Raw genomic sequence first — 114,481 nt, forward strand, 5'->3', positions numbered from 1 at the left:
CCGGGGTGCCGGTGATGACGACGGAACGGCGGCCGTTGCGGATGGACAGCACCGGGGGCAGCACGGTCCGAACGTCTTGGGAGAACTCTTCGAGCAGCCGCAGGATGCGTTCCGGGTCGGCATTGGTGACCGACACCATCGGCGGGCGGTCGCCGAGGACCGAGATGCCACGCCGCCGCGCCACCAGCGTCCCGGCCGCACCGATCAGCTGGGCCAGCGCCAGCAGCTCGACGTCGCGCGCCGCGTCCCCGTCCTGTAAAGCCTTGAAAGCCTCGACGGCGAGCACCCCTTGCGAGTGCCCGGCGACGGCGACCGGTGGCGTCGCGGCCCAGTCCATGCCCTGGCGGGCCAGCGCGCGTGCGGCGGCGATCTGGGTGAGCAGCACACCCGGCATCGACACCGCGGCCGACGTCAGTTGCTTCTCCGCGGGCACCGGGTCCTCGGCGGCCAGCGCACGCACCCACTGCAACGGCTCGAAGCCGATCGGGCGCACCACCACCAGCTCTTTGGCCACCGGCTCGAGCCGCAGCTCGGCCTCGCCGACCAACGTCGCGATTTCGGTTTCGATTCCGGCCGAGGACACCAGCTCCTCGAGGGTTTCCAGCCAAGCGCTGCCTTGGCCGCCGAACGCGACCGCATAGGGCTCCCCGGCGGCGAGACGGTCAACCAGGGCGTGGGTGCTCAGCGGGCCGTTCTCGTCGCGGTCGGCGGACACCCGGTCGTGCTCGTGGATCGTCACCTGTATCTCCCTGTATGCGTCTTCCGTATCGGTTCGTTCGGCCGGCTGAACGCCCGGCGGGCGGGGCCCCAACTGCCTTGAGGCCGATTCCGCTTTGAATCGCAGCCAAAATGGTCACCGGTGTGTTCTCGGCGGGCCACTCTTGCGGACCGAGCGGCGCGGCGGACTGCATCGGCTGCACTAAGAGTGTCATAAGATTTCGGCTCATTTTTCGGGCCGGATCGGTTACTGGCGAGTTCTACGCACGGGTAACCGTGTTGTGGGTAACACCCGGATTAACCGGCCCCACGGGTATCCAGAACAAATGTCCTGCATGCAGGTGGTTACGGTCGAGTAGCTATAACTGCGCAGTTCAAGGCGGCATTGTTATCAAATCGTTATGTTAAGAATTCGTATGGCGTTTCGCACAGGACGCCGCGCCCGTGCGAGTCTCGCGGGTCCGTCCGGCTCCGGCCGGAGCGGAGATCGGCGAACGACTGTTTGCTGGAACCGACTTGCGCAAGCGCCGTGCTATCGGTTATTAGGTCCGGAACGTCCACATGGGACCAACAGTTGCTAGGCCCACTGCCCGAATTGCGGCTGGAGGATCTCGTTGATATCCACGCCGACCCCGCCGACGCTGCGCTTATCGATCTCAACCTGGTGCAAATTCGCCACCGGATGGGTGAAGCCCTTGGGCGAGCCCCAGTTGTGCTGCCAGAAGTAGGAACCCAGTCCGTCGTGCAGGGCCCAGTCGATCGTCTTGGAGTTGGCGTAAACGCCCGTCCGCTGATGTCCGATCACCGACTCCCAGGACCGTAGGTACGGCGCGATCAGGCTTTTGTACTGCTCATAGGACGGATCGTCGTCGATCGACGCGTATATCGGGGCGGTGGCGGGACCGCCGGCCGCGCTGTGCAGCTCCAGCCCCCGCTTGGCGTGCTGCAGCCCGGCGCTGGCTCCGCCCAGCCAGTCGGCGGTGTTGCCCTTGCCGTACTGGTAGCACGAGACAATCTTCAAGCCATTGCTGTGCAGGTCACGGGCCTCGGCGAGTTGGATTGGCTTACCCAGCATCCAGTTGCCGCCGGGTCGCCGGTCCGACACGTAGCGAATCGAGCCCACGGCGCCCGCGGCGCGGATCTGGCTGGCCGGGATCACCCCCGCGGCGTAGTCCAACAACGTGCCCAGCGATGCCGACGCCACAGCGGTGGACAGTGACGTCGCCGCGACACCCGCGCCTATCAGGGCCGGCGTCGCGGCCGCGAATTTGAGCACGTCACGACGCGACATCGACACATCGCACAGGGTACGACAGAAACCTCAGCAGACACATTAGTCACACAGGTAACAGGTCCGTCACATCTTTGAGAGCTTGCGGCGTCGGGTGTGCGCCTGGGGCGTCGAGTGTGCGCCTGGGGCGTCGAGTGTGCGCCTACGGCGTCGACACGCCGGGGCTCGCCGCCCGGAACGCACACCGAAAGCCAGCAGTGCACACCCATGGGACGCCCCCGCGACGGGCCACCCGTCCGACGGGCCACCCGTCCGACCGCCGTGCCGCCCGCCCGCATTGTTATTGTCACAATTAACTTTATAAAGTTAGCGCCGGAGAGCTCAGCGACGCAGGGGGCGTGTGATGGACCGTGACCAACTCATCGACCTGACCCGGCGGGCATTGAAGTTGGCCCGCGACAAGACGACCGACCTCGCACCCGGCCAACACACCGTGGACGCCCGCGATTACACCTCGGCGGAACGCCACCACCGCGACCGCGCGCTGATGCTCGCCAGCCCGCAGTTGGTCGGTTACGTCTCCGAGCTGCCCGGCCCCGGCTCGTACTGCACCAAGACGGTGATGGGGCGCTCGATACTGATGACCAGAGCCGCGGACGGCGTGGTCAGGGCCTTCGAGAATGTCTGCCTACACCGACAGTCACAGGTGGCGACGGGATGCGGTACCGCCAAGCGGTTCACCTGCCCGTATCACGCCTGGACGTACGACAACACCGGGAAGCTGGTCGGCCTACCGGGCCGGGAGGGCTTCCCGGAGATGACGATCAGGTCCGACGGACTGACCGAACTGCCGGCGGCCGAATTCGGCGGCTTCCTGTGGGTGGGGCTGGACAAAGACGCCACCCTCGACGTCGCCGCACACCTGGGGCCGCTCGCCGACGAGCTCGATTCGTGGGGCATCGGCCGCTGGTCGCCGCTGGGCGAGAAAGTGCTTGACGCCCCGATCAATTGGAAGCTGGCCGTCGACACCTTCGCCGAGAACTACCACTTCGCCACGGTACATCGACAGACGTTCGCCACCATCGCGCGCAGCAATTGCACGGTGTTCGACTCCTACGGCCCTCATCACCGGCTGATCTTCCCGCTCAACACGATCCTCGAGCTGGAGAACGTCCCCGAGGAACAATGGGACCCGTTCCACAACATGGTGGTGATCTACGCGTTGTTCCCCAATATCGTGCTGTCGGTGACGATCGCCAACGGCGAGCTGTTCCGCATCTACCCCGGCGACGAGCCCGGCAGATCGATCACCGTGCACCAGAATTCGACGCCGCTGGACCTCTCCGAGGAATCCGTGGCAACCGGCGCGCAGGCCGTCTTCGACTACGCGCATGCCACGGTGCGCGACGAAGACTACCGGCTGGTGGAGGGGTTGCAAGCCAATCTCTCCTCGGGCGCCCGCGACCATCTGGTATTCGGCCGCAACGAGCCGGGGCTGCAGCATCGCCACCTCGCCTGGGCCCGGGCGCTGTCGGAGTCAGCCGCCGGTGGTTGATTCCGCTTCGGAAAGCACGGCGATCAAATCGCCCAAAAGCGTTGCCAGCAGCCCGCTTTGGGTTGGACGCACCATGGTCAGCATTTCGACCGCATCTGACCGGCGACCCCCGGCCACCAGCTGCACCAACAGGCCCGCGGTCATCTGCAGTTCTCGATCGGCCGGTTCCATGTTGGACACGGTGGTGGTGAATACCTCGATCAGTTCCCAGTCCCGGTACAACGCCAGCGAGCGTTCGTTGAACGCGAAGCCGCTGACCGGCTTGCCCCACATCGTGCCTTGATAGCGATACGGGCCCTCCATGTACTCGATCGGCAGCCCATGCGCGGGGGCGGGCACCAGCGGCTCGCCCACGAGGTCGAGTTGCAGTGTGGCGCAGGTGATCCGGTGACGGTCGGGCAAATACCGCGCCGGCGCCGGCGGACGCACCAGCGGTCGTACGGTCTCGGGCCAGCGGACGTAGCTGCTGACGGTGACTTCTACGTCTTCGGCGCACTCCGGCGCGATCGCCGGGTCCGGATGGCTCGTCGTGACACCGGTAAACGGTTGCAGCGCATTGCCATTCGCGCGGTCGAACTGGCGCCAGATGCTCAGATCAACGCCGTTGTCGAAATTGATCGTTCGCCATTCGTGCGAGCGGCTCCGCGGGTCTCCCCCCGTACCGCCGCCACCGGCGTACTTGGGAAACCACTGCCGGTCCACATGCCCGGAGCTGCCGGAGACCTGCTCGACCGTGTCCCCCCAACGCAACGTTCCGGTCATCGACATGCCGGTCTGGAAGTACGAGTACGTGTCACTCTGGCCGAAGCAGACGATCTTGCCGTTGTAGGTCGAGGCCCCCACCGGCGTCGGCGCGCGCGTCGGGGTGACGACCAGATCCAACCGCATGGATCGCCCCTGCTGATCCTTGCCCACCAGGCTGACGCGATACGTATACGGCAACAATTCGCCGTCGCCGTCACGACAGGTCGTCCACGACGCGGTCCCGGCGCTACTGCGGTAGCTGAGGTCGAGATATCCTGCGGCCATTGTCATTTTGCGCCACGCACCCGGCTGCATGTTCGCGGGAGGCATGTCGTAATCGGTGAACGTCCCGTAGTCGCCGGAATCCAGATCGAACAACGCCATCGTGTAGAAGTCGGCGACGACGGTGCCCCCGGGCTGGTTCTTGTTGAAGATGGTCAGGAAGGCGAGCGACCGGTCGCTCTGGACGGCTTGCAATTGCCCGGCGATGAACCAGGTATCCGACTCCTGGTCGGGATGCTCACCCTCGGCGGCGGGGAAATCCAGCTGGCTGTCCCCGGGCACCAAGTGAAACGGGTAACTGCGCCAATCGTTTCTCATGTCGGCTTCCTTGCCACGGCGCCATCATGCTTTTTTCGCTATGTTAGCGTCAACAGCGTTACGGTCACGGCCTCAATTCCTCCGTAAGGAAGTGCCCCGATGCCAGACAATTCCGACCATCGGACCTACAACGAAGTTTTCATCGGGGGGCACTGGCGCAAGCCCGCAAACCCACAACAGCTGTCCGTGATCTCGCCGCACTCCGAGGAGCCGGTCGGCCACGTCCAGGTCGCCGGACCACAGGACGTCGAGGCGGCCGTCGCCGCGGCGCGGCACGCCTTCGACCACGGGCCGTGGCCCCGCATGGCGCATGCCGATCGAATGGCCAAAGTCGAACAGTTGGCCGCGATCTACGGCGGCCACCTCGAGGAGATGGCCGACCTCATCACCGAGGAAATGGGCTCGCCCCGCAGTTTCAGCCGATTGGGTCAAACGGCGGCGGCGGCGACAATCATTCACCTCAACCTGGCGGACGCCCGCAAGTTCCCCTGGACCGAACGTCGCCAGGGCGTGCTGGGCGAAGTGCACCTGCGCAGGGCGCCGGTCGGCGTGGTCGGGGCGATCGTGCCGTGGAACGTTCCGCAGTTCTTGATCATGCCCAAGCTGATCCCCGCGTTGATCGCCGGCTGCCCGGTCATCATCAAACCGGCGCCCGAAACTCCTTTGGACGCTTTGTGGTTGGCGGAGATGATCGAGCAGCTCGACCTGCCCGAAGGCGTGGTGTCGGTGCTGCCGGGCGGACCCGAGATCGGCGAGGCGCTGGTACGCCATCCCGGCGTGGACAAGATCGCCTTCACCGGTTCCAGCGCGGTAGGACGCCGCATCGCCATGCTGTGCGGGGAGCAGCTCAAACGGGTGAGCCTGGAGTTGGGCGGCAAGTCCGCGGCGATCATCCTCGACGACGCCGACATCGACAAGACCGTTGCCGGGCTGAAGTCGGCCGGGCTGATGAATAACGGTCAGGCATGCGTGGCCCAGACCCGGATCCTGGTCAGCGACAAGCGTCATGACGACGTCGTCGACGCGCTGGCCGGCATGATGTCGTCGCTGACTGTCGGCGACCCGGCCGACGAAGCCACCGATGTCGGGCCGCTGGTGGCACAGCGACAGCAGCGACGGGTTCAGGATTACATCAGGTCCGGTCAGAGCGAGGGCGCCCGCGTCGTGGTCGGCGGCCTCAATACCGCTCAAGACAGTCCGACCGATCGCGGTTGGTATGTGCGGCCAACGCTTTTCGCCGATGCCACCAACGACATGCGCATCGCCCGGGAGGAGATTTTCGGGCCGGTACTGACGGTGCTGCGCTATCGCGACGAAGCCGACGCGATCCGGATTGCCAACGACACCGACTACGGTCTGGCCGGATCGGTGTGGACCTCCGACATCGCCCACGGCCTGGAGGTGGCGGCGGGCGTGCGCACCGGTACCTACGGCATCAACATGTATACCCTGGACATCGGCGCCCCGTTCGGCGGCTTCAAGCAATCCGGCCTCGGCCGCGAATTCGGCCCGGAAGGCCTCGAGGAGTACGTCGAGCTTCAGACCCTAGTGTGCCGGGGGCAACTGCCGCCGCTAGCCGATTGAGTTGCGCCAGCACGGGTCACGGCCGAGGCGCGCGAGCTGCCGTGCCTGTACCCCTCGCATGGGCTGCACCGCTGCCAGTTGCCCTCGGCCGAGGCAACCGCCTCGCCGAAGTGCCGACACACCCTCAGATGCAGTTCTGCTGCGCCGTCAACCGCTTTCCGGCACCTGCAACGTGAGCTCGACCGGGCAACACAGGACGCCATGCTGGTTGGTCACTTCGATCGTGATGTCGACGAGACAGCGCGGCGGGTCGACGGACGTGTCACGACGCTTGGCCACAGCACGGCCCCGCCCGATCATCGTGTCGCCGGCATAGATGGAGCCGGCGAGCCGCAGCGAGCGGCGCACCACGCGGCTGCGCGGCCCGGCCCAGTCGGTGGCGACTCGGTCAGCGAACCCGGCGAGATGCATCGTGTTAACGTAAATCGTTGAGTTGCCTTGCTTTTGGGCGTACTCCGGATCGAAGTGACCGGGAAAATAGTCCCACGTCGCTCCGGCGTTCTCCACCACCCGCTGGTAGCTGATCTCGTCGACGACTTCGGGTAGCGCCGCGGGAACGGTGATCTCGTTCCAATTCAATTCCGCGGCCGTCATGCCGGCGCCGCCGGGGTGAAGCGGAACAACGTATTTCGCGATCGGGCGACGACGGCACCGTCCTGGCGGCGATACGTCTCCAGCGTCTCGATGAAATGTCCGACGCCCAACCGGGTCTGCTTTTCCGGTGACACCGACACCAATTCCTCGACGACGGTGAGAGTATCGCCTTCGACGATGGGTTCCAGGAACTCGACGTCGTTGGCGGCGTTGATGAACGTGGTGCCCGGCAACGGTACTCGCAGGATCAGCGACGCGGCGGGCGGCCGGCCGCCGGGCTGCCACGGCGGCGGGATCAGCCATCCCATCAACAGCGCCGGCGGCGCCAGCAAACCACCCCACTGTCGGCGGGCGAACTCGGTGTCCCAATAGGAGCGATTGCCGTCGTGAATCATCGCAGCGAACAGCTGGATCCGCGCACCGCTGACCGGTGTTGCCGCGGTGCGCGCTTCGCTGACCGCGCCGACCATCTGCAGCGCGTCCTCGTACGTGCCGAACGCTAATTGATAGCTGAGGTCGGGATCCACGTATCGGTGCCGCTCACATGACGAGTGGGTGCCGGCTCGGCACCGCATCCCAAGTGAGGTTGCGGGAAGTGAAGTACCAGCCGCCGCGCTCGTAGATCAGTTCGTCGCGGTAGGTCCCGGTCGCCCGCAGCGAGGCGTCGCCGTATGACGAAGCGAAAAGCAGTGCGACACAGCGTTGTACCGCGTTGACGCCGTCGATGGCGATCTCGTGGTCGACGGTCACCAACCGTTGTCCGTCGCCGCCGTCGAAACCCAGCCGTAGGTCGGTGAACACTTCGCCGTCCCGGACGAAGTTGGCGCCGGAATGGCGGAATGTACCGATCCAGCGGTCCCGGTCTCCCTCGGCATAGGCGCGATTGTGTCGAGCATTCAGGTTCAGGATCGCGTCGCGGCCGGTCGCGGCGTTGAGGAACTGTTCTTGTTGGTAGGTCAGTGTCATCTCTTGCTCGCCAGCCTCTCCCCGAGATGAAAACGAAATGAACGACGAACTTTCAAACTAACTTATCTCCTGACCGGGTAGCCATACGTTTCTCGATCCCAGACTTCACCAGTTAACCCCTTGGCCCGCAACAAATCTTTACGAATCCGTCCGAGAATGTTCTTCGGAAGTTCATTGACCTGCTCAACGTAGCGGGGCACGCAGAAGTACGGCATGCGGGCGGCGCAGAAGTCCAGCAACTCGACGCAATCCAGGGTCCCGCCCGGGCGCGGCACCACGACCAGCAGGATGTCGTCCTCGCCCAGTTCACTGGCCACTCCGATCACGGCGGCCTCGGCAACGGCGGGATGGTCCAGCACGGTGCGTTCGACTTCGACCGAGGAGACGTTCTCCCCGCGCCGGCGCAGCGAATCTTTGATGCGGTCCAGGTAGGTCAGGTTCTGTTGGGCGTCCAGGCGTCCCAGATCGCCGGTGCGAAACCATTCCGGATGCGGCTGCAGTCGCCCGTCCGCGCCGACGTACCCCTCGCTCATCACGTGCGGATGCCTGGGTCGGCAAGCGATCTCGCCCACGCTGCCGGCAGGCAGCGGGTTGCCCTCGTCGTCGACAATGCGCACGTCGAAGTCCGGATTCGGCCGTCCCGACGTTCCCGGGACGCCGTCGTCCGAGACGCCCTGCACCGCGATCGGGAACGCCTCGGTCATGCCATACATCGTGACAATCCGGCAGCCGTAGCGCTTTTCGATGACGTGATAAGAGCCCGCGTCTATCGGTGCGGCGGAGATGAATCGCAGCGGTAATCGCGCGTCCCGCGGATCGGCGGGCAGGTTCTGCAGCATCGACACCATCGCGCCCGCGCCGGCAAACCCGACGGCCCCGTGGGCGCGGACGTCATCCCACACTTCGGCCGGATGAAAGGACTGCGCCAGCACCGTGGTTGCCCCGAGCAACATCGGGACCAGCACGCTGGGGGCCGCGCTCAGGTGGAACAGCGGCATCGCCGTCCACAGCGCCTCCCCCGGACGCAGCCGCCAGGCCGCCGCCACGGTCGCAGCGACCGAGAACAGGTAATTCCACGTGGTGGCAACGGCCTTCGACGGGCCGGTGGTACCCGAGGTGTAGAACAGCGCGCCCACCTCGTCGGGGGCGGCGGGGTCGTCGGCGCCGGACCGGCCGGCGTCGCGCTCGAGGGTGTCGCGCAACGAATCGTCGCGCACCACAACCTGGGTCGCGGAGTCGAGGCGCGCCGCGACCTCATCGACGCGGCGCAGTAGCCCGGTGTCGGTCACGATGACCTTGGCCCGCGCGAGCCGCAGGGTGTGCAGCAAAAAATCGCCCTTGTTGGCGGCGTTGACCGCCGCGCTGACGGCGCCGATCCGGGCGGCGCCCAGCCAGAAGTAAACCCATTCCGGACAGGTGGCGGTGAACAGCGCCACGCCGTCACCGCGCCCCACCCCCAGCGAGGCGAGCAGACGGGCCGCCGCGCAGCTGCGCTGCCGCATCTGCTCGAAGGTCACGGCGATTCCGCCGATCGACATCATCACCCGGTCCGGATGCTGGGCCGCCCGCTGGTCCAGGACTGCCGGAACGGTGAACCGGTCGACGCCGAAGGCGGAGGGCCCCGGCATCAGGCTTTCGCGGCCGCCGGGTCGGGTGCACCGTCGGCGGTGTACCCAAAGTCGTTGGCGGACGGCTCGGCGCCGGGGTAAAAGCGATGCGCCCACCGTCGCAGGGCCGCGTAGTCGTGCGCCTCTTCGGGAGCCAGGTTCGGTTTCTCCAAGTACTTCATGTTTTCCCAGGTGAAGAAGTCCTGCTTGATGACTTCTTGCTGCAGCGCCAAAAACCGGGCGGCGCGTCCGGTCGGCACGTCGCCAGTGTCGCCGGGCTCGCGGACCGAGGCCTGCGTATAGAAGTAGTCGGTGTAGTCCTCGTCGACCGGTGTCTGCCCGGTGACCTGAACGGTGGCCACCAGTTCGCTGGGAAAGCGAACCACTCCGAGCCCCAGCGAGTAGTTGTCGTAGATGATCTTGGCGTCCACCGGGCCGTTCGGCGTCAGCCACGTCTTGGCCCGACCGCCGCCGAAATGGGCGTTGACGCTGGCGTGCAGGTGGTAACCCGACACCTCGAACGACGCCGTGGTGGCCGGATTGGCGGCCTTGTGCACGTATTGGACGTGGTAGGGGTCGGCGGCGTTTTCGATGATCATCTGGGGATGCACCTTGACCCGGTTGAGCATCTGGGTGTGCGGATGCAGCGGGTAGTACTCGTTGGTCTCCAGCTCGGGCAGCACCGGCGGCTGCCAGTACGGGGCGCGGCCGTGCCGTTCATGCCAGACCAGGACGAAGCCGTACCACTCGGTGGTCGGGTAGGTGCGGATGCGAACGTTGTTCTTGCAACCGATCTTGCTGTACGGGATCAACGCGTTGCTGCCGTCGCCGCGCCACTGCCACCCATGCCAGGGGCAGACGATGTTTTCGTCCTCGACCGTCCCGCCGACCCCCAGGTTTGCACCGAGATGCTGACAGTACGCGTCCAGCACGTTGACCTTGCCCGACGCCGTGCGGAACAACACCAACTCTTCGCCGAAGTAGTGCAGGCGTTTGACGTCGCCGGGCCGCACGTCGTCGGCGAAGGCGACGATGAACCACCCGGTCGGGAACCGATAGGTGGACAGCGCAATGCCCGACGGTCCGAACTCGCGTTCCGACGGGTCCGGCTCCGAGATCGTGTACGCCACGAGAACTCCATTTCTCACGCGGCCGACTAGGGTCTATTTTTACTATTTTAAGCATTGAACGTCAACGCGGCGCCGCGCGGCGCCCGGACAGGGGGGTGATGCATGACGGCAGCTGCAGTGGATCTGTCCGACTTCGCCCTGTGGCGAAACGGCTTCCCCGACGACGTGTTCGCCGAATTGCGCTCGGCCAGGCCGCTTTTCCGGCACGACCTGACCCCCGGTGTGGCCGAGACCGTGCACCGGGATTTCTGGGTGGCGACCAAGCACCGGCACGCCGTGCGGCTGCACCGCGACACCGAGTCGTTCACCGCCGCCGACGGCCCGCTCATCGGGCCGGTCGCCATGTTCTCGGCGTCCCCGACGATCATCACGTTGGACCCGCCGGAGCTCAACAAGCGCCGCAAGCTGATCTCGAACGCCTTCAACCCGCGTGCGATCGCCAAGCTGGAAGACGGCATCCGGGCGCGGGCGGCGCGAATGATCGACAACCTGTTGTCCCGGGGCGGCGGTGACTGGATCAACGACGTGGCCGACGCGCTGCCGATGACGGTCATCGGCGACATCATCGGCATTCCGGACGAGGACCGGCCGCGAATATTCGACATCTTCGACCGCATCCTCAAGGCGGCGCCCGACTCACGCCCGGGCGAACGAGTGGAACTCGACTTGTTTGCCTCGGTTTTCGGTTATGCGATGGAGCTCACCGCCGAAAAGCGTCGCAATCCCACCGACGACATCTGGAGCACCCTGGCCACCGCGGAGATCACCGGTGATGACGGCCAGCAGTTCCGGCTGCCCGCCAACGAACTCGAGTTCTTTTTCTTCGTGCTGGCCTTCGCCGGCAGCGACACCACCAAGAACGCACTGGCGATCGGGCTGCAGGCGTTCGTCGCCAATCCCGAACAGATGCAACGGTATCGCGACCGGGAAGCGCTGCGGCCCAGCGCTGTCGAGGAGGTACTGCGATGGGCATCGCCGGTCGCTTATTGGACGCGCACCGCGAAGGTGGACGTGGACATAGACGGCCAGCAGATCAGGCGGGGCGAACGGGTGGTGTCGATGCTGCGTTCGGCCAACCGCGACGAGGAGGTCTTCGCCTCCCCGTTCACCTTTGACATTGGGCGCCAACCCAATCCGCATGTCGCCTTCGGTGGTGGCGGGCCACACCACTGTCTGGGTGCGATGCTGGCCCGCGCGGAATTGCGTGCGGTGCTCGACGAGTTGTTGTTGCGCTGCGACCGAATCGAGATCGGGCCCGCCCGAGTGTCGCACCCGAATTTGACCACCAACATGTCGATTTACGACGAGATGGCGATATCGGTCACGCCGCGCCGCTGACTTAGTCCTGCAACCGCAAGGCGGCCTTCGGACATTGATCCACCGCGGCGCGAACGTCGATCTCCAGCCGCGCCGGCACCGGGCCGGCCGCGATCTGCACCACGTCCATTTCGCCCAGCTCGAACACCTCCGGGGCCAGCGATTCGCAAAACCCGTTGGCCTCACACAGGGTTTCGTCGACGATTACACGCATCAGCTGCCTCCTAAAGGCCTTTGGGACGGGTTCCGATCACCCCGCCGGTGGCGAGGGCTGAAAGTTCTTCGTCGGTCATCCCGCACCACCCGCGCAGCACCTCCGTATTGTGCTCACCCAGCAGCGGAGGTGGCCGTAGCAGCCAACGATCTTGGCCGGACAACGCCGCGAACGGCGGGCATGGGTACAGCGCCGACCCGATGCTCGGATGCTGCAACTCTTCGAAGAAGCCCCGAGCGCGCAGCTGGGGATTCTCGGTGACCAGCGAGGGCGAGACGACGGGCGCGGCGGGCACGCCGGCGCCCGCCAGCCGCTCCACCGTCGATGCCAGCGGCTGCGCGGCGAACCACTCGTGCAGGCGCGCATCGATCTCGTCGGCCCGCGCACGCCGACCCTCGAACGAAGCCAGATCCTGGTCACACCAGGCCGGCCGACCCAGCACCTCGACCAGGGCACGCCACTGCGCGTCGTCGCGCACCGTGACCGCGATCCAGTCGTCGGTCTGCGGCGCGCCGGCGCACCGGTACAGGTTTTGCAGCACCCCGCCGTGGCCGCGGTTGCCGCGGCGGCTCAACGTCCGACCGAACACCTCGGCCTCGATGGCCTGAATTGCGGTGGCATTCAACACCGTTTCTAGCATCGGCAGCTCGACCTGCTGACCGGTGCCGGTGCGTTCGGCATAGTTGAGTGCGGCCAGCACGGCGAAGGCGGCGTGCACGCCGGCCAGCGGATCGCAGGCGCCGCGCGGGGTCACCGGCGGGGCGTCCGGAGGCCCGGTCACCCAGGCCAGGCCGGCGAGTTGCTCCATGGTGGGGGCAAAGCCGACTCGTTCGCGCCACGGGCCGTCCAGTCCGAACGCGGGCATCCGCGCGACCACCAATTTGGGGTTGAGTTCGAGCAGCACGTCCGCCGTCAGGCCGAACTGCTCCATCACCCGCGGCGAGAAGTTCTCGATCACCACGTCGGCGCCGGCGGCCAACCGCTTGAACAGACGGCGACCTTCGTCGGAGCCCAAATCCAAAGTGACCGAACGCTTGTTGGTGTTCATGGCGTGGAACACCCAGCCGTACTCCCACCAGTCGTCCACGTCTTTGCGCATCCCGCCCGAGTAGCGGATGCCGTCGGGGCGCTGAATCGACTCGACCTTGATCACCTCGGCGCCGAATGCCGCCAGCAGATGGGTCGCCGCCGGGCCCGCCCAAAACGCGGTCAAATCGACGATCCGCACGCCCTCCAACGGACGGGTTCGGGATGCCGCGCACTGCCCGGTTCCGGGTGCATCCCAGGGTGATTCGTCGTTGTCCGCGCCGGGGGCGGCGGTGTCGCCGATCGGCGCGGGCGCGCACACCGACATCAGCCACGGCGGGCGGGGCTGATGAAAGCCGGCCGGGTTCTGCAGAAAGACTGCGCGCTGGACGGCGTACTCCGTTTCACGGATCGTGGCGCCGTTGCCCAGCGCGGCGATCGGCAGCCGGAACAGCTGGCCGAGCTCGACGATCTCGGCGACGGTCCGTTGCGCGAGCCACGGTCCGATGTGCTCCCGGATCAGGTCGCGGTAGGCCCAGCGACCGATCTGAAAACGTAGTTGCTCAATCTCTTCCAGTTCGGGGCACTCGACCATGGCCAAAAAATCGAGCCATTGCTGCCCGGTGACCATGGTGATCCCGACGTAGCCGTCCTTGGTTGGCTCGATCGACGGGACTTCGGTGGTGCGGCCGACCGGGGGCACGCGCAACAGTTGCGAATGTAGCCATTCGCTGCTCTGCATCAGCGTCATCGCCTCGAGCATCGACAGGTCGAGATGTTCGCCGGGGCCGCCGTTCTCGACGCGCCGGCGCACGGCCAGCGCCCCGAACGCGGCGAACACGCCGCCCATGTACTCCCCCAGGTCACCGCCGATCGCGATCGGAGGCCCGGCGGGATCGCCACGGAAGCCGGGCGAACCCGCCCAGGCCTGCAGGGTGAATTCGCTCGCGGCACGGTCGGCATAGGGACCGGTCCAGCCGAAGTCGGAGATGGTGACGACGATCGTCCGGGGCGAGTCGGCCAGCAGCTGCTTGGGGTCGATGCCCAGCTCGGCGGCGCACGCCGGACCGGCGGTGAAAATGATCACGTCGGCGCCGGCCAGCTCGGCGCGCCATCGCGTGCTGCCGGGCGTGCGAGTGATGCTGCGCTTGCCGGCGTTGAGGTAGCTGTAAAACGGCGACGGCTCACCGTCGGCCACCGGCGTGCACGTCGCGGTGTATCGTCGCAGCCAATCTCCCTGCGGCGGTTCGATTTTGCGGACGTGCGCGCCGGCGTCGGTCAGCAACTTGCCGGCATAGCTGCCCGCAACCCGGTTGCTGATCTCGACGACGCGCAGGCCACACAGCGGCGTTGCACGGTTATCGGGCCCCTGGGTCAATTGCATCCGCCCCTTCCGACCGACACCGCGATCAGAGATGCTATTTATACCATCACTGCTAAAATAGCTAAGCCAGCTGAGTGCGCGGGCCCGGATCGCGTCGCTCTTCCCGCTGCTCCTGCGAGGATTGGATGACCGCCCTGGGAATTGGTCCCGACGCCCGTCGCCGATTGTCGGCGCCGAGGATCGCCGAAATCGTAGCCGACGAATTGCGCCGCCAGATCATTGACGGCGAACTCGCCGACGGTGATCTGTTACCACGCCAGGAAGTGCTGGTCGAGCAGTTCAACGTCAGCCTCGTCTCGCTGCGTGAAGCGCTGCGCATCTTGGAGACCGAGGGGCTGGTCTCGGTGCGGCGGGGGAATCGCGGCGGCGCCGTCGTGCATGCGCCGGCGAAGACCAGTGCCGCCTACATGCTCGGCCTGCTGTTGCAAAGCGAATCCGTGCAGGTCGCCGATTTGGGTATGGCGTTGCAGGAACTCGAGCCGGCCTGCGCCGCGCTGGCCGCGCAGCGTCCCGACCGGGCCGATACCCTGGTGCCGCAACTCAAGGGAGTCAACGACGCCATGGCCGAACATCTCGACGACGGCCGGCTGTTCACCGAAATCGGGCGCCAGTTCCACGATCTCATCGTCCAGGGCTGCGGCAACCACACCATCATCGCGGTGGTCGGCAGCCTGGAGACGTTGTGGACCAGCCATGAACGCCAGTGGGCCGACGAGAGCGCGGCACGGGGCACCTATCCTTCGCTGACCCAGCGACGCGCGGTGCTCAACACCCATATCAAGCTCACTGAGATGATCGCCGAGGGCGACGTCGATCGGGCCCGCCGCATCGCGGGCCGTCACCTGGCCGACACCCAAACCTATGTGTTGTCCGGCCGTCCCCAGCAACGGATTTACGCACTTTCACCGCAGTCTCTTTCACGTCCGGGAACGCGCCCGGCGGCTATCCGGCAGTCCTGAGGAATCCACGCACGCCATGCGAACCGCGTTGGTCACCGGGGGCAGCGGCGGCATCGGCAAAGGATGCGGCCGCAAGCTTGCCGAGCTGGGCTACGACGTCGTGCTGGCGGCACGGCGCCCGGCGCCGCTGCGCGCGGCCGCCGCGGAGATCGGGGCCCGCCACCTGGTGGCCGACGCGTCGGCTCCGGATGAATTTGCCGCTGCGGTAAGCACTTTGAATACCATCGACCTGGTAGTCCACGCTGCCGGCGCACTGGGCGGAACCTATGCGCGCAAGCAGACTTTCCAGCAATGGCGAACCATCCTCTCGGCCAACCTGGATTCCTGTTTCGTGGTGACCGCGGCCGTGCTGCCCCGGATGCGCCCCGGCTCGCGTCTGGTGTTCATCTCATCGTCGGCGGCGCACGAACCGATGCCGGCCCGTACCGCCTACTCGGCATCGAAGGCAGGCATGAACGCCTTCGCTCGGGCCTTGGCGCTCGAGGTCGACCGGGACGGCATCGCGGTGCACATCGTCACGCCCGGACCGGTCGAAACCGAGATGCTGCAAGACGTTCCGTTCGAGATGTACGCGATCCAGGTGTCCGACGTCGCCGAGACGGTGGCGTGGCTGGACACCGTCGACCCGTCGGTCGACCTGCCGGAGATCCGGCTCTCCGCGGTGCAGCGGGGTCCATACGCCCGGCCGCCGGTGGTCCCTACCGAGGCCCGTCGCCGGCGCCAGAAAACGCCTTGATCACCGTTTCGCCGAACTCGTGCAGGGAATCGGGCGGCGCGAAGTCGGCGAACCAGACGTAGCACCGCTCGACTCGCTGGGCCACCAGACCCGCGAAGTATTCCCTGAGCTCGTCGGCGTCGCCGCACACCAGCCCCGACCCCAGGACGCCGAACCGTCGGGTGCTGACCTCGCGCACCGCCCGGGGGTCGGCGCCGGAGCGCACGAACCCGATCATCTGCTGCACCGAGATCCGTGCGTCGCCCGCCGCGGCGGCCAGCCTTGGCAACCGGTCCAGATGGTCGGCCTGCAAGTTCCACCAATCCGCATGGGCGCGAACGAGTTCCATCATCCGCGGTCCGCTGCCGCCCAGCACCAGCGGGATTGGGTGGGTGCGCCTCGGCGACTGCACGACGGTGTCAGTGGGGGTTCCGTCGCCCCAGTACTGCTCGATCAAGGCTAGGTGCCGGCCGAGTTGCCGGACGCGGGCCAACCCATCCTGCCGGCCCACCTGGAATTTGGTGAACTCGGCGGGCCAGGACCCCGACCCCAGTCCCAAATCGAAGCGGCCCCCCGACGCGTCCGAAAGCGTGACGGCCTGCTTGGCGAGCACGGCGGGATGTCGAAAGGCGTCGCACAGCACCAGGTGACCGATCCGCAACCGTTCCGTCTTGGCCGCCACCCAGGTGGCGACGGACATTGCCTCCCAAATGCTTTCGTCGGGCAACCCGGGCGCCTCGAGGTGGTCGATGAACGCGATGCCGTCGAAGCCGCTGGCCTCGGCGTGGCGGGCCCGGTCCGTGATGTCGCCGATCGACAACCGCACCTGCGGCAGGAACAGGTACCACTCGACCATCCGCTCACCCTTGTTCGTCCCGATTGCCACGGCCCGGCTAGTTTACTATCTTTACTATGTTAGGAGTGTTATGGATGTCGGGTTGACTTCCGATCAGCTGTCGCTGCGCGACACCGTGCGTGACATCCTGCGCACCGAAAGCCCCCCTGACGCGGCGAGGCAGGCGCTGACGGATCCGGAGCGCTGGCGCGCATTGTGGAAGACCGTAGTCGACCTCGGCTGGACGGAATTGGCCACACCCGGCACCGGTGACCACGGCCCCGTCGAGCTGGCCGTGGTGCTCGAGGAATGCGGCGCGGCGCTGGCCCCCATACCGTTGCTCAGCAGCGTCGGACTGGCGGCGGGTGCTTTGCATGCGGCCGGGCTCGATTCGGTACTCACCGATATCGCCGACGGCGCCGTCGCCACTCTGGCCGTGCATACCAAGGGATCTCGGCTCGCCGGGGCGCCGCTGACGTTGCGGCACGGGCGGGTCCGCGGCCGCGCGGTGGCGGTGCCCAACGTGTCCCGGGCCGAGCTGATCGTCGCGCTGGCCAAGTCCATCGACGGGTATGTCGCCGTCGTCGTGCGCGGTGGTGACGGTGTCACCGTCATTCCCGGCGAGTCCACCAACCCGGCCCACCCGGTGGCCGATATCGAGGTCGACGCCGCACCCTTGGCCTTTGCACCGGTCAACCTCGAATCGGCGTTGACGGCACCGCTGGTGGCGGCGGCCGCGGATCTGGTCGGTGTGGCCGGCGCCGTGCTGCGGCGCTCGGTCGACCACGCGAAGACGCGCCGCCAGTTCGGCACACCGATCGGGGCGTTCCAGGGCGTCAAACACGCGCTGGCGGACAACTACGTCGCCGTGGAGCGTGCCCGCAGCCTCACTTACGCGGCTGCCGGCCGCCTCGCCGACCCGGACACCGCGCCGGGTGACGACTGGATCGCGGCGGCGATGGCCAAGGCGGCGGCCGGTGACGCGGCCGTCGGGTGTGCCCGCACCGCGATCCAGGTGCACGGCGCGCTCGGACAAACCTGGGAGCATGACGCCCACCTCTATATGCGACACGCCTGGCAGGGGTCGGCCCTGTTGGGCGACAGCCGGGCGCTGTATCACGAGGTTGGCTGCCGGTTCGCTGGAGGCGCCGCATGACCAGCACCGCGTCGCGGTCCGGCGCGGTCGCCGAATTCTCCGCTTGGCTGACCGCGTTTCTGCCGCATGACTATTACGAGAATTACCGGCGCTACCGGTGGGACATCCCGTTGCGTCGCGACTATCAACGGGCCGCGTTCGAGGGCGGCTGGCTGCAGCCGACCTGGCCGCGCGACCACGGCGGGCGATCGCTGGGCCTGCGCGATGCGATGGAGATTCGCATCGAGGGGGCGCTCAGATCGGCACCCAAGCTGCCCAACATTCAGGGGCCCGGCGTCGCGGCACCCGGCATCCGGCAGTTCGGTACGCCCGCTCAGGTTCAGCGGCTGCTGGTGCCCTTGCTGCGTGGTGACGAATGGTGGGCACTGGGCATGTCCGAGCCGGAAGCCGGATCGGATTTCGCCGGCCTGCGCACCCGGGCCGAGCGACACGGCGATGTCTACCGCGTGAACGGCCACAAGATCTGGACCACGCAGGCGCACGAGTCGCGCTGGTGCACGCTGTACGCACGAACCGATCCGGATGCCCCGAAACACCGGGGCATCTCGTGCCTGATTCTCGATCTGCACTCCCCCGGCGTGCGCATCGAAACCATACGGATGTCGTCGATCTCCGACGAGACGTTCTGTGAGGTCTTCCTCGACGACGTCGAGATCCCGGTGCAGAATCTGCTCGGCCCGGAGAACGGCGGCTGGAACGTGGCGCTGGCGTCGCTGCACCATGAACGTCAGATGATCTGGATCATGAACTGGGTCGAGATCAAGCGTGGACTCGGCGCGGTACGTGACGCCAATCCCGAGGCCGTGGCTGGCCAGGACCTGTGCGTCGAACTCGGATCCCTGCTCGCCGATGCGGAGGCGCTGCGTGCCACCGGGTATCGCGCACTGGACAACGAACTGGCCGGCCGGCCCAGTCCCGAAGCCGACATCATGAAGCTGCTCGGATCGCTGACCCTGCAACGTGTTTGGGAATTGGCTGCTGCCGCACAGGGGCCCCGGTCGACCGTCGACGCGGACCTGTTGTTCGAACGTCAGGACGCGTTGGCCGCCACCATCTACGGCGGAACGTCGGAGGTGCAGCGCAACATCATCGCCGAGCGACTGCTCGGGCTGCCGAAGGGATGACGATGGATTACGACCTCGGCGACGACGCCGTCGAACTGCGACACCGGCTGCGGAGGCTGATCGCCACCCATGTGCCCCCCGATTTTCTCGGTGCCTGCACCGAGGACCCGCAAGACCTGGCCACCACCGAAACGTTCTGCAAGCTGCTGGCCGCCGAGGGGCTGCTGGCACTGGCCTGGCCGAAAGAGCATGGCGGCGGCGGCGGGTCGGTCTGGCAGCAGACGGTGCTGCGCGAGGAGATGTGGGCCCAGCACGAGCCGCGCGGCCCGCAATACATGGGGATCAACTGGGTCGGCCCGGCGTTGATGCGGTACGGCACCGCCGAGCAAAAGGCCAAGCACCTGGCCGCCATTGCCTCGGGTGATGTGATTTGGTGTCAAGGCTTTTCGGAGCCGGAGGCGGGGACCGACCTGGTGTCGCTGCGCACCCGGGCGGTGCCGGACGGGGACGGTTGGCGCATCACCGGGCAGAAGGTGTGGACGTCGTACGCCCAGATGGCGTCGTGGTGCGTGCTCGCGGCGTGCACCGATCCCGACGCGCCAAAGCACAAGCGGCTCACCCTCTTTCTGATCCCGATGGACCGGCCCGGCTTCACGGTGCGGCAGATTCCGTCCATGCTGGGGCCGCATCATCTCAACGAGATGTTCCTCGACGAGGTGCGGGCCTTCCCCGGTGACGTCCTCGGCGAGCCGGGCGACGGCTGGCGCGTCATGCGGGAAGCGCTCGCGTTCGAACGCGTCGGCATTGCCCGGTACGCGCGCTGCGAGTCCCTGCTGCATCGCTTGCGCAACGAGCTCGGCGACGGCTGGGACCGGCTGCCCGAATCGCTTCGGGCGCGCTGGGTCCGGGCCCTGGTCGACCTGCGGGTGGCGCGGCTGCTGGCCTATCGCGCCGTGTCGTTGCAGGACGATCCGGCCGCGGGCGCTGCGGCCAGCGCCGCGCGGATCGCCACCACCACCTGTGATCAGCAGGTCGCCGAGTTGCTGTTCGACGCGCTCGGGCCGACCGCGCTGGACAGTGGCACCACGGCCGCCCTGCATGGCGCGATCGAAGACCATTGGCGCTACGCACAGGCGGCCACCGTGGCGTCGGGCACCATCGAGGTGCAACGCATGCTGGTGGCCCGGGACGCGCTGGGAGAGCACCGGTGAAAACCGCACTGCCACAAGATGTCAGCGACTTCGCGGCGGTGGCCGCCAAGCGTTTCGATCGGCTCGGCGGGCCGCAGGCCGCGCTGCGCGCCGAGACCGACGACAGCGTCCGCGACGCCGCCCGTGCTGCGCTACGCGAGCTGGGCGCGTTCGACCTCGATGTGCGGTCCGGTCCCGACGATCTGCTGGCCGCGGCGGTGCTGTGCCAGGCCGCCGGCGCGAACGTGCTGCCCTACCCGCTGGTCGAGGAGCTGCTGGCCATCGACGGCGCCCGGCTGGCGCTGGTCGATCCCGGCGCGCCGCGCGTCGATCACGGCGATCTTGCCGGTGACTGGATCGCCGCCGACCTGGACGGCAACCGGTATCGGCTGCACAGGGCGTCGCGGACACCCGCCAAATTGGGGCCGTTCCTGGTGCCGGCCACGTTGAGCGCATCCGATGGGACGGTGCCGGGTGCCGACGTTAATCTTCATCTCGTGCTGGGATCATGGCGGATTCTGGGAGCGGTGCAGCGTTCGCTGCGCATCGTCACCGATCACGTCCAGGCCCGCATCCAATTCGGTAAGCCGTTGGCGGACTTCCAGGCCGTGCGCTTTGCCGTGGCGGATGCCTCGGTCGCGGTGCGCGGACTGCACGAACTCGCCAAGTACACCAGTTGCCGGCCGCAATCCCTGCCGCTGCGGGTGCATACCGCGGATGCGCTGGTCCTGCGGTTCAAGGCCGCCGACACCGCAAGGCAGGTGCTGCGCACGTCGCATCAGTTGCTGGGCGCGCTCGGTTTCTGCGACGAGTCCGACGTGAGCGTGCTGGATCGCCATACCCAGCCGTTGATCCGGTTGCCGCTGGGCGCGGAGGCGCTGGGACTGCGACTGATCGCCGACGTGCGCGACGGTTCCCTGGAAACCCTGTTCAGCGAGCGGGTATCCGCGTGAGTCGCACCGAGCCCCTGGCGTCGCAGGTCGCCAACCCGCTTCAAGACGGCATTCCGTTCGCAACCAAACTGCAGCAACTTGCCGAGGAGCAGGCCGACACGGCCGCCGTCACGGTCGTCGCGCTCGATGGGACCGCCCAGACGCTGACCTTCGGCGAACTCGACGCCCGCGCCAATCAGTGGGGACGGGCGCTGGCCGACCGCGGCACGGAGGTGGGTTCGCTTGTCGCCCTTGCCATCCCCAACTCCTTGCACCTGGTGTTGGCGACGTTGGGGTGCTGGAAAGTCGGTGCGGTGCCGATCCCGATGCACTGGGATCTGCCCGAGTGGGAGCGCGACCGGGTGCGCGGCGTGATCAACCCCGCCGTGGTCGTCGACGAAGCCAGCCGCTGGGAGCTGGACGCGCGCGCGGCCGCCGAATCCGACGGCGCGCTACCGGTCGCCGTGTCTCCCACCGCGAATGGTATTTGCAGTAGCGGGTCGACCGGCGTGCCCAAAGTGATTCTCAATCTCGCCCCGTCACTATGGATCCCGCAGCACGGCGAACCTTTCCTGGCGAATTGGACACCGGTGGCCAAGCCGCAGACCATCCTGGTGCCCGCGCCGATGTATCACACCAACGGCTTCGCCACCTTCCTGATGCTGCTCAGTGGTGATCATCTGGTGATACTCGAAAAGTTCGACGCCGCACTGTTTGTCGACACCGTAGAGCGGTTCCGGATCACGAACTTCACCGCCACGCCGACGATGCTGGCCCGCATCGCGGCCCTGCCCGACATCCGTCAGCGCGATCTGTCCAGCGTCGTATTCATCCTGCAGGGCGCCGCGGTGATGCCACCGTCGCTGCTGCACACCTGGTTCGAATTGCTCAGCCCCGAACAGATCGTGACGGCGTACGGCATGACCGAGAACCTCGGCCTCACCGCGCTGCGCGGTGACGAGTGGCTGGCTCATCCCGGCAGCGTCGGTCGCGGTTTCCGCGATACCGAGATCAAGATCCTCGACGCCGACAAGAACGAGTTGGGCCCCGGCGAGGACGGTGACGTCTATCTGCGCTCGATGATGAGTGCCGGCTATCGGTACCTGGGCGGCGCACCGCCGTTGCCGTCGACCGAGGACGGCTTCCGTTCCGCCGGCGACATCGGCCATCTCGACGAGGACGGCTTTCTCTACATCGTCGACCGCCGCGTCGACATGATCGTGACCGGCGGCGCCAATGTCTTTCCGGCGGAGGTGGAATCCGCTCTGGCCGACCACCCGGGGATCGCCGATGTGGTGGTCATCGGCCTGGCCGACGAGCGATGGGGACGACGCGTGCACGCCGTCGTGCAACCCGCCCGGCGCGACGGCGAAGCGCCGCCGACCGAGCAACAGGTGATCGAGTACGCCAAGACTCGGCTGGCGCCCTACAAGGCGCCCAAGACCGTCGAGTTCGTCGACGCGATCCCCCGCACCGCGGCAACCAAGGTCAATCGGTCGGCCCTGATCGCGGCTCGCGGCGGGTAACCGCCGCCGCTTCGACGTCCGGCCCGAACCGCCGCTCCCCAGCGAAGCGATACCCCGTACCCGTACAGTCTGGGCAGACGTTTCACCGTGCGCGGTGCAGCAAACGGCTGGATCGACTGCTTGGTAGCACCTTTGACATCTCGTCATGTCGAGGGGCCGCCTCGCGCGTTGCGCTCCTCGCGCATACCCCCCGGGGGTGCTAGCATCGAGTCGTTATGCGCCCGATCACTGCCCGCACGAACAAGTGGCTGCGCTACGCGACCGCGGTCGCGGCCCTTTTCTGGGCGCTGGGCGCCGCCGCCGGGTGTCACCTGCCGCACCTGGCAATGCCACTTTTGCATGCGCCGACCATGTCGGCAGCCGCGGCACACCATGCCGTCAGCGCGGCGGTCCAGCATCCCCCCATCGGCGGCCAGCAGTGCTCGCCGATGGATCTGGACTGCCAACACGTGGCGCAGTCATGCACGACAACCGATTTGGTAGCCCTTGCCGTTGCGGTCACGCTCATGGCGTTAGCCGCATCGTTGGCTTGGCCGGTGGTGTCGACACCCCGCGGCCCGCCGCGACGGGCCGGCTTCGTTCCACCTCGGCCGGGTCGGCTCATTTTGACCCGCCACTGCATCGCCCGAATCTGACCGGCCACCGCCGGGCCGCAGCGTTCACCGCCTGCGCCTGGCATCGGTGCCCACGTCCGCTGCCGCGCGCCCGCGCGGGAGATTCAGAAACGAGCATGTCAGATGAACGTTGTCGTATCCGAATATCGCAATACGTTGCCTGCCAACGTCTTTAACAATCCAACAATGGCGTCGCGGTCATGAGCGCGCTAAGACCGCACGCGCTGGTGATCGGAGCCGGGGTCAGCGGCCTTACCACGGCGTTGACGCTGGCCCGTGACGGTTGGCGAGTCACCGTCGCCGCCGATCAGTTCGACCGCGACACGGTGTCGACGGTCGCAGGTGCGGTGTGGGAGTGGCCCCCGTCGGTGTGCGGCCGCCACCACGGCCACACCGTCCTGGCTCGCTCGGCCGGGTGGGCCAGGGATTCCTACCCACGCTTTGCCCGGCTGGCCGCCGACCCCCGCACGGGTGTGAGCCTGCGACCCGCGATCTTCTACTTCCCGCGGCCGGTAGCGGAGGATCCTGCCGAGTCGGCAAAAATGGCCGAGGTCGAACAGTTCGTCCCCGGGTTCGTTCACGACGCTGAACTCATCGACGCCCACGGCATCAATCCCGGCGCCGGCATGGTCGACGCGTACTCATACCTGGCACCGACGATCGACACCGATCAGTACCTGGCCTGGTTGTACCGCCAGGCCGTGACGGCCGGCGTGAACCTGACCAGTCGCCGCATCCGCGGATCGCTTGCCGACCAAGAAAACGAGTTACGCACCGAGTACGCCGCCGACCTGATCGTCAACTGTTCCGGGCTGGGTGCGCGCGAGCTGGCGGGCGACTCGACGATGGAGCCGCACCGGGGCGCGCTGTTGCGAATGATCAACGACGGCAACGCGATGGCGCGGGTGACGGCCGTGCATGCCGTCGCGAACGACACCAGCACGGACAACCAGGACATGGTGTTCATCGTGCCCCGCGGCGCCGATCGGCTGTTGATAGGCGGCCTGGTCGAGCCGGACCAATACGACACCCGACTCGACCTGGGCAACTATCCGCCGCTGCGCGACATGCTCGAGCGCTGCGCCGAATTCCTGCCCATTCTCCGGGGAGCCCAGCTCGACCCGCACGACCCGGTCCGGGTCGGACTGCGACCGTTCCGCGACGGCGGGGTGCGGTTACAAGTCCAGCCCGGCACCCGGATCGTGCACAACTACGGCCATGGCGGTGCCGGTGTCACCTTGTCCTGGGGCTGCGCCCTCGAGGTGGCCGAGTTGGCCAACGTGCTGCTAGCCGGCCAAGGCGTCGCCTGAAAAAGGTTGGCGCGCAGTACAACCGGAACTTCATGTTTTCCTCGACCCAAACGACCTGAAAGTAGCAAGGACTCAAATCATGATGATGATGGCAATGCCCGCGCCCCAGTGGGTGACAGTCGTGGCCTGGATAGTAACCATCCTCGGTGGGATGGTTGCCGGCGTCATGCTCGCCGATATCTATCTGGGCGGTTATCGGCAACCGCTGAAGGCGATGGAGGCGGTCTGGCCGGTGACGGCGATCTACGCCGGTCCGGCCGCCTGGTGGGCCTACTACCGGTGGGGCCGGCCAGCCACCCTCCGCTGGCAAGAACACCACGGCCGGGCGCCCCAAATGGGCCGCGCCGCAACGGCTGCCGCGCAGACCCTGCCCGGTGGGGCGGTCTCATTCGTCGGCCACATGATCGCCATGCCGCTGGTGATGTGGACGGGATGGACGATCGGCGGTCAGGGGGTCTGGCCGATGATGCTGCTGATCGCGGCCTTTGCCCTACCGCTGCTGTCCGCCTTTGAGTATCACGCCCTCACATCGGCCGGGCAGATCGAGTCGGCGGGCCGCCGTTGGTGTGTGGCGTCGCGCATTTCGATTCTCGCGATTGCCGCATTCGACGTGGGCATGGGCGCCTCCATGCTGGTGGTGGCATTCGTGCTGCGGTATGCCCCCGACTCCATGGCGTTCTGGTTGGTCATGTGGGCCGGCATGTGGCTGGGTTTTGCGACCGCTTACCCGATGGTGCGGTGGCTGCTCCCGAAAGACACCACCGACTCCGCGGCGCCGGCGGCCGGCGCCGCGCGTCCGCAGGTGCAAACGGCCCGGTAACCGAGGCAGCGAACGGCCCGGCTCGCGCGGTAACCTCATTCTCAAGCGCACCTGCGCGACGGAAGGGGACCTATCGCCCATGACCGCCCCGAGTGATGGAGCCGAAGTCACGCGCGGCGACCGCTTCATCAAGACGGCCGTGGAGATCCTGCGCGAGACGGGCCGCACGGACTTCACCGTGCAGGAGGTCGTCGCCCGGTCCAAGACCTCGCTGCGGGCCTTTTACCAGCATTTCAGCACCAAGGACGAGCTGTTGCTGGCGCTGTTCGACCGGACCATCGCCCAGTCGGTGGCGACCTGGCGGGCCGAGACCGAGGGGCTGGACAGCACCGCCGCGCTCAAGCTGCTGATCGACCGCGTCAGTCAACAACCCGAGTCCAGCACCCAGGACAGCCTGAACCGGGCGCTGGGCCTCTACAACCACCACCTGGCGGAGACGCGTCCGCGCGAATACGCCCGGGTGTTGTCCCCGCTGCATCGCTTGATCCGCGACATCGTCGGGCAAGGCATCACCGAGGGGGTGTTCAATCCCGCGCTCGACGTCGAGTCCTCGGCGGCGATCGCCATGCAGACGATGGTGGGGGCACAGCGATTGCATTGGCTGGGCGCCGAATTGAACGGAACGCCGGTGGACGCCGGGCAACTGTATGAGTTCCTCACCCGCGCGCTGGGGATCCGGGACGCCGACGACGAGACCGCCCCGCCCTCGCTGGCCGCGCTGTTCGGCGCCATCGGTCTGCGAACCGGTTCTCGCGACGGCGAATTCGCGATGACACTGCCCGTGAGTCCGCATGTGGTGAACACCTCCGGCGCACTGCAAGGCGGGCTGATCGCCACGCTGGTCGACGTCGCGGGCGGGCAGTTCGGGCTGGATTATCTGCCGCCCGGCACCACCATGACGACGGCCGACCTGTTCGTCCGGTACCTGCGCCCGATCCGGCAGGGTTCGGCCGTGGCCGTCCCGCGGATGTTGCGGGCCGGCCGACGGTCGATGGTCATGCAGATCGACATCTATGCCGACGGCGACGACAAGGTCGCCGCAACTGCGACAGTCAATTTCGCCATCATCAACGGCGCGACGCCGAAGGGAATGCGCGACGGCGGCTAGCCCCGGTACGGGGTATTGCGCAGCAGTGGTAACGTCATTACCACGTATCGAGAATTCAGTCTGCAAGGAGATCGCCATGCCGTCTCGCGAGCTTCCGTTTCCGGTGTTCGACGCCGACAACCACATGTACGAACCGCAGGAGGCGCTGACCAAGTTCCTGCCCGAAAACCGAAAGCATGTCATCGATTACGTGCAGGTGCGCGGCCGCACCAAGATCGTGGTCCGCGGCCACATCAGCGACTACATCCCCAACCCGACGTTCGAGGTGGTGGCGCGTCCGGGCGCCCAGGAGGACTACTTCCGCAACGGCTCGCAGGGCAAGAGCTACCGCGAGATCCTCGGCGAGCCGATGAAGGCTATCCCGGCCTTCCGCGAACCGGGCGCGCGCCTCGAGGTGATGGACGACCTCGGTATCGATTACGCGCTGATGTTCCCGACGCTGGCCAGCTTGGTCGAGGAACGCATGAAGGACGACCCGGAGATGACCCACGACGTCATCCACGCGCTCAACCAGTGGATGTACGAACAGTGGTCGTTCAACTACCAAGACCGCATCTTCGCCACCCCGGTTATCACCCTGCCGATCGTCGACCGCGCGCTCGAAGAGCTGCAGTGGTGCCTGGAGCGCGGCGCCCGCACGGTGCTGGTCCGCCCCGCCCCGGTGCCCGGCTACCGCGGCAGCCGCTCGTTCGGACTGGAAGAGTTCGACCCGTTCTGGCAGGCCTGTGTGGCCGCCGAGATCCCGGTCTCGATGCACGCCTCCGACAGCGGCTACTCCGAGCTGCTCAACATCTGGGAGCCCGGCGACGAGTTCCTGCCGTTCAAGCCGACCGCCTTCCGCAGCCTGGCCATGGGGCACCGGCCGGTCGAGGACGCCTTCGGCGCGTTGATCTGTCACGGCGCGCTGACCCGCAACCCCGATCTGCGGATCCTGTCGATCGAGAACGGCGCCGACTGGGTACCGCACTTGTTCAAGGGGCTCAAGGGCGTCTACAAGAAAATGCCGCAGTCCTTCGCCGAGGATCCGATCGAGACATTCAAGCGGTGCGTCTATGTCAGCCCGTTCTGGGAAGATCGGTTCACCGAGATCGTCAACATGGTCGGCACCGACCGGGTCGTCTTCGGATCCGACTGGCCGCATCCCGAGGGTCTGAAGGACCCGATCAGCTTCGTCGACGAGTTGACCGACTTCAGCGACGAGGACAAGGCCAAGATCATGGGCGGCAACCTGATGAAGCTCATGAAGGTGTCTGAGCCGGTTTCGAAGCCGGCCAAAAAGCCCGTCTCCGCCTGACTCGGGTATAGACGGGGCGTTCGGCGGTGCTATAGAAAAGAAGCTCCCCTCCGAAAAGGCCCCGCCGACGCGGCCGGTTAGGAGCAGACGATGAACCCGGCTGCGGCCGCATCATCAGTGACCAGGGTGACGCTGAGCGCCCGACTGGTGTCCGAACTCGGCGACCCGCACAGCACGTTGCGGGCGGTGACCCAGCGCAGTGACGGGGTGGTGATCGTCCGGGCGGGCGGCGAGGTCGACGGCGCCAACGAGCACACCTGGCGGCGGCTGGTCGAGGAGGCTGCCGCGGTCGCGACGCCACCGGGACCGTTCGTCGTCGACCTCAACGGCCTCGATTTCGTGGGATGCGGCGCGTTCGCCGTCCTGGCGGCCGAGTCGGAGCGCTGCCGGGCGCGCGGCGTCGCGGTGCGGCTGGTGAGCTGCGATCCCAGCGTCGCCCGGGTGATTCAAGCGTGCAATCTGGGCGGCGTATTGCCGCTACATCCGACCGTGGAAACCGCGCTGGCCACGGCCGGGCGCGGCGATAGGCCCGAGCCGGGCCGCCCGGCCGCGCCCCCGTTGCCAAACTGATGCACTGACCCCTTCGACCCGTTGCTAATCTAATTACTTGCGTGTGTCCAATAGGCCGCGCTTTGCTAGATTTTCAATTCGGTCCAAAGGAAAGCCCGCGGGAGGCTCCGTAGGAGGGACGGCCAGATGGTGGCCGAAAAGGACTGGGACAAGATTGTCGGTACGGCCGACGACGTTCGCCGTATTTTCGAGAATGTCCCCGCGATGTTGCTCGGACTCGAAGGTCCCGAGCATCGCTTCATCGCGGCGAATGCGGCCTACCGTTCCCTCAATCCGGGATTCAGCCCGGTTGGCAAGCTGGTGCGCGAGGTCTATCCCGAGCTAGCGGGCCAGCAGATCTTCCAGATGCTCGACCGGGTTTATCGGACCGGCCATTCCCAGACCGGGACCGAGTGGCGGCTACAGGCCGACTTCGCCGGCTCGGGCATCGAAGAAAAATACTTCGACTTCCTCGTCACGCCCCGGCGCGGCCCCGACGGTGCGATCGAGGGTGTGCAGGTCCTCTTCGACGACGTCACCGAACGGGTGCGGTCGCGCACGGCCGCCGAGGCGCGCATCGAGGAATTGTCCGAGCGCTACCGCAACGTGCGCGATTCGGCCATCGTCATGCAGCAGGCTTTGCTGGCCGCGACCGTGCCCGTTGTTCCCGGCGCGGACATCGCCGCGGAGTACCTGGTCGCCGCGCAGGACACCGCGGCCGGTGGTGACTGGTTTGACGCGATTCCGCTGGAGAATCGGCTGGTGCTCGTCGTGGGCGACGTCGTCGGGCACGGCGTCGAGGCCGCAGCGGTGATGTCGCAACTGCGTACCGCGCTGCGGATGCAGATCCTGGGCGGCCACACCATCACCGAGGCACTCGCCGCGCTGGACCGATTTCACGAGCATGTCCCCGGCTCGAGGTCCGCCACCTTGTGCGTCGGTTCGCTCGACCACACCACGGGCGAATTCGAGTACTGCACGGCCGGTCACCCGCCGCCGCTGGTGGTGACCGCGGGCGCCGCCGCCCACTACGTCGAACCGTCCGGCGCCGGGCCGCTGGGCAGCCACGTCGGGTTTCCGGTGCGCAGCGAACTGCTCGACATCGGCGACTCGATCTTGTTCTACTCCGATGGCCTGATCGAACGCCCGGGCCGCCCGCTGGGCGCCAGCACCGCCGAATTTGCCGACCTGGCCGCCAATATCGCCGGCGGCGCCAGCGGTTTCGTAATGGACACTCCCACGCGGACGATCGACCGACTGTGCTCGGAGACCCTCGAATTGTTGCTCCGCTCAACCGGTTACAGCGACGACGTCACACTGCTCGCGGCGCAACGGCGCACTCCCCCGCAACCGCTGCACCTGACGCTGGACGCGACGATCCACGCCGCGCGCGTCGTGCGGGGCCGGCTTCGCGAGTGGCTCTCCGAGGTCGGTGCCGACGCCGACGACATCTCCGACATCGTGCACGCGATTTCGGAGTTCGTCGAGAACGCGGTCGAACATGGTTACGGCACCGAGGTTTCCGACGGTGTCGCGGTCAACGCGTCGCTGTCCGGCGATGGCTGCCTGCATGCGGCGGTGATCGACCGCGGGAAATGGAAGGATCATCGTGAGGGTGAACAGGGCCGCGGGCGTGGACTTGCGATGGCCGAGGCGCTGGTGTCGGAGGCACTCATCACCCGCAGCGACGGCGGGACGACGGCCAGCGTGACCCATCGTCTGTCGCGGTCGGCGAACTTCGTGACCGATACCGTCGTCGGTCGCGGCGGTTCCCAACGACCCGCCGATCACGAGTTCACTTCGGTGGTCCAAGCGCCCGGACACATCGTGGTCAGCGGGGACGTCGACTCCACCACCGCATCGATCCTGGACCGTCAGATCGCGGTTGAAAGTCGTTCGGGCATAGCACCTTTGACTGTCGACCTGGGTGCGGTCACCCATTTAGGCTCGGCGGGCGTCAGCGCACTGGCCGCCGCACGGGACCGAGCCGTCCGGCAGGGCGGCAGCTGCGTGCTGATCGCGCCACCGGGCAGCCCCGCCCACCACATTTTGTCGATGGTGCAAATCCCCGTCGCCAGCGGGGACAGCGAGAACGTCTTCGCCGAGGACTGACGTTCAGCGGGTCTTGCCGTGCCGCACCTGGTTGAACGGCACGCCGCGGTCGGCGGCGTATTCGCGCGGAAAGCCCAGCACCCGTTCACCGATCACGTTGCGCGCCATTTCCGTGGTGCCGCCCCCGATGGCGACGGTCTGCCTGGCCAGATAACGCAGGCCGGTCTGCAGCCCCTCGCCGATCTCGCCGACCACACCGGCTGCACCGGCGACGGCCGTCGCGATGTCGATCTCGGTCGTCACGGTCTCGGAGTGGAACAGCCGGATGAGCGTCCCGGCGGCGGGCGGTAGCGTCGCGTCTCGCACACTGCGGTAGACGTGGTCGATCAGCTGATCGGCCACCGCCCGGTGCACCAATGCCCGGCCCGCCATCTCTTGTGCGCGTTCGCTGTCCGCCTGACCGGTCGCGTTCAACAGCGCCACGTAGTCGACGGGAGTCGCGTTGCCGCCCTCATTGCCGCTGCCACTGGCGAACTCCGAACCCTGCCCCACCGCCCGGCGTTCGTGATACAGCTGACGCGACGCGACCGCCCAGCCGCCGTTGACATCCCCGACGACGGCGTCATCACCGACGTCCACGCCGTCGAGGAACTCCTCGCAGAATTCGGTCGACCCGCTGAGCATCGTGATGTGGCGCAACGTGATTCCCGGGTGGTTGATGGGGACCAGGAACATCGTCAGGCCCTCGTGCTTGGGCACATCCCAATCGGTGCGCGCCAAGCACAGGCCGTAGTCGGCGGCGAAGGCGCTGGTGCTCCAGGTCTTGGCGCCGTTGATCACCCAGCGGTCGCCGCGGCGTTCGGCACGGGTGATCACCCCGGCCAGATCCGACCCGCCGCTGGGTTCGCTCAACAGCTGCACCAGTACCTCTTCGCCGCGCAGCGCCGCGCCGATGTGTTGCTTCTTCTGCTCTTCGCTGCCGGTGTCGAGCAACGTGGCGCAGCAGATGGTAAAGGTCGGGATGTTGAGGATCAGCGGCATCTCGTAGCGCAACGATTCCTCGTCGAACGCCTTCTGATACGCATAATCCAGGCCCAGGCCACCGTATTCGCGGGGAAAGCAGATCCCGGCGAATCCGCCTTCGTACAACCGCTTTTGCAGCTCGCGGGCCCGCTTCCACGCGTCCGCATCGTCCCGGGGTGCAGGCGGCGGAGAGTCGGGGTCGATCGGCGGCATGTTGTCGGCCAACCAGGCCCGGGCGCGGGCGGCGAATGCGGCGACGGATTCCGGCGGTTGACCCGTCATTTCGCGTACCGCCCGGCGTTCTCGGCCGCGTACACCCGCAGGTTGTGTTCCTCCGGGGTGCCGAACAGGGACCGGTACAAGGTGACTCGGCGCAGATACAGGTGCAGGTCGTGCTCCCAGGTGACACCGATACCGCCGTGCATCTGCACGCAGCACTGCACGATGCGCCCGGCCATCTCCCCGACGTAGGACTTGGCGATGCTGGCCGACAAGCCCGCCCCCGGCGCGCGGGCAGCGACGTCGGCGACCGCGGCGGCCGTGGTGGCACGGCAAGCCTCCAGCCACAGTTTCATGTCGGCGAAGTTGTGCTTGAGCGCTTGATACGACGCCAGCGGGCGACCGAACGTGTGCCGGTCCAGCGCCCACTGCACGGTGAAGTCGAACACCGTCTGCAGCACGCCAACCACCTCGGCGCATTGCAACACCTGTGCGATCTGACTCTGCCGGTCGATCAACGCGGCCGTCTCGGCGGCGCTGCCGACGGCGGCCGACGCGTCCACGACGACCCCGTCAAAGCGCACCCGCGCGTACTGCTTGACCAGATCGACCGACTGCTGGGGCTCTACCCGAACGCCCGCCGCGTCCGTCGGTACCAGGAACTGGCGAACCTCGTCACCGCATCGCGCCACCACCAGCAGCAGGGCACTCTGAGCGCCGGCTTCGACGCGGTCCTTGACGCCGTCCAGCTGGTAGCCACCGGCGGCCCCGCGGGCCTCGAAGTCGGCCCGGGTGGCGGTCACCGTGGGCTGCAGCGGCGCCCAGCCGCGCCCGGGTTCGCAGACCGCCCAGGATGCCACCACTGCTCCGGAGATCAACGACTCGATCGCGGCCGCATGTGCTTGGGCGTCAGCGCATTCGGCCAGCGCGGTGAGCACAACGCTGACCGGGTAGAGCGGCCCGGGCGCCACGGTCTTGCCGAGTTGTTCGGCCACCATGGCCAAATCCGTGACGCCGTTGCCCGAGACGCTGCCGCCGCCCAGCTCCTCCGGAACGAGCAACGCCGTCCAGCCGAGTTGGGCGGCGCGCCGCCACCAGGTCGGATCGAAGGAACGCCCCGCCGCGTGCAGTTCCCGGACGCGGGCCAGCGGCGCTTCCTTCTGCAGGAAGGCCGCGGTGGTCGAGGCGAACAGCGCGAGTTCTGGCGAATCGGCCGCGGTCAGGGTCACCACCCGATGCTAGCAACGGTCGATACCGTAAGTACTACCGGAGTTAGGTCGGTAACGCGGTCGAACCGTTACATCGCGAACACGCGGCGCACCGACTGCGCGTGCAGGGCCCGGTTTTCTTGCGACACAGCCCAATCCGGCACCACCGCGTCGAAGCCGTTGAATGTCGCTGCGATGACGTGCAATTCGGTGTGAACGAAAGCATGCAACAGCCGGTTGGCGTAGTCGATCGCCTCGTCGCGGCACGGATCGATCTCGGAGCAACTGATGAAGGTCGGTGGCAGCCCCTCCAGGTTCGCCCGGTGGGCCGGCACGTGCTGACCGCTGGCGCTGTCGTTGCCCAGGTAGTGCCCCCACGCGCGGCTCACCGCGGGACCGTTGAGTCCGGGGGTGCGCTGGAACTCGCGTCGCGACGGCGTGGTGTCGCTGTCGAGCATCGGCTGATGCAGGATCTGCATCAGGATCGGCGGGCCCTCGTTGTCGAACATGCGCTGAGCCAGGCCCGCGACGAGGGCGGCACCGGCGTCTCGACCCATCACCGCGATTCGGCTCGGATCCAGTTCGAGCTCGACGCTATTGCGGATGGCGTAGTAGAAGCCCGCTTCGACGTCGTCGAGCGCCGCCGGGCACGGGTGTTCGGGCGCCAACCGGTAGTCCACCGACACCACCAGGCAGGCGCCGTCGCGGGCCAGCTCCACACACTGCGCATGATCGGTGTCCAGGTTGCCGGTGACGAAGCCGCCGCCGTGGGCGTACAGCAGCAACGGCGCCCCGGCGTCACCGTCGATGCGACCCCGATACAAACGGAGGTTCAGCTGACGGTTGCCGGGCCCGGCGATCGACCGCGATTCGATGGTGACGCCCGCGGTATCGGCTGCGGCGGCACGCTCGGCCGCCAACCGGTCGGCGTGTTCGCGCTCGGCGGGCAATGTCTCCGCGCGGAATTCGACGACGCCGAGCTCGCTCGCGGCGTCGCGCAGCACCGGGTCGATGCGGTTGATCCCTTGTGGACGGGTCAGATCCGTTTGTGTCATACCCTCTCAGCTTCCGGGGTTGGGTCGGGCGCGTCATCCGGTCCCGGCGGATCCCGCCGGAGACCTTTTCCAAGGTAAACCCGGGCGACTCAGCTCTCGCCGGCGCCGGCTGCCGACCGCTCACCGGGCAGCGCCGTGACGGTCGCCGGGAGGCCGTACAGGGCCGTTGCGTTGCCGCGCATGATCCGCTCCCGCTGGTCGGCGGGGAACCTGTTGATCGCGTAGGCCGGCGAGTCATAGCTCCAGTGCGGGTAGTCCGTCGAGAACATGAGGTTGTCACCCAGGTCCATCATCTGCAGATATTCGCGGAACTCTACGGTGTCGACGTCTTCTAGGGGTTGCGTGGTGAAGCGGACGTGCTCGCGCACGTACTCCGACGGACGGCGCCGCACCTGCGGCAAGTCGCCCCGGCGGGCCTGCCAGATCCGATCCATCCGCGACATCACCGGCATGGTCCAGGTGAATCCGCCCTCCACGAAGACCACCCGCAGATCGGGATGCCGATCGAAGGCGCCGTCGAACACCAGGCTCATCAGGTGCGAGACATACAGCAACGGCCAGGACGCAAAGAAGTCATGCCAGTGCGCCGGGTTGCCGACCGGATAGAGCGGCACCAACTCGAAGGGCGTCTGCCCCATCAGATGGGTGGCCACCGGGAGCCCGTGGCGGGATGCGGCTGCGTAGAGCGGGTCGAAATGTGGGTGGCCGAACGGGATTCCGCGCGTTTGCGGTGTCATCAGCACCTGGGCCAGGTAGGGATGTCCCGCCCAGCGCTCCACCTCGCGCGCCGCCAGCTCCGGCGTCTGCGCGCTGACGCTGATCGATCCGCGCCAGCGGCCGTGCTTGTTGTGCTTGTCCAGCCATACATCGGCCAGCCAGTCGTTGTAGGTCGACTTCAGCACGTGTTCGGCGTCGGGCAGCTGCGCGTCACACATCGGCTCCAGCGTCGCGATGCTCACGCCCGCGTCGAGCAGCAGTTGCTTGGCGGCATAGTCCGGGTCGGTGCCGGCGAGTCCACCGCCGGGCGGGGCGGCATCCAGGCGCAGCGACATGGTCTTGTAGGAATCCGGCGTGTCATAGAAGTGTGGCACCGGCGTGACGGCGTTGCCGGTCGGCCAGATCTTGTCCACCCAGTCCGGCGGCGCGTAGGACTTGAGCACGTCGGCCGAGACGGGCATCGGATGGACGTCGGTGTCGACGATGCTGACCGCGACCTGGTCGTCCTGAGCGGCCGCGGTATCGGCGGTGGTATCGATGCGGGCCACGCTGGTCATCCGACACGCTCCTCGAGTCCGTACAGCTCGCTGGCGTTTCGCCACAAGACCTGTGCACGCTGGTCGGCGTCGAGACCCTGGGCCATCGCCTCGGGCGAGGACGTCGACCAATGCGGGTAGCTCGACCCGTACATCACCAGGGCAGTCTTGCCGCTGAACTCCATCCAGCGCTGAGCCGAGGCCGCGTCGACCGGGCCGTCGAAGGCCGACGAGCAGAACCGGACATGGCCGGGCAGGTACTCGCTGGGATACCGGTCGACCCAGGGCGTCTGGTCGCGCATGGACAACCAGAACGTGTCCAGCCGCCACATCAACGGCGTGAGGATGTCATAGCCGCCGTCGGCGAACACGAACTTCAGGTCGGGCAGCCGGCCGAACACGCCCTCGATGATCAGCGTGGCCAGATGCACGAAGTAATTGAGCGGCATGAACGCCGCGTACCCGGGGTAGGTGTGGGCGTGCCCGGCGAAGGTGGGCGGATGGTCGACGCCGTTGCCGCCGTTGATGTGCACCGCCACCGGCAGCCCGTGAGCGGCCGCCGCCTCCCAGATCGGCTCGAACATCGGCTTGCCGTAGGGCTCGCGTGACTGCATCGGGACGCCGACCTGCACCAGTTTGGGATGCCCGGCCAGCCGCTCGATCTCGGCTACCGCGCCCCTGGGATCTTCGGGGTTGACGCGAATGGTGCCGAGAAACCGGTCCGCGTACCGGTCGGTGGTGTCGGGCTCGAGCCAGCGGTCCAGCAGCCAGTCGTTGACCGCGGCACAGATGCGGCTGTTGAGCAGGTAGTCGGCGATGTTGCCGCGAGTCAGCGGGTTGAGGATGGCGAAGCTGATGCCCAGCTCGTCGAACAGGTGGCCGCCGACCGTCTCCGGGTCGGAGCCGGGGTAAGCCGGGCCGTACAGGTCTTGCCGATAATCGCCTCCCGGCGCCTGGTACCACTGCTGCTCCACGTCGGGGATCGCCCGCAGTCGATGCGCGGCCGGCAAGTAGCGCCGGATCTCGGCGTTGTAACGGAAATGCGGTTGCACGTTGGCATCGATGACGGGTTCGTTCATGCGGTCAGGTACACCTCCCCGTCGCTGACGTCGACGCGGTAGGTGCGCACGCGGCGCTGCGGGTCCGCGACGTTGCGACCGGTCGTGATGTCGAATTCCCAATTATGCCAAGGGCATCGGACGATTTGACCGTCGCGCACCCGACGCACACCGCCGGGAGAGTCCGGCGACGGTTCGGTGGTACCGCCGAGCAGGCCCAGACACAGCGGAGCACCCTCGTGCGAGCAGTAATTTACGATCGCGTACAGCTCGCCGCGCAGGTTGTACACGCCGACGCCGAACTTACCGACGTCGACCAGTTTCATCGCGCCGGGCGGAAGCTCGTCGAGAGCGCACACGAAACGCCGCTGAGGCACCAGGGCATCACCGCCTCGCCGACATATCCGGGACCTGTCCGGTCAATACTGAGCCTCTTACGGTAACCACCACAAGCCATTGGGCTTCGTTGCTATCTATACTATGATAGCGATATTCCGCAGGAGCTGGCCTGCGTCAAAGGGTCAACGGGTTGCCCCAGGAGGAGCGCCGATGCCGATACGCAGCGACCGGACCGATGTACCGGCCCCGCCGGTCACACTCGATTTCACGGGGGAAACCAGCCCGTACCCGTTCTTCGAATACATGCGGCGCACCGACCCGGTCTGGCACGGAGCGCTCGGCGATCACTCGCAGATGCCGGAGGAGCTGCGGCCGAACGACGAGTGGGCGCTGTTCGGTTATGACGAGGTATTCCAGGCTTTCCGCGACGACCGGATCTTCACTTCGGCCGGCTACGACAAGACGATCGGGTTGGTCATGGGCCACACCATCTTGGCGATGGGCGGCAAGGAACATCACGACCACCGCAGCCTGGTGGCCAAGGCATTTCGGGCCACGGCGCTGGAACGCTGGGAGCCCGCCGTCATCGGGCCGGTGTGCGATCAGCTGATCAACGAAATCAAGGACGACGGTCAGGCCGACTTGGTCAAGGCGTTGACGTTCGAGTTCCCGACCCGGATCATCTCGGTGCTGCTCGGTTTGCCGCCGGAGGATCTCGACATGTTCCGGCGGCTGTCGCTCGACCTCATCTCGATCCCCACCGACATCGTCGCGGGGCTCAATGCCGCCGCGGATTTGCACGGGTACTTCCTGCAGCAGGTCGAGCAGCGGCGCCGCAAGCGCACCGACGACATCATCGGCGATCTGGTGGCCGCCGAGATCGACGGCGAGAAGCTCGGCGATGACGCCATCATCGCGTTCCTACGGTTGCTGTTGCCCGCCGGCCTGGAGACGACTTACCGCTCGTCGGGAAACCTGTTGTACCTCTTGCTGACTCACCCCGACCAGCTGGAGATGGTCCGGCAAGACCGCGCGTTGATCCCCGCCGCCATCGAAGAGGGCCTGCGGGTGGAGACGCCGCTGACCATGGTGATGCGCACCACCACTGAGGAAGTCGAACTCGGCGGCAAGGTGATCCCCGCCGACGCCCAGATCGACATGTGCATCGGGTCGGCCAACCGCGACGAAAGTCGTTGGCCCGACTCGAATCGCTTCGACATCCACCGGCCGCGCAACACCCACATCGCATTCGCCGGCGGCATCCACATGTGCCTTGGCATGCATCTGGCCCGGCTGGAAACCCGGGTGATGCTCAACAGCCTGCTCGACCGCGTAAAAAACCTGGAGCTGGTGGCCGACGACGGCACCGGCGAGGAGTCTCGCATCATCGGGCTCACGTTCCGCTCGCCCAACAAGCTTCCCGTCACCTTCAGCCCGGCCGCATGAGAAGCCGGGGGGCCATCCTGCACGATGTCGGCGGGCCCTGGGCCGTCGAGGAATTCGAGCTGGACGCACCGAAGGCCGGCGAGGTGCTGGTGGAGATGGCCGCCGCGGGAATGTGCCATTCCGACGACCACATCCTCTCCGGCGACATGTCCGCGCCCAACGAGACCCTGCGCGCGCTGGGGCTGCCCACCATGTTCCCGATGATCGGCGGCCACGAGGGTTCCGGCGTGGTGCGCGAAGTAGGCGACGGTGTAACGGAATTCGCTCCCGGCGACCATGTCGTGACGTCGTTCGTTGCGGTGTGTGGACAGTGTCGCTGGTGCGCGAGCGGTCAGGAATACATCTGCGACATGGGTGCCGGCGTGCTGACGCCCGGCATGCCGACCGACGGCACCTACCGGCATCACACCGCCGACGGCAAACCCCTGGGCCATTTAGCCAAGGTGGGCGCGTTCGCCAATCACACGGTGGTGTCGACGGATTCACTGGTGAAGATCGAGCCACACCTTCCGTTGGCGCCCAGCGCGCTGCTTTCCTGCGCCATACCCACGGGTTTCGGCTCGGTGGCCAACAGGTCCAACATGCGACCGGGCGACACCGTCGTGGTGGTAGGTGTCGGCGGCATCGGCACGGGCGCGATCCAGGCCGCCCGCATCGGCGGCGCCGCCTACATCGTGGCGGTGGATCCGGTGGATTTCAAACAGAAGTCGGCCCTGCAGTTCGGTGCCACTCACACCGCCGCGAGCGCCGTCGAGGCGCTGGACATGGTGCGCGACCTGACCTACGGGGTGATGGCCGACGCCGTCGTGGTGTCGCCGTCGCTGATCACCGCCGCGGACGTGCGCGACGCCGTCCGGCTCACCCGCAAGGGCGGGACCTGCGTGCTCACCGGCATGACCTCGCAGTTGACCGACTCGGTCAAGATTGATTTGCAGGACTTCATCCTGTCGAACAAATCGCTCGCCGGCACCGTATTCGGCTCGTGCAACCCGAAGTCCGACATCTTCCGGCTGGCCCGGCTGTACCACACTGGTCAGCTGCTGCTCGACGAGATGATCACCCGGCGTTACCGTCTCGACGACATCAACGAGGCGTACGACGATCTGCGCAACGGCAAAATCGTCCGGGGCATCATCGACTTCGGGATCGCCTGACTAGCCGACCCTTGCCAGGGTGCCATCCCACAGCGCGCGGGCGAGGCCGGGATCGGCGGCCAACCGGCTGGGCTTGGCGATGGTGCGTTTGACGTGATGCTCGCCGGGGACCCGATCACCGCCGCGGCTGAGGCGGCGCGCCGCGGCCGCGCCGATACCGTCACTGGCGCCGGTGATGACAATCGTCCTGCACGTCATTGCGTAGCCATTGGGTAGTCCTGTACCGCGAGGGTAACGAGCGGGAGGTAGCCGGGTCAGATCAGCGAGTAGCGCACCGGCAGGTGTTTGAGGCCGCCGACGAACGTGGTCGCGACCAACTCCGGATCACCGGTCAGCTCAATCGATTTGAGCCGGGGCAACAGCTCGGAGAAGAAGCTGTTGACCTCCATTCGGGCCAGGGCCGCGCCCATGCAGAAGTGCACTCCGTAGCCGAAGGCCAGGTGCTTGTTGGGGTCACGGCCGACGTCGAAACAGAACGGGTTGGCAAAGACGTCCTCGTCGCGGTTGGCCGAAACATAGGACAGCAGAACGGAATCCCCCGCCGCGATCGGCACCCCCCGCACGCTGGTGTCCTGGTTGGCGGTCCGCATGAACTCCTTGACCGGGGTGACCCAGCGGATCATCTCCTCGGTGGCCAACGGCATCAGGTCGGGATTGTCACGCAGGCGCCTATGTTGGTCGGGGTTCTCGATGAGTGCCCGCAGGCCACCGGAAATCGTCGCGCTGGTGGTGTCGTGCCCCGCGGTAGCCACGATCAGGTAGTACGACACGGTGTCGATATCCGACAGCGGTTCACCGTCTACGCGAGCGTTGGCAATCGCCGAGGCGAGATCCTCGGTCGGGTGCGCGCGGCGCGCCTCGGTGACGCCGTTGAAGTAACCGAACATGTCCAGCAGCGCAGGGATCTGATCCTCGTTCGTGGTGCCGCGCTTGAATTCGGAGTCGTCACTGCCGAACAGTTCCTGGGTGAGTTTGAGCATGCGGGGAAAGTCGGCTTCCGGGATGCCCAGCAACGACATGATCACGTACAGCGGGTAATTCACCGCCACCTGTTGCACGAAGTCGCATTCGGGGCCGACCGCCAGCATCTTGTCGACGTAGCTCTTGGCGAGCTCGTCGACACGCACTTGCAAGGCGCGCATCGCCTTCGGGCGAAACCAGTCCGCACCGATGGCGCGCACCACCCGATGTTGCGGGTCGTCCAGGTGGATCAGCGTACGAACACCGGCGGCAGCCTGCAGCTCGTCGCCCTCGGCGGTGGTGAGCACCGGGCGGGGCCAGTTGGTGAAGAGCATGTTCTGCCGCTCGATGTCCATGATGTCGGCGTGTTTGGTGATCGCCCAGAACGGCTGGTAGCCCGGCACCTCGACCCAGGACACCGGCGCGGCGGCGCGCAGATGAGTCAGCGCGGCGTGTAACCGGGTCTCGTCGGTGTAGGCCAACGGGTCGGCCAGCACTCGACCGGCGTCATCCATCGTCGTCGTGCTCACTGGCGAAACTCCTTCCCGGCATCGTCACCTCGTTCAGACAGCGCCGCGACACCGTCGGGTGGCCCAAATGACCGTCGGCGACCTCGCCGCACATCTCGGTCATCACCTCGCCCCGCGACCCATGCGGGTAACTTTACAGTAAGCAATCCAGTATGTGACCCTGCACATCGCGCGGCGATCGCAAGCGCATCGGTGGCGCGCCCGCTGGCATCCGTGAGGTAGGACTGACGCATGACGAAAGCCCAGGATTGGGACGGGACGCTCGACGACCTCGAACGTCGCCGTCAGCACGCGTGGGGAATGGGCGGGCCCGAGCGGCTCGACAAGCACCGGGCCAAGGGCAAGCTCGACGCGCGCGCCCGCATCGAGCACCTGCTCGACCCCGGCACCTTTCGCGAAATCGGCACCCTGGTGGGCGGCGACGTCGCGGCCGACGCGCTGATCGTCGGGTCCGGGTCGATCAATGGTTCCCCGGTGATGCTGGGCGCCGAGGACTTCACCACCATGGCCGGCAGCATCGGCCCCGGCGGCAACTCCAAGCGCTACCGGATCGCCGAGCTGGCGCTGCGCGACAAAATTCCGCTGGTGATGCTGCTCGAGGGCGCGGGGTTTCGGCCGACCGGCGGGCATTACGGACGCACCCCCACCGACCTGCTCGCCCAGGCGCAGTGCTCGGGCCGGGTACCGACGGTTGCCGCGGTGCTCGGCCCGTCGGCCGGGCACGGTGCGCTGGTGGCCCCGGTGTGCGACTTTCGCATCATGAGCCGACAGGGCGCGATCTTCACCGCCGGCCCGCCCGTCGTCAAAGAGTCCACCGGAGAAGAGATTTCGAAGGAGGATCTCGGCGGCCCCGACGTCGCGCTGCCCAGCGGAGTAATCCACAACGTGGCCGAGGACGACGAGGCCGTCCTTGCCGACATCCGGCGCTACCTGTCCTACTTTCCGCCCAGCGCCTGGTCGTACCCGCCGGCGCTGCCCGCGGACCAGGACAGTCGACCGCGGCCTACGCCGGAACTGCTCGACATCGTCTCGCGCGACAACCGCCGTGTCTACGACATGCGCGCGGTGCTCGACGTGGTCTTCGATCGCCCCGATTGGTTCGAGGTGCAGCCACGGCTGGGCACCGCGATCATCTGCGCCTTGGCCCATCTCGGTGGCCATCCCGTCGCGGTCGTCGCCAATCAGCCACAGGTGCTTGCCGGTTCGATCGACGCCGCGGCGGCGGACAAGGCCGCGCATTTCATCATGGTGGCGGACTCCTTCCACCTGCCGATCGTCTTTCTCGCCGACAATCCCGGCATGCTGCCGGGCAGCCGGTCCGAACGCAGCGGCGTCCTGCGGGCCGGTGCGCGGATGTTCGCCGCCCAGACGGCGGCGACCACGTTGAAGCTGCACGTGACGCTGCGTAAGGCGTACGGGTTCGGCTCAATGGTGATGTCGCTGTTGGGTTTCGACCACCAGGTAGCGACGTTCGCCTATCCGGGAGCGACGATGGGGGCGATGAGCGCCGCCGCGTTGAGCCGGGCGTCGCACGCCGGGGAGGATCTGGCCGAGAAACTGCGCAACGCCGAGTTGCAGGCGTCCTACCGGTCGGCCGAAGGTATGGGATTCGACGAGCTCATCGATCCCCGCGAGACGCGGGATGCGTTGCTGGCGGCCCTGCTGCGCGGGTTGTCCAGCCGTCAGGCCGCCGCCGCGCCGGTGACGCGCACCGTGATCATGCCCTGACCCGGCCCCGTCAGGACCCGGCCCGATAGGCGGTGAGCACCGGCTCCAGCTCGTCGGGTGTCGCGCCGTGCATGATGACCGCGTCGGCCCCATAGCCGAACTCCGTGCGGATGCGGTCCGCGCACTGCCCGGCCGAGCCGGTGGCCGAGGGCGCCAGCCATTCGTCGGGGATCAGCGTCGCGATGTGTTCGATCTGCTCCGCGGTGGCCTTGTGATCGATGCCGCCCGCGATCGAGGTCACCACCGGGTCGGCCCGAAACCGTGCCAGCACGGCGGGATCCCAGTCGTTGGTGCGCACCAGCAGGTCCCCGTAGCCCTGCAAATAGGTGGCCAACCGGGCGACGGTCTTCTTCAGCCGCAACGCCTCGGGAAGGTGGTCACCGACCGTGGCCATGCACGACCACACCCGCACACTGTCCGGGTCGCGGCCGGCTCGCTCCGCGGCGGACTTCACGGTCTTGACGCAGCGCTGCAACGTCTCCGGGGTGAAGTAGGTGTGCAGAATGACGTCGTCGAACTCGCGGCCGCCCAGCGCGAGTGTGTCGGCGCCAAAGGCGACCAGCGCCAGCCGAATGTCTTCGTGGAACGCGGGGTCCAGGAACAGGATCGGGTATTTACCCATCGGTCCGTCGTGGTTGACGATCATCTCGCCGTGCCAGAGCCGGCGCATGACGCGAGCCCAGTCCTCCATCTGCGCGGTCGTGACCGCGGGTATGCCGAACGCGCCGTAGATCGCCGCGATCCCGCGGCCGATGCCCAGGGTGAAGCGTCCGCCGGAAAGGCGGTGCATGGTGGTCGCCCACGACGCGGTGATCAGCGGATGGCGGGTGTTGTGATTGGTTGCGGCCGTGGCGATCTGCATCCTGTCGGTCACCGCGCAGGCCGCACCGGTCAGCGACGACGCTTCCTTGACGTTCCACCGTTCGGAGATGAAGGCGGTGCCGAAGCCGAGCTGTTCGCCACGACGCGCCTCGTCCATCAGGGCCGCCGGGCCCTCGCCGCCGGCGCCGGCCAGCAGGTAGTAGCCTAGCTCGTCGAGCACCCGATCGGTCAATTCCAAACTCCTTGGTGGTAGCCGAAATTCCGGGCTTCGGCGCCGTCCTTGGTCATCGCTGTGGTCATCGCTGCGCCCCCGCCACCTCGCGCAGGAATCGCTCCGAGACCTGCTGCACGCGCCGGGAGAAGATGTGGCCGACGTGACTGCCGTCGTACCAGTAGAGCTGGCCGCCCCAGCGCTGCTGTAGCGCTTCGACGGGTTCACGCATCGCCATGCGGTCGTGCCAGGCCCCGACGATCAGGCGCCGTGCCGGCGGGGGTGCCGGGTCGACGGCCAGCGGATCGATCACCGACGTCAGCTGGGCGACCACCGACGATGCCAGCAGCTCCCGGAATCCCTCGCGTGCCGAGCCCCAGCGCGACAGGTGCCGAGCGATCATGGCGTTCAATCCCAGAATCGGGGTGTAGAGGCCCACCGCGTCGATCTGCCGTTCCAAGTGCGAAACCAGTGCGGCCACCGGGGTGCCCATCGAAATCCCGGACACCACAACGGCACTGGCTTGCGGCTGCACCCAGCGCACCACGGCGCGTACTTCGGACACCGCCCGCATCATGCCGGCGACATTGCCGAGCGGATCCATGTCCGGGTACGCCGGCCAGTCGCGGCGACGGCAGCCGTGCCCGGGCTGCACCGGAAGGGCGACATTGAATCCCAGGCCGTGGTGGATGCGGCCGATGCGCGACAACAGCAGATCCTCGGTACCGCCCTGACCGGCGCCATGCACCCAGATCAGCCACGGCCGCGCGGCGCCGCGATGACGGCACAGGTGCACCACCGCCCGGCACGGGCCACTCAGCCCTTCGGCCGCCAGCGTCGACGGCAACTGCGGATCGTGTTCGAAGGTCATCCGCTCGTAGCTCAGCCTGCCGAGTCGGTGTTGTCGTATCGAAGTCTCTCGCAACGGTTTTGGCGCGGCGTGCGCACCGTCGATCCCGAGCCGAAAGAGTTCCTCGGCGGCCGGTGCGCAGGCGTGCAGGGGCCGGACATCGTCGGACAGATTTCCGCTCAGCAGCGAAAAGCCGCTGAGGACCAATTCGTCCAACAAGACCTCGCCGAACTAGCGCATCCCCCGCGGCGAGGCCGGCACCCAGCCGGTCGACTCGTTCAAACCCGACACCGTGCGCGGCAACACCAGGCCCAGTTCGCGGGCCACCTCCCTGGAGAGCTCGAAGGACCGCTTCGCCAGCGCGAATCCCGCCATGCCGCTCATCCCGGACCGCTAACTCAACTTGAAGCCGGCGCATCCCGGCTGATCGGCCGCTTCCGCCATTTCGCTCCTTGCCGTCCCGGGGCGGTACCGCTGAAATCTATACTGTAACGACCTTAGTATGGGCGGAACTACTAGCGGAGGACAGCCGTGCGGGTCCCTTTCACCTGGAAAGTCACCGGGTGGTTCATGATCGGGTGGTCACCCGAGTTCCCCGTCGGCCAGGCCGGCCACTGCAGTATTTCGGCGAGGATCTCATCGCCTATCGCGACGAGTCCGGTCAGCTGCACGTAATGCAGGCGCATTGCAAGCACCTGGGCGCCCACATCGGACACGGCGGCAAGGTGATCGGCGACTGCGTCGAGTGCCCCTTCCACGGGTGGCGCTGGGGCCCGGACGGTACCAACCGCTACATCCCCTATCAGCCCGAACGGCCGAACCGGGTGCTACGGCTGCGGGTGTTTGAGGTTCACGAGCAGTACGACTGCGTGTTCATTTGGCACCACCCCGAAGGTAAGGAACCGCAGTGGGCGATGCCGGACATCTTTCGCAAGTTCCCGCAATTCGAGACCGATCCGGCGGCCTATTACCGGGCGTACCCGGAGTTCTCCCGGCGCGCCGAACGAGAACCCGTGCATCCGCAGATGGTCGCGGAGAACGCACCCGACAGCGCCCACTTCGAATACGTTCACCACGCGGCCGTGACACCCCGGGTATTGGACTGGAAAATCGTCGACCACGAATGGCAGTTCACCGCCGGCTGGCCGAATGCGCGCAGCGATAACCCCGACGACCTCGCGCTGCGCTTCCACAGCCACCTGTTCGGCCTCGGCGGGGCGATCAGCGTGTTCGAGGGCGCACAGAACCATCGGCTGATCTTCACCTGCACGCCCGTCGACGACGAATGTTCCGACCTCTTCTACTCCATCTGGTGGCCCCGCACCCCGGGCGACGCCGGCGACGTGCCGGAGGGCAAACTGCGCGACCTCATCGAAAGACGGTTTCTGTCCACCGTGTTCGACGACCTACAGATCTGGCGCTATCAGAAGTACGTGGAAAATCCGGCGCTGTCCAAGACCGACGCGAAAGGCTATATGGCACTGCGGAAATGGGCTACACAGTTCTACGACGTGCCGGCATGACAAGCGGCCTCGCCGACCTTGTCGCGCCCACGCACACCGCGATCCTCACCCAGGAGTGCCCGGGCGCGGTGCTGGGGCCCGACGCCGGGCTGGCACTGCTCGCCGACGAGGCGCGCCGCGTGGCGCTGCCCAACATCGTGCGGCTCGTGCCCGCGGCGCGGGCGGCCGGGGCTCGCGTGGTGCACTGTTTGGCGCAGCGCCGCCCGGACGGCCTGGGGTCCAGCCACAACGCCAGGATCTTCGCCGGATCCGGCCGGGTGGACATCGCCCCGGGGACCCCCGGGGCGGCGCTACTCCCCGAATTGGGGCCGGAGCCAACCGATCTGGTGCTGACCCGGTGGCATGGCGTCGGACCGATGGGCGGCACCGACCTCGACGCGGTCCTGCGCAACCTCGGGGTGACCACGATCGTCGCGGTCGGCGTGTCGCTGAACATCGCGATCCCCAACCTGGTCATGGACGCCGTCAACGCCGCCTATCGCGTGGTGCTACCCAAAGACGCCGTCGCCGGCATACCCAGCGAGTACGGCGAGGCCGTCATCGCCAACACCCTGTCGCTGCTGGCGACCATCACCACCACCGACGAGCTGCTCGACGCATGGAAGGCCTCATGATATGACCGACGGCGACGCCAGTAGGCCACTGGCCCGCCAGCTACCACACCAACTGTGAGAGGTTTGATGTCCGATACTGCAACACAATTCACGGTTCCCGCCGTTGCGAATGCCGTCGCGGCCGCAATCGGCGACCGCGAGTTCGTCATCCAGGGCGACCGGCGATTCAGCTACGCGCAGACCGTCGAACGATCCCACCGTCTGGCCGCCTATCTGCATTCGCGGGGTCTGGGCTGCCACACCGAGCGCTCCGCGCTTGCCGGGCACGAGACGGGTCAGGACCTGCTCGGCCTCTACGCCTACAACGGCAACGAATTCGTCGAATCGCTGCTCGGCGCCTTCGCTGCCCGGGTGGCCCCCTTCAACGTCAACTTCCGCTACGTCAAGAGCGAATTGCAGTATCTGCTGGCGGATTCGGGCGCCACCGCCCTGGTCTATCACGCCGCGTTCGCGCCGCGGGTGGCCGAGGTGCTGCCCGAGTTGCCGCGGTTGCGGGTGCTCATTCAGATCGCCGACGACTCGGGCAACGAGTTGATTCACGGGGCAGTCGATTACGAGAGCGTCATCGGGTCGACTCCGTCCGATCCGCCGCCGGTGCGGCATTCACCGGACGATCTGTACGTCCTGTACACCGGCGGCACCACCGGCATGCCGAAGGGTGTGTTGTGGCGTCAGCACGACATCTTCATGACCTCCTTCGGCGGGCGCAACCTGATGACCGGCGAACCCGTCGACTCCGTCGACGAGATCGTGGCGCGAGTGGCGGCCGGGCCCGGCACCAAGTTGATGATCTTGCCGCCGCTGATCCACGGGGCGGCACAGTGGAGTGTGATGACCGCCCTCACCACCGGGCAGTCCGTCGTCTTCCCCACTGTCGTCGACCATTTGGACGCCGAAGACGTGGTGCGGACGATCGAGCGGGAACGGGTATCGGTGGTGACCGTGGTCGGAGACGCGATGGCCCGACCGTTGCTCGCCGCAATCGAGCGGGCCCGCACCGACGGCACCCCCGACGTCTCGTCGCTGGCCGTGATCGCCAACGGCGGCGCCCTGCTGACCCCCTTCGTCAAGGAACGGTTGATCGAAGCCCTGCCGAATCTCGTTGTCGTGGACGGCGTCGGATCGTCGGAGACGGGCGCGCAGATGCATCACCTGTCCGCCTCCGGGGCGGTGTCCACCGGCACCTTCAACGCCGGCCCGGACACGTTCGTGGCGGCCGAGGACTTGTCGTCCATCCTGTCGCCGGGCCATGACGGGATCGGCTGGTTGGCACAGCGCGGCTACGTTCCGCTCGGCTACAAGGGCGACGCGGCCAAGACCGCCGCGACCTTCCCCGTCATCGACGGTGTGCGCTACGCGATTCCGGGCGACCGGGCACGTCACCACGACAACGGCTACATCGAACTGCTGGGCCGCGATTCGGTGACGATCAACTCCGGCGGCGAGAAGATCTTTGTCGAGGAGCTCGAAACCGCGATAGCCTCGCACCCCGCGGTGGCCGACGTGGTGGTCACGGGGCGGCCGAGCGAGCGCTGGGGCCAGGAGGTCGTCGCGGTGGTCGCGCTCGCCGACGGTGCGCACGCCCAACCCGACGAACTGGTCGGCCACGCCGCAAAGTCGTTGGCGCGCTACAAGCTGCCCAAGGCAATCGTTTTCCGCCGCGCGATCGAACGCAGTCCGTCGGGCAAGGCCGACTACCGGTGGGCACGCGAGCAGGCCGTGAGCGAAGCGTGACCGGCAACGTCTTCACTACGTGGTCTTCCACCCCCGGGCCCGCAGGAGCAGCGACCGTCCGCCGGACGCGCGGGTGGCGACCGCCCCGCGACGCGAGCTGACGAACTAGGCGGTGACATCACGGCGAAACTGAGTTGACAGCGCTCGATTTCAGCCGGTGAGTGAGCAGCTTTCGGTGGCGGCTCTTACGATGACCGGTGAATCGAGACCGGTTCCTGATAAACCCCTTTCGTGGTGGCACCGTCGCGGGACGCGTCGATCACGTCGATTACGTCGATTACGTCGATTAGAAGGGCGCTGGTGCGCGGAATGGAGGAATTGTTGTTCCATACGACATCGCCGGCTTTACCACCCAGTCGAGTCCGAGTTGGAAGAACGCCGCAGCTGGATCCACAAAGGGCCGTCGTCCTGAGAGCGCACCCGTTGAGCCGCGGTCAACATGGCCGCTAACTCCCCATGCGAGGGTCGCAGACAGTCGAAATGTACTGTCACACAGCCAGACTCGCGTTGGTTCCGAGGGTTCGACGCTGGAATCTTCGATAACGACGGAACTTCCATCTACGCACGCTGGGGTGGCAACCCCGACGGCCATGCACTGCTACTGGTGCACGGCTATCCCGAGACGCACCTAATGTGGCGCCACATCGCGCGGCGGCTCCAGGACCGCTACTTCATTGTCATGCCCGACTTGCGCGGCTATGGCGCCTCCGCCAAGCCGGTCGGGTTACCCGATCACAGCAACTACAGCAAGCGGACCATGGCCAACGACCTCGTCGCGGACATGGACCAACTCGGGCGAGACTCGTTCTACCTTTGCGGGCACGACCGCGGCGCGCGCGTCGCGGCACGCCTGGCGCTAGATCACCCGCACCGTGTCCGGAAGCTGTCACTGTTGGACGTCGCGCCAACGCTCGACATGTACGACGCCACCAGCAAAGATTTCGCGAAAGCCTACTTTCACTGGTTCCTGCTCATCCAGGCCACCCCGCTGCCTGAGGTTCTCATCGGAGGCAACCCGGCCGCCTACTTGGCCCTCGTGCTGCGACAATTCTCCGGCGGGAACGGCGACTTTCTGGAACGCGACGTGGTCGCCGAATACGATCGCGCTTTTTGCGTACCAGAAGCGCTGCACAGCACCGCCGAGGACTACCGGGCCAGCGCGGGCATCGACCTCGAACACGGCCAGCACAGTCGTGACTCCGGGCATCGAATCGGCTGCGACACACAGGTCCTGATCGCCGAAGACGGAGTGGTGCACCGCCTTTTCGATGCGCATGCCCTCTGGCAGGCCCAATGCGCCGCGACGGTCACGGCGATGACGATGCCATCAGGACACTTCTTCCCTGAAGCGCTGCCCGACGAGACCACCGCCGCACTAGTGAACTTTTTTTCCGCCTGACCCCGGCGGGTCTGCGGCGCGGCACTAAGGGCTGCGTAGCCACGAACGCCGTGCCGCAAGCCGCTCGCGCCCGCGCGGATGCGGCGACCCCGCGCGGCGCGGGTCAGATATTCAAAGCACTGACCGGGCTCGTCGTCGCGAGCACCTGCAACTTCTCGACAACCCACCCGGATGGGTGCCGCATCCGAGGCGGCTACGCCCGCGACAGGCCCATATTGTCTACTGTAATAATTACAGTACGATCTTGCGTAAGGCCTGCCCGTCCGCGCCGCGATGGAAGAGAGTGCTGGAGATCCAGTGACGACCGACGTTCACACCCCCGGCGACCGCACCGTCGATCTGCGTGACCCCTACCCGTACTTCGCCTACCGGCGTCGCCGGTCCGGTGTGTTCCGCGGAACGGTCATGGACTACACCAAGACACCCGAGTCGCTGCGCCCCGAGAACGAGTACTCTGCGGTGTCGTTCCACGCCGTCAACACCGTCTTTCGCGACGGCCGGGTGTTCAGCTCCAAACCGTACGACAAGACCATCGGCCTGTTCATCGGTCCGACCATCCTGGCGATGGAGGGCAAGACACACCGCGACCACCGCAACCTGGTATCGGCGGCGTTCAAGTCCAAGGCACTGGCCCAGTGGGAGCCGACCATCGTCCGCCCGGTCTGCAACGCACTGATCGACGAATTCATCGAGACCGGCCACGCGGACCTGATCCGCAACTTCACGTTCGAATTCCCCACCCGCGTCATCGCCCGGCTGTTGGGGCTGCCCGGCCAAGATCTGCCGGTGTTCCGCAAGCGGGCCGTGCAACTGATCAGCTACCACATCGACTACGAGACGGCTCTCGAAGCGTCGGCGGCGCTGAAGGATTACTTCATCGAACAGATCGAGCGACGCAAGTCCAGGCCCACGCAGGACATCATCGGCGATCTGGTCACCGCCGAGATCGACGGCGAAAGGCTCAGCGACGAGGCCATCTATTCGTTCTTGCGGCTGCTGCTGCCCGCCGGGCTGGAAACCACCTACCGGTCCTCGGGCAACCTGCTCTACCTGTTGCTCACCCATCCCGAGCAGTTCGCCGCGGTGCAAGCCGACCACGGGCTGATCGGCCAGGCGATCGAGGAAGGCCTGCGCTTCGAGACGCCGCTGACCACCGTGCAACGGTTCACCACCGAAGACGTCGAGCTGGAAGGCGTGACGATCCCGGCACGCTCGGTGGTCGGCGTGTGCATCGGATCGGCCAACCGTGACGAAAAGCGCTGGGAGCGGGCGGAAGAATTCGACATCTTCCGCAAGGCCGTTCCGCACATCTCCTTCGCGGCCGGCGAGCACACCTGCCTGGGGCTGCACCTGGCGCGGCTGGAGACCCGCGTCGCGGTCGAATGCCTGCTGAGCCGGCTGACCAACTTCACCCTGCTCACCGATGACGACCCGCATATTCACGGACAGCCCTTCCGTTCGCCGACGGCGCTTCCGGTGACGTTCGACGCCAAATAGGAGTTGATGCCCAATGGTCAAGGTAATGCAGGGTTTTCGCGTCCTCGAGGTTGCGCAGTTCACGTTCGTGCCTGCGGCGGGCGCGATCCTGGCAGATTGGGGCGCCGACGTCATCAAGGTCGAACACCCGACACGCGGGGACACGCAGCGAGGATTCCTCAACATGGGCGGCATTCAGGTCGACCCGGACCGGCACCCGTTGATGGAGCACCCCAATCGGGGCAAGCGCAGCGTCGGGATCGACGTGTCCACGCCCGGCGGTCAGGAGGTCATCTACGAACTGGCCAAGACCTCGGACGTGTTCTTGACCAACTACAAGCCCGCCCAGCGGCAAAAGAACAAATTCGACGTCGAGCACATCCGCGCGGTGAACCCGAACATCGTCTACGCCCGCGGTTCGGCCTATGGCGACAAGGGCCCCGAACGCGACGTCGGGGGCTACGACGGGACGGCGTTCTGGACTCGCAGCGGTATCGGGTATGCGCTGACCCCCGAGGAGCTGGGCGGCGCGCTGGGACAAGGCATTCCCGCGTTCGGCGATTCGATCGGCGGCATGTTCATCGCGGGCGGCATCTCGGCGGCACTGCTGCACCGGGAGCGCACCGGGGAGGCCGTCGAACTGGACGTGTCGCTGTTGAGTACCGCCTGGTGGGCGGCCGGGGCCAGCATGACCCAAGGCATGGAGACCGGGGAGGTCATGCGCACGCCGATGCCCGGGACCGCCACCGCCATGTCGGTGAATCCGTTCATGGGCAACTACGAGACGTCCGACGGCGGCACCATCAATCTGTGCATCATCAGCCCGACGGGCCTGATCCGGGACACCTTCGAACATCTCGGTATTCCCGAGGCCGCCGACGACCCGCGTTTCTCCGACGTCCTCCCGCTGATCCAAAACGCCGGCGCGGCCGCCGAACTCATCTCGAAAGCCGTCGCAGCCAAGCCGTTCGACTATTGGCGCGAGCACCTCAAAACGATGCAGGGCCAGTGGGCGCCGTTCCAGAGTCTGCTGGACCTGGCCCATGACGAACAGGCCCTCGCCAACGACATGATCGCCGAAGTCGAGCTGGCCAGCGGGGGCAAACCGTTCAAGGTGGTGCGCGGCCCGGTGCAGTTCAACCATGAGCCGCTGCAAACTACCGGCGCGCCGCAAGCGTCCGAGCACACCGAGCTCGTGCTGATGGAGCTCGGCATGGACTGGGACCGGATCGAAGAGCTCAAGCAATCGGGGGCCATTGCGTGACGAGCAACGACGTCGCCATCATCGGGGTTGGTCTGCATCCGTTCGGCCGCTTCGAGGGCAAGTCGGCGATGCAGATGGGCGTCGACGCCATCCTGGCCGCGGTCGCCGACGCCGGCATCCAGTGGCGAGACGTCCAGTTCGCCACTGGCGGGAGTTGGACGGTGGCCAATCCGGACGCGATCGTCGGCATGGTCGGCCTGACCGGGATCCCGTTCACCAACGTGTTCAATGCGTGCGCGACCGCGGCCAGTGCGGTCAAGGCTTGCGCCGACGGAATTCGGTTGGGCGACTACGACATCGGCATCGCAATCGGCCTGGACAAGCATCCGCGCGGAGCATTCACCGAGGATCCGGCGCTGGTGGGCATGCCGCGCTGGTATGCGGAAAACGGCCAATACCTGACCACCCAGTTTTTCGGCATGAAAGCCAACCGCTACCTGCACGAGAACAACATCTCCCAGCAGACCCTCGCCAAGGTGGCCGCCAAGAACTTCCGCAATGGTGCGCTGAACCCGAATGCGTTCCGCCGCAAACCGATCTCCGAAGAGGACATCCTCAACTCGGCGATGCTCAATTACCCGCTGACGCAGTACATGTTCTGTGCGCCCGACGAAGGCGCCGCGACGGCGGTGATGTGCCGGGCCGACATCGCGCACCGCTACACCGCCAAACCGGTCTATCTGCGGGCGGTGGAGGTCCGCACCCGCCGGTACGGTGCGTACGAGGTCAACACCACCTTCGCCCCGATCGAGGAAGACGTGGCACCAACGGTTTACGCCGCCCGCGCCGCGTTCGAGAAGGCCGGCGTGGCCCCCGGCGACGTGGGTGTGATCCAACTGCAGGACACCGACGCCGGCGCCGAGATCATCCACCTGGCCGAGTGCGGCTTCTGCGCGCACGGCGACCAGGAGAAGTTGCTGGCCGACGGCGCCACCGAGATCAGCGGCTCGATGCCGGTCAACACCGACGGCGGGCTGATCGCCAACGGCGAGCCGATCGGCGCCTCCGGGTTGCGGCAGATTCACGAAATCGTGCGCCAGCTGCGCGGTGAAGCGGGCGAACGCCAGGTGCCTGGGAATCCAAAGGTGGGTTTCACTCAGTTGTACGGCGCCCCCGGCACCGCCGCGGCGACCATCTTGACGACCTGACGGGACCAATCGATGGCGCTTTGATGCCGAACGTGCAATCGTGGCGACGACACGCCGAAAACACCGCCAGCAGAGCACGTTCGGCGCAGGGTTGAGGGGTCAGGAGACCTTCTGCTCCGGCGCCGAGTAGCTGGGCTTTCCCAGCCCGAGCATGTACTGGCCGATCATGTTGCGGAACACCTCGAGGGTCCCGCCGTAGATCCCCACCAGCGGCGCGAAGCGATAGACGTATTCGGCGCTGCCGTCATCGGCGGCCCCGTCGGTGCCGAAGGGCAGGGCCGACGCGGCGCCGTGGATGTCCATCAGGTCCGGGGAGATGTCACGCATCGTCTGGGCAATGGCGACGCGGCCGTAAATGTTCGGCGACGACAACGCCGCCTCCAGCCGAGCGACGCAACGACCCAGCCGATATGCCACCGATTCGTCGTCGATAAGCCTGCGCCCGTTGGGGTCCGGTCTCGTCACGGCCGCCACGGCGTTGTCGACCGCGGTGGCCATCGAACCCGCCTGGTGCATCATGATCGAGGTGTCCTGCAAGCCGTCGGGTGCGGCCGCGACGGCGCCGTGCTCGGTGTTGAGCGGCTCACGCAGCACGGTCCAGCCCGCGTTCACCTCGCCGAGCCGATACTTGTCGTCGACGCGTACATCGCTGTAGTAGACGATGTTGGTCCGGTCGCCGTCCACGGTGCGGATGCCCTGGATCTCGACGCCCGGGGAATCCAGGGGCACTAGGAACATGGTCAGGCTCTTGTGCTTTGGCGCATCCGGGGCGGTGTTGGTGATCAGGAAGACGTACTGGCAGTTGTGCGCGCCGGTGGTGAACATCTTCGAGCCGTTGATCACCCAACCATCACCGTCGCGCACGGCGCGGGTCTTGCAGGTGGCGATGTCGGAGCCGCCTTCGGGCTCGGTGTAGCCGAGGCACAGGCGAACCTCGCCGGTGAAGACCTTCGGCATCACCTCGGCCTGCAGCTCCGCCGAGCCGAACTTGGCCACCGACCGCGCCACCATGGCGGTCGTCCCCCAAGTCACCCACGGCACGTGGGCGCGACGCTTCTCGAGTTCCCAGATGCGCCGGCGCACCCGGCTGAATCCGCCGTCGGATTCCGGCTTCCATTCCAGCGCGAGATAACCGGCCGCACCAAGAGCCAAGTGCACGCCCTCGTCGAAATTGTCACCGGTCTCCCGGTCGCGGCGCCGCACCTCGTCGGTCACCTGGGTTTGCAAGAATTCGCGGGCTTCGTCGCGAAACGCCCTGTCCTCATCGGAGAGCTCCACCTGGGAGAAGTCCATGTTTGCTCCTGTCCTAGACGGCCGCTGCGGCGCTCTCGCGGGCCGTCACGATCTCGGCGACCCGCTTGGCCGTCGCACCCGGATCCCCCGCCGCCAGCGGCCACCCCCGGGCACGCACCAGGTATGCCGTCGCCGCCGCTTCGGCCGAAACGCCAAGTCCGCCTTGGATGTGCACGGCCATGGTGGCCGCCTTGGCCGCCTCCTCGGCCATGAACACGAACGCCGACGGCGCCAACTCGCCGCGTTCACCCGGTTCGTTGTCGAGAAACCAGGCCGCCCGCCGGGCCAGGTTGCGCCCGCCCTGCACGGTGATCGCCATGTTGGCCAGCGGATGCGAAATGGCCTGCAGCGTCGAGATCGGGACACCCAGTGTGTAACGGGTCTTGGCGAACTCGGCCGCGATCGTCATGGTCTCCTCCACCAGTCCCACCAGGGCCGCCGCGGTCAGCAGTCGCCACTCATCCAGCGCGAGTTCGTAATTCGCCAGCGCTTCGGGCCCTTGCGCGATGACCGTGCGGGTGTCGGCGGTGCTCGGATCGACCCAGGCCATCGGCAACCGGCCCAGGTTGTCGACTTTGGCCGGGCGGGTCCCGAAGGTCAGCCGCACCACCTCGTCGCCGTCGCGGACGACGATGTGGTCGGCGATCGATCCGGTCGGAATCAGCCGCGGGCCCGGCGCCGCGTCGAACCGCGCGTCGATGCCGGCGAGCTGCTCGCCGTCGGCGACACCGGCGGTGTCGGCATCGAGTGCGCCCAGCCGGCCCAGCAGCCGTGCCGCGCACACGTGGTCGATCCACGGCACCGGCGCCAATGATCGCCCGATCTCCTCGGCGACCAACGTGAGATCGACCAGCGTCGCGCCGTCGCCGCCGGTGGACTCTGGCAACGCCATCGTGGTCGCGCCCATCGCGCACAACCGTTCCCACAGGTTCTTGTCGAACCCGGAAGGCTCTGCCGCGCGCACTGTTTCGATGGGGCAATGCGTCTTGAAGAACTGCTTGTAGGCGTTCTGCAGGTCCACATGGTCATCGGACAGGCTGTAGTCCAACCTGCGAAGTTCGTAGCGGTCCATGGTCAGCGCTCCTGTCCGAAGAAGAATTCCTGTGCATTGTGGTAGAGGTAGTTGTCCAACACCTCGGGCGGCAGGTCGAGAGCGCGTGCCTCCGGCAGCACGCGATGCATCCGCAACACCGGCCAATCCGATGCATAGATGATTTTGTTCGGTCCGCGGGTGCGCATGTAGTGCAGCAGGCTCTCCGGTAACCGCTTGGGTGACCAGGCCGACGTCATCAGCCGCAGATTCGCGTATTTCAGCATCAGCCGGATCGCCACGTCCCACCACGGATCGGCGCCGTGGATCATGCACAGCTTCAGTTCCGGGAACCGGACGCACACACGGTCGAGGTGAATGGGATTTTGTACTTCGCCGGGGATCGGCGGGCCGGGAATTCCGGTGTTGACACACAAGGGCAGGCCCAGCTCCGCGCATTTGGCGTAGAGCGGGTAGTACACAGCGTCGCTGGGCGGATACTGCCCATCGCCCCAAAAGCTCGGCCCCACTACGGCGTAGGCGACGGGTAGGTCGGCGATGACGGCACTCAGCTCGCGCAGCGGCCCCACCGGGCGCAACAAGTTGACTCCCCCCATCGCCAACGCGAACCGGTCCGGCCTGGCTTCGACGAACTTGCGGGCGGTGGTCGACGGGCTGGCCAGATTATCCATCAGGATCGCGCGGTGCACGCCGTGGGCGTCCATCTCCTCGAGCAGCTCCGACATATCGACCGGTGCGAACATCGACTGCGGGCCCTTGAAGTAATCGTCGCGAACCTTGAGCATCCACCCGGGCTGCGAGTCGGCCTCGCCGAAATGGACGTTGACCAAGCAGTCGATCGCCTTGTCGGTCATCGGGGCCCCTCCGCCTCGGCGCCGGTCAGCACGGTTTCCGAAAGCTGTTCTGTCGCCGCCCGTTTGGCCCACCGATAGTCAGGCTTGCCGTTGCCGAGTCGCCGCACCCGGTCGACGAAGAGGATCGCCTTGGGCGCTTTGAAGGGGGCCAGCCGCGACTTGCACAGCGCCGCAAGTTCCGCCTCCGCGACCGCGCGGGCGCCGGGAGCCGATGCGATCAGCGCCACGACTTCCTGGCCCCACCGGTCGCTGGGCCGTCCCACCACCAACGCGTCGGCGACACCCGGGTGGGCGCGCAGTACCTCTTCGACCTCTTCGACGAAAACCTTTTCACCGCCGGTGTTCACCACCAGGGAGTCGCGGCCGTACAGGCGCAGGGTGCCGTCCTTCTCGATGCTGGCCCGATCGCCGGGGATCACCACCCGGGTGCCGCCGATTTCGGGGAAGGTTCGCTCGGTGGCATCGCGGTCGTCGAAATAGCCGAGCGGGATTCGCCCGCTCCTGGCCACCCAGCCGATCTCCGGGTCACCCGGTCGCAGGAACCTGGTGCGATCCGCCGACACCACCGCTCCACCGTCGCGCAGCGCGAACGTCTCGCTCTGCCGGCCGCGCTGGCTGTGCCCGAAACCCATGTTGCCGGATTCCGACGAGCCGTACCCGTCGATGATGGTGAGCTGCGGGATCTTTTCCATCAGCGCGGCCTTGAACTTCGGGTTCGTTGCGGCCCCGCCTGTCCCGATCGCGTTCAGGGAGGACAAATCGTAACTGCCTCGGTGCAACTCGGCGACCAGCGGGCCGGCGTAGGCATCGCCCACCATCGTCATCATGCCCACTCGCTCACGCTCGGCGGTCTGCCAGACCGCGCGCGCATCCAGCTTGCCGCGGCCGTCGTACAGCACCACGGTCAACCCGTTCATGATCGCCGAGAAGGCGGTCCACAGGCCGGCGGCATGCATCAGCGGCGAGACCGCGAACCATGGCGGTCCGCCAGCGCGCACCTTGGCATGGATTTCGTCGACGCCGGCGTGGTCGGCGCCCACCATCGACGCGACATACATATCACTTTGCCGCCAAAGCACACCCTTGGGCCGGCCGGTGGTGCCGCCTGTGCACATCATGATCAGGTCGTCCGGCGAGCCGGGCGCGGGGTCACCGGAACCCCCTTGTGCTATCGCGTCGTTCAGCGGTACCGCACCCGGCAGTTCGGCGTCGTCTCCGCCGTCGTCGACCGAGATGAGCAACTCGATGCCCGCCGCCGACAGCACATCGGCACAGCGAGCGCCGAGTGAGCGGTGGTAGATGACACCGCGGGGCCGCACGTAGGAAAACAGTTCAGCGATCTCCAGCGGCGAATAGCCGTAGTTCACGTTGACCGGGACGACGCGGGCCTTCAGGCATGCGATCACGGCGTCCGGGTACAGGTCGTTGAACATCAGCAAGGCGACGCGGTCCTGGCCGCACTCCCAGCGATTCAGCGTGTGTCGCTCGTGCTGCACCCCGAAACCCCTGGCGCTGAGGAAGTTTGCCAATCGACTGGTTCGGCGCGCCGCCTCGGCGAAGGTGCTACGGCGCGACCCACACACGCTCATCACGCGGTCACCGATGACGTCGGCGATGGCGTCGAAAGCCGCGCCAACAGTCCATTCGCTCACGGGTCGCGCCGCCTAGACCGCTACTGTCGTCTTCACGCCGAGAAGGTCTAACGCGTTGTCGCGCATAATTTTTCGGACCTCCGATGCGCTGAAGTCGCTGAGTTCATCGGCGAACGACACCGGCGACTCTAGCCCTTCGCCGTGCGGCCAGTCGGAGCCGAACAGGATCTTGTCCACGCCGATGACCTCGGCCAGCTCCGGCAGATCGTCCTCGTAGTAGGGAGCGATCCAGACGTTGTTGCGCAACTGCTCCACCGGATCCTCGGGGAACTCGCGCGGCTGGGTGTTGGCCGCCTTCTTCAGTCGCTTGATCAGCCGGTGGACGAAGTACGACCCGTTTTCGATGCTGACCGCCTTGAGTTTCGGGTGGCGGGTGAACACCCCGTGCACGATCATCGAGGCCATTGTGTCGTGGATGGCGCGGTCGTCGAGCAGCACGTTGTCGAGCGGGTCCTTGGCGCCGAACCCCTCGAATGTCGCCTTGTCGCCCCACGCCGCCGCGATGTGCAGATAACCGCTGTCGGACAGGTGGAATCCGACCGGGACGCCGGCCTCGGCCAGCCGCGCCCACACCGGGTCGTGGCTTCGGTGCCCGAGCGAGCGTGGCTTGACCAGCCCGGGCACCGGCGCCGGCCGCACCAGCACCAGTTTGGCGCCACGGCCCAGCACGAACTCGACCTCCTCGAGCGCCTTGTCGGGATCGGCGAGTGAGATGATGGGCGCGCCGATGATCCGGTGATCGGGCCGGTCGAAGCCCCAGTCCTCGTCGAGCCACAGGTTGAACGCGTGCACCGACGCCATCGTGGCCTCGATGTCGTTCTTGAGCGCCTCCTCAACTCCGCACGCGAACGTCGGCAGCATGAACACCGTCTCGATGTCCTGGGTGTCCATCACCGCGATGCGCGCTTCGCGGTTCTGATACTCCGGGTGTTCGCCCAGACGCTCGACCTTCATCAGCGACGCCGGATCGACGCCCTCGGGGATCTCGCCCCGGAACAGCAGGTCCAGGCAGCCCGGCACGATGATCGGATCGAAGGTCGGGTTGGGAACAAAGTGGTTAACCCGGCCCCCGATCACGGCCAGGGTGCGCTTGCCCTGTGTGACCATCTGCACACCCCGAGTCTTGAACGCCTTGTCCAGGTGACGGGTGAAAGCATCGAGCGGTTCGTAGTAATGGTTGTCGACGTCAATCGCGTGGCAGCCCAAGCTATTCATGGTCGTCCTTCCCCAGGTGTTAGGCATCGTGCGAACTGAGCGGAGGGAACTGCGGGCGTCGTTTCTGAAGGAAACTGGTGATTCCCTCGATGACGTCCGGCCGTGACATCGCCTCCTGCACCAGGACTTCGGAGTGGCCGTTCGCCTGCGCGACGTCGCGCGTGGTGTCGGCGTACAGCTGGCGCTTGATCACCGCCATCGACGCGGGCGAACAATTGGCCGCCATGTTTTCGGCGTATTCCAGCGCGCGTTTCATCAGGTCGTCCGCCGCGACGACCTCCTTGACCAGACCCAGCTCGGCGGCCTCCTCGGCGAGAAAGGTGCGCGCGCTCAGCAGCAGGTCCAGCGCAATCCCCATGCTGGTCAGCCGGGGGAGGATCCATGAGATGCCAAATTCGGCGATCAGCCCGCGGCGGGCGAAAACGGCGCCGAACTTGGCGCCGGCGGCGGCGAAGCGGACGTCGCACATCAGTGCCTGGGTCAACCCGATGCCCACGCACGAACCGTTGATCGCCGCGACGACCGGCTTGCGCAGCGTGGTCAGGAAGTGGGGCGGCCGGTCGCCGACCAGTTCGGCGAGGTTGGTCTGTCCGGCCTTGTCCAGGGAGTTGCCGACCTTGTCGGCGTCGCCCGGCCCGCCCAGGTAGGCGCCGGCGCAAAACCCCCGGCCCCGGCCGGTCAACACGATCACCCGGATCGCGGGATCGTTGTCGGCGCGGTCGATCGCGGCGTAGAACCCGGTGGCGATGTCGGGACCCCACGCGTTGAGACGTTCCGGGCGATTCAGGGTCACCACGGCGACACCGCTGTCCATGGCCTCGTAGAGCACCGCGTCGCCGGCCGGAAAGTCCTGGGAGGCACCATCGCTGCCGGGCATCGTCCGCGGCACCTCCTCATGCTTTGACTACGGGTTTCGGTGGGGTTTCGGCCATGTGTGGTACCCATACTGTATACCTATCGGTACTGCATTCCACAACCGTCCCGGCGGCTGCCCGAAGCCATGTCAGACAGGCAATTTCGCACCTCGTCGGGGGTACTGATCGCTGCCGCGCGGTTTGAGCGGCCCGCGTGGCGGGTTATCGGAGCCAAGGACGTGTACACCCCGCAGCGAAAGGGACCAGCCGTGAAGTCGACAGCCAAAGCCGCCGTGCGTCGGATACGGCAGGCCCGTACGGCGCTCGTGCGAGTCGAGCTCACTTGGGCCGCGATTCAGTTTCTGGCCGCCGCTGCCCTGATCGGCGGCGTCGTGAGTGTGGCGCTGTGGGCCCGGCGGCGGCAACGCCATCAACGCCACACCGGGCAGCCCCAGCCGAATCCGGACGTCCAGGAAAAGGCGGCGGCGAATGGGCTGGCCAACTGATTGCTGCCGGTGAATGTGGCGAGCGCCACGTCCCGGCCGGGTTTCTGCCCCTCCGCCCATTGGGAAGAGGTAACCGGAGCCACCCGACAGGCAGGAGGAGGGAGCGCCGATGGTTGACGTCATCAGGGGCGTCGTGGACGACGTGATCGGTAAGGCCAAAGAAGTCGTGGGCACGGTCGCGGGTCGTAATGATTGGATCACCGAAGGTCAAGCGCGCCAAGACAAGGCAGAAGCGCTGCGCAGTGCCGGCAAGGCGCAGGCTCAGGCGCAGCGCGCGCGGGCCGAGGCGAAGGTGCACGAGGCGCGCGAACGCGCCGAGCAGGATTAGCCTGATCCACAAGCTATTTCGGCACGATCCCTCAGGTGATGAGGCCGAGTCGGCGGTACGCCGCCGTCATCTGGACTTTGGCCTCGGCCGGCAGTTCGGCTTGCGGAGGCCGCGAGTGTGGGTAGTCACCGATCGGCAGACCGAGTAGCGACGCCGCGTATTTGAAGGCACCGGCCCAGTGGGTGAAGTAGTCCGATCGCGCCGGATAGCAGGTCCACCACGGACCGAGGTCGAGATCGAATTGATCCAGCCCGTTGTCGCGAGCGTAATCCATGGCCTCGAGCAGTTTGTCTCCCAACACCAGATCCCAATAGTCGGAGAACAGCCGCCGCTGCGGAGTTTCGAAGAGGTAACCCGCGGTGCCCAGCTGTGCCGGGCACACGATCCCGTCGCGCAGCCAGCCCGCCCGGTACACCGTCTTGTCGCACTCCCAGACCAGCAGACCGGGCGCAAGTTCGTGGAGCATCCGGCTGCCCGCCGGCCGGAACGCCCCTTCTTTGGTGGCGCACACTGCGGGCACCTCGGCATAGATCCGGGCGCTCTCCGCCGGGGTCAGCACGTACCCCGAGGACGGCGAGTTAAACATGCCTAAAGCGATATCCGTATGCGCCGCAACGTATTTGAAGAACCGCAGCACACCGTCGCCGCCGTGGACCTCCATCATCGGTGTTTGGATGTAGGCGATGTCGGCGCCCGCCTCCTGGGCGTGGCGCGTCAACTCGACACAATCCTTCGCCGACATCGCCGCCGTGCACGCCTGCACCACAACGTCGGGATTGATGGCACGCGATTCCTCGATCGCCACCTCCAGCAGGTCCTTGCGCTCGTCGATGGTCAACGACCAGAATTCGGCGATTCCGCTGGTGCACCACAACATCGGATGCCCGAGGTCGCCGATGCAGTAACGCACCAGCGTCCGGTACGCGTCCCAGTCGATGTCGTCGCCATCGGTGCCACGAAACGGCGTGTACAGGGAGTCCCCGATGCCGCGCAATGCTCCGCGCGCCCAGGTGCGCGCCTGCGCCGCTGTCGCCACAAGTCACTCCTTCTGTCGGCCAACCGATTTGACGTCAGGTGAAGTCCGAACCACCGTCGACGTTGATATTGGCTCCGGTCATGTAGGAATTGCGGCGGGAGGCCAGGAATGCGACCACCGGGCCGATCTCTTCCGGTAGACCGGCACGCGGCAGGTGCGCCGGATGCCCGAAATACTTGTCGATCGCTTCCATCAGGCGATAGGGATCGCTGCCGTCGACGCCGACCGAGATCGCCCAACCCACCAGCGACTCCGACGCAATGCTGCCCGGCGACACCACGTTGACCAGGATTTCGTCCTTGGCGAGCGAGAGCGACAGGTTTTTCGAGACGCTGGTCAGCATCGACTTGGCCGCGGTGTAGGCGGGCAGCAGCACGCTTTGCCGCTGCGTCGAGTGCGCCGAGAAGTTGACGATCCGCGCCCAGGCGGCGTTGCGCAGCAACGGAAGCGCCGCGCGCACGCAGCGCACCATGCCGAGCACGCCGTCCTCCACGGCCTCGCGCCACTGATCGTCGGTGAGATCGGCAAAGGCGCCCGGCGCCCCCGGCCCGACGGTATTGATGAGCACGTTGAGTGCGCCGTCGAACCGGTCGGCGATATCGACGAAGAGCTGATCGACCGCCGCGGCATCACCGACGTCCACGGCGAAACCCACGACGTCCGGGCTGCCCCGCTCGGCAAGCTCGGCCACGGCGGCGTCGAGAAACGCCGGTGTCCGGCCGACCAGCGCGAGCCGGGCACCGTCCTCGGCCAGACACCGGGCCGACGCCAAACCCATGCCACGACTACCACCGACGACAACCGCCGTTGCATCGGCCAGACCTAAGTCCATGGCGAGATCCGCAGCCGTCTCGATGAGCTACCCGATGGCATGCGTCCGGTCACCTTTGCCCGTCCAGCCTCATATACCAAAAAGCCTACGATAGGTATTACAGTAGCAGAGGAAACTACGCACGAAAGCCCGGTTGACGGTCATATCCGAATGGCGACACGCCCACATATGTGCAGGTGGGAGCACCTACGCCGGTAGATTTGGTGCAGTCGGCGGCGCGGCCGTAGACCGTACGCACAGCATACAGTTTGATGGAGGTGCCCGTAGTGGCCAAGCAGGCAACCGCTGATAAGCGTCAGCGACGCGAACGCGGATCCATCAACCCCGACGACATCATCAGCGGCGCATTCGAACTCGCGGAACAGGTTTCGATCGACAACCTGAGCATGCCGCTGCTCGGCAAACACCTCGGCGTCGGAGTGACGAGCATCTACTGGTATTTCCGTAAGAAGGACGACCTGCTCAACGCGATGACCGACCGCGCGCTGAGCAAGTACGTGTTCGCCACGCCGTACGTCCAAGCCAGCGATTGGCGCGAAACCCTGCGCAACCACGCGCGCTTGATGCGTAAGACGTTCATGGGCAACCCGATTCTGTGCGATCTGATTTTGATTCGCGCGGCACTGAGCCCCAAGGCCGCCCGGCTGGGCGCCCAGGAGATGGAAAAGGCGATCGCCAATCTCGTCGAGGCCGGCCTGTCACCGGAGGACGCGTTTGACACCTACTCCGCGGTATCCGTACACGTCCGTGGCTCAGTGGTTTTGCAACGGCTCTACGAGAAGAACCAGTCCTCGGATGCCGGTTCACGCGCCATCGAGGACGCCGTCTCGATCGACCCGGAGAAGACGCCGCTGCTGGCCCAGGTGAGCCGGATAGGGCACCGGATCGGGGCGCCCGACGAGACCAACTTCGAGTACGGCCTCACCTGCATCCTCGACCACGCCGCCCGGCTGATCGAAGAGGGGGCAAAGGTTAGGTCGGGGGCCAAATCGGGTTCCCGGCCGCGCAAGGCAACGAAATCGTCCCCCCGCTCCAAAGCGACCGCGGAACGCTAGCACGCCACAGAACCGGTTGTCAGCCTTCGGGTTCGGGTACGTGGAAGTGCTCGTCACGCAGCCGGAACGCCTCCTTGGTGCCGTGCCGGGCGCGCGTCTTGACGAAGTTGAACTCATCCGGCCCGAATTGCAGGTTGGTGCCGTAGGCGTGGAATAGATAGCTCGCGACTTCCTCGCCGTTGTAGGCCTGCGTCTGCTCGACGAGACGGAACGCCTCCTTGGCGATCACGACACCGTCGGCAGGCATCTTGGCCGCCTTCTCGGCCCAATAGCGGGCACGCGCGGTCACGACGCCGGGATCGCAGGTCTCGGTGAAGATTCCGAGGTGCTCGATCTCGCCGGCCGCGATGACATCGCCGGTCAGCAGCAGCCGGCGGGCCAACACCGGCCCCAACCGGTGGAAGAACATGTGCAGGCTGCCGAGCGCCGGACCCAAAAAACGCGTCGCCGGCATCCCGATTTTGGTATCGCGGGCGATCACCGAGATGTCGGTCATCAGCGCCATCTCGAACCCGCCGCCCAGGGCATAGCCGCCGATCTCCCCCACCGTGACCTTGGGAAAGCCCATGAAGTTGTGGTAGAAGCCAAATGACTTGCGGTCCACGGTGAGTCGCCTGCGCTGACTCGGCCGGCGCTGGGCGCTCGCCTCGGCCCCGTCGCGCTTGTCGCTCTTGTCCCCGTACCAGCCGTAGGCGTTGTTCATGTCGGCACCGGTGGAGAAGACGCCTTGGGCGCCGCGCAGCAACACCACCGTGATGTCGTCGTCGTCGGCCGCGTAATCCAGGCAGCGGCCGATGGCCTCCCGCATCGTCGCGTCATAAGAGTTGCGCCGCTTGGGATTGTTCAGCGTGATCGTGGCGATGCGCCGGGCGGAGTCGACCTCGAACAGCACCCGATCGTCGTGCGAGGCGGTCATCTCGCGGACTCCTTTCGCCGCCTGCCGAATCGGTATCCGGTCAGCTTGTCCGGCTGTGACGCCAGGGTTTCGACGCTGCCGATGCACAGCACGTCGTCGGCGCGCAGCAGTCGCGCCGTCGATGCGATGCCACGCTCGACGTGCGACCGGGCGATGTCGAACCGCAGCTCGGTCAGCAATGGCGTCGGCCGCCGAAACGACACGTGCAGCGAGCGCGTCTTGCCCGACAGTCCCATCACGCAGCTGTGGTGCTGGATGACGCAATCGAAGAACACGGCGAGAAAGCCGCCGTGCACCAGTCCGGGCGGACCCTCGTAGACCAGCGGGAAGACGACCCGGCCCGTCGCCCCCTCGGGGTCAAGGTGATCGAACTCGTACTCCGGAAAGGCCGGATTGTAGGCGCCGATGTCGGTGGCGTGATTGAGATAAACACGGCGCGCATCGTCATCGACCGCACCGATGCGCGGCGTCTGGTCCGGCGGTGCCGCCTTTGTCAGCTCGTCTTCCCATTCCCCGAACTTGGCCAGCATGGCGTCCACCGTCGGGTGCGGATGTTCCAGCGACACCAGCAGTGAACTCAACCGCCGCATCGCGGCGGCGGCCGCCACGGTCTGAGGCAGGGGCACCTCGCCGAACTTGGGGTCATCCGTGCGCGTCGGTGCACCTTCGGTCATGCGACTCTCTTCCGCCCGGGTGCGACCCGGTTGTTCCGTCGGCAGCGTTTACTTGATAACTTATACAGCGTATCAATCGTATTGCCTACTGTATGGGTAACCGTATCGCTGAGAAAGGCCGGATTCGACGGTGAGTCAGGACGCCGGTGCGGCCGATGCCGAGGGTTCGGTGACAGCACGCCGCGACGGCGCGATTCTCCGACTCACGCTCGATCGCCCCCAGCGACGTAATTCGTTGACGCACTTGATGATCGATACGATGATCGGCGAATTGACGCGGGCCGCCGCCGACGATTCGTTGCGCGCGATACACCTCAGCGGAGCCGGTGGGGACTTTTGCGCGGGCGCCGACTGGGTGAGCACCAACAGCGGCACCGCGACGCGTCCGCGCACCGGCAACCTGGTGCGCAGCATTCCGCATGCCGCGCACCGGGTGATCGAGCTCGTGCACGGCATCCAGCTTCCGGTCGTCTGCAGCGTGCGGGGCTGGGCGGTGGGCATGGGCTGCAATCTCGCGCTGGCCGCCGATTTCACCGTCGCCGCCACCGACGCGGTGTTCTGGGAGCCGTTCGTACAGCGCGGGTTCAGCCCGGATTCGGGTGCCACCTGGTTGCTTCCCCGGCTGATCGGGGTGGCCCGGGCCCGCCGGATGCTGTTGCTCGGGGAAAAGGTGCGCGGTGCGGACGCGGCCGACTGGGGGTTGATCCACCGCGCCGTCGACCCGGCCGACCTGGACGACGCCGCCGAGCAGCTGCTGGGCCGGCTGACCACCGGACCGACGGTGGCGATCGGGATGGCCAAGCAGGCGCTGAACTACGCCCAGCACGCCTCGCTGAGTGAGTCCCTGACGCAGGAGTTGTTCAACCTCGAGTTGTCCAGTCGGACACTCGATTTCAAGGAGGGCCTGGATGCCTTCCGGCAGCGACGCGATCCGGATTTCCGTGGTCGCTGACGAAGGGACGCGGATGCCAGCGGACGCGTACGACACCATCACCTACGAACTCGACGGGCACACCGCCACCATCACCCTGAACCGGCCCGAGGCGCTGAACGCGCTGAGCCCGCACATGATCGCGGAGTTGCGGGCCGCCTACCAGGAGGCCGAGAACGACGACCAGGTTTGGCTGACGATCGTCACCGGTACCGGCCGCGCGTTCTGCACCGGCGCCGACGTCAAGGAGATTCCCGAGGACGGCAAGGTGATCTACGAGCGGCCGTACCTGTCGACCTACGACCAATGGGAGGCCCCGCAGGAGGGCACCCCACCGTTTCGCACCTCGGCCAAGCCGGTGCTGACCGCGGTGAACGGAATCTGTTGTGGCGCCGGCATGGATTGGGTCACGACGACGGACATCGTGATCGCATCGGAGCAGGCAACGTTCTTCGACCCGCACGTCAGCATCGGACTGGTCGCCGGCCGCGAACTGGTACGACTATCGCGGGTGCTGCCCCGCTCGGTCGCGCTGCGTATGGCCTTGATGGGCAAGCATGAACGGATGAGTGCCGCCCGCGCCTACGAGCTCGGATTGGTCAGCGAGGTGGTCGAACATGATCGGCTGATGGACCGGGCCCGACAGATCGCCGATGTTGTCAACTCCAATGCGCCCCTGGCCGTCCGGGGAACCCGCTTGGCAATTCTGAAGGGGCTGAACGTCCCGCTGCACGAGGCGGAGATCCTCGCCGAGACCTTCCGTGAGCGGGTGCTGCGCACCGAGGACGCGGCCGAAGGCCCCAAAGCCTTTGTGGAAAAACGCAAACCGAATTGGCAGTGCCGGTGAATACGCCAGGGTTCGACACGATCCTGCTCGACGTGGACGGAGCCGACCACGTCGCCACCATCACACTGAATCGGCCCGAGCGCCTGAATGCGTTCGACCGCACCATGTGCACGGAGATGGCCGAGGCCTGGCGCATCGTCAAACTCGACGACGCGGTGCATGCCGTGGTGCTGCGCGCGGCCGGCGACCGAGCGTTCAGCTCCGGACTGGACATCAAGACGCCCTACGGTCAGCCAGATAACGTGTGGAACCACGAGGATCCCGGCGAGCTGCTCAGCCCCAAGTGGCAAAAGCTGTGGAAGCCGGTGGTGTGTGCGGTTCAGGGCATGTGCACCGCCGGCGCCTTCTACTTCGTCAACGAATCGGACGTGGTCATTTGCTCGACGGAGGCAACGTTTTTCGATTCACATGTGTCGGCCGGCCTGGTCTGCGCGCTGGAACCGATCGGCTTGATGCGCCGGGTCGGCTTGGGCGAGACCTTGCGGATCGCGTTGCTGGGCAACGACGAGCGGGTCAGCGCCGAAACTGCGTTGCGCATCGGATTGGTCACCGAGGTGGTGGCGCCAAATCAGCTATGGGATCGTGCCCACGAAATCGCCGCGACGATCGCCGCCAAGCCACCGTCGGCGACTCAGGGCACGGTCAAGGCGATCTGGGAATCACTGGACAAGCCCTATCGCACCGCGATGGAACAGAACCTGATCTACACCCGGCTGGGCAACCCGATGGGCACCGCGGAACTGACGGCGCGGCAGGACTCGCCCGACAACGTTGCTGCCGGCCCACGAAGCGATCCCAGGATCCGCTGATGACCGAGCATCCGCTACGGCAACGCATCGCCGACGTGTTGAATCTGCAACCCGACGCACCCGCGATCGAATACGACGGCCGGTGGTTGTCCTGGGCCCAGATCGGCGACGCCGCAAGGCGGATGGCGTCTTTGACCGCCCAACACCGCGACGATCCGCGTATCGGGATGCTGCTGCGTAATCGGCCCGGACAGGTGGCGGCATTTTTGGGCGTACTGCTGGGCGGCGGGACCGTGGTCACCATCAATCCGTCCCGGGGTGACGAACGCACCCGCGCCGAGATCGCCGCGCTGCGACTGCCGCTGGTGGTGGGCGAGCCCGACGATCTGGCCACGCTCGTGGGCCGGGATCATCCGGACACGCCGACCGCACCGATCTCGGGAGGTCTGGATGATCCCTTCCCAGAGGTGCGACGCGGCGACACCCCGGCGGCGTCCTGCGTCGCGGTGCGAATGCTGACCAGCGGAACGACCGGCCCGCCCAAGCGGATTGACCTCGGCTACGACGTGCTGGCACGCAGTGTGCTGGGACCGGATCCAGAGCAAGCACCGCCGCCGACCGAGCTGCGACGCGCGGTCGCGATCGTGAACTCACCGCTGGTACACATCGGCGGCGTGTTCCGGGTGTTGCAGTGCATCGCCGAAGCGAGACCCTTTGTGCTGCTGGAACGCTTCGAGCTTGAGCCCTGGGCCGAGGCGGTACGCAAGCATCGACCGCGCACTGTCTCGCTGGTGCCGGCCGCGTTGCGGACGGTGCTGCACTCCGACCTGTCGCGGACCGACCTCGACGGTATCCGCGCCGTCACCTGCGGCACCGCCCCACTCTCGGCCGACGATGCCGACGCGTTCACCCGAAAATTCGGCATCCCCGTCCTGACTTCCTATGCCGCAACCGAATTCGGTGGCGGTGTGGCGGGCTGGACGCTGGCCGACTACCAACAGTTTTGGACCGCCAAGCGCGGGAGCGTCGGACGGGCCAACCCCGGCGCGCAACTGCGGGTGGTGGACGACACCGGCGCGCCGCTCGGACCCGACCGGGTCGGGGTGCTGGAGGTGTGGCCGGCGCAGCTCGGGCGCGCCGCGCAGTGGATGCGCACCACGGACCTGGCGCGCATCGACCCCGACGGCTTCCTGTGGATCCTCGGCCGAGCCGATCAGGCGATCATCCGCGGCGGGTTCAAGGTGATGCCCGACGACGTCCGGGTCGCATTGGAAGAGCATCCCGCGGTGGCCGCCGCGGCGGTGATCGGGCGGCCCGACGCACGCCTCGGTGCGACACCGGTCGCCATGGTGGAGCTGCGAACACCCACCGACACCGACGCCCTGGTCACATATCTGCGAAAACGCCTGGCCCGCTACGAGATCCCGACAGACATCGCGATCGTCGCCGCGCTGCCACGAACCCCGTCGGGCAAGGCCGACCTCGGGGCGATCCGTCGCTTCTTCGAAGAATCCGCAACGCGACACGATCATGCCCGGTGAGTCGACCCTCGGCGAGATCCTGCGCCGTCAGGCGAGCTCGCGCGGCAACCATCCGCTGCTGGTGTGCGACACCGACCGCATCGGGTACGCCGAGGCGGATTCGCGGTCGGCAGAACTTGCCCGCGGACTGATCGATCTCGGTGCCGGCAAGGGCACCCACGTGGGACTGCTCTATCCCAACGGCAGCGACTTCGTCGTGGCGACGTTGGCCGCAACGCGCATCGGCGCGGTAGTGATCCCGTTTTCCACCTTCGTCACCGCTCCCGAATTGCGCGAGCAATTGGTCGACAGCGACGTCGAGATCCTGTTGGCGGCGCGGTCTTTTCGCTCCCACGACTACGTGCGGCGGCTGTCCGAGATTCTTCCGGAGGCCAGTGCGGGCGATGGGGCCCATGCCGAATCCGGGGAGCGGCTGTGGTGTGCCGCCGTGCCCAACCTGCGGCATGTCGTGTTCTCGCTGGACGGATTGCGCCGGTCCGCGCCGGCCGTATCGCCCGCGCGGCTCGGGGCGATCCAGGCGGACGTCGACGACGGCGATGTGCTGGCAGTCATCTACACATCGGGGTCGACGAGCACCCCGAAAGGAGTGGTGCACACGCATGCCGCGCTGCTCGAGCATCAGCGCAATCTCAACAAGCTGCGCGGCCTGACCCCGGCCGACAAGTTGTTCTGCAATTCGCCGTTCTTCTGGATCGGCGGGTTCGCGTTCGGGTTGCTCGCCACGCTGGTCGCCGGATCGACGTTGGTGTGTTCTGCCGCCCCCGCGGACAGCGACGGTGCCGCGGCGACGTTGGATCTGATCGAAGCTGAAAAGCCGACAATGACAAACGGATTCGTGGCCGGAATCGCACATTTGACCGAACACCCCAGCTACGCCACGCGTGACTTTTCCTCGCTGCGCCGCGGCAACCTCTACCCGATCATGGCGCCGGAGTGCAGGCCCGGCGATCCCGAGCTGCGGCACAACATGTTCGGGATGACCGAGGCCGGCGGTGTGCTGCTGATCGACCCGGACGAATCCGACCAGCCCGAGACGCGGCGAGGATCGTTCGGCAGGCCGGCACCCGGGTTCGAGACGATGCTGATCGACCCCGACACCGGAAAACGCATGGGCATCGGTGCTGTCGGCGAGCTGTGCATCCGCGGGCCGTATCTGATGCAGGCCTACCACAGACGTGCCCGTGAGGAGTGCTTCGACGCCGACGGATGGTTCCACACCGCCGATCTGGTCCGCGTCGACGCCGACGGCTTCGTCTATTTTGTCGGGCGGCGCAACGCGATGATCAAGACGGCGGGCGCCAACGTGTCGGCCCCGGAGGTGGAGCAGGCGATCAGCAGGATCACGGGCGAGCCCGCGTACGTGGTCGGGCTCCCCGACCCTCGTCGCGGCCAACTCGTGGCGGCGGTGGTGGTGGTGGTGGTGCGGGACGAAGCCGCGACGTTGGACATGGCCGCCCTGTGCGAGCGGCTCGAATCCGAGCTGTCGGCCTACAAAATCCCGCGCCGGTTCGTCACCGTGTCCCGTGCCGACGTACCGTTGCGGTCCAGCGGCAAGGTCGACACCCGGCGGTTGCGGGAACTCTTTGATGCCTAGCACCATCGACCAGTGGCTGAGATTTCGCGCCGACCACGACCCGGAGACCCCGATGGTCATCGATCCGTCGGCGCGACTCGGTTATCGCGAGCTCGAGCACAGCACCGGCGAATTGGCCGCCACCTTCCTCGAAGCCGGCGTGGGCAAGGGCACCCGGGTGGGGCTGATCATGCCGAACAGCGCGCGCTGGGTGCAGGTCGCGCTGGCGCTGACGCGCATCGGTGCCGTCCTGGTGCCGTTGAGCACCCTGCTGCGGGCGGGCGAAATCGTCGCGCAGTTGCGCGTGGCAGCCGTGCAGTTCTTGGTGAGCGTCGAGGAATTCCGCGGCCATCGTTACCTGGACGACGTTGCGCGGGCACGGTCCGAACTTCCGGCGCTGCAACGAGTTTGGTCCGTCGGTCAGCTCGACGGCGCCGCGGCCGGCGACCGGGCCCGACGGGTTGTCGATGCCATGACCGGCACGGTCACCGCCGCCGACCCACTCGTCATCATGTTCACCTCCGGGAGCAGCGGACCGCCCAAGGGGGTCGTGCATTCGCACGGCAGTGCGTTGGGGGCCGTACAGTCCGGCCTGGCCGCGCGTTGCATCACCTCCGAAACCCGGCTGTACCTGCCGATGCCGTTCTTCTGGGTGGGTGGCTTCGGCAGCGGCATACTGTCGGCACTAGTCGCCGGTGCCACCCTTGTCACCGAGGAGATTCCCACCCCGCAGACCACGCTGCGACTGCTGGAGCGCGAGCGGGTCACCCTGTTTCGGGGTTGGCCCGACCAGGCTGAGGCGCTGGCCCGGCATGCCGGTGCACTCGGCGCCGATCTGTCGGCGCTGCGGCCCGGCAGCCTGGAGGCGCTGTTGCCACCGGAGCAGCGGGCCCGGCCCGGCGCGCGCGCCACACTGTTCGGCATGACCGAGGCGTTCGGACCGTACTGCGGCCACCCTGCCGACACCGACCTGCCACCGGCGGCGTGGGGCAGCTGCGGAAAACCGTTCCCCGGCATCGAGATTCGCATCGTCGACCCTGACGGCGAACCGGTCGCGCCGGGAATGACCGGCGAGATCCAGATCCGCGGACCGCACACGTTGCGCGGCATCTGCGGCCGCCGCCGCGAGGAGCTGTTCACTGCCGACGGGTTTTACCCGACCGGGGATCTGGGTCACCTCGACCACGACGGATTCCTGTTCTACCACGGGCGATCCGACGACATGTTCAAGGTCAGCGGGGCGACCGTCTATCCCAGCGAGGTCGAGCGCGCACTGCGCACGATCGACGGCGTCGAGGGCGCCTTCGTCACCAATGTGCCGGGCAGCGGCGGCAATCGGGTGGGCGCGGCGGTGGTATGCCGCGCGCTGAGCGCCGCGCGGCTGCGCGACGCCGCGAAGGCGCTGCTGAGTGCGTTCAAGGTTCCGGCGGTGTGGCTGGTGCTGGATTCGGACGAGGACGTGCCGCGCGGCGGTACCGGCAAGGTCGACCTTCGCCGGTTGCGGGAACTGTTGGCTGCGGCGGCCGCCCCTGACCGCGAGCCTGACCCCTGAAAGCAACTGAAACAACTGAAAACCACTGCACCGCTGGCATACCGTGCGCAGGCACCTGCGGCGGAAGGTGGACCGCATCGTCGTACCGCGGCGGTTCAACCGCGTCGCGCGAGCGATCTCACGGGACCCGGGTCCAGGGCTGACAGTTCAGTGACTCGAACGCCTTCACCGAGGTGTTGATGTTGGCGAACATCGGGCCGATGGAGGTGTTCGTCTGCAGGACGTGGTCCTTGTTCGCGTCGGGCGTGCTGTAGGTGAACCACGAGCACATGGAGTCCTGGGTGGGCACGTTGTTGATCCACACGCCGAAGACCGAGCCCGATCCGGCCGTGTGGTACAGCCCCGGTGCGATATCGGGTCCGACGACGAAGACCCCGTTGCCGGGTATGGGGTCAAGTGGGTCGGCATGCGCGGGCGCGGCGAAGGCGATCGCCGTCACGCACGCGACGAATCCGGCCACTGCGCGGGGCATCGCAGGCATCTCGTTCTCCATTCGTTGCCCGATCTGATCGCAGCGTATGCCTGACCGGGCTTTGCTACAAGAGACAAAGATGCCTACCGACGAGCGCCGGATACCGCCGACTGTGGTAGCCGGCCGGCGCGCGAATGTCCGCTCAAGACGTCCTCGTTGACCAGCACGTCGAATGCCAGGTTCAGCCGCATCGGCTTGGTCACCGCCTGCCGCCAGCGCAGCCGGGTGCCGCCGACGGCCGGCTCGCTCGTAAAGTCCTGCAGCGCAACCGTTTCGTCTTTGTAGGTCGCGGTGCCCGCCAATCCATCCTCGGACTCGACGAACGCGTACCGCACCGCCAGCGTGCCGATCGGGGTCTTGATCGTCACGTCCCAATCGCCCTGGATGCTCACTGTCACACCTCCGCGGGTTCGCGACCCGTCGGCCGCCACACCGTGCCGCGCCGCTCGTATTCGAAGAGCCGCTCGACGGCGTGGGCGACGCGCGGACCGTAGAACCGATCGAGCAGATGCAGGGCCAGCTCGAGGCCCGAGGTCGCCCCGCCGGCCGTGACCAGATCTCCGTCGTCGACGACCCGCGCCGCGACCGGATGTACACCGGTGGCCTCCAGCAACTCCAATCCCAGATGATGCGTGACCGCGTGGCGCCCTTCGATCAATCCCGACATCGCCATGATGATCGACCCGCCGCACACCGCGGCCAGCGTCACCTCCGGGTTCGCGGATGCCTTGTGCAACAACGGGGTCAGCTCGGTCTGGGCGGCCCGCGCCAACAACACGGGGATGGTGTCGACGCCGTCATCGGGGTCGCCGACGGTCGGCCCGCTGGCGCCGGGCACGATCACGCAGCCGGGTTCGGCCGGATCGAGTGCGGCGGTGGCGGCCAGCGCCAGAGCGCGGGTACCGCTGATGACGTCACGGGGCCCCTCGGCCGCCACCAAGCTCACCGCGAGGTCGCCGCCCAGCATTTCGGCACCGGCGGCGAGAACTTCGAATGGCGCGACGACGTCGAACGGGTCGAACCCGTCGTACAACACGATCTGCGCATGCACCCGGCTATCGTGGCCCGTGACCGCGCCCCAGAACAGTGGCTGGATTGCCACGTTGCACCGGTATATTGCCAAGCCATGCATGCTGTCGCGATCCTGGCCGAGCCCGATGCCATCGCGTTCGACCTCGCCATCGCGATCGAGGTGTTCGGCCGGGTCTATCTCGAGGGAGACGAGCCGGGCTACCAAGTGCGGGTGTGCGGTTGTGAACCCGTCGTGGCGGCCGGGCCGATCGGGATTGCGACGGATTACGGCCTGGCCGAGCTCGCCGACGCGGACACCATCGGGGTGCCGGGCCGCAACGACGCCACGGCACCGGTCCGCCACGACGTGGTCGTCGCGCTGAAGTCCGCCTACCAGAAGGGCATTCGGATCGCGTCCATCTGTAGCGGAGCCTTCACCATGGCAGCCGCGGGCATCCTGGACGGCAAGCGGGCCACCACCCACTGGGTCGCGGCCGACCTGTTGGCGGCGACCTACCCGGCCGTGCGCGTCGACGCCGAGGCGCTCTACATCGACGAAGGCCAGATCCTCACCTCGGCCGGCGCGTCCGCGGGACTTGACCTGTGCCTGCACATGATCGCCCGCGACTATGGTTCGGCCGCCGCCGCGGACGCCGCCCGCCTGGCCGTCACGCCGCTGCACCGCAGCGGTGGGCAAGCGCAATTCATCATCCGCAACCACCGCAGGTCGCACACCGAACTCGACGCCTACTGGCCTGGATCGAGCACAACGCGCACCTGCCGCTGACATTGCGCGACATCGCTCGCCAGGCGTCCAGCAGCGAACGGACGCTCAATCGACGGTTCCGGCACGAGACGGGCCAAACGCCCATGCAGTGGGTCAACAGCGTCCGGATCAGGCATGCACAACAGCTGCTGGAACGAACCGCGGACGGCATCGAAAACATCTCGCGCCAAGTGGGTTTCGCATCGACGACGAATTTCCGTGAGCAGTTTCGGCGGCTGGTCGGGGTATCGCCGCAGAGTTATCGGCAGACCTTCCGCGACCAGGGCAACCGGGGCGCTAGTTAGACCCGCCGTCCTCCCGGACCAGTACGCCGCGCGACAGCAGGTGATCGATCAACGGCACCGCCCCCGCCGCAAGGTGTTCCGACATCGCCGCGCGGGCGAGCTTGTCGTCGTGTATCGCAAGCGCGTCAAGAATCCGTCGATGGTCTTGCACCGACTGGCTCGGCCAGCCCTGGATCGTGGGGAACACCGATTCCGGTGCGTAGCGGGTGATCTGCGACATCAACTGGGCAAGCTTGGGCGAGTCCGCCGCGACGTTGATGGCCCGGTGGAACTCGTGATTGAGCCGCACGGTCCGTTCGTGGTCGTCGCCGGCATAGGCCTGTTCGAGCTGGCTCTGAATCTCCTTGAGCTCGTGCAGCTGCTCGGGGGTGATGTTGACCGCGGCCCGCGCCGCCAGCTCGCCGCCGACATGGGCCTGGACGTTGGCGACGTCGGTGACGTCTCGTCCGGTGACCGGCAGCACCACGAACCCGCGGCGGGGTTGCTGGGCGATCAGGCCTTCGGCGCGCAACGCGAACAACGCCTCGCGAACCGGCGTGACGCTGATGCCCAACTCCGCCGCCAACTGGTCGAGCCGGATGTACGACCCGGCGGAGTAGGCCCCGTCGAAAATCCGGCCGCGGATGATCCGGGCGACGTCCTCGGAAAGTTGAGGCCGCGCAGCGAAATCCGGAACGCTCATCGCATCACACCTGATATTCGGCGAGCAGCCGCTTGCTGATGATGTTCTTCTGGATCTCGCTGGTTCCCTCGCCGATCAGCAGGAACGGCGCGTCGCGCATCAGCCGCTCGATCTCGTACTCCTTGGAATAGCCGTAGCCGCCGTGAATCCGGAAACTCTGTTGGGTGACCTCGGTGCAGTATTCGCTGCACAAGTACTTGGCCATTCCGGCGGCGACGTCGTTGCGCTCGCCGGAATCCTTCAGCCGCGCGGCATTGACCATCATCAGGTGCGCCGCTTCGACTTTGGTGGCCATCTCGGCCAGCTGGAACGCGATGGCCTGATGTTCGGCAATCGGCTTGCCGAAGGTCTGACGCTGTTGGGCGTAACGCACCGCGAGCTCGAACGCGCGAAGGCCGACCCCGCAGGCGCGCGCCGAGACGTTCACCCGGCCGACCTCGATGCCATCCATCATCTGGAAGAACCCCTGACCCGTGGTACCGCCGAGCACGTCGTCGGCACCCGCCCGGTAGCCGTCGAAGATCAGCTCGGTGGTCTCGATACCCTTGTAGCCCAGCTTGTCGATCTTGCCCGGAATATGCAGGCCTGCAACGACTTCGCCGAACCCGACCGGCTTCTCGACCAGGAACGCGGTGAGGTTGCGGTGCGGCCTGTCCGACCCCTCGTCGGTGCGCACCAGCACCGCGACCAGGGTCGCGGTGGCGCCGTTGGTCAGCCACATCTTCTGACCGTCGATGGTGTAGGTGCCGTCGTCGTTGCGGCGGGCGCGGGTACGGATCGCGGCGACGTCGGACCCCAACTCGGGTTCCGACATGGAGAAGGCGCCGCGGGTCTCACCGGCGGCCATGCGGGGCAGGAAACGCTGCTTCTGCTCGTCGGTGCCGTGCTGGCGCAGCATGTAGGCCACGATGAAGTGGGTGTTGAGCACGCCGGACACGCTCATCCAGCCGCGCGCCAGTTCCTCGACGCACAGCGCGTAGGTCAGCAGCGACTCCCCCAGCCCGCCGTACTCCTGCGGAATCATCAACCCGAACAGGCCCATCTCCCGCATCTGGTCGACGATCTGCTGTGGATAGGTGTCTCCGCGCTCGAGCTCGGCAGCGTGCGGGATGACCTCCTTCTCGACGAATTGCCGCACCGTGGCGACGATCTCGGCCTGGAATTCGGTCAGCCCGAGGGTTTGTGCAAGCTTTGTCATCGGTCGTCTTTCGGTAGAACGGGCTCAGCAGGCAATGGTCTTGGCGCTCGCCAGGCGTTCGATGTCCTCGCGTGTCAGGCCCAGCTGCCGCGTCAGGACATCGGCGGTGTCCTGCCCGATGGCCGGGGCGGCGGTGCTGGTGCCGTGTGCGCCGTCGAACGCCGCCGGCAGGCCGGGCGCCAGGTATTCGCCCACGCCCGGTTGGTTTAGCACGGAAAAGACTGGATTGGCAGTCACTTTCGGGTCGGCCGCGGTCTCGGCGAAGGTGCGGTACCGTTCGAACAGCACGGTCGTGCGGGACAGCGTCGCGGTGACCTCGTCGGCGGTATGCTCGGCGAACCAGGTGGCGAACAGGCCGGACAGCACGTCGCGGTACCGGTACCGGTCCCCTTCGCTGGCGAAGTCCACGCCCAGCGCGTCGGCCAGCGCCGACACCGCGGCACCGGTACCGGTCGCCTCGACCAGGTCGCGAAAGTGCCTGCCGGTCAACGTGACCACCATGAATCGCGCCCCGTCGCGGCTGGTGAAATCCTGGCCGTACTGGCCGTAGATGGCGTTACCCAGACGTTGCCGCTCGGTACCGGTCACCTGCGGCTCGGTCAGCAGCCCGAGATTTCCGGCGGTGGCCAGCGCGACGTCTTCCAGCGCCAGGCTGATCCGTGCACCCACCCCGCAGCGGTGGCGGCGGTGCACCGCGGCGACCACGGACAGTGCGGCATACAGCCCGCAGCAGACATCCCAGGCCGGTAACACGTGGTTGATCGGACCGGCGTGATCGCGGGGTCCGGTGACGAGCGGGAACCCGACGCCGGCGTTGACGGTGTAGTCCACACCGGTGGAGCCGTCGCCCCGGCCGAGCAAGTGCACCGTGATGACGTCGGGGCGTTTTTTCGCGAGTTGCTCATGACGCAGCCACGACAACCCCGCGGCGTTGGTGACGACGATGCCGTCACCCTCGGCGATGAGCCGGGTGACCAGTTCCTGGCCGTCCGCCGAGCGCAGGTCGATGCTGACCGAACGCTTGCCCTTGTTCAGCCCCGTCCAGTAGATCGACGTACCGCCCGGGGCCAGTGGCCAGCGCTGCACGTCGGCGGCGCCACCGATAGGATCGATCCGAATGACCTGGGCGCCAAGCTGATTCAGCGTGAGCCCGCACAGGGGCGCGGCGACGAAACTGGATACCTCGACAACGGTGAGACCGGCGAGCGGCGCTCCGGGACCCATGGCTAGGCGACCCGTTCGAAAACCGCGGCGAGCCCCTGGCCGCCGCCGATGCACATGGTCTGCAGTCCGTAGCGCGCCTGGCGACGGTGCAGTTCGCGTGCCAGGGTGGCCAGCATGCGCCCGCCGGTGGCACCCACCGGATGGCCCAGCGAGATCCCCGAACCGTGCACGTTGGTCCGGTCGAAATCCGACGGCCCGAAGCGCCACTCCCGGGTCACCGCCAGCGCTTGCGCGGCAAAGGCTTCGTTGAGCTCGATGACGTCGATGTCAGACAGCCGCAGACCGGCCTTGGCCAGCGCGACCTCGGTCGCCGGCACCGGGCCGATCCCCATGATGTCGGGTGCGGTGCCCGCCAGCCCCCAGGACACCATCCGGACCAACGGAGTCAGGCCGGCATCGGTCGCCTTGTCCGGGGTGGTCACCACACACATGGCGGCGGCGTCGTTTTGCCCGCTGGCGTTGCCGGCCGTCACCGTGGCTTGCGGATCATCGTCGAGCAGAACGGGTTTCAGTTTGCCCAACGACTCCACCGAAGTGTCCGCGCGGGGATGCTCATCGGTGTCGACGATCTGCTCACCCCTTCGGCTCGGCACCGCGACGGGAATGATCTCCTCGGCCAGCACGCCGTCGCGCTGCGCGGCCGCGGCGCGTTGATGCGACCGCACCGCCAACTCGTCCTGCTCCTGGCGGGTGATGCCGTACCGGCGGCGCAGGTTTTCGGCCGTCTCGAGCATTCCACCCGGAACCGGATGGTTGCGGCCGCCGGCGGTCGTGCGTCCGCGCGCCAGGCCGTCGTGCACCCGAACACCGGTGCGAGCGCCGCCCCACCGCATGTCGGTGGAATAGAAGGCGACGTTGCTCATGCTTTCGCACCCCCCCGCGACGACGAGGTCGTGGGCGCCGCTGCCCACCTGCAGACCGGCCTGGATGACGGCCTGCAGTCCGGACCCACACCGCCGGTCGACCTGCATGCCCGGCACGGTCACCGGCAACCCGGCGTCCAACGCCACCACGCGTCCGATCGCCGGGGCGTCGCTGTTGGGATAGCAGTGCCCCAGGATTACGTCCTGCACGGCCTCGGGGGCCAGCCCGGTGCGCTGCAGTAGTCCGTTGAGCGCCGTGACGCCGAGGTCGACGGCGCTCAGCGCGGTGAACATGCCGCCGTAGCGTCCGATCGGCGCGCGGACGGGTTCGCAGATGACGACGTCGCGCATCGCGGTCACAGGTGCCGGCCGCCGGTGATTTCCAGGACGGTGCCGGTCATGTACGACGACAGATCCGACGCCAAGAACAGCGCCACGCTGGCGACCTCGCCGGGTTCACCAGCGCGGCCCATCGGCACCTCGGCGACCTTGGCGTCCCAAATACGTTGCGGCATCGCCTCGGTCATGGCGGAGCGGATCAGCCCGGGGGCGATCGCGTTCACCCGGATGCCCAGATAGGCCAGCTCTTTGGCGGCGGCCTTGGTCATGCCCACGATGCCGGCCTTGGCCGCCGAGTAGTTGGTCTGGCCGATCATGCCGACCTTGCCCGACACCGAGGACATGTTGATGATCGCACCCCGCTTGTTCTCCCGCATGATCGCGGCGGCCAGCCGGGTGCCGTTCCAGGTCCCCTTCAGATGGACGTTGATGACCTGATCGAACTGCTCCTCGGTCATCTTGCGCATCGTCGCATCACGGGTGATTCCGGCGTTGTTGACCATGATGTCGAGGCCGCCGAACTGGTCAACCGCGGTCTGCAGCAGGGACTCGACCTCGGCCGCCTGCGTCACGTCGCAGCGGACCGCGACGGCGACCCCCGCACCGTTCGCGTCGTTGTCCAGTTGCTTGGCCACGGCCTGGGCCGCCTCCAGGTTGACGTCGCCGAGCGCCACTCGTGCGCCTTCGGCGACGAAGCGTTGCGCGATGGCCAGTCCTAATCCCTGCGCACCGCCGGTGATCGCCGCGGTCTGTCCTTCCAACAACCCCACTTGCCCACCCATCCTTCGCTGTTCGCGCTGTTGTCGCTCGCTGATGTCGCCGGCCGGCCGCCTCCAGCCAAATATCGTATTTGATATAGGATTCTGCTCTGGACCGGGGTGGCCCCCGATTCGGAGAGGAGCGTGGACCCCATGGTCGCCGCCGACGTCGCCGCCGTGTCGGATGAAGATTTCCGCGAAATCCTCGCCCAGACAAGGCAATTCGTCCGTACTGCCGTCGTCCCGCGCGAGCAGGAGATTCTCGACGAGGATCGGGTCCCCGACGACCTGCGCGACGAGGCCAAGAAAATGGGCCTGTTCGGCTACGCGATTCCGCAGGCATGGGGCGGCCTCGGGCTGAGCCTGAGCCAGGACGTCGAGCTGGCGATGGAGCTGGGCTACACGTCGCTGGCCGTGCGTTCGATGTTCGGCACCAACAACGGCATCGCCGGACAGGTTCTGGTCGGGTTCGGCACCGACGAACAGAAGGCCCGGTGGCTGGAGCCGATCGCCTCCGGCGACGTCGTCGCCTCCTTCGCCCTGACCGAACCCGGCGCCGGATCGAACCCGGCCGGACTGCGCACCAAAGCCGTTCGCGACAATGAAGATTGGGTGATCAACGGGCAGAAGCGCTTCATCACCAACGCTCCCGTCGCCGATCTGTTCGTGGTCTTCGCGCGCACCCGCCCCGCCGATGATCACGGTCCGGGCATCGCCGTCTTCCTGGTGCCCACCGACACCGCCGGGGTCGAAATCGGCCCCAAGGACGCCAAGATGGGACAGGAAGGCGCGTGGACCGCCGACGTCAATTTCACCGACGTTCGCGTCGGATCCGCGGCACTGGTCGGCGGCAGCGAAGACGTCGGCTACCGCGCCGCGATGACCTCGCTGGCCCGCGGGCGGGTACACATCGCGGCGCTCGCGGTGGGTCTCGCCACTCGGGCGCTCGACGAATCCGTCGCCTACGCCGCGACCGCCACCCAGGGCGGCGCGGCCATCGGAAGCTTCCAGCTGGTCCAGGCAATGCTGGCCGACCAGCAGACCGGGGTGCTGGCCGGGCGTGCGCTGGTGCGCGACGCCGCACGGCTGTGGGTCACCGGCGAGGACCGTCGCATCGCGCCGTCGGCCGCCAAACTCTTCTGCACCGAAATGGCCGGCAACGTCGCGGATCTCGCGGTCCAAATCCATGGCGGCAGCGGGTATATGCGCGGTGTCGCCGTGGAGCGGATCTACCGCGACGTTCGGCTGCTGCGGTTATACGAGGGCACCAGCGAGATTCAGCGTCTGATCATCGGGTCGAACCTCGTCAAGGCCCGAGCCACCACCACGAAGGAGCGTTGATGGCAGGCAAACTCGAGGGCAAGGTCGCCTTCATCACCGGGGCGGCGCGCGGCCAGGGCCGCGCGCATGCGGTCCGGCTGGCGCAGGAGGGTGCCGACATCATCGCCGTCGACATCGCCGGCAAGCTGCCGCCCTGCGTTCCCTATAGCCCCGCCACCGAGGAGGACCTCGCCGAAACCGTCCGCCTCGTCGAGGGCACCGGCCGCCGCATCCACGCCTCGATTGCCGACACCCGTGACCTGACGGCGCTGCGCAAGACCGTCGACGAGGCGGTGGCCGTCCTGGGGCGGCTGGACATCATCGTGGCCAACGCCGGCATCGCGGCGCCACAGCCGTGGCACGAGATCACACCCGAAGACTTCGCCGACGTCCTCGACATCAACGTGACGGGTACCTGGAACACGGTGATGGCCGGCGCGGCCAAGATCATCGAGGGCGGCCGCGGCGGCTCGATCATCCTGATCAGCTCGGCGGCCGGGGTCAAACAACAGCCGTTCATGGTGCACTATACCGCCAGCAAGCACGCGGTCACCGGCCTGGCCCGGGCCTTCGCGGCCGAGTTGGGCAGGCACTCGATCCGGGTCAACAGCGTGCACCCCGGCCCGGTGAACACGCCGATGGGCTCGGGCGACATGGGCGCGGCGGTGGCCCGCGCCATGGAGACCAACCCGCAGCTGGCGCACGTCCTGACGCCGTTTCTGCCCGACTGGGTCGCCGAACCCGAAGAGATCGCCGACGCGGTGTGCTGGCTGACCAGCGATGAGTCGCGCAAGGTCACCGCGGCGCAGATCCGCATCGACCAGGGATCCAGTCAGTACTGATACGGCGGTACTAACCTCGAGCACGTGCACCGCCGAACAGCGATGCCGAAGGCAAACCCACAACCCGGGGTGAGCAACCCAGCGAGGTGCCGAGCGGGCCGCTGCCGCAACGAATTTCGCGCTGACAACGCCCGCCGTATTGCCCTCGTCAAGACGCAAATCCGCTGGTCATCACGGCGAAGGTTATGTGATGTACATCACTTCGTAATCGAACGTGCTGGGCGACACACCTACCCGGTGGAGCAAAACACTAAGTAACTCTCTTATTCTTTCAACATGGGACGGTCCCAATTGTCGATAGACGCTGTTAAGCCACTAGCGGCTGACATCAACGATTACGTGTCCGCGGACGGCAACATCGTCCTGCCGGACGGGTTGACGCTGACCTCGTTCTTCGATCAGAACCGGGCGGCGTTCGGTGATCGCCCGTCGTACCGGTTCATCGACTACGCGAAAGACCAGGATGGCCGCGTCCTCGAGCTGAGCTGGAACGACCTGTGGACCCAGGTGCGCTCGATCGGCGCCCGACTGCAGCAAGTCGCCAAGCCCGGCGACCGGGTGGCCATCCTGGCGCCGCAAGGCCTGGAGTACGTGGCGTCGTTCTTCGCCGCCGTCCACGCCGGCAACATCGCGGTGCCGCTGTTCGCCCCGACACTGGCCGGTCACACCGAGCGGCTCACCGCCGTGCTCGCCGACGCCCGGCCCGCGGTGGTGTTGACGACCACCGCCGCGGCCGAGTCCGTGCGGGAATCGCTGCGCGCGCATCCGGTGGTCGGACGGCCCCGGTTGATCGCCGTCGACGCGATACCGGCATCGCTGGCCTCGATGTTCACCGAGCGCACGATCGGCACGGACGACATCGCCTACCTGCAGTACACGTCGGGGTCGACGCGCAGTCCCGCCGGCGTAGAGGTCACCCACCGCGCCGTCTGCACCAATGTGCTGCAGATGATCCTGGCGGGTGATTTGCACCGCAACACCCACAGCGTGAGCTGGTTGCCGCTCTACCACGACATGGGACTGATCATGATCATGTTCCCGGCGTTGTGCGGCGGCGAGTACCTCACGCTGCTGGATCCCATGGCGTTCGTGCGCCGGCCCTTCCGCTGGATCAAAGAACTGAGCGCCGAGGCCGCCAACGGCCCGACGTTTGCCGCCGCACCCAACTTCGCATACGAGTTGACCGCCGAGCGCGGACTCCCCCCGGCCGGCGTGACGATCGACCTGCACAACGTCGTCGGCCTCCTCAACGGCTCCGAACCGGTCACGATCGCGGCCATCGAAAAGTTCACCAAGGCGTTCGAGCCCTACGGCCTGCCCGCCACCGCGGTCAAACCCTCCTACGGGATGGCCGAGGCGACGCTGGGTGTGGCCAGCACCCCGCCGCACGAGGGGGCGCGGTGGGTGTACCTCGACCGTGTCCAACTGGCCGCCGGCCGCGCGGCGACGGTCGAGCCGGACGCCGAGAACGCGGTCGCCTACGTCTCCTGCGGATACCCGTTCCGGGATCTCTGGGCGATAATCGCCAGCCCGGACGGGAGTGAGGTGCCCGATGGCACCGTCGGGGAGATCTGGTTGCACGGCAACAACATCGCGCGCGGGTACTTCGGCCGCGAGGAAGAGTCCCAGCGTACGTTCGCCAACAAGCTGCAGTCCCGGCTCGAGGAGGGCAGCCACGCCGAGGGCGCCCCCGACAACTGCTACTGGCTGGCCACCGGCGATCTCGGCGTGTACATCGACGGCGAGCTGTACCTGACGGGCCGGATCAAGGACCTCATCATCATCGATGGGCGCAACCACTACCCGCACGACATCGAGACCACGGTCAGCAACTCGTCGAACGCCATCCGGACGGGCTACGTCGCCGCCTTCTCGGTTCCGGCCGACGGCCAAAGCGGCGGCCCGGTCGAGCAGCTGGTCGTCGTCGCCGAACGTGCGGCGGGCGTCGGGCGCGCCGATCCCGAGGCGATCGCCGCAACCGTTCGGGCCGCGGTTTCACGCGAGCATCAGGTTCGGTTGGCCGACATCCGGCTGGTGGCCGCGGGAACGATCCCCCGCACCACCAGTGGCAAGCTGGCGCGCAACGCGTGCCGGGCGGAATATCTGGCCGGCCGGTTCAACCGGTAATCCGGCTTCACCCGAGCAGTTCCAGCGTTCCCAGCTCGCGGATGGCTCGGCAGCCGCGACGGAGCATGGCCAGCACCATGTCGTCGCCGCGTTCGGTGCTGGCGGCGAAGGCAAACCCGAGAGCGGAGATGAGCAGCGCCTGCGGCATGCCCAGACGGTAATCGCGCCAACAGCTTTCCCGGTCGTAGTCGGTGACGCCGTAACCCACCAAAGCCCGGTGATAGTCGCCGACGAGGTCTTTCTCGATCGCCAGCCGCAGCTTTGAATTCAGGCTCGTCGCCGCGAAATACGCCAGATCCCGGGCGGGGAGGCCGACGCCGAGGGTCTGCCAGTCGACCACGCTCACCCAGGAGTGAGCCGGGTCGAACAGCAGGTTGTCGAGTCGGTAGTCACCGTGCAGCAATGCATACCGGTCCCGCTCGGTGAACAGCCAGGGCGTCACCAAATCCATTGTGTTGGTAAGTGTTTCGCGATCTTCGGCACTCATCCGATCACCCAGTTTCGCCAGGGTGATCTCGGCGCTCATCTTCGCCACGTCGCCGAGCCCCTTGGCGGCCGCCTCGTCCGGACGGGGAAACGCCAGGCCGGGCAGGTCCAGCCAGGCCGGATCGCACCAACTCGGCCCGTGCAGCCCGGCCAGTGCCACCACCGAAAGCCGTGCCTGCTGCGCGCCGCACCCGGTGATCTGATCGCCCTGCACCGCCGGGGCCTGATCGGCGAGCAGCAGCGCGTACTCCGTCGCGTCGTCGGAGATCTGGCAGAAGTAACACCTCGGCGTCGGGACCCGGACCCGCTCGGCCACCGCGGTGTAGAACGCGCATTCACTGCGGTAGCCGATGACCACGCGGTCCCGCACGGCGTCGTCCTGGGCGGGCAACTTGATCACGAAAGTTTCTGGCAGCGCACCGGGATTGGCGGCATACCGTGCCGTCACCCGGTAGGTCGCGCCGGTCTGCCCGGTGCCGATGGCCACCACATCGACTCCGGACACGTCGACCGGCCCGCGCACACGCAGCGCCGCGGACAGCCATTCGGGTGTCACATCGCCGGGATACCGCGGAATCGAGACCATAAGAAACCACGCCTCCAGGACTTCACCGACGGACTGACGGCTCAACTGTAAGGCATTCGGCAACGCCCGCGGGCCAGGCCCTATTCGGCGCCGATGTGCCAGTCCGCGGCCTCGTGCTGCTGCCGCCAGAATTCGCTGAAACGGCCACCCACGGCGAGCAATTCATCGATCGAACCGTCCTCTACGACGCGTCCGCCGTCGAGGAACAGGACGCGGTCGGCGTGGCGGATGCTGGCCAATCGATGGGCGACGATCACCCGGGTACGCGCCCGCGGGTCGGCCGTCAGCGCGTCCACCACAGCAACCTCGTTCTCGGTGTCCAGGGCACTGGTGGCTTCGTCGACCAGCAGCACCGGAGCGGGCTTGAGCAACGCCCGCGCGATGCTGACCCGCTGCCGCTCACCGCCGGACAGCGCCGAGCCCGCCTCGCCGACGACCGTGTCCGCGCCGTCGGGCAGCCTGCCGATCAGCTCGTCGACCCGGGCCAGGGCGACCGCCCGATCGAACTGGTCCTCGCCGGCGGTGGGGTGGCCGGCGAAGACGTTGTCGCGGATGGTGCCGTGGAAGAGGTAGGGGTGCTGGAAGACGACGCTGCTGGTCCCCCGCCGCGCGTCGGCACTCAGCGTGGCGGCATCGACGCCGTCGATGACGACGCGGCCGCGGGTCGGTTGGTACAGGCCGGCGATCAGCGCCAGGATGGTGCTCTTTCCGGAGCCCGACGGCCCGACGATGGCGGTCGTGGTTCCCGGCTGCAGGGCGAAGCTGACGCCGTCGAGCACCGGCGCGGCGCCGCCGTCGTAACCGAAGGCAACGTCGTCGAGCTCGATGCGGACGCCGCCGGTGCCGCCGGGCAGGCCGGCCGATCCGGACACCACGGTCGGCGCGGTGAGCACGCCGCGGATCCGGTCGAGGGTGGCCCGGGTGCTCTCCAGCGCCGGCGCCAGCTCGCTGACCGTGGTGAACGGCTCGAGGTAGCGCACGATCACCACGATCAGGGCGACCGCCTCGGCCACCGTGAACGTGCCGCGCACGGTCAACACCGCGGTGGTGCCGGCCAGCGCGATCAGGGCGAGCTGGCTGGCGACGCTGAACAACAGCTGGCCCGGGATCTGCATGGCGAGCAGACGCATGGTCGCGGTGTGCTGCGCGGCCACGGCGGAGCCGACCATGCTGCGGGCCGGCTCGACGCGTCGCGCGGCGCGCAGCGCTTGCTGGGTCCGCGCGAACTCGATGATCCGCTCGGTCAGGGTGGTGTTGGCCGCGCCGGCGGCGGCATCGGCACGCCGCGTCAACCGCACCGCGGCCCACAGGGCCCCGAGCAGCAGCGGCACGCCGGCCAGCGCCACGACCCCCAGCTGCCAGGAGATCGGCAGCAGCGCCAGGGCGACGACCGCCGGCAGCAGCACGGCGGTGGTCAGCGGTGTCAGCAGGTTGACCACCAGGCCGACGAGTTCGGGACCGGTCGCGGCGATGGCCTGGCGCGCCATCGCGGTGTTCTCGGAGCCGAACCAGTCCAGCCGGACCGCCGGAAGGCGTTCTGCCACATCGTGTTGCGAGTGATCCAGCACCGCGAAACCAAGCTCGAAGCCGATCCGCGCGATCATCGCGTCGACGACCCAGCCCGCCACCGTCGCCGCCGTGAGCCAGCCCAGCCACGCCAGTGCGCGGTGCGGTGTCGCGCTGAACAACGCCCCCACCAGCGGGACGAGCAAGACCGTGCCGACCGCGCGGATGACGACCGACACGAATGCGAGCGCCAGGTAACCGTCGACCTTGGCACGGCGGTCCGGCGGAACGAGGCGTATCCAGGTGCGGATCATCGCGCGCCCTTTGACGCCGCCCCGGTGACGGCGGCGGATTTGCCCCGCCCGGTGTCCCACAACCGGCGATACCGCCCGTCGGCGGCAACCAATTCCTCGTGCGTGCCCCGTTCGGCGATGCGGCCGTGATCGAGCACCACGATCTGGTCGGCCCGGGTGATGGTGTGCAACCGGTGCGCGATCACCAGCACGGTCCGATCGTGAGTCAGTCCATTAAGTGCTTGCTGCACAAGATATTCCGATTCCGGGTCGGCGAATGCCGTGGCCTCGTCGAGGATCAGGATGGGGGTATCGGCCAGGATGGCGCGGGCGATCGTCAGCCGCTGCCGCTCTCCCCCTGACAGCGTGGCCGCCGCGCCCAGCATCGTGTCGTAGCCGTTCGGCAGCCGCAGCACCCGATCATGAATCTGCGCCTGGCGCGCGGCGGCCTGAATCTGGTCGAGGGTGGCGTCCGGGACGGCCAGCGCGATGTTCTCCGCGACCGTGCCGTGCACGAGCTGGGTTTCCTGCAGCACAAACCCGACCCGCGAGTAGAGTTCGTCCGCGGTCAACGACCGGATATCTTGTCCGTCAACGTAAATCGCGCCGTGCTCCACATCGTGGAAACGGGCCAGCAGCGCCGCGAGGGTCGACTTACCCGATCCGGACGGGCCGACGAGCGCGGTCACCGTGCCGGGGCGCAGCTCCAGCGACACCTCCCGAATCACCGGCACGCCCGGACGATAGCTGAATCCGACGCGGTCGAACACCACCGTGGCCCCGGCGCCGGGGCCGGTCGGCCGTTCGCGCACCGCGAGTTCTTGTTCATCGAGCGCGACTTGCAGACGCCGGGCGGCCAGCAGGCCGCCACGAATACCGCCGAGCCCATAGGCGATGCCGAGCAGCCGGACGCCGAAGGTGGTGCCCAGCAACAAGAACGGCAGCAGGTTGACCGGGTCCATCCGGTGCGAGACCACCAGCAGGGTGCCCGCGAGCGTGATCAGCCACAGGAAGGTGGACGGGCGGGTGGCCAAGTCCATCGCGGCTTTCTTGCCGGCCAGCGGGCGCTGCCACGCGACCAGGAACCCGACGTACTCGTCCAGCCGGCGACGGAAGTTGGACGCCGCGGCACCCCCGAAGACCCGGATCACCGGCTGGCCCTCGAGGTAGGCACCGGCTTCGCCGTTCATGCGTTCGGCCCAGCGCTGGGCCTGCACGATGCGGGGACCGGATTGAATCGTCAACGCCGAGGTCATCACCAGGTAAACCAGTACCGGACTGAACAGGACCAGCGCCACGCGCCAGTCGACGGCGAACAGGTAAACCAGCACCGCAACCGGGGCGACGACCGCGTTGACCGCATCGGGGATGGCGTGGGTGACAAGATAGTGCAGCGCGAGCGTGTCGTCGCTCAGCAGCTGCTTGATCGCGCCCGATCCGCGGGCGGTGAACCATCCCAGGGGCAGGCGGGACATCTTGCCCAGCAGCCGCGAACGCAGGTCGCTCGCGAAGCGTGCGTCGATGACGTGCAGCCACAGGGTCAGGGCGGCACCGAGCACCGTCCCCACCGCCAGCAATACGACGGCAGCGATGCCGACCTGCCACAACCGGGCCGCAGATTCCCCGGATACCAGCCGCCGGGCCAACTCCGCCAGCAGCACGAACGGGGCGAGCTGCACGAGGGTGATCACGGCCTGCAGCACACCCGAGACGATCAGCGCCGACCGCAGCGGCGCGAGCAGCCGGCCCGCGGCCTGAGCACGCCAGCTACCGCGGTTGGCCGGCACTTCGACGGTCGCCGGGGACGCGGCGACGGACGTATGCCCCTGGGCCGCAATGGTTTCGGCGGGTTCGGCGGGTTCGGTGGGTTCTGCGAGCACCCCTGTTGGCGCCTGCGTCTCGGCGGGGTTCGTCTCGCCGCCACGGGTGATGCCCATCTCGCGGCCGGCGCTCCAATACGCCTGCGCGTGCACCTCGGACTTGGGGAACCCGAACGCATCGCGCAGGCGCTTGCGGACGCTCTTCAACGTGGCGGCCTCGGGCGTCGCCCAGGCATACCAGTCCGACCAGTCCCGCGCCTCGATCGCCTCGGCCAGGGACTTGTCGTCGCGACGGACGACCCAATGCACGCGCAGCCGCGGATGCCGGGCTATCGGTATCGACGGGTCGTTGCTGTCGTGCTGTTCGAGGTACATCTCGATCGGAACGTCATCGGGAACCGTGCCGATGATTCCGTTCATCCCCGGTATCGAGGCCGAATCGCCGATCAGCAGGTAGCCGGCCGGTTGCTCTTCGGGTCGGTCGAATCGCGACGCGCCCATCAGCGACATCACCGCGATCGTGGCGCCGGGTTCGACCGTGCGTGCCCAGCCCGACGCCGGACCGGCGGGCTCGTGCAGCACGACGTCGATCGCAAAACGTCCGGTGGACGCGTCGGCCTCGGAAATCGTGTAGGCGCGCTGGAACTCGGTGTCCGAGCCCTTCGGATCCGGAAACCAGAACCGCAACCACGCCGCCGGCTCGGCCTCGGCGTCTTCGAACAGCGTCGCCGACTCCATTCGGATCCGCACGAAATGCGGTGCGATCCGCTCGGTTTCGAGGACCGTCGCGACGTGGTCGCGCGCCCCGAACCCGCGCAGTATCGCGCCCTGGAACCCGCGTGCCATCAGCGGTCCTCTCCCGCGGCGAGATGGTCCGCCACGACCTCGACCCGAACTAAGGGTTGCCTTACCATAGCTGATGGCCGATGCCGGGTCGAGGTTGCGGGTGCGCCACCGCGGCGCGGGCCCGTCAGGCGGCCCGTGGACCCCCGTGCAATTCACGCAGCGCGGTCCGCAGACCCCGTCGTTTGCCGGTGCCGGGGTCGACGAAGCTCGCGCGCAGACCATCGCGCACCCGAAACTTCAGCTCGGAGCGGGTCTCCGGGGCGTCGTCGGGTGTCGCGGTGAGCAGATGATCCGGCAGTGCGAGTTTCAGGATGGTCCAAAACGACTGAGAATATTGGCGGCCGAGCGAGCCCGTGGTGTAGGGCAGGTCGTACTTTTCGCACAGCGCACGTACCCGCACGGCGATTTCGGCGTAGCGATTGCTGGGCAGATCGGGGAACAGATGGTGCTCGATCTGATAGCACAGGTTGCCGCTGATGAACGCCATCAGCGGGCCGGCGTTGAAGTTGGCCGACCCAAGCATCTGGCGCAGATACCACTCCCCGGGGGTTTCGTTTTCGAACTCCTCGACGGTGAACTTCTCGGCACCGTCCGGGAAATGGCCACAGAAGATCACCATGTACGCCCAATAGTTGCGGATCAGGTTGGCCGTGAGGTTGGCCTTCAGCGTGTGCTTCCAATTCGGCCCGGTCAACGCCGGAAACACCAGGTAATCCTTGCCGGCCTGCTTGGCCACCTTGGTGCCGATGACGCGTAGATCCTTGCGCGCTTCGGCCCAGGTCTTTTCTTTCTTCCGAAGCTTTTTCGACTCGATGTGGTGCAGGGCGACGCCCCACTCGAACAGCGTGCCGAGCAACAAATTATAGATGGGGTTGCCCAAATAATATGGCTCCCAAGGCTCGTCGCGAGTGACGCGCATGATCCCGTAGCCGACGTCGGCATCGAGGTTGACCACGTTGGTGTACTTGTGGTGCACGAAGTTATGCGAATGCTTCCACTGCACGGTCGGGCAGGTGGTATCCCATTCCCACTCAGTGGAGTGGATCTCCGGGTCGTTCATCCAGTCCCATTGACCGTGGATAATGTTGTGTCCCAGCTCCATGTTCTCGATGATCTTGGCCATCGCCAGCATTGCGGTTCCGGCGATCCACGCCACCCGGTTTCGGCTGCCGAACAGGGGATTCGTCCGCCGGCGGCCAAGGCTCGCTGCAGCTTGATGGCCCGGCGGATATAGCGCGCGTCGCGCTCGCCGCGCGATTCCTCGATCTCGGCCCGGATCGCGTCCAGCTCGTGGGCAAGCTGTTCGACGTCCGCGCTGCTCAGATGGGCGTATTCCTTGATGTCGGTGATGGCCACCGGGTCCCCCTCAGATCTTGATGGTGCAGTCTCCCGATGCCGTGGAGATGCAGGTTTGGATGCGGTCGCCCTCGCGATGTTCGGTCCCGGAACGAAAATCGCGGACGTAACCAGACTCCAGCGGCAGTACGCAGGTCTGGCAGATGCCCATGCGGCACCCGAATGGCATCTGGATGCCGACTTTCTCCCCGGCCTCCAAAAGCGATGTGGCACCGTCGATCTCGACGGTCTTGTCCGATATCGCGAAGCGAACCGTGCCGCCCTCGCCGCCCTTGTCGGTCGCGGCGATGGTGAAGCGCTCGAGGTGCAGCTGGTCATCGCGACCCACGTCCTTCCATACCCGCTCGACGGCGTCGAGCAGGGCGGCCGGCCCGCATGCCCAGGTGGGGCGGTCCTGCCAGTCGGCAACGACGTCGGCGAGCCCGTCGAAATCGAAGTGCCCGGCGGTTTCGGTGAGGTGCAGGTGAAGCCGGTAGCCGGGCTGGCGTGTTTCGAGCTCGCGCAGCTCGTCGTGAAATATCACGTCGTCGGTGGTGGGCGCGGAGTGAATGTGCACGACGTCGGGACCGTGCCCCCGGGACTTCAGGGTGCGCAGCATGGCCATCACCGGCGTGATTCCACTGCCCGCCGTGACGAACAGGATCTTCGCCGGTGGCGGGTCCGGCAGCGCGAATTCGCCCTTCGGCGTGGCCAATCGGACGATCGTGCCGGGTTGCACCCCGTTGACCAGGTGGGTGGACAGAAAGCCCTCCGGGGTGGCCTTGACGGTGATAGTGATGTTTTTGTTGGCGCGCCGTGGAACCGAGGTCAACGAATAGGACCGCCAGTGCCAGCGGCCGTCGATCCGCAATCCGATGCCGACGTACTGGCCCGCCCGATATTGTCTGGCGAAACCCCAGCCGGGTTTGATCGTCACGGTCGCCGAATCCGCGGTCTCGGGCTGCACGGCCACGATGAGGCCGCGCAGCTCGCGGGCCGACCATAACGGGTTGAGCATCTTCAGGTAGTCGTCGGGCAGCAGCGGTGTCGTGGCCCGCGCGGCGAGCCCGCGGGGCACGTTGACCCAGGATCTCGCGGCGGCGACACCTTGCGTCGGCGCCTTCGTCCATCGTGTCAAGGTGTGTAGCGCAGAACTCATCGTTCGTCTCAGCGATCCGGTCGGATGTGCCGCGGCCGGCCGACGCGCGGCTCCTCGACGGCTACCCCGGCGCCACCGTTCGCTAAACACTTGTTCGCCGAAAAAGCGGCGGTGCGGCTCTCACACGGGTGCGCAAGGGGGGACTCGAACCCCCACGTCCGAAGACACTGGAACCTAAATCCAGCGCGTCTACCAATTCCGCCACTCGCGCCTGGGCCCTGCGATCTTAACGCCAGGCCGGCACCGCAGGCTCGCTTTGGCATGCCTCCTTGGCCGAGCGGCAAAGCCGCTCCGGTAATGTCAGCAAACGATGAACGGAGCAGCGAGCAGCCATGCCGACGGCGCCTTGACTCGGGTATTGAAGCGCGAACGCAAGGATCTTTCCGACGATGTCCGTCGCGTCGGGGCTCTTCCCGTCCCCGTGCTGGATCCGCCCTACGCCATGCGAACGGCGGTGAGCGACGACGCAGAAATGGTGTCGGAGTGGATGAATCGCCCCCACTTGGCCGAGACGTGGGAGTACGCGTGGCCCACCGCACGCTGGCGTCAACATATCGAGGCGCAGCTCGAGGGCACCTACTCGTTGCCGTTGATCGGCACGGTGCGCGGCAGCGAGTGCGCCTACCTGGAGATCTACTGGGCAGCAAAGGACATGATCTCGCGGCACTATGACGCCGAACCGCACGACATCGGGCTGCACGCCGCGATCGCGGACCTGCCGCTGGTCAACCGGGGCCTGGGTCCGCGGCTGCTGCCGCAGATCGTGGCGAGTGTGTTCGCCCGGGAGCCCCGCTGTCGGCGGATCATGTTCGACCCCGACCACCGCAACACCACGGTCCGCCGGTTGTGCGACTACGTGGGATGCCGCTGCCTGGGTGAGCATCAGGCGCCGAACCGCCGCATGGTGCTCTACGCGTTGGAGCGCACCACCCAGTCCGCGTAGCCGGCATGGTCGGGCTTCATCCCGGCCGCGACCAGCTCCCACAGCACCTCATCGGTGCCGCCGCCGACCCGGGCCAACTTCATGTCCCGCCATACGCTGCCGAGCGGTGTTTCGTCGACGAGGTAGCCCGAGCCGCCGAAGATGTGCATGCACTCGCCGATCACCTCTTCGCCGAGCCGAGCCGCGGTGACCTTGATACCCGCGGCCGCACGCAGATCCAATCGGCCTTGCGCGGCGATGCCGTGTAGGGCGTAGCGCAGCTGGTCGACGCGTGCCTGCAGGTCCGCCATCCGCAGCCGGAGCGCCTGGTGCTCGAACAGCGTCTGACCGAATTGGCGCCGAACCATCATGCGGGCCAAGGTGATCCCGATCACCCGCTGACACGACGCCGCAACCTGGCCGGCGATCGACATTCGTTCGTGGGCCAATCCCCAACTGATGGCGGCCAAGCCGGTGCCCGCCCGGGCGACCAGCGCGTCACCCGGCACCCAGGTATCGATGTGGACCGCGGCGGTGTCCAGCGGTCCCGCACCCACCTTGTTGTAGGGCTGCCGCACGTCGACATCCTTGGTCGGCACCGCCACCACCACGACGTTGCCGTGCCGGCTGGACGCGTCGTGATCGACGCTGCGGGCCACTACCAGGATGTGGTCGGCAATGGGTGAAAGCGAAACGAACTTCTTGATACCGCGGACGTGGTAACCGTCGTTCCGCGAGCGGACCTCGGTCTCGACGATCTGCAAATCGGAGCCGCCGGATTCTTCGGAGGCGCCGACGCACAGCACCACCTCGCCCCGAATCGCGCGCTCGCACACGTCTTTCAGGTAATCCGACTTGCCGAACCGTCGCAGCACCGCGATGGCGGAATCGTGCAGGCTCACCCCGACTCCGATCCCGGCGGATGCCAGGTGACCCAACGCCAGTGCAAGTTCGACGAGCTTGCCGACGTCGGGCTGGGCCTGATCTGTCCACTTGGTGGCGAAGACACCGCGGGCTCCCAGGTATTCGATCAATTCCCGTGGAAACCGTTGCCGCGCTTCGGCTTCCGCTGTCCACGCAGTGACGCGCTCGTCGAACACGCCGGCGAGCAGGGTGCGATAGTCCGCATCGAAGATGGGCTGGTCCGCCGCGGCCACGTCAGTCCACCAGCTCAAGTGAGCGCCGGACCTCCAACCGCCGCAGTTTGCCCGAGGAGGTACGCGGCAGCGATCCCGGTGACATGAAGACCACGTCGGCCGGCACGATGCCGCACACCGACGCGATGCGTTGAATCATCTCGGTGCGTGCCTGTGTCTCGTTGTCGCCGCGGAACTCCGCCGCGACGATCAGGCCGGGGCGGGCGGACCGGGCGCCGGTGCCCAGCGCCACCACACCGCCTTGCCGGACACCGTCGACCTGGGCCGCGACCAGTTCGATCTCGGTCGGGAAGATGTTGCGCCCGGCAATCGAGATGATCTCCTTGGCCCGTCCGCAGACCACCAGGCCGCCGTCGTCGAAGAACCCCAAATCCCCGGTGGGAAACCAGTCCTCGCGATCGATGGGCGTCCGACCCAGGTAGCCGTCCATCATCGACGTGCCGCGGATCTCGACCTCGCCGATCTCGCGATCGGTCGTGGCATAGCGATCGGTGGCCACCACCCGGATCTGCATGCCCGGGATCGCGTCCCCCAGAATGGCGTACTCGTGCGGGCCGCTGTCGTCGGCGACGGTGGCGAACCGCAGTCCCGCGCCGGGGGACGGCAGTGCCACCGCGCAGGTGGATTCGGCCAGGCCGTAGGACGGCGCCAGGGCCCCGGCGTCGAGCCCGAACGGTGCCATCGCCTCGGCAAAGCGCCCGAATCCCTTGCAGTCGACCGGTTCTCCACCGTTGATCGCCACCCGCAGCGCGCCGAGATCGACATCGGACACCAGCGCCGCATACTTGCCCAGGATGTTGTAGGCGAGGTTGGGCGCGGCGGTGATCGTCGCGCGGCTGGCCGAGAGCCACCCCAGCCAATTGAACGGCGACGCGGAGAACGCCGCCGGCGACGACACCCACAGCGGCAGACCCGCCAACGCCGGGGCCAGCACACACGTCAGTCCCATGTCGTGAAACAACGGCAGCCAGGAGCACACCACATCGCGGGACGCATCCAGGCCGAACCGTTGCGACAGTCCGCGCATGTTGCTCAGCACGGCGCCCGCCGAGAGCATCGCGGTCTTCGGTGATCCTGTCGATCCCGCCGTGCCCTGCAGAATGGCGTGGTTGGCAGTTTCGACCCGGGGCAGTCCCGCTGCGGACCGGCTGGCGCGGGCCGCCGTGGCCAGCTGCTCGACGGTAATACCCTCGGGTGCAACATCTTTCAGTGCTGCCAGGTCCGATCCGTGGCTCAGCACGGCGCCGACGCCGAGAGAGTCGAATCGGGTCAGCGTCGCGGTCGCCCACTGGCGCAGTTCGGCGCCGCGGACCGGCCCGGGCAAGATCGACACGGCCGCGCCGGTGAGCCACGCGCCCTGGATCGCGGCGATGAATTCGATGGTGGGCTCGCCCACCAGCCCGACGGCGCCGGGCCGATCATGATCGAGCAGCCAGGCCGCGATTCCCTCGGCCAGCCCGTGCACCTCCGGCCACGGGCACCGGCGCCACTGCGCGATCTCCCGGTCGAAAACGGCCAAGTCGGCGGTGGCGGTCTGCATCGACCGCGTCATCGCCGCCGCGAGTTCACTCATTGCGGGATTTCGCCGCGATGGCCGCGTCCAGATCGCCGACGGTGTCGCAGGCCAACAGTTCCTCCTCGGACAACACCACGCCGAGACGTTCTTCGATGGCGACCATGCCGACCGCGAATGCCACCGAGTCGAGTCCGACGTCGTCGATCAACCGCGCCTCGGGGCGCACCCGGCTCATATCGACGTTGAGGTCATCACGCAGAATATTTTGCAGCGCGGCTGTCACCGCGGCAGAGGAGCCCATGGCGACCGACCATACAGGTTGTCAGTAAGGTTAGGCTAGCCTACTCAACCAAGAGTTTTGCCACGCGCACGGCGCCCGGCGACGGCGGCTGTCAGCGGTGCCAGGCTCGCGGTACCGTCGAGGGGTGTCCGGCCAGCCCCATCATCGGCGCCAGCACCGGCCCGCGCTGATCGTGCTGGCCGTCGTCGCAGCCTGCGGGTGCCTGGCCCTCGGCTGGTGGCAATGGACCCGATTTCAGTCGCCGTCCGGCACCTTCCAGAACCTCGGCTACGCTCTGCAGTGGCCCCTGTTCGCATGGTTTTGCCTCTACGCCTACCGCAACTTCGTCCGCTACGAACAGGCGCCGCCGCAGCCGCGTCACGCCGGCGCGGCCAGCGAGATCCCGGCCGGGCTGCTTCCCGAGCGGCCCAAGCCCACGCCGCAACCAGCCGACGATCCCGCGCTGCGGGAGTACAACGCTTACCTGGCCGAGCTCGCCGCCGCAGATGCCGAAAAACAGAACAGGACCACCGCATGACCACGCCCGAGCCCCCCGCGGCGGTATCCGCCGACCGGATCCGCCCTGCCCTCCTCGGCTACCGGATCATGGCGTGGACGACCGGTCTGTGGCTGATCGCCCTGTGCTACGAGATCGTGTCGCACCTTGCGTTCCACCACGAGATCCGGTGGATCGAGGTGGTGCACGGCTGGGTGTATTTCGTCTACGTGCTCACGGCCTTCAACTTGGCGATCAAGGTCCGCTGGCCGATCGGGAAGACGATCGGGGTGCTGTTGTCCGGCACGATCCCGTTGGCGGGCATCATCGTCGAGCATTTTCAGACCAAGGACATCAAGGCGCGCTTCGGGCTTTAGGTTCGAGCCAGCTCGCGCAGCGCCGGCAGCAGCAGGCCCAGGGCGCGGCCCCGGTGTGAGGCCGCGTCCTTGTCGTGCGGGCTCAGTTCCGCCGCGGTGCGACCCCCGAATTCCGGGCCGTCCGGAACGAAAACCGGGTCGTAGCCGAACCCGCCGTCACCGCGCGGCTGCCGGGCGATCGCGCCCGGCCACTCGCCGCGGACGACCAGCTCCCCGTGGGCCGACACCAGTGCGCAGGCGGACACGAACGCCGCGGCGCGGCGCTCGTCGGGCACCTCACGCAACTGAGCCAGCAGCAGCGCCGTGTTGGCGGCGTCGTCCCCGTGTACGCCCGCCCAGCGCGCCGACAGCACACCCGGCATGCCGTTGAGTGCGGCCACTTGCAAACCCGAGTCGTCGGCCACCGTGGCCAAGCCCGTGGCCGCAAACGCATCGCGCGCCTTGGCCAACGCATTGTCCTCGAACGTCGCGCCGGTTTCGGGTGCCTCATCGAAGGGCGTCACGTCGTCGAGTGACACCAGCGTGAGGGTTGTCAGCCCGGCACCGTCCAACACCCGACGCAATTCGGCCAGTTTCTTGCGGTTGCGGCTGGCGACCAGCAGCCGGGTCACCGGTTGCCCCATCGACTCATATGTCCCCGTTCGTTCGACACCGGCCCCCGTGCCCGGCGCCGGGAATGCCGCGCGATGTCCAGATGTTTTGCCGCTCATGACACAGACAGCATTCAGCACCACCGATTGGGTGCGCGAACACACCGAACAAATTCTGGCACAGGGCACCACCGCGGGAATCGGCGAAAGCGACGAGAGAACCAAGAACCGCCCGATCGTGCTGTTCACCGTGACCGGCGCAAAGACAGGCCTGAAGCGGTATGTCCCGTTGATGCGGGTGGAGCATAACGGGCATTACGCGATGATCGGCTCTACCGGCGGTGCACCCAAGGATCCGGCCTGGGTCGCCAATCTCCGTGCCAACCCCACGGTCTCGGTCCAGGACGGCGATCGGGTCTTCGAGGGCACGGCCCGTCAGGTCGTCGGGGCCGAGCGAGAGACGTGGTGGCAGAGGGGAGTCGAGGCCTACCCCCACTACACGACGCTGCAATCGCTCACCGAACGAAAGATTCCCGTTTTCGTAGTGGAGTGACCGGAATACGTTGCCGCCCAAGGGTCTTCGCGGCCCCTGGGCGTACTTCAGCTGCCGAATGCCTTGGGTGGTGGCGGTCCGTCGGGGAGCACGCCCGGGTAGGGCGACGTCAGCGCCTCGCGCTGCGCGGCGAACAGGGTGTCACACGCGCCCAGCGCCATGTCGAGCAGCTTGTCCAGCGTCGAGCGCGGGAACGTCGCGCCCTCGCCAGTGCCCTGGATTTCGACCAGCGTTCCGGTGTCGGTGGCGACGACGTTCATGTCCACCTCGGCGCGCGAGTCCTCCTCGTACGGCAGATCCACCCGGATCCTGCCGTCGACCACGCCGACGCTGACCGCCGCGATGGCGCACGACAACGGCCGCGGATCCGACAGCCTGCCGGCCGCCGACAGGTAGGTGACGGCGTCGGCCAGCGCCACATAGGCGCCCGTGATCGCCGCGGTACGGGTGCCGCCGTCGGCTTGCAACACGTCGCAGTCGACGGCGATTGTGTTCTCCCCCAACGCCGCCAGGTCGATGCAGGCGCGCAGCGACCGGCCGACCAGCCGGCTGATCTCTTGGGTGCGGCCCGATAGCCGACCCTTCACCGACTCCCGGTCGGATCGGGTGTGGGTGGCCGACGGCAGCATCGCGTACTCCGCGGTCAACCATCCCAGGCCCGACCCCTTGCGCCAGCGCGGCACGCCTTCCGTGACGCTGGCGGTGCACAGCACTTTGGTCTGGCCGAATGCGATTAGCACCGAGCCCGCGGGGTTTTCGGTGAAGCCGCGGGTGATGACTACCGGGCGAAGCTCGTCGTCGTTGCGACCGTCTTCTCGTTTTGACACCCAATCACCCTAGCCACCCGGACCCCCCGGGGCGGCAGGCAGCGGGTCGGTCGGATCAGACTCGTTCGGAATGGCGCACGTCGAACGTCTCGCCGCACACCACCGCGTGCACCGGGCCGTCGAACTCGGCCTTGGCCTCGCTGATCACGTCCTCGCGCGACGTCCACGGTGGGATATGGGTGAGCAGCAGCTCGCGAACGCCGGCCGCCGCCGCGGTCTGGCCGGCTTCGGTGCCAGACAGGTGCAGGGCGGGCGGGCGGTCCGGGGCGTGCGTCCAGGACGCCTCGCAGAGGAACACGTCGGCATCGCGGGCTAAGTCGACAAGCTGATCGCAGACTCCGGTGTCACCGCTGTAGACGAAGGACGCCCCGCTGGCGTCGGTGATGCGCAAGCCGTAGGACTCGGTGGGGTGGGCAACCACCCGGGGCGTCACGGTCAGCGAGCCGATGACGATCGGCTCGCCGTCGACCCAATGGTGGACGTCGAAGATGTCCGAGCAGTCGTCGATTTCACCGCCGTAGGGCGACGACGCGGCGCCCAGCCGAGACCAGGTGTCGCTCGGGCCGTACAGCATGGCCTTGCCCAGCGGACGGGCCGACGGATGGTAGCGCCGCCACACGAACAGCCCCGGCATATCCAGGCAGTGATCGGCATGCAGATGAGACAACAACACATGCACTGAAGCAGGGTCGGCGTAACGCTGCAAAGCCCCTAGCACGCCCCCACCGAAGTCGAGAACCAAAGGCGGAGTGTCGGGGGCACGAAGCAAATATCCCGACGCAGGCGAATCCGGACCCACCACGCTGCCCGAGCAGCCGAGCACGGTTATTCGCACGGACACTACTGTGCCATGCCCGGAACCCCCATGAGAAAAACATTGACGCATTGATGTGATGAGAATCTCCCACGAACTAGCCGATGGGTGAGTGCTGTACCGGCCGAACGCCGCTCACGGCCGGCCCCAGGAACCGCGCCGCCAACTTCGTGAACGCCTCGGGGTCGCCGGTAGCTTCGAAGACGCGCGTCGCCGGCGCGGCGTCGTGGGGGCGCAGCAAATCCCGCTCGGTGAGCACCCGGAGCACATCCTTCGCCGTTTCCTCGGCGCTCGAGACCAGCGTCACACTGTCGCCCATCGCCAGCTGGATCAGCCCGGAAAGCAGCGGATAGTGCGTGCAGCCGAGCACCAGCGTGTCAACCTGAGCGCGCTGCAACGGCTCGAGGTAGCCCTCGGCCAGTCCCAGCACCTGGCGCCCGCTGGTAACCCCCCGCTCGACGAAGTCGACGAAGCGCGGGCAGGCCACGGCAGTGATCTCGGTGTCACGGGCGGCGGCGAAGGCGTCCTGGTAGGCGTGCGAGGCGATGGTCGCCTGGGTGCCGATGACGCCGATGCGCCCGCTGCGGGTGGTGGCGACCGCGCGGCGCACCGCGGGCAGGATCACCTCGACGACGGGCACGTCGTAGCGTTCCCGCGCATCCCGCAGGCACGCGGCCGAGGCCGTGTTGCAGGCGATGACCAGCGCCTTGACGCCCCGGGCGACCAGGTCGTCGCCGATGGCCAGCGCGTGCGCGCGGACCTCGGGGATGGTGAGCGGACCGTACGGACCGTTGCCGGTGTCGCCGACGTAGATGATGTCCTCGTCGGGCAGTTGATCGATGATCGCGCGGGCCACGGTCAGCCCGCCGACGCCGGAGTCGAAGACCCCGACGGGTGCCAACGGTGAGCTCATGTCTTCAGGTTCGACGAACGGATGGCCGTCTTGCGCTCGCGGGCCTTGCGCTCCGGTCCGGACAACACGTATGCCGCGACCACTCCCGCGATCGCCCCGCACAGGTGACCCTGCCACGACACCCCGGGGGTGCCGGGCAGCACGCCCAGCAGGACTCCGCCATAGATGAACAACACGATGACGCCGACGACGATCTCCCACAGCTTGCGGGTGAAGAAACCGAACACGATCAGGAACGCCAGCCAGCCGAAGATCAGCCCGGACGCCCCGATGTGGTTGGTCTCGCAGTGCACGCCGACGTACGGGCAGTGCGCGCCGACGTTGCCGATCAGCCAGGTGCCCAAGCCGCCGAGAATCCAGACGATGGCCGTGGCGAAGATGAACCGGGACAACCCCGCGAGCGTCATCAGGAAGCCGAGCACCAGGGCCGGAACGGTGTTGGCGATCAGGTGATCCCAATTCGCGTGCAGCAACGGCGCGACCAGGATGCCCCACAGGCCGTCGGTCTCCAGCGGTCGGATGCCGTTGTTGTCCAGGCGGTGATTGGTCAGGCTGTCCCACAGTTCGATGACCCACAGCAGCACCACAAAGCTGACGACCGTCAGACCGCCGACCATCCAGCCCGGCCGCTTCTTCGGGTCCGGCACGGCGGGGTATCCGCTCGGCCTGCTCATGCCCACAGTTGCCCTTCCAACGCGTTCTCAGCGTCCTCCAGGCTACCGGCGTATGCGCCGGTAGACAGGTACTTCCAGCCGGCGTCGGCAACCACCATGGCGATGTCCGCGCGTTCGCCGGCCGCAAGCGCCTTCCCGGCCAGGCCCAGGGCGGCGTGCAGCACCGCGCCGGTGGAGATGCCGGCGAAGATGCCTTCGGACTCCACCAGCTCCCGGGTCCGCCGGATGGCGTCCAGCGAGCCCACCGAGTACCGGGTCGTCAACACCTCGGGGTCGTACGGCTCCGGAACGAACCCCTCGTCGACGTTGCGCAGCGCGTACACGCCCTCGCCATAACGGGGCTCGGCGGCCACGACCTTGACCGTGGGCACCCGCGCCCGCAGAAACCGGCCGGTGCCCATCAGCGTGCCGGTGGTGCCCAGCCCCGCGACGAAGTGGGTGATCTCGGGAAGGTCGGCCAGCAGCTCGGGACCGGTGCCGTAGTAGTGCGCGTCGGCGTTGGCCTGGTTGCCGTACTGGTACAACATCACCCACGACGGATTGGCCGCGGCCAGCTCTTTGGCGGTGGCCACGGCGGTGTTGGAGCCACCCTCGGCGGGCGAGAAGACGATCTGCGCGCCGTAGAGCTCGAGCAGCTGACGCCGCTCCACCGACGTGTTCTGCGGCAGCACGCAGATCAGCCGGTAGCCCTTCAATCGCGCGGCCATCGCCAGGGAGATGCCGGTGTTGCCGCTGGTCGGTTCCAGCAGCGTCGCGCCCGGCGTCAGCAGCCCGTCGGCCTCGGCCTGTTCGATCATCCGCAGCGCCGCCCGGTCCTTGATCGACCCGGTCGGGTTGCGGTCCTCGAGCTTGGCCCACAGCCGGACGTGCGGCCCGGTCGGGTCCGGCATGCCAGCGCGGTGACAGCCGTCCCAGGCCCACCAGCGGGGTACTGCCCACGGCCTGCAGCAGCGAGTCGTAGCGGGTCATGCGCCCGGTTCGATCACGGGCTCACCCACCCGCCACGGCGGGCAGGATGGTGATCGAGTCGCCGTCGGCGATCGCGGTGTCCAATCCGCCGGAGAACCGCACGTCCTCGTCGTTGACGTAGATGTTGACGAAGCGGTGTAGCTCGCCCGGATGCTCGGAGTCGAGCAACCGCTCGGCGATGCCGCGGTAGTGCGATTCCAGGTCGCTGATCACGGCGGCCAACGTTTCGCCGGTCGCCGAGACGCGCTTGTCGCCGCCGGTGTGGGGACGCAGGATGGTCGGGACGGAAACGGTGACGGTCATGGCTGCTTCCTCGGGGAGTCAGTACTGTTCGACGATATCGATGGGCTCTTCGACGACGTCGCCGTCGACGATGCGGTAGCTACGCACCTCGTCACGCTCCGGGTCGCGCGTGGACACCACCACGTAGTGCGCGGACGGTTCGCCGGCCAGCTGCACGTCGGTGCGGCTTGGGTAGGCCTCGGTCGCGGTGTGGGAGTGGTAGATCACGACGGCGGCGTCGCCCGACTTTTCCATGCTGCGCCAGACGCGGAGCTGCTCCTGGGAATCGAATCGGAAAAACGTCGGCGAGCGTTCCGCGTTAGTCATCGGAATGTGTCGTTCGGGACGATCGGAACCCTCGGGGCCGGCCAGAATCCCGCACGCCTCGTCCGGATGATCGCGTCGCGCATGCGCCACCATCGCGTCGACCAGATCGGCTCGGATCACCAGCACGTCAGCCGCTTCCTGGCCCGAACGCGCCGGGCACCGCGCCGCGGTAGGTCGGTATTCCGGCGATCGATTCGGCCGCCAGCACGCCGGCCAGCGTGGCCCGCGCCAGGCAGTCGGCGGCGGCCGCGCCCACGTCCGCGACCAGCGGCGTCTCCGGGGACATCCCGGCGGGCGTGTCCGCCGGCGGTGGCACCTCGACGGCGCCGGTCGCCAGCGCGAAGATCGTGTCGCCGTCCAGCGGCGTGTGCGCAGGCCGGATGGCGCGCGCCAGGCCGTCGTGCGCGGCGATCGCCACGCGCCGGCAAGGCGCGGCGGTCAGCGCCGCATCGGTCGCCACCACTGCGATCGTGGTGTTGAGCGGTTCCGGGTCGCGCCGCAGCTGCCCGAGCGCGTCGATCTGGTCACGCGGCGGCGACCTCAGCTCGAACTCCCTCACCAGCTCCGTCATCCACGGCAGACCGGTGGTCGGGTCGACGACGTCGCCGACGCAGTTCACCGCGACGACGGCGCCGACGGTGACGCCCGAGGGCAGGGTGGTCGACGCCGTCCCGACGCCGCCCTTGAGCACGCCGGCGCGCGCCCCTACCCCCACTCCGACCGTGCCGATCGCCACGTCGGCGCCGGCGGTCTCACATGCGGCGTAACCGAACTCCGCGGTCGGTCGGCAATCCCAGCCGCCGACCGGCAGGTCGAAGATCACCGCGCCCGGCACGATCGGCACCAGGCCGCCGCTCAGCGCCAGGCCGTGATCGTGTTCCTCCAGCCAGCGCATGACACCGTCGGCGGCGGCCAGTCCGTAGGCGCTGCCGCCGGCGAGCACCACCGCGTCGACGTATCGCACGGTGTTGGCCGGGTCGAGCAGGTCGGTCTCGCGGGTGCCGGGGGCGCCGCCGCGGCAATCCACCGCCCCGACGGTGCCCGGGGGCGTCAGCACGACGGTGACTCCGGTCGCCCACCCGGCGCCCAGCGTCACCTCGGGGTCCAGCCGCTGATAGTGGCCGACCCGGATGCCGCCGACGTCGGTGAGCGCGTTCATCCGGCCGGCTTGCCCATCAACGCCAGAACCAGGTACTCCTGCAGCACCGTCAGCCACTGGTACACGTCGAAGTGCGTGGCCATCGGGTGGTCGACGGGTAGCCGTTCCGGCCCGTCCGGACCGATGTCCAGCATGACGCCCAGCGCCAGCCGAATGTCGTTGACCGCCGACACCCAGGCGTTCGCCTGGTCTTCGGTCAGCTCGAATCGGCCGCCGCCGCCCGGCACGGTGTCCAACAGTTCATGTGCCGCACCACGTTTGGCGTCGATGATCTCCGGTTCGTGCAGGCTGCGCAGCGCGGCGTTGAGCCCCTCGGACGCTTCGGTCGTCGAGCCGGCAACATCGTCGGGCCGGTGGAAATCGGGCAGCAGCCGACGCAGTGTCGGGTCGGCGGGAGGCGCGGAGTTTCCGGTCTTCATGCCGGTGATCTCTTCGAGTTCATCTGCCGGCGCAGAGGATTCGCGCTCGTCGAGCAAACCGATCATCGCGGTGACCAGGTTGTTCAGCAGGTCCGCCTCATGCGGGGCCAGCGAGGAACGGAAACGTGGGCCGTCGGAAGTGTCGACCCGTTTCCATTTGCGCACAAGACTTCCCGGTGTCCTCAAACCTCATCGATCTTGCTGCAACGTCGCCCAGAGACCGGCGGCATGCAACTTGGACACATCGGCTTCCATGGACTCCCGGCTTCCGGCCGACACCACCGCCTTGCCTTCGTTGTGCACCTGCAGCATCAACTTGGTGGCGTGCGGCTCGCTGTAGCCGAACAGTTTCTGGAAGACATACGTCACATAGGTCATCAAATTGACCGGGTCGTCCCAGACGACGGTGACCCAGGGACTGGCCGTGACCTCGACCGGAGAGGACTCACGTTGCCCGGTGGTCCCGGGTTTGGTAGGTGCTGACGCAACAGCCATGACCTCCAGGATAGCGAGAGATCGATGGTGCGCCCCCAGACGTTACCGTTGCGGAATGGACGAGCCGGCCTTCGCTGGGCTGTTGACCGACAAGTACGAGCTGACGATGCTGGCCGCGGCGCTGCGTGACGGCACCGCCGAGCGCCGGACCACGTTCGAGCTTTTCGCACGCCGGCTTCCCGAAGGCAGACGCTACGGCGTGGTGGCCGGAACCGGGCGTTTGCTGGAAGCGTTGCCGCAGTTCAGGTTCGACGACGATGCGTGCCGGTTGCTGGCCCAATTTCTAGACCCCGGCACGGTTCGTTTCCTGCGCGACTTCCGGTTCCGCGGCGATATCGACGGCTACGCCGAGGGTGAGCTGTATTTCCCGGGTTCTCCGGTGCTGACGGTGCGCGGCAGCTTCGCCGAGTGCGTGGTGCTGGAAACGTTGGCGTTGTCGATTCTCAACCACGACTCGGCCATCGCGTCGGCGGCGGCACGCATGGTGAGCGCGGCCGACGGGCGACCGCTGATCGAGATGGGTTCGCGGCGGACTCATGAACGCGCCGCGGTCGCCGCGGCCCGCGCGGCCTATATCGCCGGTTTCGCCGCGTCCTCCAACCTCGAGGCGCAGCGGCGCTACGGGGTGCCCGCCGAGGGCACCGCCGCGCACGCCTTCACCATGCTGCACACCGATGCCGACGGACCCGACGAACTGGCCGCGTTCCGCGCGCAGGTCGACGCGCTCGGCGTGGGAACCACGCTGCTGGTGGACACCTACGACGTGAGCACCGGCGTGGCCAACGCGGTCGCCGCCGGCGGGGCCACGCTGGGGGCAGTGCGGCTGGACTCCGGCGAGCTCGGCGTGCTGGCCCGTCAGGTGCGCGCACAACTGGACCAACTGGGCGCCACCGGCACCCGCATCGTGGTCTCCGGCGACCTCGACGAATTCTCCATCGCCGCGCTGCGTGCCGAACCGGTGGACAGTTACGGCGCCGGCACCGCGGTGGTGACCGGGTCGGGTGCGCCCACCGCGGGCATGGTCTACAAGCTGGTGGAAGTGGACGGCGTCGGGGTGCAGAAACGCAGCAGCCACAAGGAATCCCAGGGCGGTCACAAGCAGGCGCTGCGGCTGTCCCGGCCCACCGGCACGATCACCGAAGAAATGGTGCATCCGGCCGGCCGACCGCCGTCGACCGGCGAACCGTCCCGGGTGCTGACCACCCCGCTGGTCCGCGGCGGCGAAGTCGTGACCGAGACGGGCCCGGCGGCGCTGACCGCCGCCCGGGAGCTGGTGGCCGCCGGGTTGCGCAGCCTTCCCTGGGAAGGGCTGAAACTGGCGCACGGCGAACCCGCCATTCCGACCGTGCACATCCCGGCCTGATCGTTCGATTCGGCTAACTTGGAACTACCCGACACCCAGCCGAATCCGGGCCGAATCAAGGAGTCGACACGCCGGACGCGACCGAGGCGGATCTGAAGTCCGTACCCGAGCTGCTGGCCATCGCCGTGGCCGCGCTCGGCGGCAGCGAGCGCAGCGGCCAACAAGAGATGGCCGCCGCGGTCACGCGCGCCTTCGAAACCGGTGAGCACCTTGCCGTCCAGGCCGGTACCGGAACCGGCAAGTCGCTGGCGTACCTGATTCCGGCGATCGTGCACGCGATCGGCGATGAGTCGCCGGTGGTGGTGTCGACGGCGACGATCGCCTTGCAGCGCCAGCTCGTCGACCGCGACCTGCCGCGGCTGGCCGATTCACTTGCCGATGCGCTGCCACGCCGACCGCGATTCGCGTTGCTCAAAGGAAGACGAAACTACCTGTGCCTGAACAAGGTTCATAACGGTGCCGGTGACGACCCGGGGCCTGACGACGATCGTCCCCAGGAGGAGCTGTTCAATCCCATGGCCGCCAGCGCCCTGGGGCGCGACGTGCAACGGCTCACCGCATGGGCCTCGGCCACTGATTCGGGCGACCGCGATGATCTCAAACCCGGTGTGCCGGAACGGTCCTGGGCTCAGGTCAGCGTGTCCGCGCGGGAATGCCTGGGCGTGGCCCGCTGCCCGTTCGGCGCGGAATGTTTCTCCGAGCGAGCCCGCGCCCGGGCCGGCGTTGCCGATATCGTCGTGACCAATCACGCACTGCTGGCCATCGACGCCGTCGCCGAATCAACGGTGCTGCCCGAACATTCGCTCCTGGTGGTCGACGAGGCGCACGAGCTGGTGGACCGGGTGACCTCGGCGGCCACCGCCGAGTTGACGGCGGCAAACCTGGGTGTCGCCGCCCGACGGATCGCCCGTCTGGTCAATCCGGAGCTGGTCACGCGGCTGGAGGCGACGACCGCCAATTTCGCCGCGGCCATCCACGACGCCAACCCGGGGCGCATCGACCGGCTCGACGATGAAATCGCGACCTACCTGAGGGCGCTGCGCGACGTGGCGGCCGCGGCGCGGTCCGACATCGACACCACCAGCGACGCCAAGGCCGCGGCCGCGCGTGCGGAAGCCGTTGCCGCACTGAGCGAAATCACCGACACGGCGTCGCGGATGCTGACGTCGTTCGGGCCCGCCATCCCCGATCGCACCGACGTGGTCTGGCTGGAGCACGAGGACAACCGCGGTTCGCCGCGACCGGTGCTACGGGTGGCGCCGCTGACCGTGGCCGGGTTGTTGCGCTACCACGTGTTCTCGCGGTCCACGACCGTGTTGACCTCGGCCACCCTGACCGTCGGCGGGTCGTTCGACGCGATGGCCACCGCGTGGGGCCTGACCGGGCCGGACGACACCATCGAGTACCCATCCTGGCGCGGGCTCGACGTCGGGTCGCCGTTCCAGCACGCCAAAGCCGGAATCCTCTACGTCGCCGCGCATCTGCCACCGCCCGGCCGCGACGGCACCGGCTCTGCCGAACAGCTGACCGAGATCGCCGAACTGATTACCGCGGCCGGCGGGCGCACGCTGGGGCTGTTCTCGTCGATGCGTGCCGCGCGAGCCGCGGCCGAGGCCATGCGCGAGCGCTTGTCCACGCCGGTGCTGTGTCAGGGCGACGACAGCACCTCGGCGCTGGTGGAGCAGTTCAGCAACGACCCGGAGACCTCGCTGTTCGGCACGCTGTCGCTGTGGCAGGGCGTCGACGTGCCGGGCCCGTCGCTGTCGCTGGTGCTGATCGACCGGATTCCGTTCCCGCGGCCCGACGACCCGCTGCTGGGTGCGCGGCAGCGCGCGGTCGCGGCGCGCGGCGGCAACGGTTTCATGGCCGTCGCGGCCAGCCACGCGGCGCTGTTGCTGGCCCAGGGTTCGGGGCGGCTGCTGCGCCGGGTGACCGACCGCGGCGTGGTGGCGGTGCTGGACTCGCGGATGGTCACCGCCGGGTACGGCGGTTACCTGCGCGCGTCGCTGCCGCCGTTCTGGCAGACCACCGACGCCGCGCAGGTCCGGGGCGCGCTGCAGCGGCTGCGGACCGCACCCGACGGCGTGACGGCCTGACCTATCGGGCCAGGGCGACCAGTCCAAGTTCGTTGGGGGCGGCCAGCATTGGGTGATTCGGTAGTACCCGCACGGTGTATCCGACCGCACCCGCGACCGGCAGCGAGGTCGTCGTCGAAAACACCTGATTGCCGCCGTCGGCGGCGCCCGTGTACGACATCTGGACGGTGACCGGGTCGAGCAGTGCATCGCTGGCGTCGACCTTGCCGACCACCGCCTCCACGGTCACCTCGTCGGGCGCCAACCCGGCCAGTTGCACGGTGGCCGTGAGGGTCAGCTTCGAGCCGAGCACCGGTGTATCGGGCAGGCCGGTGGAGTCGACATCGGTGATCTGCACCTTGGGCCACGCCCGTTCGGCGCGCCGTCGGTAGTCGGCGAGTTCGCGCGCGGCGGAGAACGGACCGTCGCCCGCGTCGGCGATGGTGTTGCGCAAGGATTGGGCCGCCGGCGCGTAGTACCGCTCGACGTAGTCGCGCACCATCCGGGAGGCCAGCACCTTGGGCCCCAGCGTCTGCAGCGTGTGGCGCACCATTTCGATCCAGCGCGGCGGCACACCCTGCTCGTTGCGCTCATAGAACTTCGGCGCGACCGCCTGCTCGAGCAGGCCGTATAGTGCGCTGGACTCCAGCTCGTCGCGCCGGGCCTCGTCGCTGACGCCGTCGGCCGACGGTATCGCCCAACCGTTTTCGCCGTCGTACCACTCGTCCCACCAGCCGTCGCGGATGGACAGGTTCAGCCCGCCGTTGAGCGCGCTCTTCATTCCCGACGTGCCACAGGCCTCCAGCGGGCGCAGCGGGTTGTTGAGCCAGACGTCGCAACCCCAATACAGCAGCCGGGCCATGGACATGTCGTAGTCGGGCAGGAATGCGATGCGGTGGCGCACCTCGGGCCGGTCCGCGAACCGCACCACCTGCTGGATCAGCGCTTTGCCGCCGTCGTCGGCGGGGTGCGACTTTCCGGCCACGATCAGCTGGATGGGCCGCTGTTCATCCAGCAGCAGCTGTTCCAGGCGGGCGGGGTCGCTGAGCATCAGGGTCAGTCGTTTGTAGGTCGGCACCCGGCGTGCGAACCCGATCGTCAGCACGTTCGGATCGAAAGCCGTTGCAATCCAACCTAATTCGGCTTCAGATGCGCCACGTTCGAGCCACGAGCGACGCAGCCGGCGACGAACGTCGTTGACCAGCAGTGCGCGCAGTTGCGATCGGATCGACCACAGATGTCCGGCGTCGACCTCGCGCAGGCGCAGCCACACACCTGGATCGCTGAACGCCGCGTCGTCCGGCCCGACCAGCTCCCGCCCCAGCTGCAGCCACTGCGGCGCCGCCCAGGTCCGCGCGTGCACGCCGTTGGTGATCGAACCGATGGGTACCTCGCCGCGATCGAATCCCGGCCACAACTCGTTGAACATGGCTCGACTCACCCGGCCGTGCAGCAGCGACACACCGTTTGCCCGTTGCGCCAGCCGCAGCCCCATGTGCGCCATGTTGAACTTGGCCGGATCGTCCTCGGCGCCGAGTGCGAGCACCCGTTCGATCGGCACGCCCGGCAGCAACTGCGGCATCCGCTCTGTGCGGCCCTCGCCCAGGTGGTCGTCGAAGTACAACCGCACCATGTCGACCGGGAAGCGGTCGATGCCCGCCGGCACCGGGGTGTGCGTGGTGAACACCGTGCTGGACCGCACCACGGTCAGCGCGGTCTCGAAATCCAGGCCCGCGTCGGTGATCAGCTCGCGGATGCGTTCCAGGCCGAGGAACCCGGCGTGCCCCTCGTTCATGTGGAACACCTCGGGGTCGGGCAGGCCTTCGATGGCGGTGAACGCGCGAATCGCCCGCACCCCGCCGATGCCGGCCAAGATCTCCTGCCGCATCCGATGCTCCTGGTCACCGCCGTACAACCGGTCGGTGACGCCGCGCAGGTCGTGTTCGTTCTCGGGGACGTCGGAATCCAGCAACAGCAACGGGACCCGCCCCACCTGGGCCACCCAGATCCGCGCGGACAGGCGCGCCGAGTCGGGCAGCGTCAGTTCCACCAATGCGGGCGCCCCGGCGGCGTCGGTGAGCAGCCGCAGCGGTAGCCCCTGCGGGTCCAGCGCGGGATAGGTCTCGTTTTGCCAGCCTTCCGCGGTGAGCGATTGCCGGAAGTAGCCGGACCGGTAGTAAAGACCGACTGCGATCAGCGGCACGCCCAGATCGGACGCCGACTTGAGGTGGTCACCGGCGAGGATGCCCAGGCCGCCCGAGTAGTTGGGCAGCACCTCGGCGACGCCGAACTCCATCGAGAAGTAGGCGATCCCGGTCGGCATTGCGGCGCCGGCCTCCCGTTGTTGCTGATACCAGCGCGGCCGGCTCAGATAGTCGTTCAGATCGGTCGACAATTCGTCGAGCCGGCGCAGAAAGTCGTCGTCGATTGCCAGCTCGTCGAGCCGAGCGGGGTTGACCGCCCCCAGCAAGGCCACCGGATCGTTGCCGCAACTCGCCCACAAGTCGGGATCGATGCTGGCGAATAGATCCTGCGTCGGTTTGTCCCAGGACCATCGCAAGTTGATGGACAACTGTTCGAGTGCGGCGAGCCGCTCGGGCAGGTGGGCACGGACGGTAAAGCGACGGAGGGCTTTCACGCATGACTACCTTACTGCGGATCGCCGGGCTCGCATCCGACGTCGGCGTTCGCCGTCGGTTGAGTGTGACCAGACACTAGGGTGGGTACGGGTAAGTATCGGGGCCGCAAAGACGCTTCCCCGTACAGTAATTTCTCCCCGAGACGAAGTTTCTCCAGACGAAAGGCACGCCGCGTGCAGCACAATCCGCGGTTTGCCCGCACCCAATCGGACGGAACGGAGTGGTGGTGCCCGGTCGTGTCGAGATCGATGACGTCCAGCCCGTAGTCTCCTGCGGGGCGTACCCCGCCAAGGCGGTGGTGGGCGAGACGGTGCCGGTGCGAGCCGCGGTGTGGCGCGAAGGGCACGACGCCGTCGCGGCCACCCTGGTGGTTCGCTACCTGGGTCGGCGCTACCCGCAGGTCACCGAGACCCGGCGCATCACCGCGGTGCAGGCGCCGGAGAAGCTGGCGTCCCCGCCCGAACCGCAGTCCACCGAGCGGGTCAAACCGCTGCAGCTGCCGATGACGATGGGCCTGGAGCCCTACGTCTTTCACGGTCAGTTCACGCCCGACCGGGTCGGGCTGTGGAGCTTTCGGGTGGACGGCTGGGGCGACCCGATTCACACCTGGCGACACGGCGTGGTCGCCAAACTGGACGCCGGTCAGGGCGAAAAGGAATTGAGCAACGACCTGTTGGTGGGCGCCGATTTGTTCGAGCGCGCCGCGACCGGCGTGCCGCGGGCTCACCGCGAGCCGCTGTTGGCCGCCGCCGCCGCGTTGCGGACGCCCGGCGATCCGGTGACGCGCACCGCGCTGGCCCTGGCACCGGACGTCGAGGAGTTGCTGGGCGCCTACCCGTTACGCGACATCGTCACCCGCGGCGAACAGCACGGCATCTGGGTCGACCGGCCGTTGGCCCGCTTCGGTGGGTGGTACGAAATGTTTCCGCGGTCGACCGGCGGCTGGGATGCCGACGGCAAGCCGGTGCATGGCACCTTCGCGACGGCGGCGGCGCAGCTTCCGCGCATCGCCGACATGGGATTCGACGTGGTGTACCTCCCTCCGATTCACCCGATCGGCAAGGTGCACCGCAAGGGACGCAACAATTCTCCGACCGCCGCGCCGGGCGACGTGGGTTCACCCTGGGCCATCGGCAGTGACGAGGGCGGCCACGACGCCGTCCACCCGGACCTCGGCACCATCGACGACTTCGACAACTTCGTCGCCGCCGCGCGTGAGTTGGGCCTGGAGGTCGCCCTGGATCTGGCGTTGCAGTGCGCCCCCGATCACCCGTGGGCACGCGACCATCGGGAGTGGTTCACCGAGTTGCCGGACGGCACCATCGCCTACGCGGAGAACCCGCCGAAAAAGTATCAGGACATCTATCCGCTCAACTTCGACAACGATCCGGCGGGCCTCTACGACGAGGTGCTGCGGGTGGTCCGGCACTGGATGGACCACGGCGTCAAGTTCTTTCGGGTGGACAACCCGCACACCAAACCACCCGACTTCTGGGCGTGGCTGATCGGGCAGGTGAAGAACATCGACCCGGACGTGCTGTTTTTGTCCGAGGCGTTCACCCCGCCGGCCCGCCAGTACGGTCTGGCCAAGCTCGGTTTCACCCAGTCCTACAGCTACTTCACCTGGCGCACCGCCAAATGGGAGCTCACCGAGTTCGGCAACGACATCGCGGCGCTCGCCGACTTCCGGCGGCCGAACCTGTTCGTGAACACCCCGGACATCTTGCACGCGATCCTGCAGCACAACGGCCCCGGCATGTTCGCCATCCGTGCGGTGCTCGCCGCGACCATGGGCCCGGCCTGGGGTGTCTACTCGGGTTACGAGCTGTTCGAGCACCGAGCGGTACGGGAGGGCAGCGAGGAATATCTTGACTCGGAGAAGTACGAACTGCGTCCGCGCGACTTCGCGGGTGCGCTCGCCGAGGGCAGATCTCTCGAACCGTTCATCAAGCAACTCAACCAGATTCGCCGGGTGCATCCCGCACTGCAACAGTTGCGCACCATCCACTTCCACGACATCGACAGCGACGCGCTGCTGGCCTACAGCAAGTTCGACCCGGCCACCGGGGACTGCGTACTGGTGGTGGTGACGCTCAACGCGTTCGGACCCGAGGAAGCCACGCTGTGGTTAGACGTGGCGGCATTGGGTATGGAGCCCTATGAGCGGTTTTGGGTGCGCGATGAGATTACCGGCCAGGAATTTCAGTGGGGGCAGTCAAATTACATTCGCCTGGACCCCGGACAGGCGGTCGCCCACATCATCAACATGCCCCTCATCCCGCAGGAATCGCGAAACACGTTGCTGCGCAGGAGGTAAGAGGGTCCGAGAGGGGAAACAAGATGAGTCGTACCGAGAGCCACACCCAACAAACGCACCTGGCGCCGGACCCCGGGGATCTGGCCCGACTGCTGTCGGGCACCCACCACAAT

General features: G+C 67.2%; 101 protein-coding genes, 1 tRNA gene and 7 pseudogenes (2 of these 109 only partly in view). 48 read left to right on the top strand and 61 right to left on the bottom strand.

Translation table 11 applies throughout. From position 1 onward, the window contains the following. Together AWC25_RS14955 and AWC25_RS14965 are read right to left on the bottom strand one after the other, a co-directional pair. On the bottom strand, positions 1-739 hold the 5' end (the start) of the coding sequence (locus tag AWC25_RS14955; protein ID WP_069398884.1) for a type I polyketide synthase. 8,534 nt of this gene lie to the left of the window's left edge; only the first 739 of its 9,273 coding nucleotides appear in the window; its start codon is at positions 737-739; its stop codon lies off the left edge, out of view. A 555-nt stretch (positions 740-1,294) separates the two neighbouring features. Beyond that, positions 1,295-2,014 carry a DUF1906 domain-containing protein gene (locus tag AWC25_RS14965; RefSeq protein WP_142278856.1) on the bottom strand — a complete coding sequence of 240 codons (720 nt, stop codon included), beginning with the start codon at positions 2,012-2,014 and terminating at the stop codon, positions 1,295-1,297. Between the two features lie 337 nt (positions 2,015-2,351). On the opposite strand from AWC25_RS14965, the gene AWC25_RS14970 reads away from it, so the two are divergent. Further along, entirely contained in the window at positions 2,352-3,503 is a 1,152-nt protein-coding gene (locus tag AWC25_RS14970; protein WP_069398822.1) for an aromatic ring-hydroxylating oxygenase subunit alpha, read from the top strand. Here the strand turns inward: AWC25_RS14970 and AWC25_RS26860 are convergent. Next, on the bottom strand, positions 3,486-4,847 hold the full coding sequence (locus AWC25_RS26860) for a secreted hydrolase (RefSeq protein ID WP_158089756.1): 1,362 nt from the start codon (positions 4,845-4,847) through the stop codon (positions 3,486-3,488). The two genes, AWC25_RS14970 and AWC25_RS26860, sit on opposite strands and share 18 nt — an antisense overlap. Before the next feature lie 99 nt (positions 4,848-4,946). On the opposite strand from AWC25_RS26860, the gene AWC25_RS14980 reads away from it, so the two are divergent. Further along, a complete protein-coding gene (locus AWC25_RS14980; protein ID WP_069398820.1) occupies positions 4,947-6,431 on the top strand; it encodes an aldehyde dehydrogenase in 1,485 nt (494 codons plus the stop codon). Positions 6,432-6,578: 147 nt separating this feature from the next. Here AWC25_RS14980 and AWC25_RS14985 read toward each other — a convergent pair whose 3' ends face one another. From AWC25_RS14985 to AWC25_RS15005, 5 genes are all read right to left on the bottom strand, one after another. Continuing rightward, positions 6,579-7,025 carry a MaoC/PaaZ C-terminal domain-containing protein gene (locus tag AWC25_RS14985; protein WP_069398819.1) on the bottom strand — a complete coding sequence of 149 codons (447 nt, stop codon included), beginning with the start codon at positions 7,023-7,025 and terminating at the stop codon, positions 6,579-6,581. Beyond that, entirely contained in the window at positions 7,022-7,495 is a 474-nt protein-coding gene (locus AWC25_RS14990) for an FAS1-like dehydratase domain-containing protein (protein ID WP_244899525.1), read from the bottom strand. Before AWC25_RS14990 ends, AWC25_RS14985 begins: the two co-directional genes overlap by 4 nt. A 70-nt stretch (positions 7,496-7,565) precedes the next feature. Next, positions 7,566-7,991: a nuclear transport factor 2 family protein gene (locus tag AWC25_RS14995; RefSeq protein ID WP_069398817.1), complete on the bottom strand. Its 426-nt coding sequence runs from the start codon at positions 7,989-7,991 to the stop codon at positions 7,566-7,568. 62 nt (positions 7,992-8,053) lie between these two features. Further along, positions 8,054-9,619, bottom strand: coding sequence for an AMP-binding protein (locus tag AWC25_RS15000; protein ID WP_085167026.1), 1,566 nt, complete (start codon positions 9,617-9,619; stop codon positions 8,054-8,056). Beyond that, on the bottom strand, positions 9,619-10,728 hold the full coding sequence (locus AWC25_RS15005) for an aromatic ring-hydroxylating oxygenase subunit alpha (protein ID WP_069398815.1): 1,110 nt from the start codon (positions 10,726-10,728) through the stop codon (positions 9,619-9,621). Before AWC25_RS15005 ends, AWC25_RS15000 begins: the two co-directional genes overlap by 1 nt. Positions 10,729-10,830: 102 nt before the next feature. On the opposite strand from AWC25_RS15005, the gene AWC25_RS15010 reads away from it, so the two are divergent. After that, complete coding sequence (locus tag AWC25_RS15010; protein WP_069398814.1) at positions 10,831-12,066, top strand: cytochrome P450; 1,236 nt, start codon at positions 10,831-10,833, stop codon at positions 12,064-12,066. A 1-nt stretch (position 12,067) separates the two neighbouring features. On the opposite strand, the gene AWC25_RS15015 is transcribed toward AWC25_RS15010, so the two are convergent. Further along, positions 12,068-12,259, bottom strand: a complete 192-nt coding sequence (locus AWC25_RS15015) for a ferredoxin (protein ID WP_069398813.1) — start codon at positions 12,257-12,259, stop codon at positions 12,068-12,070. 10 nt (positions 12,260-12,269) lie between these two features. Further along, positions 12,270-14,669 carry a CaiB/BaiF CoA-transferase family protein gene (locus AWC25_RS15020; protein ID WP_069398812.1) on the bottom strand — a complete coding sequence of 800 codons (2,400 nt, stop codon included), beginning with the start codon at positions 14,667-14,669 and terminating at the stop codon, positions 12,270-12,272. Between the two features lie 125 nt (positions 14,670-14,794). Here AWC25_RS15020 and AWC25_RS15025 point away from each other — a divergent pair, with 125 nt between their 5' ends. Continuing rightward, positions 14,795-15,628 carry a FadR/GntR family transcriptional regulator gene (locus AWC25_RS15025; RefSeq protein ID WP_069398811.1) on the top strand — a complete coding sequence of 278 codons (834 nt, stop codon included), beginning with the start codon at positions 14,795-14,797 and terminating at the stop codon, positions 15,626-15,628. A gap of 16 nt (positions 15,629-15,644) precedes the next feature. Next, positions 15,645-16,364: an SDR family oxidoreductase gene (locus tag AWC25_RS15030; protein WP_069398810.1), complete on the top strand. Its 720-nt coding sequence runs from the start codon at positions 15,645-15,647 to the stop codon at positions 16,362-16,364. Here AWC25_RS15030 and AWC25_RS15035 read toward each other — a convergent pair. Next, a complete protein-coding gene (locus AWC25_RS15035) occupies positions 16,327-17,199 on the bottom strand; it encodes an LLM class flavin-dependent oxidoreductase (RefSeq protein WP_069398809.1) in 873 nt (290 codons plus the stop codon). The genes AWC25_RS15030 and AWC25_RS15035 overlap by 38 nt on opposite strands. 70 nt (positions 17,200-17,269) lie before the next feature. On the opposite strand from AWC25_RS15035, the gene AWC25_RS15040 reads away from it, so the two are divergent. The 12 genes from AWC25_RS15040 to AWC25_RS15095 all read left to right on the top strand — a co-directional run bounded on the left by AWC25_RS15040 (position 17,270) and on the right by AWC25_RS15095 (position 30,853). Further along, positions 17,270-18,334 carry an acyl-CoA dehydrogenase family protein gene (locus tag AWC25_RS15040; protein ID WP_085167027.1) on the top strand — a complete coding sequence of 355 codons (1,065 nt, stop codon included), beginning with the start codon at positions 17,270-17,272 and terminating at the stop codon, positions 18,332-18,334. Next, positions 18,331-19,458 carry an acyl-CoA dehydrogenase family protein gene (locus tag AWC25_RS15045; RefSeq protein WP_069398807.1) on the top strand — a complete coding sequence of 376 codons (1,128 nt, stop codon included), beginning with the start codon at positions 18,331-18,333 and terminating at the stop codon, positions 19,456-19,458. The genes AWC25_RS15040 and AWC25_RS15045 overlap by 4 nt, the downstream gene beginning before the upstream one ends. 2 nt (positions 19,459-19,460) lie before the next feature. Next, positions 19,461-20,609 (top strand): acyl-CoA dehydrogenase family protein, encoded by a 1,149-nt coding sequence (locus tag AWC25_RS15050; protein ID WP_069398806.1) that lies wholly within the window; start codon positions 19,461-19,463, stop codon positions 20,607-20,609. Next, a complete protein-coding gene (locus AWC25_RS15055; protein WP_069398805.1) occupies positions 20,606-21,541 on the top strand; it encodes an acyl-CoA dehydrogenase family protein in 936 nt (311 codons plus the stop codon). The genes AWC25_RS15050 and AWC25_RS15055 overlap by 4 nt, the downstream gene beginning before the upstream one ends. Then, positions 21,538-23,046: a class I adenylate-forming enzyme family protein gene (locus tag AWC25_RS15060; protein WP_069398804.1), complete on the top strand. Its 1,509-nt coding sequence runs from the start codon at positions 21,538-21,540 to the stop codon at positions 23,044-23,046. Before AWC25_RS15055 ends, AWC25_RS15060 begins: the two co-directional genes overlap by 4 nt. Before the next feature lie 215 nt (positions 23,047-23,261). Next, positions 23,262-23,681, top strand: a complete 420-nt coding sequence (lpqS, locus tag AWC25_RS15065; RefSeq protein WP_069398803.1) for a putative copper homeostasis (lipo)protein LpqS — start codon at positions 23,262-23,264, stop codon at positions 23,679-23,681. A gap of 179 nt (positions 23,682-23,860) precedes the next feature. Further along, a complete protein-coding gene (locus AWC25_RS15070; protein ID WP_069398802.1) occupies positions 23,861-24,970 on the top strand; it encodes an FAD-dependent oxidoreductase in 1,110 nt (369 codons plus the stop codon). A 79-nt stretch (positions 24,971-25,049) separates the two neighbouring features. Further along, positions 25,050-25,790 carry a DUF4396 domain-containing protein gene (locus tag AWC25_RS15075; protein ID WP_232326893.1) on the top strand — a complete coding sequence of 247 codons (741 nt, stop codon included), beginning with the start codon at positions 25,050-25,052 and terminating at the stop codon, positions 25,788-25,790. Between the two features lie 79 nt (positions 25,791-25,869). After that, positions 25,870-26,898: a hotdog fold thioesterase gene (locus AWC25_RS15080; RefSeq protein ID WP_069398801.1), complete on the top strand. Its 1,029-nt coding sequence runs from the start codon at positions 25,870-25,872 to the stop codon at positions 26,896-26,898. 76 nt (positions 26,899-26,974) lie between these two features. Continuing rightward, on the top strand, positions 26,975-28,192 hold the full coding sequence (locus AWC25_RS15085) for an amidohydrolase family protein (protein ID WP_069398800.1): 1,218 nt from the start codon (positions 26,975-26,977) through the stop codon (positions 28,190-28,192). 90 nt (positions 28,193-28,282) lie between these two features. Further along, positions 28,283-28,762, top strand: coding sequence for an anti-sigma factor antagonist (locus AWC25_RS15090; protein WP_085167028.1), 480 nt, complete (start codon positions 28,283-28,285; stop codon positions 28,760-28,762). A 126-nt stretch (positions 28,763-28,888) separates the two neighbouring features. Next, complete coding sequence (locus tag AWC25_RS15095; protein WP_085167029.1) at positions 28,889-30,853, top strand: SpoIIE family protein phosphatase; 1,965 nt, start codon at positions 28,889-28,891, stop codon at positions 30,851-30,853. 3 nt (positions 30,854-30,856) lie between these two features. Here AWC25_RS15095 and AWC25_RS15100 read toward each other — a convergent pair whose 3' ends face one another. From AWC25_RS15100 to AWC25_RS15125, 6 genes are all read right to left on the bottom strand, one after another. Then, positions 30,857-32,098 (bottom strand): acyl-CoA dehydrogenase family protein, encoded by a 1,242-nt coding sequence (locus AWC25_RS15100; protein WP_085167030.1) that lies wholly within the window; start codon positions 32,096-32,098, stop codon positions 30,857-30,859. Beyond that, a complete protein-coding gene (locus tag AWC25_RS15105) occupies positions 32,095-33,258 on the bottom strand; it encodes an acyl-CoA dehydrogenase family protein (protein ID WP_069398882.1) in 1,164 nt (387 codons plus the stop codon). The genes AWC25_RS15100 and AWC25_RS15105 overlap by 4 nt, the downstream gene beginning before the upstream one ends. 74 nt (positions 33,259-33,332) lie before the next feature. Beyond that, positions 33,333-34,298: an alpha/beta hydrolase gene (locus AWC25_RS15110; RefSeq protein ID WP_069398796.1), complete on the bottom strand. Its 966-nt coding sequence runs from the start codon at positions 34,296-34,298 to the stop codon at positions 33,333-33,335. A gap of 89 nt (positions 34,299-34,387) precedes the next feature. Continuing rightward, positions 34,388-35,572 (bottom strand): amidohydrolase family protein, encoded by a 1,185-nt coding sequence (locus tag AWC25_RS15115; protein ID WP_069398795.1) that lies wholly within the window; start codon positions 35,570-35,572, stop codon positions 34,388-34,390. Next, positions 35,569-36,630 (bottom strand): amidohydrolase family protein, encoded by a 1,062-nt coding sequence (locus AWC25_RS15120; RefSeq protein WP_069398794.1) that lies wholly within the window; start codon positions 36,628-36,630, stop codon positions 35,569-35,571. The genes AWC25_RS15115 and AWC25_RS15120 overlap by 4 nt, the downstream gene beginning before the upstream one ends. Further along, positions 36,627-36,986, bottom strand: coding sequence for a Rieske (2Fe-2S) protein (locus tag AWC25_RS15125; RefSeq protein WP_084229134.1), 360 nt, complete (start codon positions 36,984-36,986; stop codon positions 36,627-36,629). Before AWC25_RS15125 ends, AWC25_RS15120 begins: the two co-directional genes overlap by 4 nt. 172 nt (positions 36,987-37,158) lie before the next feature. On the opposite strand from AWC25_RS15125, the gene AWC25_RS15130 reads away from it, so the two are divergent. Both AWC25_RS15130 and AWC25_RS15135 read left to right on the top strand, forming a co-directional pair. Next, positions 37,159-38,394: a cytochrome P450 gene (locus AWC25_RS15130; protein ID WP_085167031.1), complete on the top strand. Its 1,236-nt coding sequence runs from the start codon at positions 37,159-37,161 to the stop codon at positions 38,392-38,394. Then, positions 38,391-39,548, top strand: a complete 1,158-nt coding sequence (locus tag AWC25_RS15135) for a Zn-dependent alcohol dehydrogenase (RefSeq protein ID WP_069398791.1) — start codon at positions 38,391-38,393, stop codon at positions 39,546-39,548. The genes AWC25_RS15130 and AWC25_RS15135 overlap by 4 nt, the downstream gene beginning before the upstream one ends. Positions 39,549-39,599: 51 nt before the next feature. On the opposite strand, the pseudogene AWC25_RS27845 reads toward AWC25_RS15135, so the two are convergent. The 3 genes and pseudogenes from AWC25_RS27845 to AWC25_RS27440 form a co-directional block, all read right to left on the bottom strand. Beyond that, positions 39,600-39,746: pseudogene (locus tag AWC25_RS27845) on the bottom strand (SDR family NAD(P)-dependent oxidoreductase); the annotation flags it as partial. Positions 39,747-39,802: 56 nt separating this feature from the next. Continuing rightward, the gene (locus tag AWC25_RS15145; RefSeq protein ID WP_069398789.1) at positions 39,803-41,023 is read right to left on the bottom strand and encodes a cytochrome P450; all 1,221 of its coding nucleotides are present in this window, start codon (positions 41,021-41,023) and stop codon (positions 39,803-39,805) included. Positions 41,024-41,054: 31 nt separating this feature from the next. Next, positions 41,055-41,150, bottom strand: a pseudogene (locus AWC25_RS27440) (hypothetical protein); the annotation flags it as partial. A 119-nt stretch (positions 41,151-41,269) separates the two neighbouring features. Between AWC25_RS27440 and AWC25_RS15150 the strand changes: the two are divergent. Then, positions 41,270-42,766: an acyl-CoA carboxylase subunit beta gene (locus AWC25_RS15150; RefSeq protein WP_069398788.1), complete on the top strand. Its 1,497-nt coding sequence runs from the start codon at positions 41,270-41,272 to the stop codon at positions 42,764-42,766. A 10-nt stretch (positions 42,767-42,776) separates the two neighbouring features. Here AWC25_RS15150 and AWC25_RS15155 read toward each other — a convergent pair whose 3' ends face one another. Beyond that, positions 42,777-43,820: a TIGR03857 family LLM class F420-dependent oxidoreductase gene (locus tag AWC25_RS15155; protein ID WP_069398881.1), complete on the bottom strand. Its 1,044-nt coding sequence runs from the start codon at positions 43,818-43,820 to the stop codon at positions 42,777-42,779. A gap of 64 nt (positions 43,821-43,884) precedes the next feature. Continuing rightward, positions 43,885-45,024 (bottom strand): annotated as a pseudogene (locus AWC25_RS15160) (alpha/beta hydrolase). Between the two features lie 156 nt (positions 45,025-45,180). Between AWC25_RS15160 and AWC25_RS15165 the strand changes: the two are divergent. From AWC25_RS15165 to AWC25_RS15195, 7 genes and pseudogenes are all read left to right on the top strand, one after another. Next, a pseudogene (locus tag AWC25_RS15165) lies at positions 45,181-46,172 on the top strand (Rieske 2Fe-2S domain-containing protein). Continuing rightward, positions 46,169-46,786, top strand: a complete 618-nt coding sequence (locus tag AWC25_RS15170; RefSeq protein ID WP_085167032.1) for a cysteine hydrolase family protein — start codon at positions 46,169-46,171, stop codon at positions 46,784-46,786. Before AWC25_RS15165 ends, AWC25_RS15170 begins: the two are co-directional and overlap by 4 nt. Before the next feature lie 66 nt (positions 46,787-46,852). Further along, complete coding sequence (locus AWC25_RS15175; protein WP_069398786.1) at positions 46,853-48,520, top strand: acyl-CoA synthetase; 1,668 nt, start codon at positions 46,853-46,855, stop codon at positions 48,518-48,520. A 439-nt stretch (positions 48,521-48,959) separates the two neighbouring features. Continuing rightward, positions 48,960-49,919: an alpha/beta fold hydrolase gene (locus tag AWC25_RS15180; RefSeq protein WP_084229133.1), complete on the top strand. Its 960-nt coding sequence runs from the start codon at positions 48,960-48,962 to the stop codon at positions 49,917-49,919. 273 nt (positions 49,920-50,192) lie between these two features. Then, positions 50,193-51,416, top strand: a complete 1,224-nt coding sequence (locus AWC25_RS15185; protein WP_084229132.1) for a cytochrome P450 — start codon at positions 50,193-50,195, stop codon at positions 51,414-51,416. Positions 51,417-51,441: 25 nt separating this feature from the next. After that, positions 51,442-52,659: a CaiB/BaiF CoA transferase family protein gene (locus tag AWC25_RS15190; protein ID WP_069398878.1), complete on the top strand. Its 1,218-nt coding sequence runs from the start codon at positions 51,442-51,444 to the stop codon at positions 52,657-52,659. After that, positions 52,656-53,807, top strand: coding sequence for a thiolase family protein (locus AWC25_RS15195; RefSeq protein WP_085167033.1), 1,152 nt, complete (start codon positions 52,656-52,658; stop codon positions 53,805-53,807). The genes AWC25_RS15190 and AWC25_RS15195 overlap by 4 nt, the downstream gene beginning before the upstream one ends. A gap of 99 nt (positions 53,808-53,906) precedes the next feature. Here AWC25_RS15195 and AWC25_RS15200 read toward each other — a convergent pair whose 3' ends face one another. The 6 genes from AWC25_RS15200 to AWC25_RS15225 are packed head-to-tail and all read right to left on the bottom strand — an operon-like array spanning position 53,907 to position 60,749. After that, positions 53,907-55,100, bottom strand: a complete 1,194-nt coding sequence (locus AWC25_RS15200; RefSeq protein WP_069398783.1) for an acyl-CoA dehydrogenase family protein — start codon at positions 55,098-55,100, stop codon at positions 53,907-53,909. Between the two features lie 13 nt (positions 55,101-55,113). After that, complete coding sequence (locus AWC25_RS15205) at positions 55,114-56,172, bottom strand: acyl-CoA dehydrogenase family protein (RefSeq protein ID WP_069398782.1); 1,059 nt, start codon at positions 56,170-56,172, stop codon at positions 55,114-55,116. A 2-nt stretch (positions 56,173-56,174) separates the two neighbouring features. After that, positions 56,175-57,005, bottom strand: a complete 831-nt coding sequence (locus AWC25_RS15210) for an amidohydrolase family protein (protein ID WP_069398781.1) — start codon at positions 57,003-57,005, stop codon at positions 56,175-56,177. Continuing rightward, positions 57,002-58,657: an acyl-CoA synthetase gene (locus AWC25_RS15215; RefSeq protein WP_069398780.1), complete on the bottom strand. Its 1,656-nt coding sequence runs from the start codon at positions 58,655-58,657 to the stop codon at positions 57,002-57,004. The genes AWC25_RS15210 and AWC25_RS15215 overlap by 4 nt, the downstream gene beginning before the upstream one ends. Before the next feature lie 12 nt (positions 58,658-58,669). Then, positions 58,670-59,872 carry an amidohydrolase family protein gene (locus AWC25_RS15220; RefSeq protein ID WP_085167034.1) on the bottom strand — a complete coding sequence of 401 codons (1,203 nt, stop codon included), beginning with the start codon at positions 59,870-59,872 and terminating at the stop codon, positions 58,670-58,672. 19 nt (positions 59,873-59,891) lie between these two features. Beyond that, positions 59,892-60,749, bottom strand: a complete 858-nt coding sequence (locus AWC25_RS15225; protein WP_069398877.1) for an enoyl-CoA hydratase — start codon at positions 60,747-60,749, stop codon at positions 59,892-59,894. A 246-nt stretch (positions 60,750-60,995) separates the two neighbouring features. Here AWC25_RS15225 and AWC25_RS15230 point away from each other — a divergent pair, with 246 nt between their 5' ends. Beyond that, entirely contained in the window at positions 60,996-61,232 is a 237-nt protein-coding gene (locus AWC25_RS15230; RefSeq protein ID WP_142278860.1) for a hypothetical protein, read from the top strand. Positions 61,233-61,341: 109 nt separating this feature from the next. After that, a complete protein-coding gene (gene mbp1 / locus AWC25_RS15235) occupies positions 61,342-61,560 on the top strand; it encodes a microaggregate-binding protein 1 (protein ID WP_069398777.1) in 219 nt (72 codons plus the stop codon). A 31-nt stretch (positions 61,561-61,591) separates the two neighbouring features. Here mbp1 and AWC25_RS15240 read toward each other — a convergent pair whose 3' ends face one another. Together AWC25_RS15240 and AWC25_RS15245 are read right to left on the bottom strand one after the other, a co-directional pair. Further along, complete coding sequence (locus tag AWC25_RS15240) at positions 61,592-62,596, bottom strand: dihydrodipicolinate synthase family protein (RefSeq protein WP_069398776.1); 1,005 nt, start codon at positions 62,594-62,596, stop codon at positions 61,592-61,594. A gap of 34 nt (positions 62,597-62,630) precedes the next feature. Continuing rightward, the gene (locus tag AWC25_RS15245) at positions 62,631-63,428 is read right to left on the bottom strand and encodes an SDR family NAD(P)-dependent oxidoreductase (RefSeq protein ID WP_069398775.1); all 798 of its coding nucleotides are present in this window, start codon (positions 63,426-63,428) and stop codon (positions 62,631-62,633) included. 251 nt (positions 63,429-63,679) lie between these two features. Here AWC25_RS15245 and AWC25_RS15250 point away from each other — a divergent pair, with 251 nt between their 5' ends. Then, positions 63,680-64,483 (top strand): TetR/AcrR family transcriptional regulator, encoded by an 804-nt coding sequence (locus AWC25_RS15250; RefSeq protein ID WP_069398774.1) that lies wholly within the window; start codon positions 63,680-63,682, stop codon positions 64,481-64,483. Between the two features lie 19 nt (positions 64,484-64,502). On the opposite strand, the gene AWC25_RS15255 is transcribed toward AWC25_RS15250, so the two are convergent. Then, on the bottom strand, positions 64,503-65,399 hold the full coding sequence (locus AWC25_RS15255) for an enoyl-CoA hydratase/isomerase family protein (RefSeq protein WP_069398773.1): 897 nt from the start codon (positions 65,397-65,399) through the stop codon (positions 64,503-64,505). After that, a complete protein-coding gene (locus AWC25_RS15260; RefSeq protein WP_069398772.1) occupies positions 65,396-66,073 on the bottom strand; it encodes a PaaI family thioesterase in 678 nt (225 codons plus the stop codon). Before AWC25_RS15260 ends, AWC25_RS15255 begins: the two co-directional genes overlap by 4 nt. Before the next feature lie 130 nt (positions 66,074-66,203). Here AWC25_RS15260 and AWC25_RS15265 point away from each other — a divergent pair, with 130 nt between their 5' ends. From AWC25_RS15265 to AWC25_RS15290, 6 genes are read left to right on the top strand one after another with little or no spacing between them, the layout of a single operon-like run. Beyond that, on the top strand, positions 66,204-67,025 hold the full coding sequence (locus AWC25_RS15265; RefSeq protein ID WP_085167036.1) for an enoyl-CoA hydratase/isomerase family protein: 822 nt from the start codon (positions 66,204-66,206) through the stop codon (positions 67,023-67,025). A 13-nt stretch (positions 67,026-67,038) separates the two neighbouring features. Continuing rightward, positions 67,039-67,851, top strand: a complete 813-nt coding sequence (locus tag AWC25_RS15270) for an enoyl-CoA hydratase/isomerase family protein (RefSeq protein WP_069398876.1) — start codon at positions 67,039-67,041, stop codon at positions 67,849-67,851. Then, positions 67,842-68,660 carry an enoyl-CoA hydratase/isomerase family protein gene (locus tag AWC25_RS15275; protein ID WP_069398770.1) on the top strand — a complete coding sequence of 273 codons (819 nt, stop codon included), beginning with the start codon at positions 67,842-67,844 and terminating at the stop codon, positions 68,658-68,660. Before AWC25_RS15270 ends, AWC25_RS15275 begins: the two co-directional genes overlap by 10 nt. After that, positions 68,660-70,141, top strand: coding sequence for a class I adenylate-forming enzyme family protein (locus AWC25_RS15280; RefSeq protein ID WP_069398769.1), 1,482 nt, complete (start codon positions 68,660-68,662; stop codon positions 70,139-70,141). Before AWC25_RS15275 ends, AWC25_RS15280 begins: the two co-directional genes overlap by 1 nt. Further along, positions 70,131-71,735 carry a class I adenylate-forming enzyme family protein gene (locus tag AWC25_RS15285; protein WP_085167037.1) on the top strand — a complete coding sequence of 535 codons (1,605 nt, stop codon included), beginning with the start codon at positions 70,131-70,133 and terminating at the stop codon, positions 71,733-71,735. The genes AWC25_RS15280 and AWC25_RS15285 overlap by 11 nt, the downstream gene beginning before the upstream one ends. Next, positions 71,728-73,266: a class I adenylate-forming enzyme family protein gene (locus AWC25_RS15290; RefSeq protein ID WP_069398767.1), complete on the top strand. Its 1,539-nt coding sequence runs from the start codon at positions 71,728-71,730 to the stop codon at positions 73,264-73,266. The genes AWC25_RS15285 and AWC25_RS15290 overlap by 8 nt, the downstream gene beginning before the upstream one ends. Positions 73,267-73,384: 118 nt before the next feature. Here AWC25_RS15290 and AWC25_RS15295 read toward each other — a convergent pair whose 3' ends face one another. The 3 genes from AWC25_RS15295 to AWC25_RS15305 form a co-directional block, all read right to left on the bottom strand. After that, positions 73,385-73,747 carry an Rv1352/Rv1906c domain-containing protein gene (locus AWC25_RS15295; protein ID WP_085167076.1) on the bottom strand — a complete coding sequence of 121 codons (363 nt, stop codon included), beginning with the start codon at positions 73,745-73,747 and terminating at the stop codon, positions 73,385-73,387. Positions 73,748-73,821: 74 nt separating this feature from the next. Beyond that, positions 73,822-74,130, bottom strand: a complete 309-nt coding sequence (locus tag AWC25_RS15300) for a hypothetical protein (RefSeq protein ID WP_069398766.1) — start codon at positions 74,128-74,130, stop codon at positions 73,822-73,824. A 2-nt stretch (positions 74,131-74,132) separates the two neighbouring features. Next, positions 74,133-74,789: a DJ-1/PfpI family protein gene (locus tag AWC25_RS15305; RefSeq protein ID WP_085167077.1), complete on the bottom strand. Its 657-nt coding sequence runs from the start codon at positions 74,787-74,789 to the stop codon at positions 74,133-74,135. 75 nt (positions 74,790-74,864) lie between these two features. Between AWC25_RS15305 and AWC25_RS15310 the strand changes: the two are divergent. After that, positions 74,865-75,820: pseudogene (locus AWC25_RS15310) on the top strand (GlxA family transcriptional regulator). Here the strand turns inward: AWC25_RS15310 and AWC25_RS15315 are convergent. The 5 genes from AWC25_RS15315 to fabG are packed head-to-tail and all read right to left on the bottom strand — an operon-like array spanning position 75,813 to position 80,908. Further along, positions 75,813-76,502 carry a GntR family transcriptional regulator gene (locus AWC25_RS15315; protein ID WP_069398765.1) on the bottom strand — a complete coding sequence of 230 codons (690 nt, stop codon included), beginning with the start codon at positions 76,500-76,502 and terminating at the stop codon, positions 75,813-75,815. The pseudogene AWC25_RS15310 and the gene AWC25_RS15315 sit on opposite strands and share 8 nt — an antisense overlap. Before the next feature lie 4 nt (positions 76,503-76,506). Continuing rightward, a complete protein-coding gene (locus AWC25_RS15320; protein WP_085167038.1) occupies positions 76,507-77,700 on the bottom strand; it encodes an acyl-CoA dehydrogenase family protein in 1,194 nt (397 codons plus the stop codon). 24 nt (positions 77,701-77,724) lie between these two features. Next, entirely contained in the window at positions 77,725-78,924 is a 1,200-nt protein-coding gene (locus AWC25_RS15325) for a CoA transferase (protein WP_069398763.1), read from the bottom strand. A 2-nt stretch (positions 78,925-78,926) separates the two neighbouring features. Further along, a complete protein-coding gene (locus tag AWC25_RS15330; RefSeq protein ID WP_142278866.1) occupies positions 78,927-80,138 on the bottom strand; it encodes an acetyl-CoA C-acetyltransferase in 1,212 nt (403 codons plus the stop codon). A gap of 5 nt (positions 80,139-80,143) precedes the next feature. Beyond that, positions 80,144-80,908 carry a 3-oxoacyl-ACP reductase FabG gene (fabG, locus tag AWC25_RS15335; protein ID WP_085167040.1) on the bottom strand — a complete coding sequence of 255 codons (765 nt, stop codon included), beginning with the start codon at positions 80,906-80,908 and terminating at the stop codon, positions 80,144-80,146. Positions 80,909-81,037: 129 nt separating this feature from the next. Here fabG and AWC25_RS15340 point away from each other — a divergent pair, with 129 nt between their 5' ends. From AWC25_RS15340 to AWC25_RS15350, 3 genes are all read left to right on the top strand, one after another. After that, positions 81,038-82,225: an acyl-CoA dehydrogenase family protein gene (locus AWC25_RS15340; protein ID WP_085167041.1), complete on the top strand. Its 1,188-nt coding sequence runs from the start codon at positions 81,038-81,040 to the stop codon at positions 82,223-82,225. Next, entirely contained in the window at positions 82,225-83,046 is an 822-nt protein-coding gene (locus AWC25_RS15345) for a mycofactocin-coupled SDR family oxidoreductase (protein WP_069398759.1), read from the top strand. The genes AWC25_RS15340 and AWC25_RS15345 overlap by 1 nt, the downstream gene beginning before the upstream one ends. Positions 83,047-83,322: 276 nt before the next feature. After that, positions 83,323-85,173, top strand: coding sequence for a fatty acyl-AMP ligase (locus AWC25_RS15350; protein WP_069398758.1), 1,851 nt, complete (start codon positions 83,323-83,325; stop codon positions 85,171-85,173). A 7-nt stretch (positions 85,174-85,180) separates the two neighbouring features. Here AWC25_RS15350 and AWC25_RS15355 read toward each other — a convergent pair whose 3' ends face one another. The 6 genes and pseudogenes from AWC25_RS15355 to AWC25_RS15380 all read right to left on the bottom strand — a co-directional run bounded on the left by AWC25_RS15355 (position 85,181) and on the right by AWC25_RS15380 (position 93,415). Beyond that, positions 85,181-86,245, bottom strand: a complete 1,065-nt coding sequence (locus AWC25_RS15355; protein ID WP_069398757.1) for a phosphotransferase family protein — start codon at positions 86,243-86,245, stop codon at positions 85,181-85,183. Positions 86,246-86,325: 80 nt separating this feature from the next. After that, positions 86,326-88,065 carry an ABC transporter ATP-binding protein gene (locus AWC25_RS15360; RefSeq protein ID WP_085167078.1) on the bottom strand — a complete coding sequence of 580 codons (1,740 nt, stop codon included), beginning with the start codon at positions 88,063-88,065 and terminating at the stop codon, positions 86,326-86,328. Beyond that, on the bottom strand, positions 88,062-90,710 hold the full coding sequence (locus AWC25_RS15365) for an ABC transporter ATP-binding protein/permease (protein ID WP_085167042.1): 2,649 nt from the start codon (positions 90,708-90,710) through the stop codon (positions 88,062-88,064). Before AWC25_RS15365 ends, AWC25_RS15360 begins: the two co-directional genes overlap by 4 nt. Positions 90,711-90,834: 124 nt before the next feature. Then, positions 90,835-92,066 (bottom strand): annotated as a pseudogene (locus AWC25_RS15370) (fatty acid desaturase family protein). A gap of 10 nt (positions 92,067-92,076) precedes the next feature. Further along, entirely contained in the window at positions 92,077-93,204 is a 1,128-nt protein-coding gene (locus AWC25_RS15375; RefSeq protein WP_085167043.1) for a ferredoxin reductase, read from the bottom strand. A gap of 129 nt (positions 93,205-93,333) precedes the next feature. Next, positions 93,334-93,415: transfer RNA gene (locus tag AWC25_RS15380), tRNA-Leu, on the bottom strand. Positions 93,416-93,514: 99 nt separating this feature from the next. On the opposite strand from AWC25_RS15380, the gene AWC25_RS15385 reads away from it, so the two are divergent. Further along, positions 93,515-94,147, top strand: coding sequence for a GNAT family N-acetyltransferase (locus AWC25_RS15385; protein ID WP_069398754.1), 633 nt, complete (start codon positions 93,515-93,517; stop codon positions 94,145-94,147). Here AWC25_RS15385 and mbtN read toward each other — a convergent pair. Genes mbtN through AWC25_RS15400 form a run of 3 tightly spaced genes read right to left on the bottom strand, consistent with a single transcriptional unit; the run spans position 94,114 to position 97,100 of the window. Then, positions 94,114-95,262, bottom strand: a complete 1,149-nt coding sequence (mbtN, locus tag AWC25_RS15390) for a mycobactin biosynthesis acyl-ACP dehydrogenase MbtN (RefSeq protein WP_142278867.1) — start codon at positions 95,260-95,262, stop codon at positions 94,114-94,116. The genes AWC25_RS15385 and mbtN overlap by 34 nt on opposite strands. Before the next feature lie 22 nt (positions 95,263-95,284). Beyond that, entirely contained in the window at positions 95,285-96,856 is a 1,572-nt protein-coding gene (mbtM, locus tag AWC25_RS15395) for a long-chain-fatty acid--ACP ligase MbtM (protein WP_085167045.1), read from the bottom strand. After that, entirely contained in the window at positions 96,849-97,100 is a 252-nt protein-coding gene (locus AWC25_RS15400) for an acyl carrier protein (RefSeq protein ID WP_069398751.1), read from the bottom strand. The genes mbtM and AWC25_RS15400 overlap by 8 nt, the downstream gene beginning before the upstream one ends. A gap of 124 nt (positions 97,101-97,224) precedes the next feature. Between AWC25_RS15400 and AWC25_RS15405 the strand changes: the two genes are divergently transcribed. Continuing rightward, complete coding sequence (locus tag AWC25_RS15405; RefSeq protein ID WP_085167046.1) at positions 97,225-97,617, top strand: hypothetical protein; 393 nt, start codon at positions 97,225-97,227, stop codon at positions 97,615-97,617. After that, the gene (locus AWC25_RS15410; protein ID WP_069398749.1) at positions 97,614-97,952 is read left to right on the top strand and encodes a DUF3817 domain-containing protein; all 339 of its coding nucleotides are present in this window, start codon (positions 97,614-97,616) and stop codon (positions 97,950-97,952) included. The genes AWC25_RS15405 and AWC25_RS15410 overlap by 4 nt, the downstream gene beginning before the upstream one ends. Here AWC25_RS15410 and AWC25_RS15415 read toward each other — a convergent pair. Continuing rightward, entirely contained in the window at positions 97,949-98,575 is a 627-nt protein-coding gene (locus AWC25_RS15415; protein ID WP_142278868.1) for a non-canonical purine NTP pyrophosphatase, read from the bottom strand. The two genes, AWC25_RS15410 and AWC25_RS15415, sit on opposite strands and share 4 nt — an antisense overlap. An 85-nt stretch (positions 98,576-98,660) precedes the next feature. Here AWC25_RS15415 and AWC25_RS15420 point away from each other — a divergent pair, with 85 nt between their 5' ends. Continuing rightward, positions 98,661-99,095, top strand: coding sequence for a nitroreductase family deazaflavin-dependent oxidoreductase (locus AWC25_RS15420; RefSeq protein WP_069398748.1), 435 nt, complete (start codon positions 98,661-98,663; stop codon positions 99,093-99,095). A 47-nt stretch (positions 99,096-99,142) separates the two neighbouring features. Here AWC25_RS15420 and rph read toward each other — a convergent pair whose 3' ends face one another. From rph to clpS, 10 genes and pseudogenes are all read right to left on the bottom strand, one after another. Beyond that, on the bottom strand, positions 99,143-99,922 hold the full coding sequence (rph, locus tag AWC25_RS15425) for a ribonuclease PH (protein WP_069398747.1): 780 nt from the start codon (positions 99,920-99,922) through the stop codon (positions 99,143-99,145). 55 nt (positions 99,923-99,977) lie between these two features. Further along, positions 99,978-100,763 (bottom strand): cyclic nucleotide-degrading phosphodiesterase, encoded by a 786-nt coding sequence (locus tag AWC25_RS15430; protein ID WP_069398746.1) that lies wholly within the window; start codon positions 100,761-100,763, stop codon positions 99,978-99,980. Between the two features lie 70 nt (positions 100,764-100,833). Beyond that, positions 100,834-101,649, bottom strand: coding sequence for a glutamate racemase (gene murI, locus AWC25_RS15435; RefSeq protein ID WP_069398745.1), 816 nt, complete (start codon positions 101,647-101,649; stop codon positions 100,834-100,836). Next, positions 101,646-102,323, bottom strand: coding sequence for a rhomboid family intramembrane serine protease (locus AWC25_RS15440; RefSeq protein ID WP_085167047.1), 678 nt, complete (start codon positions 102,321-102,323; stop codon positions 101,646-101,648). Before AWC25_RS15440 ends, murI begins: the two co-directional genes overlap by 4 nt. Continuing rightward, positions 102,320-103,292: pseudogene (locus AWC25_RS15445) on the bottom strand (cysteine synthase). The gene AWC25_RS15440 and the pseudogene AWC25_RS15445 overlap by 4 nt, the downstream one beginning before the upstream one ends. A gap of 21 nt (positions 103,293-103,313) precedes the next feature. Beyond that, entirely contained in the window at positions 103,314-103,595 is a 282-nt protein-coding gene (locus tag AWC25_RS15450; protein WP_069398743.1) for a MoaD/ThiS family protein, read from the bottom strand. Positions 103,596-103,613: 18 nt separating this feature from the next. Beyond that, a complete protein-coding gene (locus tag AWC25_RS15455) occupies positions 103,614-104,027 on the bottom strand; it encodes a M67 family metallopeptidase (RefSeq protein ID WP_069398742.1) in 414 nt (137 codons plus the stop codon). Between the two features lies 1 nt (position 104,028). Then, positions 104,029-105,060 (bottom strand): P1 family peptidase, encoded by a 1,032-nt coding sequence (locus tag AWC25_RS15460; protein WP_085167048.1) that lies wholly within the window; start codon positions 105,058-105,060, stop codon positions 104,029-104,031. Beyond that, positions 105,057-105,644, bottom strand: a complete 588-nt coding sequence (aosR, locus tag AWC25_RS15465) for an oxidative stress transcriptional regulator AosR (RefSeq protein ID WP_069398740.1) — start codon at positions 105,642-105,644, stop codon at positions 105,057-105,059. Before aosR ends, AWC25_RS15460 begins: the two co-directional genes overlap by 4 nt. A 24-nt stretch (positions 105,645-105,668) precedes the next feature. Next, the gene (gene clpS / locus AWC25_RS15470; RefSeq protein WP_044507316.1) at positions 105,669-105,974 is read right to left on the bottom strand and encodes an ATP-dependent Clp protease adapter ClpS; all 306 of its coding nucleotides are present in this window, start codon (positions 105,972-105,974) and stop codon (positions 105,669-105,671) included. A gap of 55 nt (positions 105,975-106,029) precedes the next feature. On the opposite strand from clpS, the gene AWC25_RS15475 reads away from it, so the two are divergent. Together AWC25_RS15475 and AWC25_RS15480 are read left to right on the top strand one after the other, a co-directional pair. Next, positions 106,030-107,337 (top strand): nicotinate phosphoribosyltransferase, encoded by a 1,308-nt coding sequence (locus AWC25_RS15475; protein ID WP_069398739.1) that lies wholly within the window; start codon positions 106,030-106,032, stop codon positions 107,335-107,337. A gap of 92 nt (positions 107,338-107,429) precedes the next feature. Next, positions 107,430-109,433, top strand: coding sequence for an ATP-dependent DNA helicase (locus AWC25_RS15480; protein ID WP_069398738.1), 2,004 nt, complete (start codon positions 107,430-107,432; stop codon positions 109,431-109,433). Between the two features lies 1 nt (position 109,434). Here AWC25_RS15480 and glgP read toward each other — a convergent pair whose 3' ends face one another. Next, positions 109,435-112,050 (bottom strand): alpha-glucan family phosphorylase, encoded by a 2,616-nt coding sequence (gene glgP, locus AWC25_RS15485; protein WP_069398737.1) that lies wholly within the window; start codon positions 112,048-112,050, stop codon positions 109,435-109,437. Between the two features lie 227 nt (positions 112,051-112,277). Between glgP and AWC25_RS15490 the strand changes: the two genes are divergently transcribed. Both AWC25_RS15490 and glgB read left to right on the top strand, forming a co-directional pair. Beyond that, positions 112,278-114,368 carry an alpha-1,4-glucan--maltose-1-phosphate maltosyltransferase gene (locus AWC25_RS15490; protein ID WP_211281052.1) on the top strand — a complete coding sequence of 697 codons (2,091 nt, stop codon included), beginning with the start codon at positions 112,278-112,280 and terminating at the stop codon, positions 114,366-114,368. A 23-nt stretch (positions 114,369-114,391) separates the two neighbouring features. Continuing rightward, a protein-coding gene (gene glgB, locus AWC25_RS15495; protein ID WP_069398735.1) for a 1,4-alpha-glucan branching protein GlgB crosses the window boundary here: on the top strand, positions 114,392-114,481 show its 5' portion. It continues 2,106 nt past the right edge of the window; 90 of the gene's 2,196 nt are visible here — the first part of the coding sequence; its start codon is at positions 114,392-114,394; the stop codon falls past the right edge of the window.

It is taken from the genome of Mycobacterium sherrisii (assembly GCF_002102355.1).
In the GTDB taxonomy this organism is placed as follows: Bacteria; Actinomycetota; Actinomycetes; order Mycobacteriales; family Mycobacteriaceae; genus Mycobacterium; species Mycobacterium sherrisii.

What these genes read in the sequence shown, in the direction of transcription:
- AWC25_RS14970 (WP_069398822.1), top strand. Translation starts at nt 2,352, where the DNA reads ATGGACCGTGACCAACTCATCGACCTGACCCGGCGGGCATTGAAGTTG.
- AWC25_RS26860 (WP_158089756.1), bottom strand. Translation starts at nt 4,847, where the DNA reads ATGAGAAACGATTGGCGCAGTTACCCGTTTCACTTGGTGCCCGGGGAC.
- AWC25_RS14980 (WP_069398820.1), top strand. Translation starts at nt 4,947, where the DNA reads ATGCCAGACAATTCCGACCATCGGACCTACAACGAAGTTTTCATCGGG.
- AWC25_RS14985 (WP_069398819.1), bottom strand. Translation starts at nt 7,025, where the DNA reads ATGACGGCCGCGGAATTGAATTGGAACGAGATCACCGTTCCCGCGGCG.
- AWC25_RS14990 (WP_244899525.1), bottom strand. Translation starts at nt 7,495, where the DNA reads ATGGTCGGCGCGGTCAGCGAAGCGCGCACCGCGGCAACACCGGTCAGC.
- AWC25_RS14995 (WP_069398817.1), bottom strand. Translation starts at nt 7,991, where the DNA reads ATGACACTGACCTACCAACAAGAACAGTTCCTCAACGCCGCGACCGGC.
- AWC25_RS15000 (WP_085167026.1), bottom strand. Translation starts at nt 9,619, where the DNA reads ATGCCGGGGCCCTCCGCCTTCGGCGTCGACCGGTTCACCGTTCCGGCA.
- AWC25_RS15010 (WP_069398814.1), top strand. Translation starts at nt 10,831, where the DNA reads ATGACGGCAGCTGCAGTGGATCTGTCCGACTTCGCCCTGTGGCGAAAC.
- AWC25_RS15015 (WP_069398813.1), bottom strand. Translation starts at nt 12,259, where the DNA reads ATGCGTGTAATCGTCGACGAAACCCTGTGTGAGGCCAACGGGTTTTGC.
- AWC25_RS15020 (WP_069398812.1), bottom strand. Translation starts at nt 14,669, where the DNA reads ATGCAATTGACCCAGGGGCCCGATAACCGTGCAACGCCGCTGTGTGGC.
- AWC25_RS15025 (WP_069398811.1), top strand. Translation starts at nt 14,795, where the DNA reads ATGACCGCCCTGGGAATTGGTCCCGACGCCCGTCGCCGATTGTCGGCG.
- AWC25_RS15030 (WP_069398810.1), top strand. Translation starts at nt 15,645, where the DNA reads ATGCGAACCGCGTTGGTCACCGGGGGCAGCGGCGGCATCGGCAAAGGA.
- AWC25_RS15035 (WP_069398809.1), bottom strand. Translation starts at nt 17,199, where the DNA reads ATGGTCGAGTGGTACCTGTTCCTGCCGCAGGTGCGGTTGTCGATCGGC.
- AWC25_RS15040 (WP_085167027.1), top strand. Translation starts at nt 17,270, where the DNA reads ATGGATGTCGGGTTGACTTCCGATCAGCTGTCGCTGCGCGACACCGTG.
- AWC25_RS15045 (WP_069398807.1), top strand. Translation starts at nt 18,331, where the DNA reads ATGACCAGCACCGCGTCGCGGTCCGGCGCGGTCGCCGAATTCTCCGCT.
- AWC25_RS15050 (WP_069398806.1), top strand. Translation starts at nt 19,461, where the DNA reads ATGGATTACGACCTCGGCGACGACGCCGTCGAACTGCGACACCGGCTG.
- lpqS (WP_069398803.1), top strand. Translation starts at nt 23,262, where the DNA reads ATGCGCCCGATCACTGCCCGCACGAACAAGTGGCTGCGCTACGCGACC.
- AWC25_RS15070 (WP_069398802.1), top strand. Translation starts at nt 23,861, where the DNA reads ATGAGCGCGCTAAGACCGCACGCGCTGGTGATCGGAGCCGGGGTCAGC.
- AWC25_RS15075 (WP_232326893.1), top strand. Translation starts at nt 25,050, where the DNA reads ATGATGATGATGGCAATGCCCGCGCCCCAGTGGGTGACAGTCGTGGCC.
- AWC25_RS15080 (WP_069398801.1), top strand. Translation starts at nt 25,870, where the DNA reads ATGACCGCCCCGAGTGATGGAGCCGAAGTCACGCGCGGCGACCGCTTC.
- AWC25_RS15085 (WP_069398800.1), top strand. Translation starts at nt 26,975, where the DNA reads ATGCCGTCTCGCGAGCTTCCGTTTCCGGTGTTCGACGCCGACAACCAC.
- AWC25_RS15090 (WP_085167028.1), top strand. Translation starts at nt 28,283, where the DNA reads ATGAACCCGGCTGCGGCCGCATCATCAGTGACCAGGGTGACGCTGAGC.
- AWC25_RS15095 (WP_085167029.1), top strand. Translation starts at nt 28,889, where the DNA reads ATGGTGGCCGAAAAGGACTGGGACAAGATTGTCGGTACGGCCGACGAC.
- AWC25_RS15100 (WP_085167030.1), bottom strand. Translation starts at nt 32,098, where the DNA reads ATGACGGGTCAACCGCCGGAATCCGTCGCCGCATTCGCCGCCCGCGCC.
- AWC25_RS15110 (WP_069398796.1), bottom strand. Translation starts at nt 34,298, where the DNA reads ATGACACAAACGGATCTGACCCGTCCACAAGGGATCAACCGCATCGAC.
- AWC25_RS15115 (WP_069398795.1), bottom strand. Translation starts at nt 35,572, where the DNA reads ATGACCAGCGTGGCCCGCATCGATACCACCGCCGATACCGCGGCCGCT.
- AWC25_RS15120 (WP_069398794.1), bottom strand. Translation starts at nt 36,630, where the DNA reads ATGAACGAACCCGTCATCGATGCCAACGTGCAACCGCATTTCCGTTAC.
- AWC25_RS15130 (WP_085167031.1), top strand. Translation starts at nt 37,159, where the DNA reads ATGCCGATACGCAGCGACCGGACCGATGTACCGGCCCCGCCGGTCACA.
- AWC25_RS15135 (WP_069398791.1), top strand. Translation starts at nt 38,391, where the DNA reads ATGAGAAGCCGGGGGGCCATCCTGCACGATGTCGGCGGGCCCTGGGCC.
- AWC25_RS15145 (WP_069398789.1), bottom strand. Translation starts at nt 41,023, where the DNA reads ATGGATGACGCCGGTCGAGTGCTGGCCGACCCGTTGGCCTACACCGAC.
- AWC25_RS15150 (WP_069398788.1), top strand. Translation starts at nt 41,270, where the DNA reads ATGACGAAAGCCCAGGATTGGGACGGGACGCTCGACGACCTCGAACGT.
- AWC25_RS15170 (WP_085167032.1), top strand. Translation starts at nt 46,169, where the DNA reads ATGACAAGCGGCCTCGCCGACCTTGTCGCGCCCACGCACACCGCGATC.
- AWC25_RS15175 (WP_069398786.1), top strand. Translation starts at nt 46,853, where the DNA reads ATGTCCGATACTGCAACACAATTCACGGTTCCCGCCGTTGCGAATGCC.
- AWC25_RS15180 (WP_084229133.1), top strand. Translation starts at nt 48,960, where the DNA reads ATGGCCGCTAACTCCCCATGCGAGGGTCGCAGACAGTCGAAATGTACT.
- AWC25_RS15185 (WP_084229132.1), top strand. Translation starts at nt 50,193, where the DNA reads ATGGAAGAGAGTGCTGGAGATCCAGTGACGACCGACGTTCACACCCCC.
- AWC25_RS15190 (WP_069398878.1), top strand. Translation starts at nt 51,442, where the DNA reads ATGCAGGGTTTTCGCGTCCTCGAGGTTGCGCAGTTCACGTTCGTGCCT.
- AWC25_RS15200 (WP_069398783.1), bottom strand. Translation starts at nt 55,100, where the DNA reads ATGGACTTCTCCCAGGTGGAGCTCTCCGATGAGGACAGGGCGTTTCGC.
- AWC25_RS15205 (WP_069398782.1), bottom strand. Translation starts at nt 56,172, where the DNA reads ATGGACCGCTACGAACTTCGCAGGTTGGACTACAGCCTGTCCGATGAC.
- AWC25_RS15210 (WP_069398781.1), bottom strand. Translation starts at nt 57,005, where the DNA reads ATGACCGACAAGGCGATCGACTGCTTGGTCAACGTCCATTTCGGCGAG.
- AWC25_RS15220 (WP_085167034.1), bottom strand. Translation starts at nt 59,872, where the DNA reads ATGAATAGCTTGGGCTGCCACGCGATTGACGTCGACAACCATTACTAC.
- AWC25_RS15225 (WP_069398877.1), bottom strand. Translation starts at nt 60,749, where the DNA reads ATGCCCGGCAGCGATGGTGCCTCCCAGGACTTTCCGGCCGGCGACGCG.
- mbp1 (WP_069398777.1), top strand. Translation starts at nt 61,342, where the DNA reads ATGGTTGACGTCATCAGGGGCGTCGTGGACGACGTGATCGGTAAGGCC.
- AWC25_RS15245 (WP_069398775.1), bottom strand. Translation starts at nt 63,428, where the DNA reads ATGGACTTAGGTCTGGCCGATGCAACGGCGGTTGTCGTCGGTGGTAGT.
- AWC25_RS15250 (WP_069398774.1), top strand. Translation starts at nt 63,680, where the DNA reads ATGGAGGTGCCCGTAGTGGCCAAGCAGGCAACCGCTGATAAGCGTCAG.
- AWC25_RS15255 (WP_069398773.1), bottom strand. Translation starts at nt 65,399, where the DNA reads ATGACCGCCTCGCACGACGATCGGGTGCTGTTCGAGGTCGACTCCGCC.
- AWC25_RS15260 (WP_069398772.1), bottom strand. Translation starts at nt 66,073, where the DNA reads ATGACCGAAGGTGCACCGACGCGCACGGATGACCCCAAGTTCGGCGAG.
- AWC25_RS15270 (WP_069398876.1), top strand. Translation starts at nt 67,039, where the DNA reads ATGCCAGCGGACGCGTACGACACCATCACCTACGAACTCGACGGGCAC.
- AWC25_RS15280 (WP_069398769.1), top strand. Translation starts at nt 68,660, where the DNA reads ATGACCGAGCATCCGCTACGGCAACGCATCGCCGACGTGTTGAATCTG.
- AWC25_RS15285 (WP_085167037.1), top strand. Translation starts at nt 70,131, where the DNA reads ATGCCCGGTGAGTCGACCCTCGGCGAGATCCTGCGCCGTCAGGCGAGC.
- AWC25_RS15290 (WP_069398767.1), top strand. Translation starts at nt 71,728, where the DNA reads ATGCCTAGCACCATCGACCAGTGGCTGAGATTTCGCGCCGACCACGAC.
- AWC25_RS15295 (WP_085167076.1), bottom strand. Translation starts at nt 73,747, where the DNA reads ATGCCTGCGATGCCCCGCGCAGTGGCCGGATTCGTCGCGTGCGTGACG.
- AWC25_RS15315 (WP_069398765.1), bottom strand. Translation starts at nt 76,502, where the DNA reads ATGAGCGTTCCGGATTTCGCTGCGCGGCCTCAACTTTCCGAGGACGTC.
- AWC25_RS15320 (WP_085167038.1), bottom strand. Translation starts at nt 77,700, where the DNA reads ATGACAAAGCTTGCACAAACCCTCGGGCTGACCGAATTCCAGGCCGAG.
- AWC25_RS15325 (WP_069398763.1), bottom strand. Translation starts at nt 78,924, where the DNA reads ATGGGTCCCGGAGCGCCGCTCGCCGGTCTCACCGTTGTCGAGGTATCC.
- AWC25_RS15330 (WP_142278866.1), bottom strand. Translation starts at nt 80,138, where the DNA reads ATGCGCGACGTCGTCATCTGCGAACCCGTCCGCGCGCCGATCGGACGC.
- fabG (WP_085167040.1), bottom strand. Translation starts at nt 80,908, where the DNA reads ATGGGTGGGCAAGTGGGGTTGTTGGAAGGACAGACCGCGGCGATCACC.
- AWC25_RS15340 (WP_085167041.1), top strand. Translation starts at nt 81,038, where the DNA reads ATGGTCGCCGCCGACGTCGCCGCCGTGTCGGATGAAGATTTCCGCGAA.
- AWC25_RS15345 (WP_069398759.1), top strand. Translation starts at nt 82,225, where the DNA reads ATGGCAGGCAAACTCGAGGGCAAGGTCGCCTTCATCACCGGGGCGGCG.
- AWC25_RS15350 (WP_069398758.1), top strand. Translation starts at nt 83,323, where the DNA reads ATGGGACGGTCCCAATTGTCGATAGACGCTGTTAAGCCACTAGCGGCT.
- AWC25_RS15355 (WP_069398757.1), bottom strand. Translation starts at nt 86,245, where the DNA reads ATGGTCTCGATTCCGCGGTATCCCGGCGATGTGACACCCGAATGGCTG.
- AWC25_RS15360 (WP_085167078.1), bottom strand. Translation starts at nt 88,065, where the DNA reads ATGATCCGCACCTGGATACGCCTCGTTCCGCCGGACCGCCGTGCCAAG.
- AWC25_RS15365 (WP_085167042.1), bottom strand. Translation starts at nt 90,710, where the DNA reads ATGGCACGCGGGTTCCAGGGCGCGATACTGCGCGGGTTCGGGGCGCGC.
- AWC25_RS15375 (WP_085167043.1), bottom strand. Translation starts at nt 93,204, where the DNA reads ATGAGTTCTGCGCTACACACCTTGACACGATGGACGAAGGCGCCGACG.
- AWC25_RS15385 (WP_069398754.1), top strand. Translation starts at nt 93,515, where the DNA reads ATGAACGGAGCAGCGAGCAGCCATGCCGACGGCGCCTTGACTCGGGTA.
- mbtM (WP_085167045.1), bottom strand. Translation starts at nt 96,856, where the DNA reads ATGAGTGAACTCGCGGCGGCGATGACGCGGTCGATGCAGACCGCCACC.
- AWC25_RS15400 (WP_069398751.1), bottom strand. Translation starts at nt 97,100, where the DNA reads ATGGGCTCCTCTGCCGCGGTGACAGCCGCGCTGCAAAATATTCTGCGT.
- AWC25_RS15410 (WP_069398749.1), top strand. Translation starts at nt 97,614, where the DNA reads ATGACCACGCCCGAGCCCCCCGCGGCGGTATCCGCCGACCGGATCCGC.
- AWC25_RS15415 (WP_142278868.1), bottom strand. Translation starts at nt 98,575, where the DNA reads ATGGGGCAACCGGTGACCCGGCTGCTGGTCGCCAGCCGCAACCGCAAG.
- AWC25_RS15420 (WP_069398748.1), top strand. Translation starts at nt 98,661, where the DNA reads ATGACACAGACAGCATTCAGCACCACCGATTGGGTGCGCGAACACACC.
- murI (WP_069398745.1), bottom strand. Translation starts at nt 101,649, where the DNA reads ATGAGCTCACCGTTGGCACCCGTCGGGGTCTTCGACTCCGGCGTCGGC.
- AWC25_RS15440 (WP_085167047.1), bottom strand. Translation starts at nt 102,323, where the DNA reads ATGAGCAGGCCGAGCGGATACCCCGCCGTGCCGGACCCGAAGAAGCGG.
- AWC25_RS15450 (WP_069398743.1), bottom strand. Translation starts at nt 103,595, where the DNA reads ATGACCGTCACCGTTTCCGTCCCGACCATCCTGCGTCCCCACACCGGC.
- AWC25_RS15460 (WP_085167048.1), bottom strand. Translation starts at nt 105,060, where the DNA reads ATGAACGCGCTCACCGACGTCGGCGGCATCCGGGTCGGCCACTATCAG.
- clpS (WP_044507316.1), bottom strand. Translation starts at nt 105,974, where the DNA reads ATGGCTGTTGCGTCAGCACCTACCAAACCCGGGACCACCGGGCAACGT.
- AWC25_RS15475 (WP_069398739.1), top strand. Translation starts at nt 106,030, where the DNA reads ATGGACGAGCCGGCCTTCGCTGGGCTGTTGACCGACAAGTACGAGCTG.